Origin of the sequence: Bradyrhizobium sp. WSM2793 (genome assembly GCF_000379585.1) — a bacterium.
GTDB lineage: Bacteria > Pseudomonadota > Alphaproteobacteria > Rhizobiales > Xanthobacteraceae > Bradyrhizobium.
This window is the reverse complement of record NZ_KB902779.1, coordinates 55140-164421: the sequence shown is the minus strand read 5'-3', so window position 1 is coordinate 164421 and position 109282 is coordinate 55140. Positions and strand designations below refer to the sequence as shown.

The window sequence follows — 109282 nt, the reverse complement described above, 5'->3', positions numbered from 1 at the left end:
CGTTGACCAAAAGGCTCGGCGAGCCGACGCGTCCTTTGCCGAAATGGAAGTCATAGCCGACCGCGATCCCGCTGACGCCGAGCCGCCCGATCAGGTCATGGTGAATGAAGTCTTGCGCGCTGGTTCCGGCACGGGCTTTGTCGAAGGTCATGACCACGGCGCCGGCTAGCCCGGTGCCGGCCAGGAGCCGCAGCTTGGCCCGCTCGTCCGTCAGGCGGAATTGGGGGGTGTTGGGGCTGAAAAACCGCCGCGGATGCGGCTCGAAGGTCAATGCCAGCGCGGGGCGGCCCTGCGCCCGGCCCATTTCCAGGGCTGCGGCGATCACGGCGCGGTGGCCGAGATGAACCCCGTCGAAATTGCCCATGGCGACCACGGCACCCCTTGGAATCGCGGAGACCGGCGTGGTGTCGCGGATAATGATAAAATGCGGAGCCATCAGGGGAATTCTCAAACCGGCAGGACCGGGCGGGACCGTGGCGCGACCGGCCGGATGAAGTCAAGCGGGAGGGAGGCGGCCACATCGAACGCGATTTCAGTTCTTGGCGGGCGTCCCCAATTAACGCGCTGTTTAACGCCTTGGTGCTAGTCCTTGAGCGTGGAACTGCCGGGGCTCCAGCTTGGGCAGGTCCGATCGTAATATTCCTGGGTTTGCGTTGGGGGAGTCGAGATGGCGGTTGATTTGTCGATGCCGGTTCTGGTGGTGGACGACTACAGCACCATGATCCGTATCATCAGGAATCTGCTGAAGCAGCTTGGCTTCGAGAACATCGATGATGCCAGCGACGGTTCGGCAGCACTGAACAAGATGCGCGGCAAGAAGTACGGGCTCGTGATCTCCGACTGGAACATGGAGCCGATGACGGGTTACGACCTGCTGCGCGAAGTGCGCGCGGATCCGAACCTCGCCACCACGCCCTTCATCATGATCACCGCGGAATCCAAGACCGAGAACGTGATCGCGGCCAAGAAGGCCGGTGTGAACAACTACATCGTCAAGCCGTTCAACGCGGCGACGCTGAAGACCAAGATCGAGGCGGTCTTCCCGGACATGGCGAGCGCGTAAAGCGCCGCCTGATCCAAACACAGCTTTCTATGGAGATCGTCATGCCCGGGCTTGTCCCGGGCATCCACGTTCTTGGGCGTTGGAAGCAAGTCGTAGATGGCCGGGTCATAGGCGAGCGGAAGCGACGCCGTCCTTCGGACGGCTGTGCCCGGCCATGACGGTGTTGAGAGCTAAGCAATTGGTCTAAGCCGGCGTCAGTTCACGCCCAGCCGTCACCACTTCAATTCGCGCATCACCGCCTTCGGCGGGTGGCCGAACAATTCCATCACCGATGCCGGGTCGAGCTGATCGAGGCCCTCGAACTCCTCGGCATGGATGCCGCGGGTGACGAACAGGCAGTCGATGCCGAATTCGCGCGCGCCGGTTAAGTCGGTGCGGACGGAATCGCCGATCGCCAGCACTTTTTTCCGGTCGATCGGATGGCCCTGGCGTTCGCCGGCGAGTGCCATGGCGCGCTCGTAGATCGGCCGGTGCGGCTTGCCGTAGAAGATCACTTCGCCGCCGAGCTCGCGATAGAGCTCCGCGATGGCGCCGGCGCAATAGATCAGCCGGTCGCCGCGCTCGACCACGATGTCGGGATTGGCGCAGACCAGCGTCAGCTTGCGCTCGCGCGCCTTCAGCATCATGCCGCGATAGTCTTCCGCCGTTTCGGTCTCGTCGTCATAGAGGCCGGTGCAGACGATGTAGTCGGCTTCCTCCAGCGGCGCGGTTTTCGCGTCGAGCCCGCGATAGATCGAGTTGTCGCGCTCGGGGCCGAGCCAGAACATCTTGCGGCCGGGATGCTCGGCGACATAGAGCCGGGTCAGGTCGCCGGACGACACGATCGCGTCATAGGTCTCGTCGGCGACGCCGAGCTTGCGCAACTGCCGCTGCACGCTATCGGCCGGGCGCGGGGCGTTGGTGATCAGGATCACCGTACCGCCGCGGCTGCGATAAGTGTGCAACGCCTCGCAGGCTCCCGGGAAGGATTCGAGGCCGTTATGGACCACGCCCCAGATGTCGCTGAGCACGACATCGACACCGCCCACGAGCTCGCGCAGGCTTTCGGCGAAATGCAGTGTGGTCATGATGCGCAGCGTCGATCAGATGCGGCGCGCGAGCGCCGCGTTGCCGGTGATGCGTTGTGCCGGAGGGGCTGACGTCGCGCCAGATGTCGCGCCTTGGCTGGGGGGAGCGGAGCCATTGGATCCCTGAATGTCCTGCGCCTGGTTCGGCGAGGCCCCGCCGGTAGCAGATGCCCCCTCAGGCCGCAATGGCCGGGGCGGCGCGAACAGGAAGCCCTGGCCGAACCGCACGTCATAGTCGAGCAGGTCCACGACCGCGCGCTCGCCTTCGATCCTTTCGGCGATCAGGTCGATGCCGAAGCGGCCGAGCAAGTCGGAGAGGTCGGAAGGATGGATGTCCGAGGCCGAGGCCTGCCGGGGGTCGAGCAGCAGGGTGGCCGGCACCTTGATGAAGCGCACCCCGCGGTCGGCCAGCTCGCGCGGCTCGATGCGCAAATCGGTGACATGGTCGATCGAGAAACGGAAGCCGCGCTGAGCGAGCGCCGCGAGATTCTCGGTCTCGGCCGGGCCGAGATTGCGGAAGGTCGATTGCTTGAACTCCAGCACCAGCGAGGGCGCCAGCGCCCGGTTGGCTTCGAGGAAGTCGAGGCATTGCGCGAAGGTGGTGGAATTGCCGAGCGTGGAGGCCGCGACGTTGCAGAACACGCCGACGTCCTTGTTGCGCACCATCAGGCGCCGCAGCACCTGCACACAGCGCAGCATCACCATGTTGTCGATGCGCCCGATCAGGCCGGACGCTTCTGCGATGCTGATGAACTCCTCGGCGGCGATCAGCTGGTCGCGCTCGTCACGAAGTCGCGTCACGGCTTCATAGAACCGCACCTTGCGTTGCGGCAGCGTCACCATCGGCTGCAGGAAGATGTCGATGCGGTTTTCGTCGATCGCGTTGCGCAGCGCCGCCAGCAACTGGGTCTGGTTGCGCCCGTTGACTGCCGGAACCGGATTGGCGGCCTGGGTCTGGATCGCCGGTGCTGGTCGTGACGGCGGTGCGGGCAGCGGCGGCGGGGCAGCCGACCGCTCCTCGAACGGCGCAATCAGGTCGATTGGCGCCTCCGGCTCCAGCCTGGCGATCGGAGCGGGAGCCGGCGCTGGCGCATTGCCAGCCAACAGATCCTCATGAGTCGATACGGTGGTGGCGAGCTGCCTGACCAATCCGCCGAGCTCGTTGATCTCGCCGACCACCGACTGGATGCGGTCGGAGTTGGTCGAATTGGACGAGGCGATACGTCCCTCAATCGCGGCCAGGCGGCGACCGAACTCCGCCACCTGGCGGGCGAGGTCGGCGGTGCCGCGCGATAAATCGGCGATCTGGCCGCCGACATCGCTGCGGTCGCGCAGCCGCATCGACACCGCGTTGTAGAGGATCAGGAAGGTCAGCGCGGTCAGCGCCACGATCGCGGATTCGGTTCCGCTGATGCCGGCGACGGCGTAGAGCACAAGCCCGAGCGAGGCCGCGACCAGTACCATGCAGATGGCGATGAAGATCGTCGAAATGCGAATCATGCCGCGCGTTACGCCTCAAAGAGCTGACTGCCTCACCCGGGAAAACACGGGCCGCTGTGCGAACCCGTCACGCCTCATGCTCCCCCAAGCTGCATGAGCTTATCATCATTGTTGATTCGAGGGGATAGCGGCCCGTTCCCGGGCGCGGTCAGGCGGGCGCGGCGGCTCCGACTGTATCTGCCGAGACGGCGTCGCGGGTGCCGAGCGGCTTGGGTGGCCCCGCGGTCGTGTCCTTCAGCGTCTGCCGTTCGATCTCCGAATTCAGCTCGGCGCCGAACATGATGACGATCGCCGACATCCACATCCAGGTCATCAGGCCGATTGCCGCGCCGAGCGAGCCGTAGGTCGCATTGTAATTGGCAAACTCCGAGAGATACCAGGACAGCAGCGCCGAGCCGGCGATCCAGAGGATGGCGGCGATCACCGCGCCGAGGCTCAGCCATTGCCAGCGCGGCGCATCGCGGCTGGGCGCGAAGCGGTAGAGGATCGCAAGCGCTACGAGCAGGATGAGGAACATGAGCGGCCATCGTGCCAGCGCCACGATCAGCTTGCTTTCGGGTGCCATGCCGAGATGATTGAGCGCCAGCGGAAAGGCTACGACAACCCCCACCATCACCAGCAGTGCCACGATGCCGCCGACCGTGAAGGCCAGCGAGACCATGTTGAGCCGGATAAAGCTGCGCTTCTCGCGTTCCTCATAGGCCACATTGAGGGCATCGAAGATCGCCTTGACCCCCGCATTGGCGCTCCAGATCGCCAGCAGAAGGCCGAGCAGGAACGTGGCACCGAGCGTGGTATTGCCATGCGAGACCACGCGCGCCACCTGGTCCTCGACGATCTGAAACGAGCCCTCGGGCAGCATCGTTGCAAGCGTCTGCAGATTAGCGCTGATTGTCGCGGGATCGGCGAACAGGCCGTAAGACGAGACCACCGCCGTGACCGCCGGGAAGACCGCGAGCAGCCCGAAGAACACCACGCCGCCCGCTGTCGCCAGCAGGCGATCCTCATCGATGCGCTGATAGGTCCGCCAGAAGATATCCTTCCAGCCCTTCCAGGGGATCTCAAACGGGCTCTTGGCGCGGCGGCCATGGCCGGGCTGCACGGCCGCGCGCGCGGGATGCGTTTCCGGTGAATTCGCCTCGCCTTTTCGATGGTCTTGCGGGGGCCCCGATGGGACCAAGTCCCTGTCCTGAAAGTAGCGCTCCGCCGTCAGCACGAAGACGGCCGTCGCCGCCACCAGCAGCCAGGAGTCGATCTGTTCGGAGCGCCGCACCAGCATTTAAGCGTCCAATCTCCGGCCGTGACGCCGGCGGCGCGCTGCCGTGAACCCTGCCAACCCAATCGCGGCGAGCATCAAGCCAAGCTGCACGGGTCGGTTGGTGCGAACGGGCCGGGCTCTTGCGCCATGGCGGCGCTCGCGCGGCGCGAGCGGCGCAAGGGGAATCGTGGTCGCCACCTCTTTCACGGCCTCCTTGACCGTTCCGCGCGGGATCCGCGGGGTCGCGATCGCAACGCGCAACCGGCTGGCCAGCGGCACGATCGGCTTGGCTTTGCGCTTCATCTGCGCCATTGCCACGCCCGCGCAGACCGCCGCCAGCACCAGCAGCACGCCGCCGACGGCCCCGAAACCCCAGAACTGCCCGTAGGTGATGGCGACCCAGCGGTACAGGGCGATCAGCCCGACGAAGAATGCCGCGATCACGAACAGGCCCGCGACCGCAAACAGCCCGCCGGCCACGGCGTAAGACGTCACCTTGCCGGTCGCCTGGCTGGTCTGGTCACGCAGATAGGATTGAGCGGCGCGTTTGACGTGGTTGAGCTTCAGCGCCATGCCGGCGCGCAGCAGTTCGCCCGATGGCGCGAGCATGCGGACATCCTCCGAGAGCGAGAAAATTCGTTCGGGGGATGAACGTGGCGGAATTTGACTTGTTCCGACGGAGCACCGTCCGTCGTGGTGAATCAGGCGAGATCGGCGGCCGCGATCCAGAACACCTCGCCCTCGGAGTCCTCGGTGTCGAGCCAGAGCAGCGGCAGTTCCGGAAAGGCCTCGTCGACCAATTCGCGGCCGCGGCCAATCTCGCAGATCAGTCCGCCGTCCGGAGTGAGGTGATCGGGCGCCTCAGCCAGGATGCGGCGGACCACGTCGAGGCCGTCGGCGCCACCGTCGAAGGCGAGCTTGGGTTCGGCCCGGCACTCAGGCGGCAGTGCGGCCATGCCTTCTGCGTCGACATAGGGCGGGTTGGTGATGATCAGGTCGTAACGCGCATCGCCGAGCGGGGCGAACAGATCGCCGCGATACAGGCTGATCCGGTCCTCGAGCCCGTATTCGCCGACATTTCGCGTGGCGACCTCGAACGCTCCCTTCGAGATATCGACGGCATCGACGGCGGCGTTCGGGAAATGCTGCGCGGCGAGGATGGCGAGGCATCCCGATCCCGTGCAGAGATCGAGCACGCGCTCGACGCCCGTAGGGTCGTCGATCAGCGATCCGGCCTCGCCGTCGCCGCCAAAATGCGAATCCAGCAGTTCGCCGATGAAGGAGCGCGGAACGATGACGCGCTCGTCGACATAGAAGGGCAGGCCACGCATGTAGATCTTGTTGACGAGATAGGCGGCCGGTTTGCGCGTGGTCACGCGCTGGTGGATCAGATCGAGCACGGTCTTGCCCTCGGCGGCCGTGACGCGCGCGTTGGCAAAGCTTTCGAGCTGTTCGGGATGCAGATGCAGCGCCTCGCAGACCAGGAAGGCGGCTTCGGCGACCGGATCGGTCGTGCCATGAGCAAAGGCGAGTTTTGCTTCAACGAAGCGGCTCACCGCGTAGCGGACGTAGTCGAGCAGCGTGAGGAGCTCGCCGCGTCCGACCGTCGCGAGCTTCGGTGCGGCGCGGCTGCGCGCGGTCTTTTTGGATGCTCTTGCCATCAGGATTTGGTCCAGCGTGCGGCGGCCTCGTCGTCACGGGCGTGGGCCTCGACCCAGCCGGTGCCGGTGGCGCTCTCTTCCTTCTTCCAGAACGGGGCGCTGGTCTTGAGGTAGTCCATCAGGAACTCGGCGGCATGGAATGCGGCCTGGCGGTGCTGCGAGGCGGTCAGCACCAGCACGATGTTCTGGCCCGGCATGAAGCGGCCGACGCGATGGATCACGGTGACGCCGTTCAGCGGCCAGCGGGAAATGGCTTCGTCGGCATGGCGCCTGATCTCTTCCTCGGCCATGCCAGGATAGTGCTCGAGCGTGAGCGCGGCGACCTTGGCGCTGTCATCGTCCGCGCGGCAGATGCCGGAGAAGCTCACGACCGCGCCGATGTCGGTCCGGCTCTTGGTCAGGACGGCGATCTCGCGCGCGATGTCGAAATCGTCTTCCTGAATACGGATGGTGACAGGGCAGCTGGCGACTGGGGAAGACATGGCCTAACCGCCGGTCATCGGCGGGAAAAACGCGATCTCGCGGGCGCCCGCGATCGCGGCATCCGATTTGACATGGGCGTGGTCGATCGCGGTGCGGATCACCTTCGGCTTCTCGAACGCGTAGGCATAGGCCTCGCTCTGGCCAGACAGCCAGGCGATCAACTCCTCGACGGTGCGCACGGTCGCCGGCGGCTCGATGGTCTCCTCCGCCTTGCCGACGCGCTCGCGCACCCAGGCGAAATATTTCACCTTCATCCCTCGTCCTCCTTGATGAGGTGATGGATGCCGGCGCGGAAATAATCGTAGCCGGTATAGATGGTCACGATCGCCGAGGCCCACAGCAGGGCGAGGCCAATCATCGAGACGACGGGCACCACCTCGTCGCCGGCAGGTCCCGCGAGCAGGAAGCCGATCGCGACGAGCTGGACCGTGGTCTTCCACTTCGCAAGCTTGGTCACGGGCACGCTGACGCGGAGCGCGGCGAGGTATTCGCGCAGGCCCGAGACCAGGATCTCGCGGCACAGGATGACGATGGCGGCCCACAACGACCAGCCGTGGATGATGCCGTCGGCGGCCAGCATCAGCAGGCACGAGGCGACCAGCAGCTTGTCGGCGATCGGGTCGAGCATCCGGCCGAACGCCGATTGCTGATTCCAGATCCGCGCGTAATAGCCGTCGAGGTAATCGGTGACCGCGGCCGCGATGAAGAGGGCGACCGCCACCCAGCGCAGCCAGAGCGGCTGATCCAGAATCGACTGCGCATAGATGCATCCGACGACGACCGGGATCGCGGCGATCCGGCCATAGGTCAGGATGTTGGGGAGGGACATCGCGCGGCTGGTCGTCCCTCGTGTGGTGGCGATGTTCATCCGTCCTACCAATACCGCTGCTGCCTGAACGTCAACCGTCCCGCACCCCAAATGAGGTGCGGACACGACGATCATATGACTGCGGTCCCCCTTTAATTCATCCCGGCTGGGGATGGAAATACTCGAAAATCCTGCGCGCACTCTCGGCACTGACCCCCGGAACCTTGCCGAGATCGGCGATCGAGGCCCGTTCGATCTCCTTCAGGGTTCCGAAATGATGCAGCAAGGCACGTTTGCGTGACGGGCCGATGCCCGGAATCTCCTGCAAACCGGCCTCGCGGATGTCCTTCTTGCGCAGCTTGCGGTGGGAGCCGATGACGAAGCGGTGGGCCTCGTCGCGCAGCCGCTGGATGAAATAAAGCACGGGGTCGCGCGGCTCCAGCTTGATCGCCTCGCGCTCGGGCATGAACAGGGTCTCGCGTCCGGCATCCCGGTCCGGCCCCTTGGCGACCGACATCAGCGACACCTGGGTCAGGCCGAGATTGGCGAAGATCTCGCGAACGGCGTTGAGCTGGCCGCGGCCGCCGTCGATGATGACGAGATCAGGCCATTGCGGGAAGTCGTCGTCCTTCGCTTTGGTCGCACCCTCCTCGGGCGGGTTGATCAGGCGCTTGAAGCGCCGCTCCAGCACCTCGCGCATCATGGCGAAGTCGTCGCCCGGCGTGATCCCTTCCGACTTGATGTTGAACTTGCGGTACTGGTTCTTCACGAAACCGTCGGGGCCGGCGACGATCATGGCGCCGACCGCATTGGTGCCCTGGATGTGGCTGTTGTCGTAGACCTCGATGCGCTTGGGCGAATGGGGCAGGCTCAGCGTCGTGGCGATGGCATCGAGCAGGCGGCTTTGCGTGGCGGTGTCCGCGAGCTTGCGGCCGAGGGCTTCGCGCGCATTGGTCAACGCGTGGGCGACGAGTTCCTTTTTCTCGCCGCGCTTGGGCGCGGTGACCTCGACCTTGTGGCCAGCCTTGATCGACAGCGCATTGGCGAGCAGCTCGCTTTCCTCGATCTCGTGCGAGAGCAGGATGTTCCTCGGCGGCGGCTTGTCGTCGTAGAACTGGGCGAGGAAGGAGCCGAGCACCTCTTCCGGGGTGTACGTCTTCTCCGCGCGCGGAAAATAGGCCCGGTTGCCCCAGTTCTGGCCGGTGCGGAAGAAGAACACCTCGACGCAGGAGAAGCCGCCCTCCTGATGGATGGCGAACACGTCGGCCTCCTCCACCGTGCGCGGATTGATGCCCTGCTGCGACTGGATCGCCGACAGCGCGGCGAGGCGGTCGCGGTAGAGCGCGGCGCGCTCGAACTCGAGGTCACCGGACGCCTTCTCCATCTCGCCGGCAAGCTCCTGCTTCACCGCATGGCTCTTGCCGGACAGGAAGTCGCTCGCCTCGCGCACCAGGGTGGTATAGCCGCCGAAGTCGATCTCGCGGGTGCAGGGGCCGGCGCAGCGGCGGATCTGGTAGAGCAGGCAGGGCCGGGTGCGGCTCTCGAAGAAGGAATCGGTGCAGGAGCGGATCAGGAAGGCGCGCTGCAGCGCCGTGATGGTGCGGTTGACCGCGCCGGCGGAGGCGAAGGGCCCGAAATAGCGCCCGGGCCGGCTCTGCGCGCCGCGATGTTTGAGGATCTGCGGCGCCCAATGGTCGCCGGTGATCAGGATGTAGGGAAACGATTTGTCGTCGCGCAGCTGAACGTTGAAGCGCGGCCGCAGCTGCTTGATGAGGTTGGCTTCCAGCAGCAGCGCCTCGGTCTCGGTGTTGGTCGAGACGATCTCCACGGTCACCGTGGCCGCGATCATGCGCAGGATGCGGGCCGGCTGCGGTGCATTCTGGCGCGCATAGTTGGAGAGGCGCTTTTTGACGTTCTTGGCCTTGCCGACATAGAGCACGTCGGCATTCGCATTGAGCATGCGATAGACGCCGGGCGAGGTCGGTGCGAGCCGCACCGCGCGTTCGATCGCCTCATGGCCGGTCGCCAGCGGTCCTTCGCCGACGGCGCCGCTCTCTTCCAGGATATCGGGCAGCCGCGCATCGTCCTCGTCATCGCCGCCGCTGGTGGCGGGATCGAGGTCCGGAGGCATTTCGGCTGGGACGTCCGGCGCGGCGCCACGCACGGGTTTGCGCGCGCGGTCGTCCGGATTGTCGGTGGAATCGTGAACCATGGAGCGAATTTAGGCGCTGGGGGTGCCGATTTGAAGTTCCGGCCGTGCGGCACGCACAGGATGGCGGCGCAGTTCCCGGTAACGCTTGCTTAAGCCTGTTAACAGCGCGGTAACCCGGCTTAACAGCCCTTTAACTTAAAACTCTCGATAAATCATACGCGAAAAGGTCGTGGTTCCGTAACCATGCGGTTGCCTCGCGCGGCGGCGCGGGCGCCGCACCGGTGACGGCAGTTGCGTTGGAGTTAAGTGATGAAGAGGCTCGTTGTGGGCGCAGCCGCGTTGGTTGCCGCCGGCTGGACAGCTTCGGCGGAGGCCGCCGACATGACTTACGGTCAGCGCGCGCCCTATACCGTCAACCAGCCGCTCAACGCGTATAGCTGGGCAGGCCCCTATCTCGGCGGCAACATCGGCTATGAATGGGGCTCGGTGGACAACAACCCCTCGAAGCCGTCGGGCTTCGTCGGCGGCGTGCAGGCCGGCTACAACTTCCAGAATGGCCCGTTTGTGTTCGGCGTCGAGGGCGACATCCAGGCCGCCGGTGCCGACGACACCTTCGCGCCGTGGAAATTCTCCAATCCGTGGTTCGGCACCCTGCGCGGCCGCGCCGGCTATGCCTTCAGCAACGTGCTGTTCTATGGCACCGCCGGCCTCGCCTTCGGCGAGCTGCGTGCGCAGACCTTCGGCTGGACGGAATCGCACACCACCGCCGGCTGGACCATCGGCGCCGGTGCGGAAGTCGGTCTGGCCCCGAACTGGAGCGCCAAGCTGGAATATCTCTACATCGATCTGTCGACGACACAGTTCGCAATTACAGGGGTGTCAAACGGCTATAGCGCCAGCGTTGTGCGCGCAGGCGTGAACTATCGCTTCTGATAGCTGAAGAAAAAAATACCGGACCATAACCTCCCGGCCGCTCGCAGCCGGGATTTTTTTGCCAAGTATTTTTGCGCCAAGTATTGCGCCGAATGTTGTGCGTCAGGCCCGCTAGGAGAGGATGACCAGATTGACCGCCTTCGGTCCCTTCCCCTTCTTGTCGGGTTCGACTTCGAAAGTAATACGCTGTCCTTCCGCAAGGTCCTTCAGTCCGGCCCGCTCCACAGCAGTAATATGTACGAAGACGTCGCGGCCGCCGTCGTCAGGCTTGATGAAACCGTAGCCGCGTTCGCCGTTGAAAAACTTAACCGTTCCCGTCATGGCCATCGGGAAACTCCCCCTCATTGCTCCTCCGCCGCAACGCAGACTCACGTCACGACATGACGGGGCACTACGGAGCCCGGGAGCTGGCCATCCTTGGGCGGACCGCTGGCGGTCCGGCCGGATCTTTCTTAGGCCTTCACTCCGCCGCAACCATTCGCGGAAGCGGAACGTAAAGCCAGTCACGGAAACAGCATAATACGGTTCTCTGCAGATTGACTACCGCTCCTGCATATTTTTCCCAAGAATGCCGGAGTGTTACGGGCTGGCTTTAAGGCTTGGGCACCTCCAATCGGAATCTGGCAGCACCACCTTGGCCGAGCGGCATTTCCAGCTCGGGCAGGATCGTCTTGAGCTCGCCCTGCAGCGTGTAGGGCGGATTGACGATCAGGAGCCCGGTGGAGGCGAGAGCTCCGCCGTCGAGCTGAGGCGCGACGCTGAACTCGAGGCGCAGACAATTTCCCGGCGGTTTTGCTGCAGATGCGAGCCGCGCCACCGTTTGAACCAGTGTGTCGGTGGCGCGCCGATTCTTGGCGGGATACCAAATGACATAGATGCCGGTTGGCCATTTCGCGAAGGCGGTGGAGAAGGCTTCGCCCAGCCGCTCGAACTCGTCCTTGGCCTCGAAGGGCGGATCGATCAGCACGAGTCCGCGCCGCTCCTTCGGCGGCACGAAAGCCGGCAGCGCCATCCAGCCGTCGAGGTCGACCACGCGGGCCTGTTCGTCGCGGCGCAGCACGTCGATCAGCGCTTTCCGCGCCTTCGGCTCCAGCTCGCATGCGATGATCCGATCTTGCGGCCGGAGCAGGCCGCGCGCAATCAACGGCGAGCCTGGATAGGCCTTGAGCTCACCCTTGGGATTGAAGGCGCGGACGATATCGAGATAGGGTTGTACCAGCGCGAGGGTCTCGTTCGAGAGGCGCGCCTGCATCAGCCGCGCGATTCCGGTCAGCCATTCGCCGCCCCGGCGCGCCTCGTCGCTGTCGAGATCGTAGAGGCCGGCGCCGGCATGGGTGTCGATGACGCGGAACGCCCCCGGCTTGTCCTGCAGATAGGTGATGATGCGCGCCAGCACGATGTGCTTGATGACATCGGCGAAGTTGCCGGCGTGAAAGGCGTGGCGGTAATTCATGGCGAAGAGTTACGACATCACGCGCCGAAAGTAACTGCTGTCATTCCGGGCGGTGCATGGCACCGAGCCCGGAATCCATTTCGCCACGGCGCATGCTGCTGGATGGAATTTCAGATGCGCAAATGCGCATCATCGTTCGCGCTCCGCGCGCCCCGGAATGACGGCGAACAAATCCTATCCGCCCCTGATCGGCGGCATCGTCACCTGATCGCGGCGGCAGGTGCGGCGTTCGATCTCGTCGCAAGCGCGGAATTGCAGGTCCTTGCTGAGGCAGATACGGACCTCGGACAGCCGCGTCCGGTTGCAGGTGACCGAGACGGCGGCATTGCTCAGCCCCGGATTGGCCTTGATGAAGGCTTCCTCGACCTCCGCCGGTGCCACGGTCTTGGCCTGAGACAAATCGAGATATTCGGCCGGGATCTTGATCGCAGCGCGCGCCTTGCGGATCGTCTCGAAATAGTTGCGGCCCTCGAGGCCCGAGCAGGTGCCGTGCTTGTCCCATTCGTTGAAGATCAGGCCCGGCGCCGGCATCAAATCGAGCATCGAGGAGACGATGCTGCGGTTCAGCCGCGGTGCGGGCCGCTGGCAATATTCCGGGAAGCCGGTCTCATATTGCGGCCACAGCCCATGCACCACGAAGGCGTAGGGCCGACCGCTGCACTGGATCTGCGAGCGGCCGCCACGCTCGGCGGCCTCCTCGCAGAACGAGGGCGACCACGACAGCGACAGTACATAGAAGTCGAATTCGCCGGGCGCGTTCTGCCGCTTGTCCTGGGCGTTCGCGCTCCCGGCCAACAAGGCCAGTCCGGCGGCAAGGGTCAGGGAGATCACGAGACGGGAAAACGAATGCAATCTGGAATGAAACATGGCAACGCCCCTCAACTAGACTGTGCGAGGAAGCCTAGCAGGCGATAGGAACATTTCAAGAACAAAATTCGGGGCGACCACCGTTCGGCGCCTTCGATCATCTCGAATCAGGGCTTCCTGCTCAGGGCTTGGCGGCGCGGCAGGCCGGATTATAGGCCCAGTTGCGGTCCAGCCCGACCACGCACCATTCGACGCCGTTGCCATAGCCGGCGAAGCCGCCATCCTCGATGATCGAGAAGTGCACCTTGCGCACCTTGCCGTCATTGAGCATGGCCTCGCCGGTGCAATAGCGGCGGGGAATATTGTCGGACTGCCAGGGCCGGAATGCGGTCTCGCGAACGGCGGCGAAGCTGGTGATCCTCAACGAGGAATTCCAGAACGTGCTTTCCTTTTCCCAGAACTGGGTGGCGATGGTCGGCAGCGCCCGGTCGCAATCGGCGACGGCGCCGTCATAGCGCGGGCCGCTCAGCCAGAAGTTCAGCTCCAGCGGATTGGCGGCCCTGGCCTCACCGAGCGACATCGCTCCGAACATGAGGCCGAGCACGGCGGCATAGCGGAGCAATTTCAGGAAGGGGGCGCGCATGGTCAATCCGGACAGCTAAAGTCTTGCGAAGGTTGGACGGTGCCGCGAAGGCCGGGGGAGGTCAAGTGCAGCGCGGCAACACTTCGCCAGGAGTTGACCACAACTTCGTGGTTGGCAGAGCTTGGGTTCTTTCCACTTCCCTCCCGGCACCGTAAACTGCCCGCCAGCCAATTGGAGTGACGGGAATGCGAATCATTGCGGCCGCGGGTCTTCTCGCCAGCCTGGTTGTCTCGGGTATGATGGCGAGCCAGTCGGCGCGCGCTGACTATGTGCCGCCGTTCAAGGGCAATGACACCGGCGGCATCATCGCCTATTCGATGGCCACCCAGGTCGATGCCCGGCAGGCCGCGGTCGATCACTGCGCGCGCTACGGCAAGGTCGTGAAATTCCTGGCGGTGCAGGCCTATGAGGGCGCTTACATCTCGTTCTCCTGCCGCTGGGTGCCTTATGGCGCCGCCGACCAGCCGATCCGCACGCTCTATTGAGGCGCTGTCGCAGGCCTGCAATTTCTCAGCCGGGAGCCTCTCACATGACGCGCAAACTCGCTTTGCTCGGCTCGACCCTTTGCCTTGCGTTGTCTGCAGGCGTGGCGTGCGCCGACGACCTGCCGGTCCGCAAGGCCGGTCTTTGGGAGATGAAGCTGGTCACATCAGGCTCGCCCGTGCCCGAGATGACCATGCAGCACTGCACCGACGAGACCGTCGACAAGGAGATGAGCAACAACGTCTCCCCGATGGCCAAGCAGATCTGCGCCAAGCAGGAGATCAAGAAGACCGCGGCCGGCTATGTCAGCGATTCCGAGTGCAGCGTCGCCGGCGTCAGCACGACCTCGCATGCCGAGATCACGGGCGATTTCAACTCGGCCTATACGGTGAAGACCTCCTCGCACGCACAAGGCGGTGTCGCCGGCGCTGCGGGGCGCGATACCACCATGACGCTGCAAGCCAAATGGCTTGGGGCCTGCAAGCCCGACCAGAAGCCCGGCGACATCGTGATGCCCGGCGGCTTCAAGATGAACGTGCGCGACATGGATAAGCTGAAGGCGCTGCTGCCGAAGTAGGGCTACGGCGGCTACACCGGTATCCTGACGCTCGCCCTTAGTCCCCCCATCGGGCTGTCGCCAAGCGTGATGTCGCCGCCATGCGAGCGGGCGATGTCGCGGGCGATGGCGAGGCCGAGGCCGGTGCCGCCTTCATCCTGGTTGCGGGCGTTGTCGAGCCGCAGGAACGGCTTGAACACTTCTTCGCGCAAATGCGCGGGAATGCCGGGTCCGTCGTCGTCGATCGTCACGGTCAAATAACGGTGATCGCGCTGGCCGGTGATGGCGATGGCCTTGCCGTAGCGCGCCGCGTTGGTGACGAGATTGGCAAGGCAGCGCTTGAACGAGGCCGGCTTCACCGTCACCACGGGCAGGCCGTGGAAGGCGACGGTCGCGGTATGACCGTGGCGCTCGGCATCGCTGCGCAGCTCCTCGAGCGCCTGCGCCATGTCGGTCGGCTGCGACTGCTCACCGGAATCGCCGCGGGCGAAGGCGAGGTAGTCCTCCAGCATCATCGACATCTCGTCGACATCCTTGCGCATGCCCTCGAGCTCGGGGCTATCGCCGATCAGCGCCAGCTCGAGCTTGAAGCGGGTCAGGATGGTGCGCAGATCGTGGCTGACGCCGGCGAGCATCGCGGTGCGCTGCTCCATGGTGCGCTCGATGCGCGATTTCATCTCGAGGAAGGCGACCGCTGCGCGCCGCACCTCGCGCGCGCCCCTTGGGCGGAAGTTCGGCGCCTCGCGGCCCTTGCCGAAGCTTTCGGCAGCGTCAGCGAGGCGCAGGATCGGCTTGATCTGGTTGCGCAGGAACAGCACGGCGACGATCAGCAGGATCGACGACGTGCCAACCATCCAGAACAGAAAGATCTCCGAGTTGGAGGCATAGGCGGCGCTGCGCTGCGCGAACACGCGCATCACGGCGTCGTCGAGCTGGATGCGGATCTCGACCAGATTGGAGCGACCGACCGTGTCGATCCAGAACGAGCGCCCGATCTGGCGGCCGAGCTGCACCGACAGCGTCTGGTCGAGCAGCGAGAAGAACGGCTTTGGTCCCGGCGGCGGCATGTCGCCGGCGGGCAGGAAGTCGACGACGAGGCCGAGGCGCTGCTGCGCGATGCGGCGGATCTGGTCGCGATCCTTATCTTGCGGATAACCCTTGTAGACGTCGATCAGCGCGGCGATGTCCTGCACCACGGCGGCCGACAGTCGGCGCGTCACCGTGTTCCAGTGCCGCTCCATGAACACGAAGGCGACGACCGATTGCAGCACCACCATCGGCACGATCATGATGAGGAGCGCGCGGGCGTAGAGGCCGGTCGGCATCCAGCCCTTGAACGCGTTGCCCATCCAGCCATTGGCGGCGGAAACGCGGCCGGCGGCGCTTCGGAGCAGCGTCAGGCCGGTATCGATCGTGCTCATCGCTCGCGCTTCACTGATCTATGGCGAGGCTACCAGCCGGTAGCCGATGCCGCGCACCGCCTGGAGGAACAGCGGATTGGCGGGGTCGGTCTCGATCTTGCGCCTGAGGCGGTTGATCTGCACGTCGACGGCGCGCTCGTTGACGCTGCCGTTGCCGGTCAACGCACTGCGCGGCACGGTCTCGCCCGGCGTCTCCGAGAGAATGCGCAGCATCTCGCGCTCGCGGTCGGTGAGGTGGATGACCTCCTCGCCCTGGCGCAGCTCGCCGCGATCGAGATGATAGACGTAGGGACCGAACGCGATCTTCTCCACCGCCGTGGCTTGCGGCGGCGGAGCGGCGCGCTTGAGGATGTTGTTGATGCGCAGCGCCAGCTCGCGCGGCTCGAACGGTTTCGCCACGTAGTCGTCGGCGCCGATCTGCAGGCCCTCGATGCGCGCTTCCGCCTCGTGTCGTGCCGTCAGCATCACGATCGGCACCGAGGAGGATGTCCGGATGAAGCGGGCGAGATCGAAGCCGGTCTCGCCGGGCATCATGACGTCGAGGATCAAGAGGTCGAAATGCAGGCCCTGCAGTTTCGAGCGTGCATCGCCGGCACTCGCGGCGGTGGTGACGCGGTAGCCCTCGGCGGCGAGGAAGCGCGAGAGCAGATCGCGGATGCGGCGGTCGTCGTCGACGAGCAGCAGATGCGGCGCGTCATCGGCCGGGCGTGCCGGCGGGCGGGCGAGAGTGGCAGCGAGCGTCACGGTCACTCCTTGGCGTCGTGGTTGACGGAAGCGAAGATCGTCTCGAGCACCTTGTCCGGATCGTCGCGATCGATCATCGCGCGCAGGAAGCGCTTGACCGTCTCGGCATCCTGCGGACCCATTTCGGCGAGCGCCTTGGTGATCCGCGTGGTCTGCAGACCGGCGAGCTTCTGCACCAGCGCCTCGCCCTTCGGCGTCGCGTAGAGCAGGCGCTGGCGGCGGTCATTGTCGCCGGTCTTCTGCACGATGTAGCCCTCGTCCAGCAGCTGCTTGAGCACGCGGCCGAGCGACTGCTTGGTGATGCGCAGGACGTCGAGCAGATCGGCGACCTTGAGGCCGGGATAGCGGTAGACGAAGTGCATGACCCGGTGATGGGCCCGGCCGAAGCCGAAAGCCTCCAGCTCCTGGTCGGGGTCGCCGACGAAGTCGCGATAGGCGAAGAACAGTAGCTCGATGATATCCCAGCGCAAATTGCCTCCGTCGTGTGCGGCCGGCTTGGGCTCGGCGGCGTCGTGAGAGGAAGTCGCGAAATTTATGTCAGGCATATTGACGTATCTTGGGTTCAATGTTACAAAACGATTGACCAGCACGAAATTTTAGATCGTTTCGCGCGGGTGGCATCGAAGCAGGGCGGCTGGAGAGAGCCGGACAGGCGACGACGGCCGGATCAGATCTACCGTGCGATTGTCGAGCGGCGTTTCGGCAAAACATACTGGACTTCCGCCTTCCGCAAAAGCATGTCCTCGGCGATATGCTGGCCACGGAAACCGGCCGTAACAAGGCTGGCGGTGGTCCGGCCTAAAACCAATCAAGCCAGCCGGACCCGAAAGGGGCAGGCCGGCGCCAGAACGGCGTCGCCACCGGCAGCGGGAGGCAAGGACATGAGCATGAAATTCGACATCCAGCCCGCATCCAATCCGACGTCCGAGAAAGACCGCGTGGCCAGGCTGGTGGACCCCGGCTTCGGACGGGTCTTCACCGATCACATGGCGATCGTGCGCTACAATCAGGCAAAGGGCGGCTGGTACGAGGCGAAGATCGAGGCACGCGCCAACTTCCAGCTCGATCCGGCCGGCGCGGTGCTGCACTACGCCCAGGAAATTTTCGAGGGTCTGAAGGCCTACAAGCGTGACGACGGCGGCGTGAACCTGTTCCGTCCCGACGCCAATGCGCGGCGCTTCAAGGACTCGGCCGACCGCATGGCGATGGCGCAGCTGCCCGAGGACGTCTTCATCGAGGCGGTCGAGCAGGTCGTGCGCATCGACCGCGCCTGGATGCCGGGCGGCGAGGGCAGCCTTTACCTGCGGCCCTTCATGATCGCGAGCGAGACCTTCCTCGGCGTCAAGCCGTCGTCCGAATATATCTTCGCCGTCATCGCTTCCCCGGTCGGCTCCTACTTCAAGGGCGGGCCTGCGCCGGTGTCGATCTGGGTCTCGGAGAATTACACGCGCGCTGCCGTCGGCGGCACCGGGGCGGTCAAGTGCGGCGGCAATTATGCCGCGAGCCTGCGTGCCCAGGCCGAAGCGATCCAGCATGGCTGCGATCAGGTGGTCTTCCTCGACGCGGTCGAGCGCCGCTATATCGAGGAGCTCGGCGGCATGAACGTGTTCTTCGTGTTCGACGACGGCTCGCTCTCGACGCCGCCGCTCGGCACCATCCTGCCCGGCATCACCCGCGATTCCATCATCGCGCTCGCCAAGGATGCCGGCAAAACCGTGCGCGAGGAGCCGTATTCGCTCGACCAGTGGCGCAAGGATGCGGTCAGCGGCAAGCTGAAGGAAGCGTTTGCCTGCGGTACCGCGGCCGTGATCTCGCCAATCGGCAAGGTGCGCTCGGTGAGCGGCGATTTCGAGATCTCGGGCGGCGCCGCCGGCCCCGTCGCCATGGGCCTGCGCAAGCAGCTCGTCGACATCCAGTACGGCCGCACCAACGATCCCCATAACTGGATCCGCAAGGTGTTTTGAGATGCGGCGATGCGCGTTTCTCCTTTCGTGAGGAGAGGGGAAACGCGCATCGTTTGTGGTTTTTCGTGCACTGAACGTGCCGTTGCCGACATGCGACAAAGTCTGGACACATCTGGACATCAGGACATCGCGACCATGGCAACGAAACTCTCCCAACCCATGAAATGGGTCGTTCTCGCCGCAATCACCGGCGTCTCCGTTTTCGGCATCCTGACCATCGGCCCGATGCATGAGGTGGTCGCGCAAGACCGCTCGCCGATCGTCGATGTGCGCACCAGCGATCCCGAGATGAATGCCGCGATCGCGCGCGCCCGCGGCACGCTGCCGACTTTCTGGGCCTCCTATCAATCGCCAAAGCCGTCGGAGGCCGGGCACGCCCTGAAGGTGCGCTTCTCGACCCGCAAGGGCGGTGAGCACATCTGGATCGGCGAGGTGAAGAAGCGGCCAGACGGGACCTATTCCGGTCTGTTCGCCAACGAACCGCGTGACCTGCCCGGCAAGCGGGCCGGCGACGAGGTCAAGTTCACCGAGGCCGACATTTCGGACTGGATGTTCATGCGCAACGGCAAGATCGTCGGCGGCGAAACCATCAAGCCGACGCTGAAGTCGCTGCCGAAGGCGGACGCGGATGCCCTGAGGGCACGGATGGAGCGGCCGTAAAGGAAGGTCTCTTCCCCTCTCCCCGCAAGCGGGGCGAGGTGCAGAACACAGGCCGGTTGCCGCCTCGCGCCCCGGCTGGTAAACGCCGCGCATGGCCGAGAAACCCAAAAAACCCCAGAAACTGAAGGCGCGCCTGCCGCGCGGGCTCGAGGATCGCGATCCCGCCGCGATCCGGGCGACGCGCGAGATGGTGGAGAAGATCCGCGCCGTCTACGAGCTCTACGGGTTCGAGCCCGTGGAGACGCCGGCGATGGAATACACCGACGCGCTCGGCAAGTTCCTGCCCGACCAGGATCGTCCGAACGAGGGCGTGTTCTCGTTCCTGGACGACGACGAGCAGTGGATCAGCCTGCGCTACGATTTGACGGCGCCGCTCGCCCGCTATGTCGGCGAGCGCTACGGCACCGACGCTCTGGTCTTGCCCTACCGCAGCTACCGGGTCGGCTATGTCTTCCGCAACGAAAAGCCCGGCCCGGGCCGCTTCCGGCAGTTCATGCAGTTCGACGCCGACACGGTCGGTTCGGCGACGCCGGCGGCGGATGCCGAGATCTGCATGATGGCTGCGGACACGATGGAGGCGCTCGGCATCGCGCGCGGCTCCTATGTCGTGAAGGTCAACAACCGCAAAGTGCTCGACGGCGTGCTGGAAGCCATCGGGCTCGGTGGCGACGAGAACGCAGGCCGTAGGCTGACCGTGCTGCGCGCCATCGACAAGCTCGACAAGTTTTCCGCCGACGAAGTGCGCAAGCTGCTCGGTCCCGGACGATGGGACGGCGGCGAGGAAGGCAAGGGCGACTTCACCAAGGGCGCCAATTTGAGCGAGGCGGAGGCTGATGTCGTGCTCGCCATCACCAAGCCGCGCGACGATTGGAAAGAGGCCATTGCCGCGGCCGAAACCTACCTCGCCAAGAGCGAAGTCGGTCAGGCCGGCGTGAGCGAGCTGGAGGAGATTGCCAAGCTGGTGATTGCGTCGGGCTACGGTGCCGACCGCATCAAGATCGATCCCTCCGTGGTGCGCGGTCTCGAATATTACACCGGTCCTGTCTACGAAGTCGAACTGCTGCTCGAGACCAAGGACGAGAAGGGCCGCCCGGTGCGCTTCGGCTCGGTCGGCGGGGGCGGGCGTTACGATGGCCTCGTCTCACGTTTCCGCGGCGAGCCGGTGCCGGCGACCGGTTTCTCGATCGGCGTCTCGCGTTTGCAGGCCGCGCTGACGCTGCTCGGCAAGCTCGACAACAAGCCTGAATTCGGGCCCGTCGTCGTCACCGTGTTCGACCGCGACCGCGTCGCCGACTATCAGAAGATGGTGGCAAGCTTGCGCACCGCCGGCATCCGCGCCGAGCTCTATCTCGGCAATCCCAAGAACATGGGCAATCAGCTCAAATATGCCGACCGCCGCAATTCACCGTGCGTGATCATCCAGGGCTCGGATGAAAAGGCGCGCGGCGAGCTGCAGATCAAGGATCTGATCGAAGGCGCCAAGGCGGCGGCTGCGATCGCTTCCAACCAGGAATGGCGCGAGAGCCGCCCGGCGCAGTTCTCATGCAGCGAAGCCGATCTCGTCGCCAAGGTGCGCGAGGTCCTGGCCCGCCATGACGTAAAGTGGGGATAGCCATTCCGCCAAGCCGTCATGCCCGGGCTTGTCCCGGGCATCCACGTCTTGTTTGATGGATGAGCACGTGGATGGCCGGGACAAGCCCGGCCATGACGACAGCAACAGGGAGAAGACGATGCCTGAGATCACTGTCAGCATGGCCGAAGGCCGCACCGACGAGCAAAAGGCCGGCATGATGCGCGACATCACCCAGGCGTTGGTGAAGAATCTCGGCGTCGATGCCGATGCCGTCGTCATCCAGATCAACGAAGCCCCGCTCCGCCACAAGATGAAGGGCGGCAAGACGTTCGTGGAGCGCGCGGCGGCGGCGAAGAAGTAGCCAGCGCTGTAGCGTCAATCACCGCTGTCGTCCCGGACAAGCGTCAGCGCAGATCCGGGAGCCATAACCACAGGGAGTGGTTATGCGGTGAAGCGGTAACTCCGAGTCCCCGAAACCACGACGTCCTGTGGTTATGGGTCCGGGATCGGCGCGCACATAAGGCGCGCTTGTCCGGGACGACACCGTGTGTGAGGCCCCCATGGACGCACGCGATTTCATCAAGGTCGGCATGAATGCCGAGCGCACGCTGGTGGTCCCGGCGGAGCGCACGGTCGGGCACTTCGTGCCGGGCATGCCGTTTGTCTACGCGACGCCGATGATGATCCTGGAAATGGAGATGACGGCGGGCGATGCGATCCGCGCTGCGCTTCAGCCTGGCTGGGTCACTGTCGGCACCGAGGTCGACATCCGCCATCTCGCAGCCGCCCTCGTCGGCGCGACGGTGCGGACCACCGCGAAGGTCGTCGCCGTCGAACGCCGAGTCATCCGCTTCGAGGTCGAGGCCTTCGAGGGCACGCGCAAGCTCGGCGAAGGCCGCCACGCGCGCGGGCTCGTCAATGTCGAGATGTTCAACAGGCGGCTCGCCGCGGGCACGACGCCGTAGGGTGGGCAAAGCGAAGCGTGCCCACGGCTTCCGGAGAGACAATTGAAAGATCGTGGGCACGGCGCCCTGCGCCTTTGCCCACCCTACGGCACCTGCTTACTTCGCCAATTCCTTCGACCGCTTCGTCGCCGTCGCGATCGCGCGGATCATCAGGTCGCGCAGACCCGGCTCGCCCATCAGCACACCGAGCGCGGCGGCCGTGGTGCCGCCGGGCGAGGTGACGTTCTGGCGCAGCGTGCTCGACGGCAGCTCCGACTGGTGCAGCAATTCGCCGGAGCCGGCGACGGTCTCGCGTGCGAGCTTAATTGCCAGCGCCTCAGGCAGTCCGGCTTCGACGCCGGCGCGGGCCAGCTCTTCGGCGAGCAGAAACACATAGGCCGGGCCGGAGCCGGAGACGGCCGTGACCGCGTCCATCAGGCTCTCGTCATCGACCCATTCGACCGAGCCGGTGGCGCGCAGCAGCGCATCGGCCACCGCGCGCTGCCCGGCGCTGACGTTCTTGGCTGCGACCGCAACGGTGATGCCGCGGCCGATCGCGGCCGGCGTGTTCGGCATCGCGCGCACCACGGCGCCGCCGCAGACCTCCTGGAGCGATGTGATCGTGGTTCCCGCCATGATCGAGACCACCGACGTCTTGTCCGAGACGAACGCTTTTAGCTTCGCGCCGGCCTCGCGGAACATCTGCGGCTTCACCGCGACGACCAGCGTCTCGACCTGGCCGGCCGTCGCTACTTCGGGATTGAGCGCAACGCCCTTGGCGGCAAGGGCGGTGATCTCGGGCGAGATGTGCGGATCGACCACCGCGACGCGACGCGGATCGAGTCCGCCCGCCAGCCATCCGGTCAGCATTGCGCCGCCCATCTTGCCGGCGCCGGCGAGGAGGATGGTGCCGGTGATGTTTTGAAGAGTGCTGTTGTTAGCCACTGTAATCACCCAAGCAAAAGGTGTCGTCCCTGCGAACGCGGGGACCCCCGCGCGAGCGCTTGCGCTCGTCGCGTCACCACAGGCGGTTCTAGTGGATGAAGGTGTTGGCAACAAGCCGCGTGCCACAAGAGGCATCACGCTGTATGGGTCCCGGAGCGGCGCTTCGCTTGTCCGGGACGACAGGAGGAGGGAGTGTTGGCTTCCTTAAGGGTCCTACGCCTCTCCCACCGTATCGAACATCGCCGCGTCCATCGCTTCGGTCGTGGTCTTGCCAGCCCACACCACGAACTGGAACGCCGGGAAATAGCGCTCGCAGGCATGGATGGCGCCGGCGAGCATGGCCTCGCATTGCGCGGTCGAGGCGGTGAGCCCGCCCGGCAGCACCAGGGCCTGGCGGTGCATGACCATGCCGGTGTTGGTCCAGAGATCGAAATGACCGACCCACAGCTGCTCGTTGACCGCGGCGACGAGCCGCTGCACCTCACTGCGGCGCGCAACCGGAATCTTCATGTCGAACGCGCAGGCCAGATGCAGCGCCTCGATCTCGCCCATCCAGGTGAAGGAGAGCTGGTAATCGGTCCATTGTCCCTTGGAGACAATCGTGAGTTCGTCTTCGCCGGAGCGTTCGAACGGCCAGTTGTTGCTGGCAGCGATATCCTCGACCACCGCGAGCGGATGGCTTTTGGAATCGATAGTGCCTTCGAGCAGGGACATGCCGTCTCGACCTCTTGCCTTCTTGTTGTCTTTGATACGCACGCGGTTGGGCCCGGCGCGCGCTCCCTAAACGTCGCTACGGCGTCCCCTCGGAGTCTTGCGATCCCTCGGATCAGCGCGGGCCTGTCGCGGATCAAGTGATGTGATTTGCGGAATCTGCGCAACGGGGTCCCGAGTCCGTCCACAAGCCAGGACTCGTTCGTCCACAGCTCATCTCCGCCACAATTCTTAACGGAGGGAAGTCCTCGATCCGGATGGATGAGAACAAACCGGAATCGGATTCGCGGGGGAGGGCGCCATTCGTTAATTCCGTCCCGCGAGGGCCGCTCCCGCGGGAATGACATGGGACCATGCGATCCGCCCATACGGAACACGCTTGCTGCGGCCGCCGGCTGGCGGCATATTTCCAGCCAGGCCGTTCATCCCGGACGGCCGATGTTCTCAGGGCGGGGTGAAAGTCCCCACCGGCGGTAAGGGCCGAAAGGCCTAAGCCCGCGAGCGCCTTCCCTTAGGTCTTTCTTGCCGAGGGGAAGGGTCAGCAGATTCGGTGCAACTCCGAAGCCGACGGTTAGAGTCCGGATGAAAGAGAACGGTCGGAGGCAGACGCATCGCAAGATGCGGCTGTTTGTCGTTCCGTGTGCCCTGATTCTGGTCCTTAAGAAGGAAAGCCATGAATCAGATGCTGCAAGACCCCAAAACCGAAACTTCCGAAGCCACCCAACCGCCGGTTCCGCAAGACCCGGCGCCCGACCACCCGCGCTTTGCCAAGCCGCAGCGGGTGGCCTTCGTGCAGGCCTGCTGGCACCGCGACGTGGTCGAGGAGGCCCGCATCGCCTTCATCAAGGAGGCCGAGGCGCGCCATCTCACCCATGTCGACGTGTTCGAGGTGCCGGGCTCGTTCGAGATCCCGCTGCACGCGCAGGTCCTCGCCAAGACGCGGCGCTACACCGCCATCGTCGCGGCCGGCCTCGTCGTCGATGGCGGCATCTATCGCCACGAGTTCGTCGCCGACACCGTGATCAAGGCCTTGATGGACGTGCAGCTGCGTACCGAAGTGCCCGTGTTCTCGGCGGTGCTGACGCCGCAGCAATTCCACGAGACCGAGGTGCACTACGACTTCTTCCGCAAGCATTTTGCGATCAAGGGCGTCGAGGTCGCGGCTGCCTGTGCGGAGACGTTGCTCGGCCTGGAGCGCCTGCGCGGCCAGGTCGCGGCGGGGATCGTGGGGTAGGCGGACTGCCGTAGGGTGGGCAAAGCGAAAGCGTGCCCACCACCTTCATCACAAAAGAAAAGGTGGGCCCGGCGCTTTGCGCCTTTGCCCACCCTACGAGACTTTCGGATCGGAAAAACTAGTCGAACAGGCTCGACACGGATTCTTCCGCGGCGGTGCGTGCGATCGCGTCGGAGATCAGGCTGGCGATCGGCAGCGTGCGGATGTTCGGCGCCTTGGTCACCGCGTCGGTCGGCAGGATCGAGTCGGTGATCACGAGCTCCTTCAGCCTCGAGCCCGCGATGCGGGCGGCCGCGCCGCCGGAGAGCACGCCGTGGGTGATGTAGGCGTAGACGTCCTTGGCGCCCTTGGCGATCAGCGCGTCGGCCGCGTTCACCAGCGTGCCGCCGGAGTCCACGATGTCGTCGATCAGGATGCAGGTGTAGCCGGCGACGTCGCCGATCACGTTCATGACCTCGGATTCGCCCGCCCTCTCGCGGCGCTTGTCGACGATCGCGAGCGGGGTATTGATGCGCTTGGCAAGGCCGCGCGCGCGGGCCACGCCGCCGACGTCGGGCGAGATCACCATCGTCTTGGAGAGGTCGAACCTCTCCTTGATGTCGCGCACCATCAGTGGCGCGGCATAGAGATTGTCGGTCGGGATGTCGAAGAAGCCCTGGATCTGGCCGGCGTGCAGATCGAGCGTCATGACGCGATCGACACCGGCCTGCGTGATCAAATTGGCGACCAGCTTGGCCGAGATCGGCGTGCGCGAGCCCGACTTGCGGTCCTGCCGGGCGTAGCCGAAATAGGGCAGCACCGCCGTGATGCGGCGCGCCGAGGAGCGGCGCAGCGCGTCGGTGATGATCAGCAACTCCATCAGATGGTCGTTCGCCGGGAACGAGGTCGACTGGATGATGAAGGCATCCGAGCCGCGGACGTTCTCCTGGATCTCGACGAAGATCTCCATGTCGGCGAAGCGCCGCACCACCGCCTTGGTCAGCGGCAGGTCCAGGCCCTGCGCAATCGCCTGCGCGAGGGCCGGATTGGAGTTGCCGGCGACGAGCTTGATGGAGCCGTTTTTGGCCGACATAGACGCTTCCTCCCGCGCTTTGCTGGATACGACGTTCAACATCTCAGATCCCACTGGAAGCACGGTTACAACGGGCGAGGAAATATCAGGCCGGGGGCTGCAATGGCAACCCGGGATGCTACGTTTTCCCTTCGAAATCCTGAGTCGGGCCAACGGCTTGGCCGCAACTCGAGGCCGTGGTTTAGCGGGGGTTATCGTTCGGCATAGCCGAGTGCCGTGGCAGGCATCTCCGCCACCGGGGCCTGCGGGATCACGCTCGCCACCGCCGGGCCCCGCAGGCCAGGAGCCGTGCCCGGGGTATCCGGCGTTCCGTTGATCATGTTGGAAAGTCCGCTGAATCCGGCCTGGGCGATCTTCCGCAGCACGAGGTCGTCGGCTGCTGCCCACGGATCGCGGCCGGCTTTGGCCGAGGTCGGTTCCTCGCCGGAGAGGCGCAGCGCCCGCTGCTGGTTGGCGTCGTAGACGTCCCAGACCCAGGCGATCACCGTCTTGCCGCGCACCACCTGGGCGGAGAGATAGCTGCGCACGCGGTAGGCGGCGGTCCCCTCGCGGGAGATGACGGACAGGCTGCGCAGCTTGGATTCGCTGTCGAGCACGCCGACCATGCGGTCGAACACCTGCGGCGGCGGCCCGTCGATCGATTCGAAGGCGACCGTTGCCCCGGAGCCGGCGGTCGGCGCCATTGCATAGGAGTTGGCGGCCCCACCGCCGCCGGCGCAGCCGCCAAGCGCAGTCGCTGCCGCGAGCAGCACGACCGCCAGCACGCGCGAACCCGCGCGGCCCAGGATGAATGACGCGTCCCTCATTATGGAGGGCAGCGATATCGTTAAAATCGATTAAGGTCTAGGGCGGAGGCGACACAGGCCACTGTCATCGCAACGGGACATCGCCCCGGAATGAGACGGGGTTGCCGCTGTGTTCACGCTTCGAGCGCGATTGCGTGAACGTGGCGGCCGTAATCCGGCTCCTTGCGATGCACCGAGCGGCGATAGCTGAAGAAGCGCTCGTCGGCGTAGGTGTCGACGCCGAGATCGTCGATCATCAGGATGCCGGCGGCGTCCAGCCGCTTGCGAATGAAACCGGCGAGATCGAACATCGCGTGTCCCTGGCGCACCGAGGGTATGAAGAATATCGCGTTGTCCGCATCGGCCTCGATGAAGCGCGCGACGAACTCGTTGCCGACCTCGTAGCTGTCCTGGCGGATCAAGGGGCCGATCGCGGCGATGATGCCACTGCGCGTCGCGCCGAGTTTTTCCATCGCCGCGATCGTCGCTTCCAGCACGCCCGTCAGCGCGCCCTTCCACCCCGCATGCGCGCCGCCGATCACGCGCGCGTTGGGATCGACGAACAGCACCGGCCCGCAATCGGCAGTGGAGACGCCGAGCGCGATGCCGGGCGTGTTCGTCACCAGCGCATCGCCCTTCGGCCGCGGCCCGTTCGGCCACGGTGCTTCTGCGACGAGCACGTCGGGTGAATGGATCTGGTGCAGGCTGAGGAAGCGTGCCGGCGCGACGCCGACATGCTCGGCCATGCGGCGGCGGTTCTCCGCGACAAGGGTCTGATCGTCGTTGGAGCCGAGGCCGCCGTTCAGCGCCGAGTAGATACCACTGGAGACGCCGCCTTCGCGGGTGAAGAACGAGTGGCGCAGGCCGGGCACGGCCGACAGCAGCGACGAAGCGAGCGTCATGAGGCTTCTCCGGCCTGTTCGAGATCGCTGAGGCCGGCAATGCCTGTCAGCCGCGGTTCGGAGATGCCGAGCACCTTGAACATCGAGCCCATGCCGCTGCGCCCGGTGTCCGTCAGCCGCTTGAGGGCGATCGAAATGTCGGTGGCGACCTCCGGCGTTGCCTTCTGCATCAAGGCGGCGGCCCTTGTGTCGATGCCGATCCGCTTGAGGAAGTCGCCTTGCGTCACCGGCCCGTGCACGCGCGCGCCGACGTCCTCGGCCGCGCGCGCCAGCGCCTGGAAGTCGACATGAGCGGTGACGTCGGCTTGGCCCGGCGCCTTCAAGGGATCGGCGAAGGTGTGGCGCGCAATCGCCTGGAAGGTGTCGCCGGCGTCGCTGCGCAAATGGCCATAATCGATGATCAGGGCCGCGCCGTCCTGGTCGCGCACGCGCGTGGCGAGCTTCATGATCTCGCCGTCGGGGCGCCATTCGAACACGGCGCCGACGGGTGCGGCGCGCACGAGCGGCGGCAGGAGCACGTCGAAGCGCGGCGTCGGCTCGGACGCCGCGCCGAATTGAAGCTTGCCGTTGGGATCGATCTCGATCACGCGCTCGTGCCAGCCGTTCTCGTGGCGGACCATCTGGTGGACCGGCAGCACGTCGAAATATTCGTTGGCGAGGATGATGCTCGGTCCCTCAGGCACGTCGTCGATGCTGTCGTGCCAGGCGATGTTGCGCACGCCTGACAGCGTCGCATTCTGCCGCTCGCGCAAGACGGGATTGACCTCGACCATGTGGACATGAAGCGCCTGGTAGAGCGGCGGCAGCACGCGAAGGGCGCGTAGCGCGTCCGCCATCATGGTGCCGCGGCCGGGGCCGAGCTCAATCAACCGCAGGAATTGCGGCGAGCCCATTTGCTTCCACACCGAGGCGGTCCATAGTCCCAAGAGCTCGCCGAACATCTGGCTGACTTCGGGTGAGGTTGTGAAGTCGCCCTCACGCCCGAGCGGATCGCGCGAGACGTAATAGCCATGGCGCGGATGCATCAGGCACAGTTCCATGTACCGCCAGACCGGCATGGGACCTGAGGATTTGATCAGCGCCTTGATCTCGTTGAGTAGCGGCTGTTCGGTCACGGCTATCTTCTCGAAATGAATTAACGAACGGCCCCTGCGGGCTTCGGCGCACCGCGCCTGACTGCCAATACAATAAGTATGCCGCCGACGATAAGCATCGGGATCGACAGCAGCATGCCCATGGTTAATCCGCCCCAGAGGAAACCGAGCTGCGCGTCCGGTTCGCGGAAGTGCTCGCCGGCAATCCGGGTCAGACCGTAGATCAGGATGAAGGCGCCGAGGATCATGCCCGGCCGTTTCAGCGCGCCGAGCCGGATCATCACCGCGAGCACGGTGAACAGCAGGATGCCTTCCATGCCGGCCTCGTAGAGCTGGCTCGGATGACGCGGCAGTTGCGTGGGATCGCTGGGGAATATCATCGCCCAGGGCAGGCTCGCATCGGTGGCGCGGCCCCACAATTCGCCGTTGATGAAGTTGGCGATGCGCCCGAGCAGCAGTCCGACCGGCGCGACCGCGGTGGTGATGTCGCCGAGCGACAGGATCGAGATGCCATTGCGAAAGGCGAACAACATCACCGCGACGACGCAGCCGAGGAAGCCGCCATGGAAGGACATGCCGCCCTCCCATAACCGGAAGATCGCGGCGGGATGATCGATGAAGAAAGGCAGATTGTAGAACAGCACGTAGCCGGTGCGGCCGCCGAGAATGATGCCGAGCGTAACCCAGAGGATGAAGTCGTCGATCTGCAGCAGCGACATCGGCGCGGGGCCGCCCCACAGGCGCTCCTTCTTCAGCAGCGAGCGCGCATAGAGCCAGCCGAACACGATGCCGCAGATATAGGCCAGCGCATACCAGCGGATCGCGAACGGCCCGATCTCCAGCGCGATCGGCTTGAAGGCGGGGAAGTCGATGAGAAGAAGCTGCATCTCGCCTTCTATTTCTGGACGAGATTGCGGCGATAGAGCGCCAAGAGGCGCTCCCAATGCCGCTCGGCGGCGTCGCGGTCATAGACCGGGCGCTTGGGGAAGGCGAAGCCGTGATGCGTGCCGGGATAGATCTCGACCTCGGCCTTGGCGCCGTTCATGCCTTCTTTGACCTTCTCGATAATCTCCGGCGGCGCGTAGACGTCGGTCTCGGCGCAGGCGAAATAGAGCTCGGCCTTGGTCTTAGCCGCGGCCAGATGCGGGCTGTCGTCCTGATCCGTTGCCAGCTGCACGCCATAGATCGAGGCGGCCGCCTTGACGCTGTCGGGGAAATGCGTGGCGGCGTTGATGGCGTAGCGGCCGCTCATGCAATAGCCGACGGTGCCGACCAGCTTGGTGTTCGCGGCCGCCTGGCCCTCGGCATAGGCGAGCAGCGCTCTGGTGTCGTCCATGATCATGGGGATGGTGAGCGAGCCCATCAGCTGGAACATGCGCTTGCGCTCCGGCGCGTTCGGGTCGGCCGGCAGCGCGCCGAGCTCCATCACGCCGGAGCGGTAATAGAGGTTCGGCAGCATCACGTAATAGCCTGAGGTCGCGAGCCGGCGCGCCATGTCGCGCAGCTCTTCGCGGATCGCGGGCGCATCCATGTAGAACAGGATGACCGGAAAAGGCCCGCCGCGTTCGGGATGGCTGATGAAGGTTGCGGTGTGGCCGTCCCTGGTGGGGATCGCGATCTGCTGGTCGATCATCTCATGCGCCTTGTGATTCTTCTTATGCAGGGACGTTGAATACGATTGCAAGGAAACCGGGGCATGACAAGGATACCGCCGATCGGGCCTTGAACCGGCCTAATCGGATTGCCATTGTGTTTTGGAGCGTTCGCGCAAAGTTTATCGGAGCTGCCAGGAGGCCGAAATGACCCAGACCAACAACCGGTTTTTCGACGAGATCGGCCGCCTGATGAACGATGCCGCCGGCGCCGCGCAGGGCGTCAAGCGCGAGTTCGACACGGTGATGCGCACCCAGGCCGAAAAATTTCTGCGCGACATGGATCTGGTCAAGCGCGAGGAGTTCGAGGCGGTCAAGGACATGGCCCGCCTCGCCCGCGAGGAGAACGAGGCGCTGAAGGCGCGCATCACGGCGCTGGAGGCCAAGCTCGGCGGGTAGGCGCCCTTCTTACCCTCCCCTGGAGGGTGGATCGCGCGTAGCGCGAGCGGGGCGGGGTGACGGTCTCTCCGCGTCGAAAGTGCCCGTGGGGAGAGATCACCCCACCCCCGTCTCACATTTCGCTGCGCTCAATGTGAGCCGACCCTCCCCCTCCAGGGGAGGGTGCCGCCCATTCTCCTTGTCATTTCCGCATCTTCCGGGTAAAAGCCCGCCAGTTCGTGGCCCCCGCACCCCTGGAGGCTTGCTGCGAACGATGCCATGGGCCGCGCTGCGGCCCATTAACTTTTGCAAAAACAAGGACTTAACGACATGGCGACGACCGTCAAGGAATTGAAGGCGACCGCACGTCCGAAGAGCGGCAAGGGGGCCGCCCGGGCTGAGCGTCGCGCCGGGCGAGTGCCCGGAGTGATCTATGGCAACAACCAGCCCCCCGTCACGATCTCGATCGAAGATCGCGAACTGCGCCAGCGCATCCTCGCCGGCCGGTTCCTGACCACGCTGGTCGACATCGATCTCGAGGGCAAGAAGCACCGCGTGATTCCGCGCGACTACCACCTCGATCCGGTCAAGGACTTCCCGATCCATGTCGACTTCATGCGGCTCGGCGAAGGCGCCACCATCCGCATCAGCGTGCCGCTGCATGTCGTGAAGGCGGAAACGTCCCCGGGCGTGAAGCGCGGCGGCACCGTCAACATCGTCGCCCACGCGATCGAGCTCGAATGCGGCGTCGAGAGCATTCCGCAGTACATCGAGGCCGATGTCGGCTCGCTCGAAATCGGTCACTCCTTGCATCTGTCCGACGTCAAGTTGCCGAACGGCGTGAAGGCGCTGACCCGCGAGGATGCAACCCTCGTCACCATCGTGCCGCCGTCCGGCTACGCCGAAGAGCAGAAGGCCGCCGCTGCGGCTGCAGCTCCTGGCGCTGCTGCGGCTGCTCCGGCGGCTGGCGCTGCGGCTCCGGCCGCTGCTGCTCCTGCCGCGGCTGCCAAGGCTCCCGCCGGCGGCGACAAGAAGAAGTAATCTCTCAAAGCTGGCGCGCGGTCTCTGATCGCGCGCCGAGCGAGGGGCGCGCCGCGTCATGCGACTCTTTGTTGGGCTCGGCAATCCCGGCGCAAAATACGCACGTAACCGGCACAATATCGGCTTCATGGCCGTCGACGAGATCGCGCGGCGTCATGGTTTCGCACCATGGCGCCGTCGTTTTCAGGGCGAGACCTCGGAAGGCACGCTCGGCACTGAGCGCGTGATCCTGCTCAAGCCCACGACCTACATGAACGATTCCGGCCGCGCCGTGCAGGAAGCCGCAAGCTTCTTCAAGATCGCCATGGGCGACGTCACCGTGTTTCACGATGAGCTCGAGCTGCCGCCGGGCAAGGTGCGGGTGAAGATCGGCGGCGGCATCGCCGGCCATAACGGCCTGCGCTCGATCTCGGCGCATATCGGCAACGACTATCGCCGGGTCCGGCTCGGCATCGGTCATCCCGGCGTCAAGGAACTGGTGCACGGCCATGTGCTGTCGGACTTCGCCAAGGCCGACAACGACTGGGTGTCGGCGCTGTGCGAGGCGGTGGCCGAGCACGCAGGCCTGGTCGCCAAGGGCACGGATGCGACCTTCGCCAACAGGGTGCATCTCGCCATGCAGGCGAAGGGATTTTTGACCAAGGACGAGAACGGCAAGGAATAACGCTCGTGGGATTTAAATGCGGAATCGTCGGATTGCCCAATGTCGGCAAGTCGACCTTGTTCAACGCGCTGACCGAGACGGCCGCGGCGCAGGCCGCGAACTATCCGTTCTGCACCATCGAGCCGAATGTCGGCGAGGTCGCCGTGCCCGATCCCAGGCTCGACAAGCTGGCGGCGATCGCCAAGTCCGGCCAGATCATCCCGACCCGGCTGACCTTCGTCGACATCGCTGGCCTCGTCCGCGGCGCCTCCAAGGGTGAAGGCCTCGGCAACCAGTTCCTCGCCAACATCCGCGAGGTCGATGCGATCGCGCATGTCGTGCGCTGCTTTGAAGATTCCGACATCACCCATGTCGAGGGCAAGATCGCCCCGCTTGCCGACATCGAAACCATCGAGACCGAGCTGATGCTCGCCGATCTCGACAGCCTCGAGAAGCGCGTCGACAACCTCACCAAGAAGGCCAAGGGCAACGACAAGGACGCCAAGGAGCAGCTCGACCTCGTCAACCGCACCCTGGTGCTGCTGCGTGAAGGCAAGCCCGCGCGCCTCGTCGAGCGCAAGGCGGAGGAGGAGCGCGCCTTCGGCATGCTCGGCCTGCTGTCGTCCAAGCCCGTGCTCTATGTCTGCAACGTCGAGGAAGGCTCGGCCGCAACGGGCAATTCGTTCTCCCAGGCGGTGCAGGAGCAGGCCGCCAAGGAAGGCGCGGTCGCCGTCGTCATCTCCGCCAAGATCGAATCCGAGATCGCGACCATTTCGCGCGAGGAACGCGCCGACTTCCTGGAGACGCTGGGTCTCGAAGAGGCCGGCCTCGATCGCCTGATCCGCGCCGGCTACACGCTGCTCGACCTCATCACCTATTTCACGGTGGGTCCGAAGGAAGCGCGCGCCTGGACCATCTATCGCGGCACCAAGGCGCCGGGCGCGGCGGGCGTGATCCATACCGATTTCGAGAAGGGTTTCATCCGCGCCGAGACGATTGCGTATGAGGACTACGTCGGGCTCGGCGGCGAAGCCGGCGCCCGCGATGCCGGCAAGCTCCGCCTCGAAGGCAAGGAATATGTCGTCGCCGACGGCGACGTGATGCATTTCAGGTTTAATACGTAAAACACCAACATCGGTGCTGTAGGGTGGGCAAAGCGAAGCGTGCCCACCATCTCTCTCATCTCGCGGAATGATCGTGGGCACGGCGCTTTGCGCCTTTGCCCACCCTACGGCACCTGTGCGTGACGCTCACCGCATCCCGCTGCCCTGGTCGCGGATGGCGCCGAGATGCTCGTTGATGCGGAAGACGATCAGGATCAGCTCCGCGGCGATGCGCGAGAACACGATTCCGACGACGACGCTCGCGATCGACGACAGCAGCACCAGGAAGCCGCCGAACGGACTGATCGCCATCGCAGCCAGGCCGGAGAAGATGCCGGAGAGGCCGAACAGGCAGATCAGCGCGATCACCAGCCAGTAGAAGGTCTTGATGATCGTCGGCGTGATGAAGCGGTCCCACTGAAACAGATCGCTGAATGAAAACATTGCTCTCCCCAGGGCATCGGGCCTTGGTAAATGGATCTTGGCCCTCGGTTGATCCGACTCAAGACCAACGCCGCCACCCCGTATGTAGCACGAGCCATGCGGGCCGGCGGGTTGAGATTGCCGCAAAGTGCGGCCACAATCTGTCATTTCCGCTAGCCAATCCCAAGATGACCCTGACCTTCGAAGATTTCCCGCCCGGCCGGTTCGGAACATTCGGCCCGCGACACGTCACCCGCGACGAGATTCTGGCCTTCGCGGCCGAGTTCGATCCGCAGCCGATGCATCTGGACGAGGAGGCCGCAGCCAAGAGCATGCTGCGCGGCCTGTCCGGCTCGGGCTGGCACCTCTGCTCGCTGATGATGCGGATGATGGCCGACGGCTTCATTACCCGCGCCGCGTCGCTGGGGTCTCCCGGCGTCGACGAGGTGCGCTGGCTCTCGCCGCTCAGGCCGGGCGACGACCTCATGCTCGACGTCGACGTGCTGGAGGCGCGCACGTCCAGGAGCCGCCCCGGGCTCGGCATCGTCAAGTTCAAGTGCAGCGTGCGCAACGCGGCGGGGCAGACCCTCGCCGAGATGACCTCGCCGATCCTGATCAAGCGGCGCGAGGGAGCGGTCTGATGCGGTTCTTCGACGACATCGCGATCGGCCAGCGCCGCGAGATCGGCAGCTATACGTTCACGGCGGATTCCATCAAGACGTTCGCCGCCAAGTTCGACCCGCAGCGCTTTCACCTCGACGAGGAGGAGGGCAAGAACTCGCTGTTCGGCGGGCTTGCCGCCTCGGGCTGGCATGTCGGCTCGGCCTGCATGAGCCTGCTTGTCGCTGACGGCCAGCGTCTGGCGCGCGAGGCCGTAGCGCGCGGCGAGGAGGTTGCGGTGTGGGGGCCTTCGCCGGGCTTTCGCGACCTGCGCTGGATCAGGCCGGTGCTTGCCGGCGATACCGTCGCTTACGTCAACGTCGTCACCGACAAGCGCACCTCGGCCTCGCGCCCCGGCTGGGGCATCCTGACCGCCCGCACCACCGGCACCAACCAGCGCGGCGAGGACGTCTATTCCATCACCGCCAGCGCTTTCGTGCCGATGCGGAAGAGCGGTTAGATCTGTTCCAAGATGAACGGGCAAATGAGTGCGCAAGTGTTGCCCGCGCGCTATGGACGCGATTCCGGGCGGCTGCCATAAGCCTGCGCAACATGGTTACCGCGAAGCAGTTTGGTGGAACCAGTGAGTTGCTAACTAATTATGAACCTGTCGCTGTCTAATTGAAACGAATTGGGCAGAGACAGGGGACGAGGACCATGGCTGATCGCGGCGCACTCAAGTTTGTTGGATTTATCTTCGCTACCGCGACGCTGGCCGTGATGCTGGTCGCCGGCATGGTGGTGAAGGGCTATGCCGATGGCGCCTACACCCTGGAAGCCTCGGCCGTCGACGCGAGCCGGTAAGAATCTGTTAAGCTCTCGGGGCCGGAAAGCGGCCCCCTCAGCGGCTATAGACGAACGCCAGCACCGCGATCGCAACCACCAGCAGTCCGACGAACCGCAGCATGATCGTGCCGAGCTGACTGGGCGCGGGCCGCAGCGATATCGGGTCCGTGTTGTCGGGCCGAATGCTTTCCATGAGATGTCCCCCGGCCCGGCCGCAAGAGAAGCGGGCGCTTGGCATTGGTCGTCGGGAAGGCGCGGCGGGTTCAATAGCGCGCCGCATGGCTACGGTGACGGTGTGAACGTGCGTCCACCGTCTTACGCGACCTTTTTCGCAGCCACACCCACCGCCGTCATGCCCCGGCTTGACCGGGGCATCCAGTACGCCGCGGCGTCTCGGTTCAATCACTGGCGTCTCTGGAATACTGGATCACCCGCTTTCGCGGGTGATGACACCTGTTTTGACGAGATAGCGTCCGGACCCGCTACGCCGGGGCGACATCCCGAATCAAAACTGCCGCGCTCCTTGCGGAACGCGGCAGCCGGTGATGCGTGATGTCAGTGCTTAGCTGTTGCGCAGGCCGTCGGCGGCGCGCTTCCACTGCGCGACGTTGTCGGCGATCATCCGGGTCGACTTCATCGCGGCCTGGCTGAGCTGGGCGTAGCCGGAGATCTCGCGCTGGACGCGCTGGCCCTCGGCATGCAGCAGGTCACGCAGGCTCTCGAGCTCCGAGATCAGATTCTCGATCTCGGCGAGCGAGGTGCCGGCGACGCGCTGGATCAGCGAGTTGACGTTGGTGACGGTGGCGTCCGCGCTCGGATCGAGCGGGGGCGCGTCGGTGGTCGCCGCCGCCGGACGGCGCAGATAGGCAATGTCGTTGCGGACGAAGTCGCGGATGCCGGCTTCGACTTCCGTGACTGCAGCGAGGTTGGTGTCGACCGTCTCGGTCTCGGCGGTTTCGGTCTTTTCCGGACGCATGGCGTTCATCGTTATTCCCCTGTTCGCGTTGAGCGCAGCGCGAGTGTCCCCCGCACGACGACGTCTGTGAGGCAGCCCGCATCAGGGCGCCGGAATTTGGCCGCAAATGGGCCGAGATGCGGCAAGGGCGGACCATTCGGGGGTTTTGCCGTGGCGTATGGTTAGGAGAGTGTGAACGTCGCTGCGGCGGCCACCGTTCCAGCTCCTCCTGGTGAGGAGCGCGAAGCGCGTCTCGAACCATGCAGGGCCTCGATCCTTCGAGACGCGCTCCTTCGGAGCGCCCTCAGGACGAGGAGAAAGAGTGGAGGCTCGGCCTACCAGCTCTTCTTGAAACCCGCCGTCAGGCTCTTGTTGATCGCGCCTTGCGAGGTCTCGCCGACCGAGCCGGAGACGGTGACATTGTCGAACAGCTTCTGCTCGGCGCCGACCTTGCGCAGCCATTTATCGTCGGTGGTCGACAGCGACTGGCCGGCGGTGATGCTGGTGCCGGTGTCGGTGAGGGTCACCTTGGCCGACTGGTCGGTCTCGTAATTGCGGGTGATGTGGCCGCCGATGCCTGGGACCGCACTCGTGCCCTGCTGGTTGACGCTGTAGCCGTTCTGCAGCGTCAGCGAGGTATCGCTGGACAGCGGCATCGATTTGGTCAGCGAGGCCCCGAGCTTGCTCTGTTCCGAGCCGGGATCGACGCGGGCTTCCACCGCGGTCTTGTCCCAGATCACTCCAGCGCCGGGCGCGGTTGCCGTCGCCCAGGCGCTGCCGGAGGATTGCGGCAGGTTGCCGCCATTGGTGGCCTTTTGCGCCAGCAGCTCGGACATCGTCCGCGGCTCGCTCGTCACCGTCATGTCGGCGCCGATCCGCGTATCCCAGAACGAGAACACGGATTGCTTCGCCGTCACCGCCGAGGAGCCGTTCGCATTGGCGTTCGACGACCAGTCCAGGCCGTCCTTGGCGGCGGCCTTGGCGCGCTTCTTGGCGGCGATCGGGTCAATGCCGGTGCCGGCATCGACCGCGAGCTGGCTCCAGTCGAGCTTGTCGACGTCGATGCCTTTGAGCACGTCGGGGTCGTTGACGTCGGGGGTCTCTGCCGTCTCGGTCTCGGCCTCGTCTGGCGCTGCCGCGGGTGGGGAGAAGGGCGGAAGGATCTGCGCCGAAACCGTCAGCACTGAGCCCAAGATGAACGCGGCCGCCAGCACCGGCAGCCTGGTCCAGCCGAAACCTGTCGAGAATTCCATCGTCCTGCCCGCAAACCCCAGCGCATGTTGTCCGCCAATATAAGGCGGTCCTTGGTGATGACCATGCGCCATTCGGTCTGCTTGCATCAATGCGGATTTATCGTTGCGAAATTGTGGCAACTCGCGTGGGGACGCGAACCAACGGGCCGCGCGAAAGGCGCGCGCCCGACGACGAGCTCTCGATGCGACGGCATCCGGCGGGGCTGGCGGCCAGGACGTCGCGTCAGGCATTGTCGTCGGTCCCGAACAGCGGGGCCCGTTGGCGTCCCCCTCAGCCGACGCTGGTCATCTTCGGCAGATGAATGGCGCGGCCGAGTGCCTGCTCGACCAGGTCGAAGGTGTCAATCAGGACGCGCATGCTGGTGAGCTTGCCCGCCCTGAACTGGGCGAACTGCGCGACCCGCAAGCTGATCGGCTTGTTGGAGTCCAGTGCCGTCAGCGAATAGCGCATCATCGAGGCGGCGGAATCGACGCCCAGCATGATGCTCTCGCGGTCGAAGCGGCGGACCTGGAAATTGTCGGCGAGCTGGCGGATGACGTCGAGCACGGCGTCCTTGCCCTGGCGCGCGCCGAGGAACGGAAACATGTCGATCGGGCCGTAGAGCGCCCATTCGACATCCTCGTCGATCAGGGCCTCGATGTCCTCGAAATGCCGGTCGTTGATCGCGCGGTGCAACGCGCGCGAGAAACGCCAGAGGCTGTGCTCTGTCATTTTGGGCAGTCCTGAAGCTGGCTTTGCGAAAGAAAAACGGAAAACGACCCCAGCGCAGTCAGGCGGTGGGGCTCAACTCATTTGTATACGAATAAAATACCCGATTTCGGCCAAAACGCAATTCACGTTTTCGCAATGCACAATTGATGGCGATATGTGAGATCTGCAATAAAACCCCGTAATCTTCCGGGTCCTGGCGGCTCGGTTCCAGGGGAGGGAGCAGGCTCAGTCCACCCGTGCACCCGTGATCAGCGGCCCGATCTCGCGCTCCAGCACCTGCTGCACCAGATCGTAGGAATCGATGATCTCGCGGATCTCCGCCACCAGCCCGCCGCGGAAGGTGTAGAACACGGCCATGTCGAACTGCACGATGCGGTCGTTGCTGCGCTTCCTGAAATAGGCCTGCATGTAGGTCGCGACCGCCTCGCCCTCGGCCAGGATGTGCGGTGCCTTGTAGCGGATCTCCGAATAGCGCGACCAGACCGTCTGCCACAGCTCGCGCAGCTCGGCCTTGCCGTGGCGCGGCACCATGTGCGGCAGCACGTCGATCGGCGCATGGGTGAGGAAGTCGACGTCATCGGTGCAGCACGCCAGCGCGGCCTCGATGTCGCCGCGCGCGAAGGCGTCGAGCAGATGCAGCACGCGCTGGCGATTGAGCTTCTCGACAGTCATTCCGCCCGTCCTCATTGGCCGTGTGGCGCCCTGCAACGCTAACGCGCGGTCTCCTGCACCGGCAATCCGCAAAATCACAGGGATGTTGCAGACGATATGACGCTCGAGCGCAATGCCAGGTTCATGGCGTGCCAATTGCGAGTTGAATTGCGGCAAGGCTGCACGAATTCTTGTGCATTCAGCTGCATGACACGCAACGCAGATGGCGCAATGCGCAAGGTCACCGCGGCGCAGCCGCATGGAACCGCGATGTGCTCGCGCTCGTTGGGACGCCGACAATGCCTCCGGAGACACGATCCATGAAATCACTCTTCGCCATCGCTGCCGTGCTGCTCATGTGCGGCGCGACCTCCGCCGCCAACGCCAAGGGCTGCATCAAGGGCGCCGTCGTCGGCGGCGTTGCCGGCCACTATGCCGGCCATCACGGCGTGCTGGGCGCCGCCGCCGGCTGCCTCTACGGCAGGCACCACGCCAAGGAACAGGAGAAGCAGCGGCAGCAGCAGGGTCAGGTGAACGGGCAGGGGAAGCTTTAACCGTCCGACGGTTCGGCAAACGGAAGCCCGCTGCCGCGTCGGCGGTCCGCCCCCTCGCCCCGCTTGCGGGGAGAGGCGAAGCAACGCGTGATCCATCTCACATCACCCGCTGCCGATGCGCCTAACGTCATCCCCATGTCATCAGGGAGACGTGCCATGGCCGCCCTCGCCACCGTCAGAAAGTCCCGCCTGCACAACGCGCTCGAAGGCCTCGCGCTGACCACGATCCTGCAGAGCTTCCCGACCTTCGCCGCCGCCGCCTTCCTGCTCAAGCTCGTTGGCAACCACGATCTCGTCGGCGACCCCGGCGTCGCCGTCTTCGTCGCCATCGCCTCGCTCGCCCACGCCATGCTCGCCGTGACCCTCGGCCCGAGCTTCCCGCACCTGTTCAAGACCATCTACGAGCCAAAGTTCTTCGAGGCCCATCTGTCGCTGTCCGACAAGATCACGGCCTGGCGCACCCAGCCGGTCGCCTCGCTCCAGCTCGTGACCATCGTGCTGCTGCTGTCGGTGATGGCGGTGGTGACGGCGAGTGTGGGGTGAGGGCGGTCTCCGGCGTCATTCCGGGGGCCGCAGAGCGGCGAGCTATGATGCGCAATTGCGCATCTGAGAATCCATAACCACGAACGGCAATGAGAAGCGAGAGCGTCCCTACCTCTTCTTCCACCCACCTCGTCTTCCCGGCTGTCCCCCCGTCGACTTCGGTGCCGGCCCGAACTCCGGACCCGACTGCCTTGAATCCGTCGGCTGGATGATCCGGCTCGTACTTCCGAACGGCTTTGACGGCAGGGTCTGGTTCTCGCGGTACGGCAGCGATTCCGGGCCGTGCATCTCGTCGAGATGCGGCTTATGGACCTTCGAGCCGCCTCCGCCGCCGCTGGCTTTCAGCGCGGAGCCCACGGTCTTCTTCTTCATGGCGCTGACGGGCAGGTTGGCGGCGTCGCCGTACTTCTTGCTGCCGGCATAGGCGCCGGCCTTGCCCTGCACGGTGCGCTGTTTGGCGGTGGGATCATCGACCACGGCGAGCTCGGTGGCGCGCAGGCGCTTGACCTCGTCGCGCAGGCGCGCGGCTTCCTCGAAGTTCAGATCGGCTGCGGCCTCGCGCATCCGCGTTTCCAGATCGCCGAGCACGGCTTCGAAGTTGTGGCCGATCGAGATGACGTCGTCGGTCATGTCGTGGCCGCCGACCTCGATCAGCACGTGGTCGCGCTCGTAGACGGAGTTGAGGATGTCGCCGATCTGCTTCTTCACGCTCTCCGGCGTGATGCCGTTGGCGGTGTTGTACTCGACCTGCTTTTCGCGGCGGCGGTTGGTCTCGGCGATGGCGCGCTCCATCGATCCCGTCATCTGGTCGGCGTAGAGGATCACCTTGCCGTCGACGTTGCGCGCGGCGCGGCCGATGGTCTGGATCAGCGAGGTCTCGCTGCGCAAAAAGCCTTCCTTGTCGGCGTCGAGGATCGCGACCAGCGCGCATTCGGGAATGTCGAGGCCTTCGCGCAAGAGGTTGATGCCGACCAGCGCGTCGAAGGCACCGAGGCGGAGGTCGCGGATGATCTCGATGCGCTCGATGGTGTCGATATCCGAGTGCATGTAGCGGACGCGAATGCCCTGCTCGTGCAGATATTCGGTGAGGTCCTCCGCCATGCGTTTCGTCAGCACCGTGATCAACGAGCGGTAGCCGGCCTGCGCGGTGGCGCGGACCTCGCCGACGAGATCGTCGACCTGGGTGCGGGCGGGGCGAATATCAACGGGAGGATCGATCAGGCCAGTGGGACGAATGACCTGCTCGACGAACACGCCGCCGCTCTCGTTCAGCTCCCAGCCGCTCGGCGTCGCCGACACCGCAACCGTCTGCGGCCGCATCATGTCCCATTCCTCGAAGCGCAAGGGTCGGTTGTCCATGCAGGAGGGCAGGCGGAAGCCGTATTCGGCCAGCGTCGCCTTGCGGCGGAAGTCGCCGCGGAACATGGCGCCGATCTGCGGGATGGTGACGTGGCTTTCGTCGGCGAAGATCAGGGCGTTGTCGGGGACGTATTCGAACAGCGTCGGCGGCGGCTCGCCGGGGCGGCGTCCCGTGAGATAGCGCGAATAGTTCTCGATGCCGGCGCAACTGCCCGTCGCCTCCATCATCTCGAGATCGAAGGTGGTGCGCTGCTCCAGCCGCTGCGCTTCCAAGAGGCGCCCCTGGTCGTGCAACTGGTCGAGCCGCTGCTTCAATTCGAACTTGATCGACTTGATCGCCTGCACCAGCGTCGGGCGCGGCGTCACATAGTGGGAGTTGGCGTACATCTTGATGAACTCGAGCTCGTCCTGCTTGTGGCCGGTGAGCGGATCGAACTCCTCGATGTTCTCGATGGTGTCGCCGAACAAATTCACGCGCCAGGCACGGTCTTCATAGTGCGCCGGGAAAATGTCGATGACGTCGCCGCGCACGCGAAACGTGCCGCGGGTGAAATCGGCCTGGGTGCGCTTGTACTGGAGCGCGACGAGGTCGGCGATGAGCTGGCGCTGGTCGATGCGCTCGCCCTTCTTCAGTGCGAAGGTCATCGCGGTGTAGGTCTCGACCGAGCCGATACCGTAGATGCACGACACCGAGGCGACGATGATGACGTCGTCGCGTTCGAGCAGCGCGCGCGTCGCCGAGTGGCGCATGCGGTCGATCTGCTCGTTGATCGAGGAGTCCTTCTCGATATAGGTGTCGGTGCGCGGGACGTAGGCTTCCGGCTGGTAGTAGTCGTAATAGGAGACGAAATACTCGACGGCGTTGTCGGGGAAGAAATTCTTGAACTCGCCATAGAGCTGGGCGGCGAGCGTCTTGTTCGGCGCCAGGATCAGCGCGGGGCGCTGCGTCTTCTCGATGACCTGCGCCATCGTGTAGGTCTTGCCCGAGCCGGTGACGCCGAGCAGCACTTGGGTGCGGTCGTTGCGCTGGACGCCTTCGACCAGCTCGGCGATCGCGGTCGGCTGGTCGCCCTTGGGCTGATATTCCGATTTGATCTCGAAGCGCACGCCGCCTTCGGACTTTTCCGGCCGAGGCGGCCGGTGCGGCGTCCACACCTTGGTGGAGCCGTCGTTCTTGCGGAACTCCGGCCGGCCCTCGCGGATCAGCGCCTCCAGCGCATCCGCGGTCGCCTTGACGCCGAGCGCCTCCATCTTGCTGCGCGGCGGACGTGCCAGCGCCTCGGCATCGTCCTCCTCGGTGGGCAGGCCGAGCTGCCGCGCCAGTTCCGGATCGAGCGTCGGGATCGTGGCCGCGGTTCCGTAATTGGCCTGCGGCGCTTCTTCCAGTCCGCCAATTTCGCTTGATTGCCGGGCGCCCGCCGGCTGCGGGTTGAGCCGCAGCGGCATCGGCCGCGCACTGTCCTGCGGAAACTCCTTCGGCGTCGAGGCCCGCGCGCGATGCGCCGCGGCTTCGCCGCCGGAGCGGCGGTCGCGCGAATTGTCCGGCGGCGGCTGCAGCCCGGTGCCCGAGCCAAGTCCGGCGTCGCCGCGATTGATCGCGGGATTGAGCAGCTCGGCCAGCGCCGGCCCGATCGGCTGCACATCGGGGCGATGTGCCTTCGAGTTAGGGGCCTTGGTCTTGGGGGATTTGCCGGATTTTTCGGAGGATGCAGGTTTCTTCGCCATGAGCCGAATATGGGACGAGTCCGTCTCCCGATAAAGGGCGAATGACCGTCCTCATGCAGCCTGCTGACAGCAGGTTGGCAGCAGGGTCGGCCTCACGCCGCCGGCCCGTCGTCGTCACCCGCCTGATATGGCTTGAGAACATCGAGATGGATGCCGCCGCAATCGGTGCAGCGCATGGTCCAATACTCGCACCCCGCGCGGCCGCCGATCACGCGGAGCACCGAAAGATCGCCGTGGCATTCCGGGCAGTTGGACAGCACATTGCGGGCGTAGATTCTCGGCCGCGGCGTGTCTTCGATTTCGATGACTGACATGACCCGGTTCCCCCCTTTGACGCTGCGCTGCCCGTGGTTCGCTTGCCGTCCGGCTCGCTTATTCGTCGTCGCTGTCGGCCCGGCGGCGGAAGCGGTCGATGTGGTGCTTGGCGTCGGCGATCGCGGCGTTCTGATCGGGCCAGGCGAAGCCGACTTCCATCGCCGGAAACAGCACGCCGTCGATGGCGACGGGGCTGAGATCGGCGCGGCGGATGCGGGCGTGCCAGAGGCCTTTGCCAGCCTCGAAGGATTCAATGTCAAAGCCGTCGTAAAGGGTCGTCATTCTTGTCGGTCCCACGTTTCTTTTCGGAGGGTCAGGGGACCACGTTTGCGGATTCCGGAATGTGAAGTCGTTCACAAGCGGCAGGCTTTTTTGCCTCCGGCGTCAGTTCCGCACGGCGACACGGCCCGTCCGCTTGACGGGGCGGGCGGCGGGTTCCGAGGCCGCGCGCATGATCCAGCGGCGGAACGCGGCAAAGTCGCGGTGCTCGGTTTGAAAGCTGCGATAGAGCAGGTACCAGCGCATGCCCTTGGGCACCGAGAGGTCGAACGGGGCGACCAGCCGGCCGGCGGCAAGATCGTCGTCGATATAGGGGCGGATGCCCATGGCGATGCCGAGCCCGTCGGCGGCGGCCTGCAGTGCCTGACCGTAGAACTGGAACTCCGGCCCGCGCGGATTGATGCGGGTAAGGTTCGCGGCTTTCAGCCAGATCGGCCAGTCCTCCGGCGAATGTTCGACGCGGATCAGGCTCGGTCCCTTCAGGTCGGCCGGCCGCTTCAGGCCGCTCGCAAGACGGGGCACGCAGACGGGCGTGAGATCGCCGGCGAACAGGGGCTCGGCGACCAGGCCAGGCCAGTCGCCGGTGCCGAGCTTGATGCCGCAGCTCCAATCCTCGCCGAACGGTACCGACGCGCCGCCGGTGGTAAAGCGCACCTCGATGTCGGGCTCTTCGCTGCGAAACTCCGACAGGCGCGGGATCAGCCAGCGCATCGCAAAGGTGTGGCCGACGCCGATCGTGAGCACGCGGACGCTTGCCGGCGCCGTCACCTGCGCGGTGAGGCTGGCCAGCGCATCGAAGATCGGCGTCAGGCCGCCCTGATAGGCGCGGCCGGGCTGCGTCAGCACCAGGCGATTGGCCTTGCGCTCGAACAGCGCGACGCCGAGCCGCTCTTCCAGGAGATGCACCATGCGGCTGACGGCGGCCGCAGACACGCTCAGCTCGAGCCCGGCCGCAGCAAAGCTGCCGGTCCGCGCCGCCGCCTCGAATGCCTTGATGCCGTTGAGAAACAGCAGACGCCGCAAAGGCCCAACCCTCAGGAAAGCTGATGCCAGGCCAAGATAACTCAGTTTGCGCGGAAGGAGCAAGCGAGGCAGATTTTGCAGCGTAGTTTCGGAGTGATTTGTCGAGAGCGCCGCGGCTTCTTCGCCTCTCCCCGCGCGCGGGGAGAGGCCGGAATCCAAGCAACGCTTGGATTCCGGATGAAGGAGGCTCTCCACGAGTCACACTCTCGCCGTCCCCGCGGAGGCTCCCCCTCACCCCACCCTCTCCCCGCAAGCGGGGCGGGGGAGTGAAGCAGTCTGCGTCCCTTACGATGAGCCACCACCGGAGATTCCCCACGTGACGCCCATCATGATCGCTGCCCTCGGATTGCTGATGGTCGCCACCGCATTCCTGTCGGGGCTGTTCGGCATGGCGGGCGGGCTGATCCTGATCGGCGTGCTGCTGGCGCTGATGCCGCTGCCGACCGCGATGGTGTTGCATGCGATCACGCAAATGGCCTCGAACGGCTGGCGCGCCTTCCTGTGGCGCGCGCATATCCGCTGGCGGCCGGTCGCGAACTACATGGTCGGCGCTGCTGTCGCGCTGGCGGCCTGGTCGCTCACCCGCTACGTGCCTGATAAGCCGTTGGCGCTGCTGCTGCTCGGCGTTACACCGTTCATGGCGCGGCTGTTGCCCGCCAACATCAAGCCGGATCCGGACCGCCTCTGGCAGGGCACCGTCTATGGCACGATCTGCATGGGCTTGATGCTGATGACCGGCGTGTCGGGGCCGCTGCTCGACACGTTCTTCCTCGGCGGCGATTTCGGCCGGCGCGAGAAGGTCGCGACCAAGGCGATGTGCCAGCTCGTCAGCCATTTCACCAAGCTGGTCTATTTCGGCGGCATCATCGACCAGGCGGCGAGCCTCGATCCCGTGCTCGCCGGCGTCGCCATCCTTGCCTCGATGCTCGGCACCACGCTGGCGCGGCGCATCCTCGAAGCCATGACCGACCAGCAATTCGTGGCCTGGTCGAACAAGCTGATCACCACGATTGCCTGCTACTACATCGCCTATGGCGGCTGGCTCATGGTTCGCACGCCAGTGCTGGCCGCCTTCGACAAGGGAGGTTTGCAATGAACGAGACTGCCGATCCCCTGGTGCTGGACTTCGTCGAATGGGTCGCGCGCGAGCCGCGCGCCTATGCCGAAGTGATCGCGACCTGGAAGACCTCGTGCCCGCGCCTCACCATCTGGGAAGATGCCGCCGAGCGCGGCTACGTCGCGCGCGAGACGCTGCCCGGTCTCGGGCTGGTGATCGCGGTCACCGAGGGCGGCGAGAAATTGCTGCGAAACAACGGGCGCTAACTCTCGCCACATCGTCATTGCGAGCGTCAGCGAAGCAATCCAGAATGTCGCCGCGCGGCAGGCTGGATTGCTTCGTCGCAAAGGGCTCCTCGCAATGACGGAGCCAGTGGAGGCGCCTTTGTCACTCAAACTCTACGAACTCGTCGGCACCGACGCCTCGCGTCCCTTCAGCCCGTATTGCTGGCGCACGCGGATGGCGCTGGCGCACAAGGGCCTCGCGGCGGAATCGCTGCCGTGGCGCTTCACCGAGAAGAGCGCGCTTGCGCCGCACGGGTCGGAGAAGGTTCCGGTGCTGCTGCACGATGACAGACCGGTCGTCGACTCCTGGACGATCGCGACCTATCTCGAGGACAATTTCCCGGACCGTCCGTCGCTGTTCGGCGGCGAGGGCGGCCGCGCCATGGCGCGCATGATCAACGCCTTCGGCGACATCGCCGTGGTCGGCGGCATCTTTCCGCTGATCGTTGCCGACATCCCGAAAAATCTCGCCGAGATCGATGCCGCCTATTTCCGCAAGTCGCGCGAGGCGCGCTTCGGCGGCAAGAGCTTGGAAGAGGTCATGGCAAGTCGCGACACCGGCGTGGTCGCCTTCCGCAAGTCGCTCGAGGTGATGCGCCAGACATTGAAGAAGCAGCCCTTCATCGGCGGCGAGACGCCGAACTACGCCGACTACATCGTGTTCGGCGGCTTCCAGTGGGCGCGCGTGGTGAGCCCGTTCAAGCTGCTCGAGACGGATGATCCCATTTATGCCTGGCGCGAAAAGCTGCTCGATGCGTTCGACGGCATGGCGCGGAAATCGCCGGGGCATGAGGTGTAAGGCACACTCTCTCCGATGTCGTCCCCGCGAACGCGGGGATCCATACCGCGTGATCTATCGAGCGCGGATGGTCGAAGTACCGCACGACGAGTCTTCACCAAACTTTTCCCTGGGGGTATGGATCCCCGCGTTCGCGGGGACGACATTGAGGGTGTGGCGGCTCTCCCGCGCCTAACGGGTAGCGCTCGCCGCTTCCGCCGCCTTGCGCAAGCACTCCCGGCACAGGCAGTCTTCGCCCTCGACCGGCATCGGCAGCTTCGCGGTTTCCTCCGCGCACCAGCAGGTGCCCGAGAGGTCGCAGCCGAACTCGGTGCCGCAGCGCGCGCAGGCGAGGCGGCGCGGTTCCGGCGATGCGGATTCTTTCGGATTTGTCATGATTTACGTCGAAGCTTCGCCGTGATTTTCATGTCGGGTTCATCGGTCGCTGCGGTATATTAGGCGTCGCGCGCGGACTCCGAAAGCGGCTCCCGACACGCGAAGGACAAATCGATGGCCCGCGATTCGCAAGCCGCGCTCGTCGCGCTCAACCGTTTTGGCTTCGGCGCCCGCGGCGGCGCCTCGGGCGATCTCATCAACGCAGCCTCCGATCCTCGCGGTTTCGTGAAGGCAGAGCTGGTCCGTGCGAGCGGGGTGCTGCTGGAGGCGCCCGGTCTGCAATCGACCCAGCAACTCGGGCAGGCCGTCTTCGCCTATCAGGATCAGGTCAGGCAGGCGCGCGAAGCGGCGAAGGCCGCCGCGCCCGCCGAGACGCAGCCGCCTGCGCCGAGTGAACCGAAGCCCGGGCTCCGCCGCAATCTCTCGCTGAATGCGGCAGCAACGGAAGTCGCCGGCCAGATGACGGAGGCCAAGCCGGCGGACAATGCGGCAAAGCCGGACGCGATGCAGCCCAATGCGGCTGCACCGCCGGCGGCAAAGCCGGCACCGCAGCCGCTCAACGTGATTCAGAAGACCTTCCGCAGCGAAGCGCTGGCGCGCCTGCAGCGCGCGACGCTGGCCACCTGCGGCTTCACCGAGCGTCTCGTCGCGTTCTGGTCCAACCATTTCTGCATTTCCGCGACGAAGGGCGAGCTGGCGCGGATCTGGGCCGGCGCGTTCGAGCGCGAGGCGATCAGGCCGCATGTGCTCGGGCGCTTCGCCGACATGCTGAAAGCGGTCGAGCAGCATCCGGCGATGCTGTTCTTCCTCGACAACCAGCAATCGCTCGGCCCGGATTCGCGCGCAGGCCAGAACCGCAAGCGCGGCCTGAACGAAAATCTCGCGCGCGAGATCATGGAGCTGCACACGCTCGGCGTCGGTGGCGGCTACACGCAGGAGGACGTCACCTCGCTCGCGCGGATCATTACCGGCTGGACCTTCGCCGGACGACAGGGGCAGCTCGGCACACCCGGCTCCTTCGTGTTCAACACGAACGCGCACCAGCCCGGCGCGCAGATGTTGCTCGGCAAGAGCTACGAGGCGACGGGCCTCGCGCAAGGCGAAGCCGCGCTCGCTGACATCGCGCGCCATCCGTCGACCGCGAATTTCATCGCCACCAAGTTCGTCCGCCATTTCGTCGCCGACGATCCGCCGCCGGGATTGGTGGCGCGGCTGCGCGAAATCTTCGTCAAGTCCGACGGCGACCTCAAGGCGCTTGCTGCGGCGCTGGTCGATTCCGACGAGGCGTGGAAGGCGCCGCTGACCAAGATGCGCTCGCCCTATGATTTCCTGGTCGCGAGCGGCCGGCTGCTCGCGCGCGTGCCGGAGGATCCAGGCGCCTATCTGAACAATCTCAACCTGCTGGGACAGCCGCTGTGGTCGCCGGCCGGCCCCAATGGTTTCCCCGATACCAGCGCCGCATGGGCCGCGCCCGAGGGCATGAAGCTCAGGCTCGATATCGCCGCGCAGATGGGCGCACGGCTCGGGCCCAACATCGATCCGCTGGATCTGCTGGAATTCGCAGCGGCGGATGCGGCCTCCATCGAGACGCGGCGGACCATCGAGCGCGCGGAGTCGCGCCAGCAGGCGCTGGCGCTGCTGCTGATGTCGCCGGAAATGCAGAGGAGGTGACGATGGACTGCACCGAGAACCGGCTCCTCACCTCGCGCCGCAGTCTCCTGCTTGGCGGCACCTCGTTCGCGGCCTGGGCTTATTTGCCGAAATTCGCGCGCGCGGCCGATGGGCGCGATCCCAGGCTGATCGTGGTGATCCTGCGCGGCGCGCTCGACGGTCTTGCGACCGTCGCGCCGATCGGCGACCCCGATTATGCCGGCCTGCACGGCTCGATCGCGCTCACTTCTGACGGCGCGCATCCCGCGATCATGCTGGATTCCTTCTTCGCGCTGCATCCGGCGATGCCGGAATTTACGCGCATGTATCGCGACCAGCATGCCGCGGTGATCCATGCCGTGGCGACGCCTTATCGCGACCGCTCGCATTTCGACGGCCAGGACGTGCTCGAGAGCGGTTATGCGGGGCCGGGCCGCGTGCAGTCCGGCTGGCTCAATCGCGCGCTGGAAGCGCTGCCGCGCGGCGAGCGTGTATCGAGCGCTCTTGCGGTCGGGCCTACCACGCCGCTGGTGCTGCGCGGCAACGCGCCGACCGTCGGCTGGGCGCCGGTGGCGCTGCCGCAGGCCGATGACGACACCGCCATGCGCCTCGTCGATCTCTACCGTCATCGCGATCCCGTGCTGGCGATGGCCTTGTCGCAAGGCCTTCAGCTCGACAAGGCCGCGAGCGGAGACGACATGAAACCGAAACCCGGCAATGCGGTGGCGCAGATGCGCCAGGTCGCGCGCGGCGCGGCCAAGCTGATGGCCGCGGACGATGGCCCGCGCATCGCCGCGCTCGCCTTCGATGGCTGGGACACCCATGCCAATGAAGGCGGCCCCGTGGGGCGTCTCGCCTTCCTGCTCGGCGGGCTCGATGGCGCGCTCGCCGAATTCCAAAGCGGTTTGGGGGAGCGCTGGCGCGACACCGTCGTCGTCGTCGCCACGGAGTTCGGCCGCACCGCGCGCATCAATGGCACCGATGGCACCGATCACGGCACCGGCACGATCGCGCTGCTCGCCGGCGGCGCCGTGAAAGGCGGACGCGTGATCTCCGACTGGCCGGGCCTCAAGCTCGCGAACTTATATGAAGCTCGCGATCTCAAGCCGACCACCGATCTGCGCTCCGTGATCAAGGGCGTGCTGCAGGGCCAGTTCGGCCTGTCCGATCGCGTGCTGGCCGAGACCGTGTTCCCGGATAGTGCGGGAGTACGGCCGATGAAGGGATTGGTCGCCTAACCCCACGCGCGTCATTCCGGGCCTGCGCCTTGCGGCGCATCCCGGAATGACGAGATAATGGTGCAGCATCAGGAGAACCATCCCCATGTACATCGCCATGAACCGCTTCCGTGTCGCCAAGGGCTCCGAGGCCGCTTTCGAGCAGGTCTGGCTCGGCCGCGATACGCATCTGGACAAGGTGCCGGGCTTCGTCGAATTCCATCTGCTGCGCGGACCCGAGCTCGAGGACCACACGCTCTATGCCTCGCACACCGTGTGGGCGAACCATGCCGCGTTCGAGGCCTGGACCAAGTCCGAAGCGTTTCGCGCTGCGCACCACAAGGCAGGCGACAACAAACCGCTCTATCTCGGCCATCCCCAGTTCGAGGGCTTCGAGGTGATGCAGACCGTGGGACGCGGCGCGAAGTAGCGCGCCGCGCCGGCCTTTGTTTGTCTGAGCATGATCTTTCCGGAAAACCGCTGCACACTTTTCCGGATCATGCTCTAGCCCAGCGTGATCCTGTCGATCTCCGCCATCTCCTCCGCGCTGAGCTGCCAGGCGATCGCCTTGACGTTCTGCTCGATCTGCTCGACGCGGGTGGCGCCGGCAATCACGCTTGATACTTGCGGGCGGGCGGCGAGCCAGGAGAAGGCGAGCTCGAGCATGCTGTGGCCGCGGGCCTTGGCGAAGGCCTGGAGCTTCTCGACGATATCCTCGTTGCGCGGCGTGACGTAGCGGTCGCGCAGCCGCTCCACCTTGCCGAAGCGGGTATCATCAGGCGCGGCTTCGCCCTTCCGGTACTTGCCGGTCAGGAGGCCGCTTGCGAGCGGGAAAAACGGCAACAGGCCAAGCTTGTATTCCGTTGCTGCCGGCAGCAGGTCCTTTTCGATGTCGCGCACGACGAGCGAGTATTCGTCCTGGCACGACACGAAGCGGCTGACATTCATCGCGCGCGCGACGTACTCGGCTTCCGCGACGCGCCAGGCCGGAAAGTTCGAATTGCCGATGTAGCGAACCTTGCCCTGGCGGATGAGATCGTCGAGCGCGCGCAGGCTCTCCTCGATCGGCGTCAGCGGGTCATAGTCGTGCTGCTGATAGAGATCGATGTAATCGGTCTTCAGCCGCTTCAGGCTCGCTTCCACGGCGTCCATGATGTAGCGGCGCGAGGCGCCCTGCTTGGTTCCGTCCTCCGCCATCGGCTTGGAATATTTCGTCGCCAGCACGATGTCCTTGCGGCGGTCGCCCAGCACAGCACCGAGCACGGTCTCCGAGCCGCCCATGTTCGAATAGATGTCGGCGGTGTCGAACAGCGTGATGCCGAGGTCGAGCGCGCGATGGATCACCTTGCGCGAGGTCTCCAGATCCGCGCGCTGGCCGAAATTGTTGCAGCCGAGCCCGACCGCGGACACGCGAAGGCCGGAGGCGCCGAGATTGCGAATTTCCATGGGAGATCCTGTCAGAGAGAGCAGCCACGCATTGTGACCATCGTGCGCCACAGCAGCAAGGCGCGCGCCGCGCTGCTGCCATGCTGACAAGGCGGACAAAAAAATGCGGCCCCTGTCAGACGCGGCGACTGACGGGGACCGCTTGGGGCGCTTGATCGGTGACGGGGGGCCAGATCAGACGCAGGCGCAGCGTAGTCCCGCTATGTTACGCGGGGGTGACAGCGGGAGTTATCCACAGGGTGCGGATGGGGATCAGAACAGCTTGCGATAGACGATGAAACCGGAACGCTCCGCGACCTTGTCGTACAGGCGGTGTGCCGTGAGATTGGTCTCGTGCGTCTGCCAATAGACGCGCGGCGATCCCGCCAGTTTCGCCCGCTCATACACGCCGTGGATCAGCGCCGAGGCGACGCCCTTGCCGCGCGCGGCTTCCAGCGTGAACAGGTCCTGCAGATAGCAGGACGGCTCGATCGCGGTGGTGCTGCGATGAAACAGGTAGTTCGTCATGCCGAGCAGCCTGCCGTCGCTCTCGGCGACCAATCCATGCACCGGCTCATAGGCATCGAAGAAACGCCGCCACGTCATCGCAGTGATCTCGCCCGCCAGCGCGGTCGGGCCGGAGCGGCCGTAGAAGGCGTTATAGCCGTCCCACAGCGGCAGCCATTGATCGTAGTCCTGCCTGGTGACGGCGCGAATGGTGAGCGACATGGGGAATTCCTGCGATCGATGGGACGTCCTTCATACGTGATGACGGGCGTGCCGATCAATCGCCAGTCGCATCACTCCGCGGCGCGCAGATGCCGGATCAGCCTGCGGCCCGTGGGATCACGCAGCGAGCGGTAGTAGTCGGCGCGCGAGGGCGCATCGGTGTGGCGCACGAGATCGGTCACCGGCGTGTAACTCAGCATACGTCCGCCATCGGGCAGGGCGTTGCAGACGAAGCGCAGCACCTCGCCGTTGCGCAAGGCGATGTTGATCGGCGTGGCATCGCCGATCCGCACCATCTCCATGCGCTGGGCGATGAAGGTGCCGAGCTCGTCCTCGGGCAATTCGAACGCGCCGGTGTCGCGGCTGTGATACATCAGCGCGATGAAGGGCGGCTTGCCGTCGGCGATCTCGTCCGGCACCGCAAAATAGTCGCGGAAGGCGCCGTTGATGAACTCGGCCCGCGTCTCGGCATCGAGCAGCACGATGCCGATATCGACCTGATCGAGCGCGGCCGACAGCCGCGCGGCCGTGGCGTGGCTCTGCCGTTCGGCCGCGACCGTACCGAGCAGCCGCTCGCGCATCAGTCCGGTGATGCCGGCGGTGGCGGCAGCCGTGATCGCCATGAGGCCGAGCGGGATCAGATCGGCACTGGTGGCGCCGGAAACGCCGTGGCGGCCGAGGAGGAGCAGCGTCGCCCCGATCACCGCGACGGCCGCGCTGGCGATGGCGGAGGCGAGACCCGACAATGCGCCGGCGAGCGCCACGATACCCACGAGCAGCGGCGCGGGCGAGGGGATGAAGCGATCGAAGTGTATCGTCAGCAGCAGGGCTGCTGCCGTCAGCGCCGGACCGGAGATCGCACGCCATCCGAACCGCATGGACCCGTCTCGCTCCTCCCGAACCGAGGTAACGTCGCAACACTGGCTGATCGTTGCGCCTCCGCGATACCTTTTCCTGCGGTGTGTTTAAGGTCCGCTTGCGTGCAAGCTTCAGGTTTTCGGATGATTTTAGACCAAGTGGGCGTGCTTGAGGGGCGCCGGCGCATTCAGCGTCGAAATCCCCGGGCCCTTGCGCGTGACGACAATCAACAGCGACGCCGCGACCAAAATGGCCGCAGTCAGTGTGATTGCAACGACTACCACAGGTGATTTCATCGACGTCCCGTCGCGATGCCTGAAGGCGCGGGGCACACGGCGCCTTGAATGCTGGACCAGGATGAAACGGGAATCAGACCGGCAGGCCCATCGCCATGGTCGCCTTGGTCGACAGCACCGTCAGGGTGACGATCAGGCACAGCGAGAGCGCGGCGACGGCGAGCGAGGCCGCGACCGCGTTGGTCAGCCGGGAAGACGCTACGGTAGCGGGATGGCCCTGAAAGCCTGCCGTGCCGGACGCCCGTATCATGGTCTAAATCCTTCAACGCGCGAGCGAATCACCCGCGACTTTCCACAATTTCCCAGTTTCAACCGGCAATATTGCGGCGGCTATCGCGCGGAAAATGGCGGGATTGCGGCGAACGTCACCTTTGTACCCGCTATTCGCCGGAGGGCAGGGGCGCGCTCAGGCACCGGCTGCAATGCTGGCGGGGTCGTCGACGTCGGCCGGCCGCCAGTCCATCGACACGAAGCCCGGCGCAGCTTCCACCCGCTTCAGCCAGTCGCGGATCGCCGGGAAGGCCTGGAGGTCGAAGTCGCAGCGATCGGCGAGGTGGGTGTAGCCGTACAACGCGATGTCGGCGACCGTGAGCTGGCGCGCGGCGAAATAGGCGTTGGTCTTGAGGTGGTTCTCCATCACCTGGAGCGCGCCATAGCCGCGCTCCATCCAGTCCTCCAGCGAATGGGTCTGGAGGTCGCGCCCGCCCTTGACCAGCGACAGCCAGAAATAGGCGGCGCCGATGTTCGGCTCCAGCGCGTGCTGCTCGAAGAACATCCATTGCAGCGCCTCGGCGCGGTCGATGCGGTTCTCGGGCGCGAGCGGGGTGCCGACGGCGACGTACCAGAGGATGGCGTTGGACTCGGCGAGAAAGCGGTCGTCGCCGACTTCGAGCAGCGGCACCTGTCCCGACGGGTTCTTGGTCAGAAAGTCCGGCGTGCGGCTCTCGCCGCGCAGAATGTCCACCTCGATCGCTTCATAGGGCACGTTGAGCAGCGCCAGCGCAAGGCGGACCTTGTAGCTGTTGCCCGAGCGTTGCATCGAATAGAGCTTGTACATTCTGAGAATGATTCCGGAAGACGGGGAGGCACTGCGCTCGTCGCCACGCGAGGCGGCTAAACAATGATGCCGATGCGAATCCGCCGCAAGGGCCGGCCAATAGAAAAACTCGAAATCCCTACCGCACTGCAGCGCTGCGGAAGATCATTTCCGCGCGACGATGCAAATCAGATCACGCTTGCGTCAGCATGCGCGCGCTTGGCTCGCGCGATTGTGCGCAGGGCGAGCGATTGGGGGAGAGCGCCGTCATCAATCCAGTGCGCCGGGCATCGACGTTCTTCGTGCCGCGGGCGAGGCGTGGATGGCCGGGAAACAGGCGAGCAGAAGCGACGCCGTCGTTCGGACGGCTATGCCCGGCCATGACGGCGCTTCAGCACGCAACACGCAAAAATTGCTCCGAGGACAAGCCTTCCGGGATATGAGCGATTCGCGCGGTAAAGTTGCGGAAAATTGCTGGAAATCGCGGCTTGAACCGCTCCAAATCCGCAAGTTTTTCCGAGATCGGGCCGAAGTTTCTTGCGGCGCAGCGGCACACGTTTTAGGGTATCTCATTCCCACAATCAGAGTCGTGAGGCCTAGGGCTTTTCGACGCTTGTCAGGAGATGACGATGTCCTTCCTTGCCGCTGCGCTCGACCGTGTGAAGCCGTCCGCGACCATCGCGGTCACGGATAAAGCACGCGCGCTGAAAGCGGCGGGCCGCAACGTCATCGGTCTCGGTGCCGGCGAGCCCGACTTCGACACGCCCGCCAACATCAAGCTGGCTGCGATCCGCGCCATCGAGGCCGGCAAGACCAAGTACACCGCGGTCGACGGCATTCCCGAGCTGAAGGACGCGATCATCGCCAAATTCCAGCGCGAGAACGGCGTTGCCTACAAGCCGAACCAGATCATCGTCGGCACCGGCGGCAAGCAGGTGCTGTACAACGCGCTGATGGCGACCATCAATCCGGGCGACGAGGTGATCATTCCCGCGCCGTACTGGGTCAGCTACCCCGAGATGGTGGCGCTCGCCGGCGGCGAGCCGGTGCCGGTGGTCTGCACCGCTGCGACCGGCTTCAAGCTCCAGGCCGAGGCGCTCGAGCGCGCGATCACGCCGAAGACCAAATGGGTGATCCTGTGCTCGCCGTCGAACCCGACGGGAGCCGCCTACACGCGTTCGGAACTGAAGGCCCTCACGGACGTGCTGGTGAAGCATCCCCATGTGTGGGTGATGACCGACGATATGTACGAGCATCTCGTCTATGACGACTTCCAGTTCACCACGGTCGCGCAGGTCGAGCCGAAACTTTACGACCGCACGCTCACCGTGAACGGCGTGTCGAAGGCCTATTGCATGACCGGCTGGCGCATCGGCTATGCCGGTGGCCCCGCGCAGCTGATCAAGGCGATGTCGACGATCCAGTCGCAGTCGACCTCGAACCCGTCCTCGATTGCGCAATGGGCCGCGGTGGAAGCTCTGAACGGTCCGCAGGACTTCATCCCCGCCAACAACAAGGTGTTCAAGGAGCGGCGCGACCTCGTCGTCTCCATGCTCAACCAGGCCAAGGGGATCGAATGCCCGCGTCCCGAAGGCGCCTTCTACGTCTATCCGTCCTGCGCCGGCACGATCGGCAAGACCGCGCCGTCCGGCAAGGTGATCGACAATGACGAGACCTTCGTCACCGAGCTCCTTGAGACCGAAGGCGTCGCGGTGGTGCAGGGTTCGGCCTTCGGCCTTGGCCCGGCCTTCCGCATCTCCTACGCGACCAAGACCTCGGATCTCGAAGACGCCTGCAAGCGCATCCAGCGCTTCTGCGGCAATTTGCGCTGAGATTGTTGCGGCAAGCGGTGTTCTCTTCTCGCGCTTGTGGGTTGGGAGTTCTCTCCGCAAGTCTGGAATCGTAGGGTGGGCAAAGGCGCACTTGCGCCGTGCCCACCATCTCTCTCGATCGCAAGAAATGCGTGGGCACGCTTCGCTTTGCCCACCCTACGATATCTGCGAAAAGGTCCGCCATTGGCGGGATTGTTTGCACGCTTATCGCCGCGCCCGATCTGGCACCTCCAGCACTCTTGTGGCATAGACGCGCAACGCGGGTGGCGCTCTCTCTGCTCGCATCCCTTCATCGCCGGAGATATTTCATGCGCCGTTCGTTCATCTTCGCCGGGCTCGCCGCCGCCAGCCTCGTTGCCTCTAGCGTGGGCGGCAGTGCACAGCAGCGGATGGCGCGGGTGGGCGTGCTCGAATGCCGCGGCGGCGCCAGCGTCGGCTTCATCGTGGGATCGGTGACCCATCTCGGCTGCGTGCTGCGCGCCGACGGTCTGCCCGACGATCGTTACGTCGCAACCATCCGCAAAGTCGGTCTCGACATCGGCATCACCCAGGAGACGGCTTTGGCGTGGGGCGTGTTCGCACCCGTCGACCGGCTCGGCCCCGGCGACCTCTCCGGCAATTATGCAGGTGCGCAGGGCAGCGCCTCGGTCGGTGTCGGCTTGGGCGGCAACGTGCTGGTCGGCGGCTCCAACAATTCGATCGCGCTCCAGCCGCTCAGCGTGCAGGGACAGGTCGGCCTCAACATTGCCGCCGGCCTCGAGAGCCTGGAACTTCGTCCGGGCCGTTGACGCCTGACGACGGTGTTTGCTGCTTTCACCTCTCCCCGCCGGGGAGAGGTGGAACACGCGGCCGACAGCCGTACTCGCCGCGTTAAGACCTAATCCAGCCGACGACGCACCGCAGCGACGTTTGATGCTTGCCAAATCTCGGGGACGGGCAGAGCATCTGCGGTTGCCGACCCAATCATGGGCCGAGCTCCACACCAAGGAGGCGGCGAATGGGACAAGACGTCAGAAGTCCCCGAGGTCCACGGTGCATCGCGCTGGTGGGCCCTTTCCAAAGCGGTAAAACCACACTTCTCGAAGCAATATTGGCGCGAACGGGCGCAATCCCGCGTGCCGGCAGTGTCGACGCCGGAACTTCCGTCGGCGACGCTGCGCCCGAGGCCCGTCATCACAAGATGACCGTCGGGCTCACTGCCGCCACCACGAGTTTCATGGGCGACAGCTACACCTTCCTGGATTGTCCCGGTTCCGTCGAGTTTGCCCACGACATGCGCGCCGCGCTGCCTGCGGTCGATGCCGCGATCGTGGTCTGCGAGGCCGACGAGAAGAAGCTGCCGCAGCTTCAGATCATCCTGCGCGAGCTGGAGGAGCTGAAGATCCCGCGTTTCCTGTTCCTCAACAAGATCGACCGCGCGAGCCAGCGCATCCGCGAGTCGCTCGCAATGCTGCAGCCCGCCTCCCGCGTGCCGCTGGTGCTGCGCCAGATCCCGATCTGGAAGGACGAGCTGATCGAGGGCTTCGTCGATCTCGCGCTGGAACGCGCCTTCATCTATCGCGAGCACAAGGCCTCCGAGGTGGTCGCGCTCGAAGGCGGCAATCTTGACCGCGAGAAGGAAGCCCGCTTCTCGATGCTGGAGAAGCTCGCCGATCACGACGATGCGCTGATGGAGCAACTGCTCGAGGACATCCAGCCGCCGCGCGATGCCGTGTTCGACGATCTCGCCCGCGAATTGCGCGAGGGACTGATCTGCCCGGTGCTGCTGGGCGCTGCCGCGCGCGAGAACGGCGTGCTGCGTTTGATGAAGGCGCTGCGTCACGAGGCGCCGGGCATTGCGGAGACCGCAAAACGTCTCGGTGTGCCCGAGACCAGGGACGCGCTCGGCTTCGTGTTCAAGACACTGCATTCGCAGCATGGCGGCAAACTGTCATTGACGCGGCTGCTCGCCGGCCATCTCGACGACGGCGCCACGCTGCAATCCGCTTCCGGAGGAGCGGGCCGCATCTCCGGCATCCTCGCCGTCAACGGCGCCTACGACACCAAGCGTGCCGCGGCCGAAGCCGGCGACACGGTGGCGCTCGCCAAGGTTGATCCGATCAAGACCGGCGACACGGTCTCGAGCGGCAAGACCCCGCCAGCGGCGCTCGCGGTCTCGGAGCCGACGCCGCCGGTGCTCGCGATCTCGGTTGCGGCCACCGACCGCAAGGACGACGTCAAGCTCGGCCAGGCGCTGACGCGGCTGCACGAGGAGGATCCCTCGCTCGTCATCGTGATGAACGCCCAGACCCACGACACCGTGCTGTGGGGGCAGGGCGAGATGCACTTGCGCGTCGCCAGCGAGCGGCTGCGCGACCGCTTCGGCGTCAAGATCACCTCGCATCCACCGGCCATCGGCTATCAGGAGACCATCCGCAAGCCGATCGTCCAGCGCGGTCGCCACAAGAAGCAGTCCGGCGGCCACGGCCAGTTCGGCGACGTCGTGCTCGACATCAGGCCTTTGCCGCGCGGCGAGGGCTTCAAGTTCGCCGAGAAGGTCGTTGGTGGCGCGGTGCCGCGCAACTACATCGGCGCGGTGGAAGAAGGCGTCGTCGACGGATTGACGCGCGGTCCGCTCGGCTTCCCCGTCACCGATGTGCAGGTGACGCTGACCGACGGCTCCTATCACAGCGTCGACTCTTCCGATCTCGCCTTTCGCACGGCGGCGCGGATCGGACTCAACGAGGGCCTGCCGCATTGTCAGTCGGTGCTGCTGGAGCCGATCCACGTGGTCGAGATCGTCTGTCCGACCGACGCCACCGCCAAGATCAACGCGATCCTGTCGGCGCGGCGCGGCCAGATCCTCGGCTTCGACACGCGTGACGGCTGGAGCGGCTGGGACAGCGTCCGTGCCATGATGCCGGAAGCCGAGATCGGCGAACTGATCGTGGAGCTGCGCTCGGCTACCGCCGGCGCCGGCAGCTTCACCCGCACGTTCGACCACATGGCCGAAGTCACAGGCCGCGCCGCCGACCAGATCATCGCCGCACATCAACACGCGGCGTGATCAAGCTGGCTTAGTCAGAGGCGCACGCTCTCTCACACCCTCTCCCCGCTCTTCGCGGGGAGAGGGTGGGTGAGGGGCCGTCTCTACGCGTGCGGCGTTTCAAGTGATCGCGCCCCAACCGCAAAAGCGAAGCAATCCAGAGAGTCGTTCCGCGGCAGGACTCTGGATTGCTTCGTCGCAAGGGTCCTCGCAATGACGGCGGCGTAGCTGGGCAACCTCTTGCCTTAAGTCCGATATGATGTATTTTACATCATTGTACACGTCTCAGATATCATTTATAAGTGCTGGTAAGTGAGGCCAAGGTGATCACGTCGTTCCAGATGCGGGCAGCCCGCGCGCTGCTCGGCATTGACCAGAAAACCCTGGCCGAGCTCGCCGGCGTTTCGCTGCCGACCATCCAGCGGATGGAGGCCAGCACCGGCAATGTGCGTGGCGTGGTCGAGACCCTGATCAAGGTGGTCGAGGCGTTCGACCGGGCCGGCGTCGAGCTGATCGGCGAGCAGGTCCGCAGCGACAGCGGCGGGCGTGGCGTCCGCCTGAAGGAGCCCGGGCCGCCGCGCCGGGTGGGGGCTTGATCTTGCCGGTCTTGCCCGGAGCAGACTGAACCAACGCACCGTCGCGTCCGGATCGCGGCCGCACGATGCGGTGGAGCATTGTGGGGCAGCGGAGCATGAGCATCACAAGCGATCACGCAAGCCGGCTGCACCAGCTGCGTCAGCCGACTTTTGCCGAACTGTATCTGCCAAAGCTCGTCACCGTCTGGCGTGAAGGCTACGGCGTCGCGGACTTCCGCGCCGATGTCTTCGCGGGCCTGACGGTTGCGATCGTGGCGCTGCCGCTGTCGATGGCGATCGCGATCGCCTCGGGCGTGACGCCGGACCGCGGTCTCTACACCGCTGTCGTCGGCGGCTTCATCGCCTCGCTGCTCGGCGGCAGCCGGTTCCAGATCGGCGGACCCGCCGGCGCCTTCATCGTCCTGGTCGCAGCGACCGCGGAGCGTCACGGCGTTGACGGCGTCATCCTCGCCACCCTGATGGCGGGCGTGTTCCTGATCGCTGCGGGCCTGCTCCGGGTCGGCACCTACATCAAGTTCATTCCCTATCCGGTCACGGTCGGATTCACCGCCGGCATCGCCGTGATCATCTTCGCCAGCCAGCTCCGCGATCTCGGCGGGATCACGCTTGCGGGCAAGGAGCCCAGCGAGTTCGTTCCAAAGCTGGTCGCGCTCGCCGGCGGTCTCAACACCATCAATCCATCCGCCGTCGCGGTCGCGATCGTCAGCATCGCCATCATCGCGGCCTTGCGGATCTGGCGGCCGTCCTGGCCCGGCATCCTGATCGCGGTCGTGATCGCGGCCGTTGCGTGTGCCGTGCTGTCGCTGCCGGTGGAAACCATCGGGTCGCGCTTCGGCGGCATTCCGCGCGAATTGCCGTCACCGGCGCTGCCGGCGTTCTCGGTCGCGAAGGCGAGCGCCGTGCTGCCGGATGCGATCGCGTTCGCGCTGCTGGCCGCCATCGAATCGCTGCTGTCGGCGGTGGTCGCCGACGGCATGACCGGGCGCCGTCACCGCTCCAATTGCGAGCTGGTGGCGCAAGGCGCCGCCAATATCGGCTCGGCGCTGTTCGGCGGCATCTGCGTCACCGGCCTGATCGCGCGGACCGCGACTAACATTCGCGCCGGCGCGCGCGGGCCGCTGGCCGGCATGCTGCATTCCGTGTTTCTGCTGCTGTTCATGCTGATCGCGGCGCCGCTCGCAAGCTACATTCCGCTGGCCGCGCTCGCCTCGGTGCTGGTCGTGGTGGCCTGGACCATGGCGGAGAAGCACGAATTCGCCACGCTCCTGCGTTCGTCATGGGGCGACGCCGTCGTGCTGCTCGCGACCTTCCTGCTGACGATCTTCCGCGATCTCACCGAAGGCATCCTGGTCGGCTTTGCGCTCGGCGCCGTGCTGTTCATCCATCGCATGGCGGAGATGACGGGGATCGAGGAACGCTCGCCGCTGGTCGCCGGCGATCGTCCTGACGACGGCAATGGCGATCGCGTTCGCTACGATCCTGCGCTTGCGGTCGATCGCGACGTGCTGGTCTATCGCATCACTGGCGCGTTCTTCTTCGGCGCGGCCTCCGCCATCGGAGGCGTGCTCGACGAGGTCGCCGACAAGCGCAAGGCCTTCGTGGTCGATTTCGCCGCGGTGCCGTTCCTGGATTCGACGGCGGCCAACGTGCTGGGCCGCGTCGCCGCCAAGGCGCACCGCCAGGGCATCCGCCTGTTCATCACGGGGGCTTCGCCCGCTGTCCGCCGCGCGCTGCTCACCCATGGCGTGACGCCGCCGCGGGCGCGCTATCGCCAGAGCCTCGACCGCGCGATCGCCGACATCAAGGGCCGGGCGGCCGACGAGGCTGCGGCGGACTAGCGACGTCCGCACGCTTGACAGGTCCCACGGGACGCGAAATGGATCGCCTCGGAAACGACCCGAGGGAAAGATGACCGCGCCCAAAGCTCCTGCAGCCTGTCTGATCGGATGGCCGGCCGCGCATTCGCGCTCGCCGCTGATCCATCATTACTGGCTGCGCACGCTCGGCATCCCCGGCGGCTATGTCATCGAAGCGGTTCCGCCCGAGGATCTCAGGGATTTCGTGCTGCGGCTGTCGCTGCGCGGCTTCGTCGGCGCCAACGTCACCATCCCGCACAAGGAAGAGGTGCTGGCGCTGTCGGCGCCCGATGCGCGCGCCAAGGCCGTCGGCGCGGCGAACACGCTGTGGTTTGCCGACGGCGAGCTGCGCTCGACGAACACCGACGTCGAAGGTTTCATCGGCAATCTCGACGCCAGCGCGCCCGGTTGGGATGCCGCCGAGGAGGCGCTGGTGCTCGGCGCCGGCGGCTCCTCGCGGGCGGTCGTGTTCGGCCTGCTCGAGCGCGGGATCAAGCACATCCATCTTGCCAATCGCACCATCGCGCGGGCCGAGACGCTGGCAAGACAGTTCGGGCCGAACGTGCATCCCGTGACGTGGGACGGGATCGACGACGTGCTGCCGCGCGCAAAACTTCTCGTGAACACGACCTCGCTCGGCATGCACGGCCAGCCCTCACTCGATGTTGATGTCGCGCGCCTGCCGCAGGCGGCGGTGGTCGCCGACCTCGTCTATGTCCCGCTGGTGACGCCGCTGCTCGCCGCCGCAACGGCGCGTGGCCTGAAGACGGCAGACGGGCTCGGCATGCTGCTGCACCAGGCGGTGCGCGGTTTCGAGCTGTGGTTCGGCCGGCGGCCGGAGGTCACAGCCGAGCTGCGGGCGCTGGTCGAGGCCGATCTCACAAAGACTTGAGAGAATAGCACGCGTCGTCCGGAGTTCTCCATTCCTGGGGGACAATCGGAGACCGTCATGTCTGTTCAACGTGCAACTTTCACACGTCCGCTGATCGCCGTCGCGATGGTGGCCGCTTCCACCCTCTATGCCTACGCGCAGAGGGCACCGGTGCCGACGCGCGTGCGCGGCACGATCGAAAGCGTCAATGGTGACACGATGCAGGTCAAGTCGCGCAGCGGCGAGGACGTCAAGCTACGCATCGCTCCCGACGTGAACGTCTCGGGGATTACCAAAATTTCACTCGCCGACATCAAGGTCGGCTCCTTCGTCGGCGCCACCACGGTGCCCGGACCGGACGGCGGCCAGAACGCGGTCGAGGTCCACGTGTTTCCGGAGAGCATGCGCGGCACCGGCGAGGGCTCGCGGCCCTATGACCTCAAGCCGAATTCGAGCATGACCAACGCCACGGTGTCGGAGAGCGTGGTCGGCAATGACGGCCATACGCTGCTGGTCAAGTACAAGGACGGCGAGAAGAAGGTGTTCGTCGCCGACAACACGCCGGTGGTGACCTTCGTGCCCGGCGACAAATCCGACCTGAAGGCCGGCGCCAAGGTCATCGCCTTCATGAAGCAATTGCCCGACGGCTCGTTCGAGACCAACCGCGTCAGCGTCGGCCGTGACGGCCTGACGCCGCCGATGTGATGAGAAAGCAATCGTAGGGTGGGCAACGGCGCGTCAGCGCCGTGCCCACGTCTTTCTCACATTACGCAGATTGATGGGCACGCTTACGCTTTGCCCACCCTACGGCACCGCCGCTGCCGTCACATCGCGATGACATGATCGTCGATCTCGTCGATCCGGTTGACGCCGCACAGGCCCATGGTGGTGAGCAGCTCCTTCTGGATGATGTCGATCGCCTTGGCGACGCCGGCCTGGCCGCCGGCACCCAGGCCGTAGGCATAGGCGCGGCCGAGCATGCAGGACTTTGCGCCGAGCGCGAGCGCGCGCATCACGTCCTGGCCGGAGCGGATGCCGCCGTCGAACATGATCTCCATCCTGTCGCCGACCGCATCGGCGATCTCGGGCAGCACCTCGATCGAGGACGGCGCACCGTCGAGCTGCCGGCCGCCATGGTTGGAGACGACGAGCGCCTGCGCACCGGTCTTGGCGGCTTCCTCGGCGTCCTCGACGTCGAGGATGCCCTTGATGACGAGCTTGCCCGGCCAGATGCTGCGGACCCACTCGACGTCCTTCCAGTTCAGCGAGGTGTCGAATTGCGAGGCCGTCCATTCGGCGAGGCGATTGAGATCCTCGGTGTTCTTCACGTGGCCGGCGATGTTGCCGAAGGTGCGGCGCTTGCCCTGCAGCACGCCGGAGACCCAGCCGGGCTTGCTGGCGAAATCCAGCAGCTTCGACAGCGACCATTCGGGGGGCACCGTCATGCCGTTCTTGATGTCGGCGTGGCGCTGGCCGATCACCTGGAGGTCCACGGTGAGCACCAGCGCGCTGCACTTGGCCGCGATCGCGCGCTGGATCAATTCCTTGATGAAGCCGCGGTCCTTCATGACGTAGAGCTGGAACCAGAACGGCTTCTCGACATTGGCGGCGATGTCCTCGATCGAGCAAATCGACATGGTCGATTGCGTGAACGGGATACCGGCGGCCTGCGCGGCGCGGCAGGCATAAATTTCGCCGTCGCCATGCTGCATGCCGAGCAGGCCGACGGGCGCGAGTATCAGCGGCATGGTCGAGGGCTCGCCGAGGATCGTGGTCGAGGTGTCGCGCTTGGAGACGTCGACCAGGATGCGCTGGCGAAACTTGATCGCCTGCATATCCTCGCGGTTGGCGCGCAGCGTCTCCTCGGCATAGGAGCCGCGATCGCAATAGTCGAAGAATGCCTTCGGCACGCGGCGCTTATGCAGCGTGCGAAGATCGTCGATACAGGTGATATGTTTCATGATCGTTCCCCGGCCCGTCTTCTATCAAGAGTCTTGCATCGGAAGATTTCGGGGTCATCTAGCATGGTTGGATGCACAGCCAAATCCGTTTGCAGACCGTTTTGCAGGAGGGCGCCATGACGAAGCCGCACGCTGGACCTTCGCCGGAAGAGATCAAGGAGAAGCGTGATCTCGAGGAAGCCTTGGAAGAGGGTCTGGAAGAGACCTTTCCGGGCTCCGATCCCGTCAACGTCACCCAGCCGGCGCCGAGCCGCGGCGATGGCTACGTCAAGCGCAGCGATTAAATCGGGTTCCACCCCGACCGGCGCCATGGGTAGGAAATATAATGTTAACAAGACGTTGTCGGAGCGGCGGCGCCCCGGTTCCGTAATGATTCATCATATTTTTTGAAGCCAAGTTAGCCCCATAGGCATTATAAGACGTTTAGCAAATCAGGGATGCGGGTCCCGTTCGGGCAGCCCGTGGTTGTAGAGGGGATCCCCTGGTTGTTGCTCGGGGGACGATATGAGTCGCAAATATTTCGGGACGGACGGGATTCGGGGCCGCGCCAACGGACTGATCACGCCGGAGCTCGCGCTCAAGGTCGGCCAAGCCGCAGGCCTTGCGTTTCAGCGCGGTGACCACCGCCACCGGGTCGTGATCGGCAAGGACACCCGCCTGTCCGGCTACATGATCGAATACGCGATGGTCGCCGGCTTCACCTCGGTCGGCATGGACGTGCTGCTGGTCGGCCCGATGCCGACGCCGGCGGTTGCGATGCTGACCAAGTCGATGCGCGCCGATCTCGGCGTCATGATCTCGGCCTCGCACAATCTGTTCGAGGACAACGGCATCAAGCTGTTTGGCCCGCAGGGTTTCAAGCTGTCCGACGACGTTGAGCGGCAGATCGAGCAGCTGCTCGACGAGCCCATTGACAAGCGGCTGGCACAGAGCGCGAGCCTCGGCCGCGCCCGCCGCATCGACGGCGTGCATGACCGCTACATCGAATTCGCCAAGCGCACGCTGCCGCGCGACCTCTCGCTCGACGGCCTGCGCGTCGTGATCGATTGCGCCAACGGCGCCGCCTACAAGGTGGTGCCGGAAGCGCTGTGGGAGTTGGGCGCCGACGTTGTGCCGATCGGCGTCGAGCCCGACGGCTTCAACATCAACAAGGATTGCGGCTCGACCTCGCCGGAAGCACTGTCGCGGAAGGTGCGCGAGATGCGCGCCGACATCGGCATCGCGCTCGACGGCGACGCCGATCGCGTTATCCTGGTCGACGAGCGCGGTCATGTCGTCGACGGCGACCAGTTGCTCGCGGTGATCGCGCAGAGCTGGAAGGAAGACGGCCGCCTGTCGCGGCCCGGCATCGTCGCCACCGTGATGTCCAATCTCGGCCTCGAGCGTTTCCTGAAAGGGCAGGGGCTCGATCTGGTCCGCACGCCGGTCGGCGACCGCTACGTGCTCGAGCAGATGCTGAACGGCGGCTACAATCTCGGCGGCGAGCAGTCCGGCCATATCATCCTGTCCGACTATGCCACCACCGGCGACGGTTTTGTCGCTGCGCTGCAGGTGCTCGCGGTGGTCCAGAAGCTGCGCCGTCCCGTGTCGGAGGTCTGCCACCGCTTCGATCCGCTGCCGCAGATCCTCAAGAATGTCCGCCACAAGGGCGGCAAGCCGCTCGACGATTCCGACGTCAAGTCGGCGATCTCCGACGGCGAGAAGCGGCTCAACGGCCACGGCCGCCTTCTGATCCGCTCCTCCGGCACCGAGCCGGTGATCCGCGTCATGGGCGAGGGCGAAGACCGCATCCTGGTCGAGGACGTCGTCGACACCATCGTCTTGGCGCTCGGCCAGGCGGCGGCCTGAGGTCCCAGGCACCCTGCCGTAGGGTGGGCAAAGCGAAGCGTGCCCACGCTTCTGTGGCCGTATCGAAGGATCGTGGGCACGGCGCGAGGGCGCCTTTGCCCACCCTACGATTCCTTTTTTCGTGGCGAGATCCAGACCTTCATGGTGAGGAGCCCGTGAAAGCGGGCCTCTTGAACCATGCAGGTCGCGCTGCTCGCGGCAGAGCGCGCGCATTCCAGCCATTTGCGATTGGCGGTGGTTCCATCGCTCGTTGCATCGTACCTACGAGGTCGCGGCAATCTGCCGCGCCGGGATGCTGCATTGAACAAGCCTGTTGTCGTCTCAGAGGAAACGCTGACCGAGCCCGTCGTCGTCGCTGACGTGGCACCCGCCGCCAAAGCGGCCGGGCCGGCCTATGTCGTGCTCGCCGGCATCAGCTTCTCGCACTTCCTCAACGACACCATGCAGTCGCTGATCGCCTCGGTGTATCCGATCCTGAAGGACACCTACGCGCTCGACTTCGCGCAGATCGGCATGATCACGCTGGCCTTTCAGTTCACGGCCTCGCTGCTGCAGCCGGTGGTCGGGCATTACACCGACAAGAAGGCGCAGCCTTATTCGCTGGCGATCGGCATGGCCTCGACCTTCTTCGGCCTCCTGCTGCTCAGTGCCGCGCACCAATATCTCGTCATCCTCGTCGCCGCCGCGCTGGTCGGTCTCGGCTCGGCGGTGTTTCACCCCGAATCCGCGCGCATCGCGCGGCTCGCCTCCGGCGGCCGCTACGGTTTCGCGCAATCGGTGTTCCAGCTCGGCGGCAGTTTCGGCACCTCGATGGGGCCGGTGCTGGCGGCGCTGATCGTGGTGCCGTTCGGGCAGGGCAGCATCGCCTGGTTCTCCTCGATCGCCTTCCTCGCGATCCTCATCCTCTGGCGCATCGGCCGCTGGTACGCGCCGCAGATCAAGGCGAAGAAGACAGCGGCGGGTCAGGCCCATCCCGACGCACCGAGCTCGCGCCGCGTCGCCGTCGCGCTGCTCGTGCTGGTCGCGCTGCTGTTCTCGAAACAGCTCTACGTGTCGAGCCTGTCGAGCTATTACATCTTCTACCTGATCGATCGGTTCGGCGTGTCGACGCAGGCAGCGCAGATCTATCTCTTCATCTTCCTCGCGGCGAACGCGGTCGGTGCGTTTCTGGGCGGTCCCTTGGGCGATCGCTTCGGCCGCAAGATCGTGATCTGGATCTCGATCCTGGGCGCGCTGCCGTTCACGCTGGCGCTGCCCTATGCCGGGCTCGTCGGCAGCGCGGTGCTGTCAGTCATCATCGGTCTGATCATCTCCTCGACGACGTCGTCGATCATCGTGTTCGCGCAGGAGCTGGTGCCGCACAGATTCGGCATGATCTCCGGCGTGTTCTTCGGCGTTGCGTTCGGCATCGGGGGCCTGGGCGCCGCCGTGCTCGGCAAGCTCGCCGACCACACCTCGATCGAGTTCGTCTACCAGGTCTGCGCCTACCTGCCGGCGCTCGGCCTGCTTGCGGTGTTCCTGCCCAAGCTGCAGCGGCACGCGCGTTAACGGATTCTCTCCCGCTGCACTGAGGCTTTACACATCGTTAGCAATTGCGGCGCCAGGCGCTGCAATTTTGCAACGCTTCTCATCCGTGCGCGCGAGCAGTCAGGAAAAATCAACCTTAAAAATTAGGGTTAAGTGGCGCTTAAACATTTGCTGGCATCGTCCGCTCCGTGAGTTTCCAGAACGTGAGGCCTGCGTATTTGCCTCACCGGCCAAAAGGACGAAGCCAATGCGTAGCGTTAAGTCTCTCCTTGCCGCGGGTGCGGCAACCCTGATCTCGTCGATGGCGTTCGCTGCCGATATGCCGATCGCGGCGCCCCCTCCCATGTACGCGCCGCCGGCTCCGCCCGCGGACTTCGGCGGCTGGTATCTGCGCGGCGACATCGGCATGACCAACCAGAGCGCCAAGCGCATGGATAGCGCCCTGCCGGCCGGCTATTCCAAGACGACGGAGGGGCTCGGCTTCGACTCGGCGGGGCTGTTCGATCTCGGCGTCGGCTATCGCTTCAACAACTGGTTCCGCGCCGACGTGATCGGCCAGTACCGTGGCAAATCCAATCTGCACGGCAGCGACAACGTCGTTGGACCCGGCTTCGTCGGCGTCAACAACTACAGCGGCAGCAAGTCCGAGTGGGTCGTGATGGCCAACGCCTATGTCGACCTCGGCACCTGGTGGTGCATCACCCCGTTCATCGGCGCCGGTGTCGGCGGCTCCTACAACAAGATCAGCGGCTTCCGCGACGACGGCGTGTCCTACAACCCGCTGCTCAACAACAGCGTTGCCTACTTCGCCGATAACGGAAAGTGGAACCTCGCCTGGGCCGCTCACGCCGGTCTCGCCTACAAGGTCAATCCCGGGTTCACCGTCGAACTGGCCTACAGCTACATGAACCTCGGCGACGCCGCGCCCGGCAATTACCGCTTGTTCGACAACAGCGCCTCCGGCCCGACCTCGATCAAGGTCAAGGAGCTCACCTCGCACGACATCAAGCTCGGCGTGCGCTGGGATCTCAGCAGCCCGCCGGTCTACGCGCCGCCGCTCGTCACCAAGGGCTGATCGATACTTCGATCGGTTAGGACTTCTTAACGGCGCGGGATCATCCCGCGCCGTTTTGCTTTGCGTATTTTTCATGGCGAGTAGCGATGAAGGCGGCGGACGCAACCATTGGTTAAGGTTAACGAGCCATGATCACGGATGAAAGTTCGAGTTCGATGGAGCGTTGCGATGCGTGGCCTTTTGTTGGCGGCGGCGATGTTGGGGACGGTGTCTGCCGCGCATGCGGCCGATATGCCGGATCTTCCCATCCTGCGCGGCAGCTTCACGGACGGTCTCACCCGGTCCAGCGTCAACTGGCAAGGCTCCTATATCGGAGCCCAGGCCGGTTATGGTTCGTCCGACGAGAACTTCAACGGCTCGACCAGCAACATGATGGCTGCCCTGTTGGCGGATACGTTGATCGAGAGCTCGATGGGCGTGTCTCAGTGGAATCTCGGACTGGGCAAGGCCTCGCAGCGCACCACCGGTTACGGCGCCTTCGTCGGATACAATGCGCAATGGGACGACGTCGTCCTCGGTCTCGAAGTGAGCTGGCTGCATGGCAGGTTCGGAGGATCGTCGTCGGCCAGCGAACGGCGCGTCAGCCCCACTGCACTGTCCGACGGCAACTTCCATGATGTCACGGCGACGTCGACCTCTTCGATCAGCATCAGCGACATCGGGACGTTCCGCGGTCGCGCCGCCTACGCATGGGGATGCTTCCTGCCCTACATGTTTGCGGGGCTCGCGCTCGGTAATGCCGACATCGTTCGCACCGTCAGCGTGCAGGACCGCGTGAGCGCGACCCAGCTCGGGGTCTACACGCCGCTGGCGCCGTTGACCTCGACCGATGCCCAGCACAATCACCTGATCTACGGCTACACCGCCGGTCTCGGCGTCGACGTCAATCTGGTCGGCGGCTTGTTCATGCGCGCGGAGTACGAATATATTCGCTTCACTTCCCAGGTCGACACCAGCATCAACACCGTCCGCGCCGGCCTCGGCTACAAGTTCTGACGCGACCGCGCTGCGCCGCGGTTGACAGCTCGCTTGCGTCCTGATGCTCTGTCGCTCCAAAGCGGGGCGGCAGCGATGAAGATCTACGGCGACAGCAATTCCGGCAATTGCCTGAAGGTGAAGTGGGTCTGCGACAAGCTTGCATTGCCCTATCAGTGGATCGAGATCGACACGCGCAAGGGCGAAACGCGCACGCCGCAATTCCTTGAGATGAACGGCGCAGGCCAGGTGCCCACCATCGCATTCGACGACGGCCGCACACTGGCGCAGTCCAATGCCATCATCCGCTATCTCGCCCGCGACAGCGCGCTCGTTCCGCGCGACGCCTTCATTGCGGCCAAGATGGACGAATGGCTGTTCTGGGAACAGTACAGCCACGAGCCCTATATCGCGGTGTGCCGCTTCCTCCTCGTTTATCTCGGCAAGGACGCATCCGAGCTCGACCCCGAAAAGGTCAAGCGCGGCTATGCGGCGCTCGACCGCATGGAGCAGCATCTTTCGGCTGGCCGCTTCTTCGCCGGTGAAGAGGTTTCGCTCGCCGACGTCTCGCTGCTTGCCTATACCCGCCTGGCGCATGAGGGCGGCTTCGATCTCAGCCGCTATGCCGCTCTCCGCCGCTGGATCGGCGAGGTCGAAGCGTTTCTCGGCCTCCCGCCGGCACGCTGAGGTTGGAGTTGTCATGAACGCCGAATCCGTCTCCATTCGCCGCGCGCGCCGCGACGACGTTCCAGCGATCGTGGCGATGCTCGCCGACGATCATCTCGGCCGCGCGCGCGAGCGCCTCGAGGATCCGTTGCCTGCCGCCTATTACGATGCCTTCGCACGGGTCGAGCGCGATCCGAACCTCACGCTCGTGGTTGCCGAGAGCGGGGGCAGGGTGGTCGGCTGCCTGCAACTCGCGATCCTGCCGGGCATCAGTTCGCAAGGCGGCGTGCGCGGCCTGCTCGAAGACGTTCGTGTTGCTTCGGATTGTCGCAGCCGCGGCATCGGCGAGCGGCTGGTGCAATGGGCGATCGCGGAAGCGAAAGCGCGCGGCTGCAGTCTGGTCGAGTTGCTGACGCATGCGAGCCGCGTCGATGCGCAGCGTTTCTACAAGCGGCTCGGGTTCGCGGCGAGCCACGTCGGTATGACTGTCCGCTTTTGAGGCAGCTCTTCGCGAGCCTTGCGCGATCAGCGAATTCGGATCGCGCGTTTGTTCATATTAACAGCTGATAAACTACCCAGCCGTCGTTCACGTTGATCCGGGAACGAACGGTGCTACGGCAGCTTCAGACACCGGGCTCTGTCGGTTCGGGGATTTCGATGACAAGCTATTCAATAATCAAGGTAGGCAACGATTACGTCGTGCAGGCCAATGACAAGTGCATTTTGAAAGTCGGCAGCCGCCGCAGAGCCGCGCAATTGATCAGCGAGGCCACGGACTTGCTGAATGCGCTCACGGTCGTCGAATCCCCTGATATCGCACCGGAAGCACCATCACGCCGCCGTGAGACGCCGGAACTTCCTTGACGACTCTTCCTGTTTCCCGTATCAGCCGCGGCGGGACACCTCCCCCCAACGGGAGGCTGACTATCTGGAAGGGTAGATATGATGACTGTAGCGAAGCCCGCTTCGCGGCCGAACGTGCCGCATTTCTCCTCCGGCCCCTGCGCCAAGCGCCCCGGCTGGAACGCCCAAAATCTCAAGGACGCAGCACTCGGCCGGTCGCATCGCGCGAAGGTCGGCAAGACCAAGCTCAAGCTCGCGATTGATCTCACGCGCGAAGTGCTCGAAGTGCCCGCCGATTATCGCATCGGCATCGTGCCCGCCTCCGATACCGGCGCAGTCGAGATGGCGCTCTGGTCGCTGCTCGGTGCGCGGCCCGTCACCACGCTCGCCTGGGAATCCTTCGGCGAAGGTTGGGTCAGCGATATCGTCAAGGAATTGAAGCTCAAGGACGTCACCAAGCTGAATGCGGCTTACGGTGAGATCCCCGACCTCTCCAAGGTCGATCCCAAGAGCGACGTTGTCTTCACCTGGAACGGCACCACGTCAGGCGTGCGTGTGCCGAACGCCGACTGGATCAGCGCGACCCGTGACGGCCTGACCATCTGCGACGCCACCTCGGCCGCGTTTGCGCAGCCGCTGGACTGGGCCAAGCTCGATGTCGTCACCTTCTCCTGGCAGAAGGCGCTCGGCGGCGAAGCCGCGCACGGCATGCTGATCCTGTCGCCCCGTGCGGTCGAACGGCTGGAAACCTACAAGCCGGCCTGGCCGCTGCCGAAGATCTTCCGCATGACCAAGGGCGGCAAGATCAACGAAGGCATCTTCGTCGGCGAGACCATCAACACGCCGTCGATGCTTTGCGTCGAGGATTATCTCGATGCGCTGAACTGGGCCAAGTCGATCGGCGGCCTCAAGGCGCTGATCGCGCGTGCCGACGCCAACACCAAGGTGCTCGCCGACTGGAAGGCGAAGACGCCGTGGATCGACTTCCTCGCCAAGGACGCCGCGATCCGCTCCAACACTTCGGTGTGCCTGAAGTTCACCGATCCCGCCATCACCTCGCTGTCCGAGGACGCGCAAGCCGAGTTCTCCAAGAAGCTGGTGGCGCTGGTGGAGAAGGAAGGCGCCGGCTACGACTTCGCGTATTATCGCGATGCGCCGGCCGGCCTGCGCATCTGGTGCGGCGCCACCGTCGAGGCCAAGGACGTCGAGCTGCTGACGCAGTGGATCGACTGGGCTTTTGCCGAGACCAAGGCCACGCTCGCCAAGGCGGCCTGAGTTTTGTCCCTCCCCTGGAGGGGGAGGGTCGACGCACCGTCAGGTGCGGCGGGTGGGGTGATCTCTCCACACGGCGCACTGGCGAATTTCGAATTCGCAGCTTCACCCCACCCCGGCGCTTCGCGCCGACCCTCCCCCTCCAAGGGAGGGTGTGAAGGACACATCCCATGACCAAACCCAAAGTTCTCATTTCCGACGCGCTCTCGCCCGCTGCCGTGCAGATCTTCAAAGACCGCGGCGTCGAGGTCGACTTCCAGCCCAATCTCGGCAAGGACAAGGACAAGCTGGCCGAGATCATCGGCAATTACGATGGCCTTGCGATCCGCTCCGCGACCAAGGCGACCGCAAAGATCCTCGACAAGGCGACCAACCTCAAGGTGATCGGCCGCGCCGGCATCGGCGTCGACAATGTCGAGATCCCCGCCGCCACGGCCAAGGGCATCATCGTGATGAACACGCCGTTCGGCAATTCGATCACGACCGCCGAGCATGCCGTCACCCTGATGCTGGCGCTCGCGCGCGAGATCCCGCAGGCCGACGCCTCGACCCAGGCCGGCAAGTGGGAGAAGAACCGCTTCATGGGCGTCGAGATCACCGGCAAGGTGCTGGGCGTCGTCGGCTGCGGCAACATCGGCTCGATCGTCGCCGACCGCGCGCTCGGCCTGCGCATGAAGGTGATCGCGTTCGATCCGTTCCTGTCGCCGGAGCGCGCCAAGGACATCGGCGTCGAGAAGGTCGAGCTCGACGACCTGCTCAAGCGCGCCGATTTCATCACGCTGCACACGCCGCTGACCGAGAAGACGAAGAACATCATCGACGCTGCCGCAATCGCCAAGATGAAGAAGGGCGTGCGCCTGATCAACTGCGCGCGCGGCGGTCTCGTCGACGAGCAGGCGGTGGTCGATGCACTCAATTCCAAGCACATCGCCGGCGCCGCGTTCGACGTCTTCGTCGAGGAGCCCGCGAACGCCAACGTGCTGTTCGGACATCCCAACGTGATCTGCACGCCGCATCTCGGCGCCTCCACCACCGAAGCGCAGGAGAACGTCGCGCTGCAGGTCGCCGAGCAGATGTCGGATTACCTGCTCACCGGCGCGATCTCGAACGCGGTCAACTTCCCCTCGATCACGGCGGAAGAAGCGCCGAAGCTGAAGCCGTTCATCTCGCTCGCCGAGAAGCTCGGCTCGTTCGCCGGCCAGCTCACCGAGACCGGCATCCTCAAGGTCGAGATCACCTATGAGGGCCACGTCGCCGAGATGAAGATCAAGGCGATCACCTCCGCCGTGCTGTCGGGCCTGCTGCGGCCGATGCTGGGCGAGGTCAACGTGGTGTCCGCGCCCGTCGTCGCCAAGGAGCGCGGCATGGTGGTGGACGAGATCGTGCGCGCCGCCCAGAGCGACTATGAGAGCCTGATCACCGTGACGGTCGCGACCGAACGCCAGGAGCGCTCGGTCTCCGGCACCGTCTATCACGACGGCAAGCCGCGCCTGGTCGACATCAAGGGCATCCGCGTCGACGCCGAGTTCGGCAAGTCGATGATCTATGTCACCAACGAGGACAAGCCGGGCTTCATCGGCAGCTTCGCTGGCCTGCTGGGCGACGCCAAGATCAACATCGCGACCTTCCATCTCGGCCGCGTCGAGCAGGGCGGCGACGCTATCGCGCTGGTCGAGGTCGATGGCGCGGTCCCGGCGGACGTGCTCGCCAAGGTGCAGGCCCTGCCGCAGGTCAAGCAGGTCAAGGCGCTGACGTTCTGAGACGCTGACATATTCCGACCCGCGGAACAACGCCGCCTCCGTCACGGGAGGCGGCGTTTTTATTTTCCGCAGCCTGCCAAACTTTGTGTACCAATGGCGCCAGGACAACTCGTTCAAAGAGCGCTCCGTTCAAAATCGCTCGACAAGGGAGAAACACATGCGTGAAGCCGTCATCGTTTCCTATGCGCGCACGGGCCTCGCAAAATCCGGCCGCGGCGGGTTCAACATCACGCCGCCGATGTCGCTCGCGGCACACGCCATCCAGCACGCGGTGAAGCGCGCCGGCGTCGACAAGGACTATGTCGAGGACTGCTATCTCGGCAATTGCGCCCACGGCGCGCCCAACATCGGCCGCCAGGCCGCGCTGCTCGCCGGCCTGCCGAAGACCACCGCCGGCGTCTCGGTGAACCGGTTCTGCTCCTCGGGGCTGCAGACCATCGCGATGGCCGCCAACTCGATCCGCTCGGACGGCGCAGACTGCATCGTCGCCGGCGGGGTCGAGAGCATCTCGATGCCGGGCGGCGGCACCCCGAAGGAATCGATCGATCCTGAATTGCTCAAGGTCGCGCCCGACATCTTCATGGCGATGATCGATACCGCCGACATCGTCGCCGAGCGCTACAAGCTCAGCCGCGAATATCAGGACGAGTTCTCGCTGGAATCGCAGCGCCGCATGGCGGCGTCGCAGCAGGCGGGCAAGTACAAGGACGAGATCGTCCCGATGAAGACCAGGATGAAGGTCGTCGACAAGGCGACCAAGGCGGAGAGCATCGTCGACTACGTCGTCGATCGCGACGAGTGCAACCGGCCCGAGACCACGATGGAAGGATTGGCAAAACTCGAGCCGGTGAAGGGCCCCGGCAAGTTCGTCACCGCCGGCAATGCCAGCCAGCTCTCGGACGGCGCCGCCGCCGTGGTGCTGATGGAAGCCAAGGACGCCGAGAAGCGCGGCCTGAAGCCGCTCGGCCGCTTCGTCGCCTGGGCGACCGCGGGCTGCGAGCCCGACGAGATGGGCATCGGCCCGGTGTTCGCAATTCCGAAGCTGCTCAAGCGCACCGGCCTGAAGGTCGACGACATCGATCTCTGGGAGCTCAACGAAGCCTTCGCCAGCCAGTGCCTGTACTGCCGCGACCAGCTCGGCATCGATCCCGCCAAGTACAACGTCAACGGCGGCTCGATCGCGATCGGCCATCCCTTCGGCATGACCGGTGCCCGTCTCACCGGCCACCTGCTGCAGGAAGGCGCGCGCCGCAAGGCGAAGTGGGGCGTGGTGACGATGTGCATCGGCGGCGGCCAGGGCGGCGCCGGCCTGTTCGAGATCTACAGCTGAGCCGATCCGCAACCGACGGCTTGAAGGGAAGGAAGCACGGCGCGCACGAGCGCCGTGTTTTTTTCTTGTGCACTTCACCGTGCATAGACGGGGGCCATCGAGACTTATCCTGTGACGTGTATCGTGCATAAGTACGTAGTCATACGTGTCCGCAGATTAACGGAAGTTTCCGCGCATTGAGGCTTCATTAGTCGCATCAGCCACAACCAATTTTGAAATCAAAGATGCGATTATTCTCCCTGCGGCTCACCCACAAGATCACTGCAATCGGCGTGATCGGCGTCTTTGGTGTCGTCCTGATCGGCGGGATTCACCTCTATGGTGAGCGCGCGATGGCGGTCTATCGCAACGCCGCCGAGGAGGCGCGCACCGTCTTCGAGCTCAACAACAGGATCGCGGTCGAGCTGCTCGAGGCGCGCCGGGCCGAAAAGGATTTCCTTCTGCGCAGCGATCCGGCCAGAGCCGAGCGCCAGGTCGAGATCAGCCGGCAGGCGGCGCTCGACATCGAGACGCTTCGCGGCAGGATCTCTGTCCTCGGCAAGCCCGAGCTGGCGCAAAAGATCGACGCGATGAACGCATCGCTGAAGACCTATCAGGCGCGCTTTACCGCGGTGGTCGAGGAGCGGCAGCGGCTCGGCCTCGACGAGAAATCCGGCCTGGAGGGGCGCCTGCGCGCGTCGGTCCACGGTATCGAGAGCCAGGTCGACCAGCTCCAGGACTCCTCTCTCAAGGTGATCATGCTGATGATGCGCCGGCATGAGAAGGACTTCATGCTGCGTCGCGACGCCAGATATGGCGATGACATCAAGAAGCGTGCGGCTGAATTTTCGGCCCTTCTCAACGCCGCAACCATTCCCGACAATTCGAAGGCCGAGCTTCGCCAAAAGCTCGCCGACTACCAGCGCGATTTCTCCGCGTGGATGGAGACCGCGTTGAAGCTCGCGGGCGAGCTGAAGGCGATGTCCGAAGCGTTCTCGGCGGTCGAGCCCGTCATCGAGCAGGTCTCGAAGTCGGTCGACCAGATCCGCATCGAGGCGGACCGGCTGAACGAGGCCGAACGTGCCAACATCCAGTTCTGGATTGCGGTTGCGATCGCGCTGATCGCATCCGGCGTGCTCGGCCTCGGCATTTTCATCGGCCGCTCGGTCTCCAAGCCGCTGTCGGCCATGCGCGCGGCGATGATCGAGCTCGCCAACGGTAATTTCGCCATCGTGCTGCCCGGGCTCGGCCGTCCCGACGAGATCGGCGAGATCGCGCAGGCCGTCGAGACGTTCAAGGTCAATGCCGAGCGCAAGGCGCAGGAAGAGGCGGAAGAGAAGATCAGGCAGGACAAGCTCGCCGCCGAGCGCCGTCGCGCCGACATGATCAGGATGGCCGACGATTTCGAAGGCGCGATCGGCGAGATCGTCGAGACCGTGTCGTCTGCGGCCAACGAGCTCGAGGCGTCGGCGACCTCGCTGACCACCACCGCCAGCCGCTCGACCGAGCTTGCCACCCTGGTCGAGGCGGCCTCCGAAGAGGCCGCGACCAACGTGCAGTCGGTGGCTTCCGCGGCGGAGGAACTGACCGCCTCGGTCCACGAGATCAGCCGCCAGGTGCAGGCCTCCGCGCGCATGGCCGGCGAAGCCGTCAGCCAGGCCGGGCAGACCAACGACCGCGTCAGCGAATTGTCGAAGGCGGCTGCGCGCATCGGCGACGTGGTCGAGCTCATCAGCGCCATCGCGGGCCAGTCCAATTTGCTGGCGCTGAATGCCACCATCGAGGCCGCACGCGCCGGCGAAGCCGGGCGCGGCTTTGCCGTGGTGGCTTCGGAGGTCAAGGCGCTGGCCGAGCAGACCGCGAAGGCCACCGGCGATATCGGTCAGCAGATTTCCAGCATCCAGGTTGCGACCGAGGATTCGGTCGGCGCCATCAAGACCATCGGCGGCACCATCGAGCGGCTGTCCGAGATATCGTCCACCATCGCCGCGGCCGTGGAAGAGCAGGGCGCCGCGACCGGCGAGATCTCGCGCAACGTCCAGAATGCGGCCGCCGGCACCACGCAGGTGAGCGCCAACATCAGCAGCGTCAGGCAGGGCGCGACCGAGACGGGATCTGCCTCCGCGCAGGTGCTGTCCGCGGCGCAGTCGCTGTCGAACGACAGCAGCCGGCTGAAGATCGAAGTCAGCAGGTTCTTGGACACCGTGCGCGCGGCGTGATGTAAGGGCGCGCCGCTCTTTCGCTCCTTCGCCCCGTTCTTACGGGGAGAGGTTAAGAACGCCTCACGCCCCCGCCACCACCGGTGCGAACACCACTTCGATCAGCGTGCCGGAATTCCCCGCGCTCTTGATGTTGAAGCGGGCGCGGTTGGCTTCGACCAGGGCCTTGGTCAACGACAGGCTCAGCGCCGAATTGTCCGCGGCGTCCCCGGGCGGCGGGGTGCGGAACGGCTCCATCGCGGCGGCGACTTCGCGCTCGGAGAGGCCATGGCCGGTGTCGCGGATGCGCAAGCAAATCTCGCCGCGGTCGGACAGCGCGGTCGAGACGATGACCTGGCCGCCGGCGCTGGCGAGCCGGATCGAGTTCGAGATCAGGTTCATGGTGATCTGCCGCATCGCGCGCGCGTCCGCCGTGACCTGCGGCAGCGCATGCGCGAGCGAGGTGCGGATGATGATGCGCTCGCGATTGGCCTGCGGCTGCATCACGGTCACGCAGGCTTCGACGAGGTCGTTGAGGCTGAGGTTGGCGAAGTTGAGATCGAGCTTGCCGGTTTCGATCCGCGACAGCTCCAGCAGATCGTCGATGATCGCGATGACGCGCTCGCCGGAGGCGCGGATATCCTTCATGTATTCGCCGTAACGCTCGTTGCCGAGCGTGCCGAAGCGTTCGGAGATCATCACCTCGGCAAAGCCGATGATGGCGTTGAGCGGCGTGCGGATCTCGTGGCTGATCCGCGCCAGCATGTCGGCCTTGGCGTTAGCCGCGCTATGGACGAGGTGGCGGGCCTGCGTCAGCTCGCTCTCGCCCCTCTTGCTCTGCGAGAGATCGCGGAACACGGCGAAGAAGTTCGGGCCGTCCGGCCGCGTGCGGCCCATGATCATCGCAAGCGGAATGACGCCGCCCTTCTTCTCGCGTCCGAGCACCTCGCGGCCGTGGTCGAGCAGGCTCGAAATGTCCTGGCTCTTGAGGCTTTCGAGATAGTCGGCGACGATCTGGCGGCTCTCCGGCGCGAACAGCGTCGCCAGATTCTGCTCGAGCAGGTCGGTGCCGTCATAGCCGAACAGCGCCTCGGCGCTGCGGTTGCAGGCGTGGATGTTGCCTTCGGCATCGAACATGACGATGCCCTCGGCCGTGGTGTCGAGGATCGCGGCGAGATCCTCCGCATCGGCATCGCCGGCCGCGGATTCGAGCTCGGGCGCGTAGGGGAAGGATTCGGCGACGATGGGCTCGACGACGACGGTCTCGGCAATCGAAGCCGCGACGCTGGGCGCCACAACAGGTGCAGGATTGGGCAGCGCGCAGATCAGCGCATGCGCGCTCTCGCCGTCCCAGTCGATCGTGTGCAGATGAGCCTCGGTGGTCGCAAGCGGTGCTTCACCGTTCGCGAGCGTCGCGCTGATCGTGACAGGCGTGCCGGCTTGCGAGGTGCTGCTGGCCGACGACACGCCGGGCTCGACATAGAGCGCATCGAGCCCGCCGGCGTTCTCCAGCGCGTTGATGCCGGCATAGCCCATGCGCGCGAGGAAGGCGGGGTTGGCATAGAGCAGGCGGTCGAGCCGGTAGATCAGGATGCCGGTCGGCAACAGGTCGAGCAGGGTGCGGTCGCGCGCGCTGGCGCCGCGCGGCGGCGGCGCGGGCTCGCTCAGCCATTCGGCCGCAGCTTGCGGCGGTGAGGGTTGCGGCGCCGGCGGCTCGGTGGGGGTCTCCGCCACCGGCTCGGAAGCTTCTGCCGCGATCGTCTCGCGCTCGCGTTCGAGCCGTTCGGACAATTGCCGGGCGAGCTCGTTGAACGCGCTGTTCTCGACCGGCGTCAGCGTCGGCGATCTCTGATCACTGGGTGATCTGACATCGCCGTGCGGGCGGAACGGCACGACATTCGGAGGGGTTTCAACTGGCGTTTCCACTGACGTTTCCGGATCGGTTGGGTGTGAATTCGCGTCGCTGGTGGGGTCGGGCAGTTCAGGTTCGGATGCTGGCTCGGGCTCGGCTGCGGGCGGCTCGATCGGCGGAGGCGGCGCCTCCGCGACCGGCTCGGCCTCGGGCTCCGGCGCGACCAGTTCGGCAGACGGGCCGTGCTGCGCCGCCGGTTCGACCACCGTCTCGAAGCGCCTCAGCGCTGCGAGACGATTGAGGCCGTCAAGATCGCGGCAGACGCCAAAGCCCTTGAAGCCGGCAAAGTTGCGCGACTGGTCGTAGACCGGCAGGCCCGCGAGCTCGACCGGCAGATGCTCGCCGCCGTCAGCCGGCCAGTTCACGGTGATCCCGGCCCAGGTGTCGTGGCTTGCAAGCGCCTCCGCGACGCGGCCATCAGAGTCGAGCGAAAAGTCCTCGGCGATCTCGCGCCAAGGGCGGCCGAAGCCGGCGGCAGTGCGCGCGCCGATCAGGCGGATGAATTCGTCGGAGAGAAGCGCAAAGCGCCCCTCCGCATCCATCTGCCAGAGGAAGCGCAGCGGATGCTGACGCGGTGCGGGCGGCTCTTGGCCCGACGAATCCCGGCCAGACGATTGCTGGCCCGACGGCGGTTCGACCATGCCGGGAGTGATCGGCGCAGCCTGCGGCGAGACGATGGCTGGATGCGGGTTTTCAACCGGAGTTTTGGGCGCGATGTCGGCGCCCTGGTCCGGCGTTTCGTGAGCTGGTTCTCGAACAGGCTGTTCGGCCGTGTCCTCGATCCCCGCCAAGTCCTGCGGTTCAGGCGCCATTGTCCCGGTTGCCTTGGGCGCCTCGACCGGCTCGGCGAACGCATCGAACAACGAGATCCCGGCCGATCCGTGCTGCGAGGGTGGCGGCTCGCACGGCATGGCCGCGGCCTGCTGCGCAGGTTCAGCCGGCGCCTCGTTTGCGCTTTCCGCCGTGCTCGCGGGCACGGAGGCTGCGGGCGCAGCTTGCGTGGCCGGCTCGATCAGCGCGATCAGGCCGACATCGGCGCCGAGGCCGACCCGTTGCAGCACCATCTGGCCGATGCCGATCGGCGTCTCGACGCGGCCCTCGCGAAGCGCATCGCTGCGCGCCTGTTCGAGCCCGGCCTCGCCGAGATCGCGAAAGCCGAGCAGCGAGCGGGCCGCCTCGCTGGCGCCGACGAACAGGCCGTCGGGCGCGAACGCCGCCATCGGCATCTTCGCGCCCTCGACCAGGCGATGCAGCCGCTCGACCAGCGGCATGCTGCGCAAGGTCGGGTCCATCGCGGTGACGAGCACGGCGTGTCCGCCATCGGCAAAGTCGAGCCGGGCGCAGGCGCAGGTCATCAGCGTGCCGAGCCGGGCGCCGAAGCCGCGCAGACGTTCGAGCCGCACGGTGCCGCTCGCCGGCAGCTGCCGGGCGAGCCGGGCGACTTGGCGGCGATGGCCGTCCGCCGGGCCAAAAGCCCGCTCCGCCAGCGCTGCGCCGTTCGCCGCGCCGAACAGCTTTGCGCCGACCGGATTGGCCCACAGCACGCGCGCGCCGTCGGTCGACCACAGCCAGGTCGCGAGCGGCGAGGTCGCATGCACGGCCAGCCGGGGATCGCCCACACCTCGCAACTGGAAATCCGAACTCGTCATCCGACCGGCTGTGTCTCGCGCTTGAAGCTGGCGGCTGCCGGGAATGACAGCCTTAAGAAAGGGTTAGTATCGCCCGCGCCCGCGGGCAGGTCCACGGCCCCGGTCCCCGGCGGCGGCCCTAAGCCGCGATAACCTTAATCAGCCCGAACCCGCAAGCCGCCGCCCGGTTCATCCAAGGGATTCGAAGAGAGAAGCGGTCACAGGCCGCGCGGCATCAAAGGTCCCCATCCTCCCCTGGAGGGGGAGGATCGGTTCGCATGGAGCGAAGCGAAATGCGAGCCGAGGTGGGGTGACAGTCTCTCCACATCGCACACTGCCCGAGGGGAGAGATCACCCCACCCCGCTCGCGCTACGCGCGACCGACCCTCCCCCTCCAGGGGAGGGTAAGAAAGACCCGCCGGGCAAACCACCCACCCCCTTACCTCAACCCCCGGTTCCCCGAACCCGGAACCTCGCCCTAACCTAGATTAAATTATCGCGGCGCACCCTGCCGCCGCATTGCGCTGCACAATGTTGACATGATAGGCAGCCATAATCCTGGGCGCTGGGCGAGCCATCTCGTTTGTTTCGCGTTTCCAGTCTTTCGTACCCGCTCAATGTGTGACGGCCCAGACCGGGGGCCGGCGGGCGCGCCAGAAGGCTCACTCCATTTTTCATTATCGTGAGGGACAACCATGACAGGTGCGACTGATCCGTTTTCTGCCTCGATCATTCCGTTCGAGGTGCCCGAGCAGATGCGTGCGTTCGCCGAAAAGGGCGTGTCGCAGGCCCGTGAGAGCTACGCCAAGTTCAAGGACGCCGCCGAAACCCACAACGGCACCGTCGAGGCCGTGTTCACCTCCGCCAGCAAGGGCGCGAGCGAGTACACCGCCAAGCTGGTGGAATTCATGAAGGCCAACAGCAACGCCCAGCTGGACTTCGCCCAGCAGCTGTTCGGCCTGAAGTCGCCGGCCGAAGCGCTGGAGCTGTGGACCGGCCACACCCGCACCCAGCTCGAGACCTTCCAGTCTCAGGCCAAGGAGCTGGTCGAGCTGACCCAGCGCGTCGCCGCCGAGACCGCCGAGCCGATCAAGGCCAGCGCCTCGAAGTTCTACAAGCCCGCCGCCTGATCCAGCCGGTTGGTTTGAATTGAGAAACCCGGGCCGAAAGGCCCGGGTTTTTTCTTCGCCTCTCCCGCTCTTGTCCCGCCGAAGCCTTGGCGAAGGCGGATGCGGGAGTGGCCGGCGTCCGGGCGATGCGAAGCATCGTCGGGGGCGACGGGTGAGGGTTCTCTCCGCTGGGGGAGTGTCTCGGTAGGCGGCAGCGGGTGCGCAACACTCCGATGCCCGTCATCAGGCCGGATTTCATCGCACTGACGGTGATTTCAGCCGGTTTTTCGCACCATTGCGGCCTTGCCAAACCGGGCCGTTGCACCTAGTTTCCGCCCCGTCCAGCCCCCTAGGTCGATGGCCTTTTCAGGTAGCCCCGAGGGCGGCTTGCCAGGATGCAGTTGTAGCTCAGTTGGTTAGAGCGCCTGTCTGTGGAACAGGAGGTCGGTGGTTCGAGCCCACCCAACTGTACCAGCGCAAACAATCGCTGATCCGACAGACGACGAAGCCGCCGCGCGCGAGCCGACTCTTGATCTCTCCCAATGGTTGCGCTTCAATCGGCTCTGGGGAGAGGGGTATCTTATGCAGCCACAGCATCCGAGCGCGGGGCGAGCGCCCGTATGAGCCCCGTTCCGTCTTTTGACGGACGGGGACTCATCCCGCCATTGCTTGGCCCGGATGAAACTACCCCGGACCGCTCCCCGTACCCTGCTTTGATGACTGAACTCGTCATCACGCTGGGCACAACGCCTTGGCGTGAGAACCTGCTGTTCGCTTTGCTTGAGTATCGAAAACTATTGGCCGTCCACGGTTATACGGACGGCATGCAGTTCATTGACGGCAGCTTTGTCGAGAACGTCGAGGTCCGGGAAAATCGTGATCCCGGCGACATCGATGTATTCAGCTTCTTGATGAGGCCAGTGGCCTACCAGCAGGACCGGAATCTCTGGGCAACTACCGGTTTTCCTATCTGGGCAGGCGAACTGATGGACAGGGACAAAAACAAGGCCCGGTTCTCGCTGGACACCTATGGGGTTGCAGTGGATGAACACGGCCCCTTAAGACTAATCAATGAAACTATTTACTGGTATAGTCTGTTTTCTCATCGCCGCGTGACCCAGGAGTGGAAGGGCTTTGTGAGAGTGCCCCTCAATCCCGCAGACGACGCGGTGGCAAGAGCGATGATTGTCTGATGGCGACGCTTCTTTCAAAGCGTGAGTTGCACGACGATCTTGCTTTCGTCGACAAGCAGCTTTCGCAATATACTGATCCATACGACACCGTTCGATTCATGTGGGAGCAGCGGCGAGCGGCCCTGCTTCGTCGTCTAGAAGAAGCGGCAAAAACCGACGACTCTCATGCCGAAGTCGCCCTTTTATTCGATGGTGGTCCCGTCGTTGGATCGCAGGAAATTCGTCTGCAATTCGCGACGCAAGTGCTAGACGGCTATCAGACCTTGGTGGCCATCATCGCGGCTGAGAAGGGCGGAGCAGAGCTAAAGGCTAGAGGCAAACTGCCCAAGGCGTTCACCTCGAAACTATTCATTCGCGATATGCTGCGTGGCTCGGTCGGCTTTTTGTTGGAGGAGCCACTTCCGCCGCAAGGATCGTTGCTTCCGACAGTGCTGAAGGACGCCGTCCGTGAAGCCACCGCGTCACTTCGAGACCTTTCTGCCGCGTCGTCGGACGCGTTCCAATCAAGGGCAGAGACGATGAGCCCCCGAGCAATGAGGGCGGTCAAGCGTATCTCCAAGACGCTCATAGAAGCAGGAGCGCTAGCCAAGATCGTTGACGACGCGGAAGAGTTGAGCCTTACGTCCGAGCGGGTCGCCATTCTACAATCTAGGCTCAACGAAGTTGAGGTGGTCGAAACAACGGAAGAACTCGACGGCGTGTTGTTGGGGATTTTCCCAGACCGTCAACAGTATGAGTTTCGAATAGGTTCTCCAGAGGACGGCCAAGTAATTTACGGGTCGGTGTCGGAAGATTTGGATGTGCGGTACATAGCCAACCCGGCAGAAGTACTCCTAAAGCCTGTGCGCGCACGATTTCAACTGATCACTACAATTCGCGCGGGCCAGAAGCAAAGCGAGGAACGCGTCCTCCAAACGATCGTCGTTACAACGAAGCAGTCATAGTTCAGACCACTATTGCGGTGCACGAAACTCCTTCTACAGGGTGCGCTGTTCGGAGCGCCGGCCGCCAAGCTAATTGGTGCACTGTCACCGTAGTAGTAGAGCGTCATCGGTGACGGTCAACTGGTTGATGGCTCTCGCGAGGCGTCATAAAGATCGCTGCGACAGAAGGGGCTTACGAGCGCGCGCGTTTGTTTGATGCAAGCGCTTGGTTTCTGCCAGCTAATATCTTTCGGGCGAGCGGTCCAAAGTGACTTGCCATCGCGTCGACTATGCGTGGTGTTTCGTTGGATTCAACTTCGAAGAAGTCGACGCCGCACTCGTCTTGCGCCCACGTTTGAAATATAGCGCGTGCCATCGGAATACTGACGAATGCAGATTCTGTGCACTGTCACCGCAAATGCCCGTTGGGCCAGACTTTCGACGCAGGGAGGCTTCATCCGCGACGCTGCTCAAAGCCAATTCTGTACCCCGTCACCGTAGCTCCCCGCTTCGCAATGCGATATCGTTAGCGCGCCAAAGACGTTCATGGACAAGCAAGCCGGGCGGAAAAGATCGTGAGTTTCTTCGAACGTCTCAAGACAGAAGCATCCGTTGAGTGGCGGGCCTACACCGAACATCCCTTCACGAACGGATTGGCAGACGGCTCGCTCCCCGAAGCGGCGTTTCGTCACTATCTCGTTCAGGACTATTTGTTCCTCATCGAGTTTGCTCGGGCCTACGCGCTCGCGGTCTACAAGTCACCCAGGCTTGCCGACATGCGCGAGGCAGCGGCAGGCCTGTCGGCCATCCTCGATGTCGAGATGAACCTGCATGTGAAGCTCTGTGCCGATTGGGGTCTATCTCCGGCTGACCTTGAACAGGCCCCCCCGGCGGCCGAGATGCTGGCCTATACACGCTACGTGCTCGACGCGGGAATGCGCGGCGATCTGCTGGCACTCAAGGTGGCGCTTGCTCCCTGTGTGATCGGGTACGCCGAGATCGCAACGCGGCTCGCCTCGCGACCCCATGCGGACGCCGCGACGAACGCCTATCGCGTCTGGATCGCCGAGTACGCCGGCGTGCCGTACCAGGAGGTCGCTGCCAAAGCCCGTGCGCACCTCGACCATCTCGCCGATCTCTACGCCACGCCGGCCCGCGAGGCCGAGCTGACTGCGATCTTCAAGGAAGCCACCCGGCTCGAGGCAGACTTCTGGGAGATGGCCTGGCGCGAGGGCCAGCGTGTTGCCGAATTACGGTAACAGTGCGCGAAACTCCTACGGAGCTGCATCCCGCCTCACGCGATCATCGCCTTGATCTGCGCCGTATCCGCAAACTCGATCAGCTCGGCGATCTTGCCATCCTGAAATCTGAACAGGTCCAGGATCTCGGTGCTGAAAGTCTTTCCGCTTGGATTGTATCGAACGAGAGCCCCGGGAAAGCGCGACGTCGAGCCTGCATGCCTATCCGGCGCGAGGGCTGCGGTCGTCTAATTCAGACGGGTGCAATTTGCCTCACTTCCGTGCGCCCGCCGTCGACCAAGGCTTCGGATCTTCTCTCGGTGGTGGTCCATTGAGTTCGAGCTCCCAGGACTCAAATGGCGGACTCACTTGGAACCCGCGGTCGCAATAGCTCCGGATCCATTGGGCGGCACGGTGCTCCGCATACTTCGCGTTAACGGGCATACCCTGCTGATCAAACTCGATGACGTTCGCAAAGATCGCATAGGCCTGCTCCATCAAGCTCGGCTCTGCTAACATTACCTGGCGATATTCGATCCCTTCGAGAAGAGGATGCCCGACGGAGCCAGCAGCAATCCAATAGCTGAAGCTACGTAACGCTCCCGAGAAGGCGGCGCTTAGCTTTGAAGGATGATTCATGTTCGAACACCATAAAGTAGCAAGTGAGCCAAGCTCCGCGGTCGAATCATTGCACGGCATTACGGTGACAGTGCACCAAACCAGATTCCGCAGGGCGTGCGATTAGACCTCTGGCGAAGGCCAATTTTGTGCGCTGTCACCGTATTTCTAGCTGCTTCACGTCCGGGGCAACATCCCGAAATCAGCCAACATCGACAACCTTAGGAGCCTGAGAAAATGATCTCAGCCGAATACTGCCGACTTATGGCCCGCTACAACACTTGGCAGAACGCCTCTTTGGTAACGGCCGCCGACGGGCTTACCAACGAGGATCGCTGGAAGGATCGAGGTGCGTTCTTCCGGTCGATCGCAGCGACATTGAACCATCTTTATTGGGCTGATGCCCTGATACTGGAGCGGCTAAAGGGGAACGAGCGTCCAGAGGCAACCATCAAGCATTCCCTCACAGATCCCTCGGATTGGGATGCCTTCAAGGCGCTCCGCTTGCAACGGAACGAGGAAATCGAAGCGTGGTCAGCGCGATTGGTCGATGCGGACCTGAACGGGATGCTTGTTTGGTATCCGGGGGACGGTTCAACTCGGATCGAGAAGCCAAAGACGCTCGTTGCTGTTCAACTCTTCAATCACCAGACGCACCATCGAGGTCAGGTCCACGCGATGTTGACGGCAGCGGGGGCAGAACCCGAGCCGACTGACTTTCATCTTCTGGCGTAGCTCGTGCGACGCTCCAATCCATCTCATCGCATGTTAGGCGATCATCGCCTTGATTTGCGCAGTATCCGCAAACTCAATCAACTCCGCGATCTTGCCATCCTGAAATCTGAACAGGTCCAGGATCTCGGTGCTGAAAGTCTTTCCGCTTGGATTGTATCGAACGAGAACCCGGGAATGGACTGCGACGCGATCCCCGTCGACCAGCTCAGTCAGGATCTCGCGGCTTTCGAAGCCGAAGGCGGCAGTGAACTGAGTGAAAGCCCCGCGCAGGGTCGGATGCCCCTCCATGCGCCCCGTCAGTTCGAGCGCGCCCTTGTCGCCCATCAAGGTGAAGTGGCCCTCGGGATGAAAAGCCGTCACCAGGCCTTCAACGTCGCCCTCACCGCGCGCGGCGTAGGCGGTCCTGATCAATGCGAGCATCTCTTCGCGCTGTGCCATGTCACCCTCCCTGCAGCACGTATCATGGCAGCCTAGCGACCTTCGCGTGTAAAGGCAAAATCATCGGGACGATGTTGCGCGTGCTCAGCGCGCCACCACCCAAACCACCACCGGTAACGTCACCGCCGCTAGCAACGTCCCCAGCGCCACCGCGCCGGACACCGGGTTCACCAGCCGCTGATACTGCACCGCGAAGATGTAGGCGTTGGCGCCGGTCGGCATCGCCGCGAACAGCACGACGACGCCGGCGGCGATCGGCGGCAGGTCGAGCAGCCTGGCCAGCACGAACGCGGCCGCCGGCATCGCCGCCAGCTTCAGCGCGCACATCACCAGGATGCTCAGCTTCTCGCCCTTCACCTCGAAGCGAAACAGGTTGATGCCGAGCGCGATCAGCGCGGTCGGCGATCCCGCTTGCGCCAGCAGCTCGATGGTGCGGTCGACGACGGGGGTGAGGCCGAGGCCGGTGAAACGCCAGGCCACGCCGAAACCGATCGCCAGCATCAGCGGGTTGCGGGCGAGGTCTGTGAGCACAGGCCAGATCACTGACAGCGCCGAGCCGGTCCGCTTGTGGTTGACCAGCTCCATCTGCAGGATGCCGCAGAGCCAGAGCAGCGGCGTGTTCACCGACAGGATCAGCGCCATCGGTCCTGCGGCCTCGTTGCCCAGCGCCGAGAGCGTCAAGGGAATGCCGAGCATCACGATGTTGCCGTAGACCGAGCCGATCGCGAACACGACGCCGTCTTCGCTGGTACCGCGCCGCGCGCGCAGCAGCGCCGAGATCGCCAGCGCCGCGATCCAGATGACGGCCAGCGCGCCGTAATAGGCGCCCCACATCCGGTAGGGACTGACGTCGGGGAATTCCGACACGACGATGGTGCGGAACAGCAGCGCCGGGATCGCGATGCTGAAGGCGAACTCGGAGATGCCCTTGTGCGCGCTCTCCGAGACGAAGCGAAACAGCACCGCGGCATAGCCGGCCGCGATCAGCGCAAACACCGGCGCGACGATCAGCAATGTGGCCATGCGCCGCTATGACCCCAACTCGATGATCCGGCGCGCCATCCGCACATTGGCATAGTCGATCATCTTGCCGTCCAGCGTCACCGCGCCCTGGCCGTTTGCCTCCGCCTGCTCCATGGCGTCGACGATCCGCCGCGCCTCCGCCAGCTCATGCTCGGACGGCATGAACGCGCGCAGCGTCGGTTCGATCTGGTCGGGATGGATGACCTGCTTGCCGTCGAACCCCATCGCCGCGGCCTTTTGCGCGCTGCTTTCGGTCAGCCTGGCATCGCGGAACGCGCCGCAGGGGCCGTCGATGGCGATGAGGCCGAACGCGCGGGCGGCCACGAGGACGCGCATCATCGGATAGGCGAAGAGGTCGAGCGGGGCCGAGGAATAGCCGCTTTGCGCCGATCCCACGTGACGATAGCCATCCGGCGACACGCCGATGTCGGAGGAGCGGGCGCCGATCGACGCCGCGAAATCGCCGACGCCCAGATGCAGCGCGGCGATGCTGTCGTGACATGCGGCGAGCGTGTCGACATTGACGAGGCCGAGCGCGGTCTCGATCAGCAATTCCAGCGCGACCGGCGCGGGGCGATCGGGGTTAGCTGCCCGCAACTGCTCGGCAATCCCAGCGATATCGCTGGCGCGCTCCGCCTTCGGCACGATCACCGCATCCAGCCGGGGAAGGGTAGCCAGCGCGCGGATTTCCTGCGCGATGAAAGGACTGTCGACGGCGTTGATCCTGATAGTGACGCGCTTGTGGCCCCAGTCGAGCGAGGCGAGGGACCTGACGGCTTCCTCCAGTGCGAGGCTTTTCTCGGATGGCGGCACCGCGTCCTCGAGATCCATGAACACCGCGTCCGCCACTGATGCCGCTGCCTTGGCGACGAGACGGGAGCGATGCGCGGGGACGGCGAGGTAGGCCCGCGTTGGCCGTTGTTGCGCCATCGTCAAATGTCCTTCGACAGCCCGAGTTCGTTGAGGATGGCCTGGTTGTGCTGTCCCACATCCGGCACCGGATCCATCCGCGGCTTGACGCCTGGAATGGTGAGCGCGGGCAGGAAGCTCATCACCGGCCCGCATGGCGAGCCGACGCTCTGCACCCGGGACCGCGCGCGCAGCTGCTCATGCGCCAGGAAAGCCTCGACCGAGTTCAGATGCGCGTTGGCGATCGAGGCCTCATCCAGCAGTCGCAGTACCTCCTCGCTGGTCATGGATGCAAAGCGCTCCTCGATAAGTCCTTGCAGATCGTCGCGGTTCTGCATCCGCAGCGGGTTGGTGCGGAAGCGCAGGTCGTCGGCGAAGCCGGCATCGCCGAGGACGATGCTGCACAGCGATCGCCATTCCCGATCGTTCTGGATGCCGAAGAAGATCGTGTTGCCGTCGCCGACCCGGAACGGCCCGTACGGCGCGATCGTCGCATGCCTGGCGCCGGTCCGGGGCAATGGCCGTCCCGTGCTGTGCGTGTAGAAGGCGGGATAGCTCATCCAGTCGGTGATGGAGTCGAACAGCGAGGCCTGGAAGGCCGTGCCCTTGCCGGTCCGCTCGCGGCGATACAGCGCCATCAGCACGCCGTTGAGGATGTACATGCCGGTGGCGATGTCGACCACCGACAGCCCGACCTTGGCCGGCTCCGCCTCGGTGCCGTTGATGGCGAGAACACCGGCCTCGCACTGGACCAGGAGATCATAGGCCTTCTTGTCGCTGTAAGGACCGCCCGTGCCATAGCCCGAGACGTCGCAGGCGATGATGCGCGGATGCTTTTGGAGAAGCGATGCTGCATCGAGGCCGAGCCGTTCGGCAGCGCCGGGCGCGAGGTTCTGGATGAACACATCGGCCCGCGGCAGCAGGGCGTCGAGCACCTTGCGGCCGTCCTCGCTCTTGATGTCGATGGCGAGGCTTTCCTTGGAGCGATTGGTCCAGACGAACTGGCTCGACATGCCGTTCATCACGTGGTCGTAGTCCCGGCAGAAGTCGCCCGCGCCCGGCCGCTCGATCTTGATCACCCGCGCGCCCCAGTCGGCGAGGTGACGGCTCGCCAGCGGCGCCGCGATCGCCTGCTCGAGCGAGACCACCGTGACGCCGGACAGCGGCAACTCCGCTTCATTGCCTTCCATGAGATCGCTTCCTCTCGTGCGCTTTTCGACCAGCGCAGGAGACAGGCCGATCACCCCACGCGCATCTTTTTGGATGGGACATGATGCCCCTGTTTTGCCCGACAAGTCAAACCTGATTTCGTCAAATCCTAAGACGAAATGCGCTGCGATTACCGTGGCTTGGCTACTGTGCATGGGGTTGTTTTCGTAGTTTTGTGTTTAGTGCTTCCCCGGCACACAGCTGTCATCCCCCGCCCTGTGCGCAATTGCGCACAAGGCCGGGCGACAACAGTGGAGAGGTTGCCGAGCGGCACCCGCCTGTTGCCGAGACCGCACAGGTCCGACCTTTCGCATCTGCCCTCGTTGCCAACGAACCGCCGTTCACCCACTATTCCCTCCGACTCGACATGTGGGGGGATCGATGCCGGCGTTTCGCTTCAAGACATCCTTGGCTGCTGCAACCCTCGGGATGGCCCTGGCCGTTCTGATCCAGCCCGGTACCGGCTTCGCCTACACCCCGGAGGAGCAGCAGGCCTGCACGCCGGATGCGATGCGGCTATGCGGCGAGTTCGTTCCGAACGTCGACGCCATCACCGCCTGCATGATCAAGAAGAAGGCGCAGCTCTCGCCGCAATGCCGGGTGTTCTTCCGTCCCGGACCCGAGCCGGGCGAGGCCCGCGCCGGCAAGCCGACCAGCATCGCGCCCAAAACCGCGAAGAAGAGCACCAAGCCCAAGAAGAAAAAGACCAGCGACGGCTGAGCGCGGGATAACCCGCGTTCCTTATCCGAAACTTCGTAATGTAACGGACTCCTTTTGTTCGCGCAGGCCGCGCTGATGCCTGCGGCAATTACGAATGTGCGAAGGAAAAGAGTCGGATAAGGGTTTGCGCGGGAAGGTTGCATTCCGCTTGGTCCCGTTCGGCTGCTCAAAGAACGCACAGATGCTCGCGCGGGCGGCGTTTCGCTGCCGTTGGTCTCTTGTCCTGCGACGCAGTGTGACTCAAAAGCCAACACGCCTTGTTATTTCGTGGCGGTAACGCAACCCCCGATAAATTTTTCTTTCACGAATCAGCGCGGTGATTCATTTTCGCAGCCTGGGGTCAATCTGGAGGCCGAAGGTATGAACGTTATTGTTTTTGCATCGCGTAAAGGCGGCTCGGGCAAGAGTACCCTAGCCGCGCATCTCGCCGCGCAGATCAAGGCGAGCAAGCAGGTCATGCTCGTGGACGCGGACCCGCAGGGCTCGCTGACGCTGTGGCACAAGCTGCGTGGCACCAACGAACCGCCGATCAAGGCGGCGGTGAACTCCGTCAGCGGCATCGTCTCCGCTGCCAAGCGCGACGGTTATGAATGGGTGTTGATCGACACGCCGCCGAACCTCTCGGCCGTCGTCGACGACGCGATCAAGAACGCGACGATGGTGGTCATTCCGGCGCGTCCCGGCGTGTTCGACGTCAACGCGGTGCAGGAAACCATCCAGATGTGCCGCGCCGCGCGCAAGCCCTACGCGGTCGTGCTCAACGGTGCGCCGGCCAAGCGCGACGAAGCCGAAAGCCCGATCGTCACCATCGCCCGCGAAGCGCTTGCGAAATTCCGGGCTCCGGTGTGGGGCGGCCAGATCACCAACCGTTCGGATCTCTTGATGGCGCTGAGCCACGGCGAGGGCGCGCGGGAATACCAGGCCGAGAGCCGTGCGGCCCAGGAAATCGCAAGGCTGTGGGCGGCGATCGAGCGTTCAGTTAAGGCCATTCGCGGCACGGCGTCGGCGTCCGGCGCAATGCACAAGCAGGCTGCTTAATTTCATTATTCATTTCCCCGGACGAAAAACGCGCGGGAACGTCCGCGCGTTTTGCGTTTTCGGGATCTGCTGAAGGAGGCTACGCCACCATCAGCATGTAGAACACGATGACCGGCGACATCGTCAGGATCACCGACCAGATGCCGGCGGCCCAGAGAATGTCCTCGGTGGTAAAGCTCTGCTCGGTGGACAGCTTCTCCTGTCCGGCGCCGAAATGCGACGCCATCTCATTATGACTATTCATAAACGCCCCCGCGATTTCTTCGCTTATGGGCGTGAACGATACGCGGGATGTTTTAAGATTCCGGCTTGCAAACCGCTGCGCATTTTGAGCGCATTTGTGACGGCCGCTTAACCATCCGCGCGACGTGCCGCCTCAGGCGAGCCAGACGCGAAACAGCAGCGCCGGCATCAGGCCGAGCATCACGGCCCAGAACCCGAACGACGATACGACGAGAATTCCCTGCAAAAGATCGGCCGGCGCGAATTGCTGCGCGGCCGTAGGCCGGGTGCGATGTCCCATGGTCATTCCCCTGTGGAAGTTCCTGGAGAGCAACGATAGGGACGGATGGGTAAACGAGACGTGGATGCGCCATGCGGCAGCAGCGAAGGCCGTTGGGGCGCGGTTAACCAAGTGGCGGCTCTTACCCTCCCCTGGAGGGGTCCGGGACGAGCGAAGCTCGCCCGTGGGTCGGCTCACATGAGCGCAGCGAAATGCGAGACGGGGTGGGGTGACGGTCTCGCCCATCCGACAGTGCCCGAGTTGCGAGATCATCCCACCCCGCTCGCGCTTCGCGCGATCGACCCTCCCCCTCCAGGGGAGGGTGAACGAGAAACTACGCCGCAACCTTCGTCCGTCGCTCGATCTCGCGATCGATCGCGGCGGCGAGCTCGCTGCTCACTTCCACCATCGGCAGGCGCACTTCGGGGCTGTCGATCAGGCCGCACCGCCACAGCCAGTACTTCGCCGGCGCCGGACTCGGTTCGGTGAACAGCAGCCGCGTCAGATCGGCGACCTCGTGCCAGCGCGCCTGCGCCGCGTCATGGTTGCCGCGCTTCGCTTCCGCATACACCGCCGCGAACGTCGCGGTCTCGACATGGGCGGACAGCACGATGCCGCCGTCGGCGCCGTCGCTGAGCGCCTCGAAAAAGTTCGCGTCCTCGCCCGTGAGCACGCGAAACTCCTTCGGCCGGTCGCGCAAGAGCGCGATCGATTGCTCGCGGCTCGCGCCGCAATCCTTCAAGCCGATGATGTTGGGATGCTCGGCGAGCCGCAGCATGGTCTGGTTGGTGATGTTCACCGAGGTGCGATAGGGAATGTTGTAGAGCGCGAGCGGCCATGCGGCGTGATCGGCGAGCGTCTCGAAATGCGCCAGCAGGCCGCGCTGCGAGGGCCGCACATAATAAGGGCTTGCGATCAGATAACCGTCGATCGGCCAGTCCGCGGTCTCGTCGAGACGGTCCTTCAGCCGCGAGGTGTCCGCGCCCGACAGCCCGAGGCAGATCGGCAAGGTGCGCCGGCCCGCCGCCATCTCGTCGCGCACGATGGCGACGAGACGTTCGAGCTCGGCCTCGCGCAACGTCATGCCTTCACCCGAGGTCGCCCCCAGGATGAAGCCGTCGATGCCTTGCGCGCTGTAATGTCGCGTCAGCCGCCGCAGCGATCGCTCGTCGAGCGCGCCGCCCTGAAACGGCGTCACCAGCGGCAGCCACAGCCCGTGCAAATGATCTTCAAGTCCGGTCATGTTTCCATCTCCTTCTCGGGAAACCTGAGACGGAGGGCACATGAAAAAACCCCGTCCAGGCGGCGGGGTTTTCGGGATTGCAGCGATGACGAAGCCGGTCTAGCGCGCGCAAAACTCCGAGGTCCCCGGATGGGGGCCTTTTTTCGAGGCGATCGCCTTCGACGAGATTGCGCACGACTTCGTGATCATCTGCAAATGATGGGGGGTATGTCTGGAACTGTCAATACACGCGGAGGGCGAAGGCCGATTTGACCGAAAAAAAGCCGGGCTCGAACGAGCCCGGCTTAAGGTATTGGCCACGTGAGGCCGACACAATCACCTTCCAAGAGGGATTACTGAACTCCCGCGCCACTGGAGGAGGGGGACAAATGCGCAACGCGAAGGCTCAGCGTGCAAACAGTATGAGCTTGACGAGCGCCATGCAGCAACAGCCGAGGCCGCATGTCAGTCATGCGGAAATCAGGACGGCCAGCGCTGCGCCTTGCTCACCACGAAGTCGCGGAACACCTGCACGCGCGCGACCGTCTTCAACTCTTCGGGATAGACAAAATACGTATCGAGCTGGATCGAATCCGACTCGCCGAACAGCTGAACGAGTTTGCTCTGTTCCTCGACGAGGTAATCGGGCAGCGCCGCGATGCCGAGGCCCTGCTGACAGGCGCGCACGAGACCGAGGATGTTGTTGACCCTGAAATAGGCTTCGCGCGGACCCGAGCCGTTGCGGCCCGCTTCGACCAGCCAGTTGCGGTTCTGCAGATGCGGCGCGAAGTTGCCGTCCGAGAGCGTGATGATGCGGTGGGAGTCGAGCTCCTCCAGCGTGCGCGGCGTGCCGAAGCGCTTGATATATTCCGGCGAGCAATAGGCGTGGAAGCCCATCGCGAACAGCTTGCGCTGGATGAGATCCGGCTGCGTCGGCTTGCGGGTGCGGATCGCGACGTCGGCCTCGCGCATCGACAGGTCGAGTTCCTCGTCGGTGACGATCAGGGAGATCCGGATTTCCGGATAGAGCGCGGTGAACTCGCCGAGCCGCGGGATCAGCCAGTTGATGCCGACGCCGGGCGTGGTGGTGATCTTGAGGTCGCCGCTCGGCCGCTCGCGGCTGTCGGTCAACTTGGCGCGCGCGGCCTGAAGCTGCATGAACACGTCATGCGCGGTGCGGAACAGCAAATCGCCCTGCTCGGTGAGGATCAGGCCGCGGGCATGGCGGTGGAACAGCGAGACTGAAAGCTCCTGCTCCAGCGCCGAGACCTGGCGCGACACCGCCGATTGCGACAGGCCGAGCTGCTCGCCCGCATGCGTGAAGCTGCCAGCTTCCGCCGCCGCGTGAAACACCTTCAGCTTGTCCCAGTCCATATCCGTAAATCCGTCGCGTGTTCGGGGCATGATCTTTATTCCGCTGCCGCGCGCTCGCTGGCGCGCAGGGCCAAGAAACGTTCGGCTTCGAGAGCTGCCATGCAGCCGAGGCCGGCGGCCGTGACGGCCTGGCGATAGGTCTCGTCGGCGACGTCGCCGGCGGCGAACAGGCCGGGCACCGATGTCGCGGTCGAGTTCGGGGCGACCTCGACATAGCCCGACGGTTTGAGCTTGATCTGGTCTTTGACGAGCTCGGTCGCCGGTGCGTGGCCGATGGCGATGAAGATGCCGTCAGTCTTCACGTCCGTCAGCGCGCCGGTCTTGACGTTCTTGAGGCGGACATGGGTGACCTTGTTGGGGTTCTCGGTGCCGCAGATCTCGTCAACGGCGCTGTCCCAGATCACCTTGATCTTCGGGTGCTTGAACAGGCGCTCCTGCAGGATGCGCTCGGCGCGGAAATGGTCGCGGCGATGCACGATGGTGACCTGCGAGGCATGGTTGGTGAGGTACAGGGCTTCCTCGACCGCGGTATTGCCGCCGCCGACCACCACGACCTCCTTGTTGCGGTAGAAGAAGCCGTCGCAGGTGGCGCAGGCCGATACGCCGCCGCCCTGGAACTTTACTTCGGACGGCAACCCGAGCCAGCGCGCCTGCGCGCCGGTGGCGAGGATCACAGAGTCAGCGAGATAGACATCGCCCGAGTCGCAGGTGAGGCGGAACGGCCGATGCGAAGTTTCCAGCTTGATGACCAGGTCCGTGACGATCTTGGTGCCGACATGGACCGCCTGCTTCTCCATCTGCTCCATCAGCCAGGGGCCCTGGATCACATCGGCGAAGCCGGGATAGTTCTCGACGTCGGTGGTGATGGTGAGCTGGCCGCCCGGCTGGATGCCTTGGATCAGGATCGGCTCGAGCATCGCGCGCGCGGCGTAGATCGCCGCCGTGTAACCGGCGGGGCCGGAGCCGATAATGACGACCTTTGCATGAACAGGAGCGGACATTTCGATGGACGCCTTTCACGGGGGATTTGCAGCGCGGGCGCGGAACATGCCGGGAGGCGTCGCGGAGGCGCTGAAATATCAGAGCTAATCTAAGCGTTCTGGTGAGCTATGCAAGAATTGCATTCCCTCTCGGCGGATTTTTCCAACAAGGAACAAAAGTCGATTGCGGTGCACGCGCAATAAAATTGCGCTAGTCGTGCGGACTGGGCTATGAGGATTGCGGCAAACCCACCAATCAAGCCGTAAAGGCCAGGAGTTCCAATCAAGTGTCGCGGAACCTAGACGACATCGACCTGAAAATTCTCTCCGAGATTCAGGCCGACGGTCGAATCACGAATGTTGAGCTGGCCAAGCGGGTCGGCATCTCGCCGCCGCCCTGCCTGCGCCGCGTCCGGGCGCTGGAGGAGGAGGGCTACATCCACGGCTATCGTGGCCTGCTCGATGCCCGCAAGCTCGGCTTCGACGTCACGGTCTTCGCCGCCGTGCACCTGTCCAGCCAGGCCGAGGCGGATTTGCGCGCCTTCGAGGAGTTCGTCCGCGCCGAGCCCCTGGTGCGGGAATGCTGGATGTTGTCGGGCGAGGTCGATTTCATCCTCAAATGCGTCGCCCCCGACATGGCGACCTTCCAGGATTTCGTCACCCATCTGACCGCCGCGCCCCACGTGCGGAACGTGCGAACGTCATTGGTGCTGCATAATTCGAAGTATGAGGCGGCCGTGCCGCTGGACGTGAAGGGGCGGAGGTAGCCGCTCTAGAGTCCTGCCAATCCCGTCATCCTGAGGCGCCGAGGCATCGGGCGCAACGCGCCCGATGGGGGGCCCGAAGGATGCGCGGCCAAGATGCAGCAGCGCGCGGCAACAGTTGGGCCGTCGCCCTTCGAGGCTCGCCGAAGAGGCGAGCACCTCAGGGTGACGGGAATGGAATTAGGTTCGCTGCATCAACACCGTCATTGCGAGGAGGAGCTCTTGCGACGAAGCAATCCAGAGTCTTTCCCGGCGGCAGCCTGGATTGCTTCGCTGCGCTCGCAATGACGGGCGGAGAGAGTTCGTTTCTCCACTCACGCAAGCGATGCGCTAAAGACACCCCTAAACAAAAAGGCCGCGCATCGCGCGGCCTTTTGAAACATCTCAGTGCAGCGGCAAATCCTTACCGCCATTCCACCTTGGTAATTTCATACGCCTTGGCGCCGCCGGGTGCGTTGACCTCGACGGTCGAACCTTTCTTCTTGCCGATCAGCGCGCGGGCGAGCGGCGAGGTGATGGAGATGCGGCCCTTCTTGGCGTCGGCCTCGACCTCGCCGACGATCTGCCACACCGTCTTCTTCTCGGTGTCCTCGTCGACCAAGGTCACGGTGGCGCCGAACTTGATGGTGTCGCCGGACAGTTTCGAGATGTCGATGATGTCTGCGCGCGCGAGCTTGTCCTCGAGCTCTGCGATGCGGCCTTCATTATGGGACTGCTCTTCCTTCGCGGCATGATATTCCGCGTTCTCCGACAGGTCTCCGTGCGAGCGCGCCTCCGCGATGTGCTCGATGATGCGCGGACGGTCCTCGGACTGGCGCTTCTTCAATTCTTCCCCGAGCGCGGCAAAGCCGCTCGCTGTCATCGGAACCTTTTCCATCTCTTCTCTCGTTCTTCGGTTACGCGCCCCCACAACAGCGGGCGCGGAAACCTTGATTCGTCGGTATTCCCGGCGCTGAACACGCGGCCACCGGAACGTTATGTGGGCTGGCGCCGGAACAGAACAACCACCATGGCCGGACAGTTCCTCCGGCCATTGTGGCTTCATTGCCAATCACTTAGCGGAGGCCTAACCCTTAAGGCTCGGCCTCCCGCTCGCGATCAGGTTTCCGAAAAGTAGCTCTGCAGGGTACGAACCTCAAGGTCCCCGCCGAGATAGGCGCGGATGCCCTGCGCGGCCGCCACGGCCCCGGAAAGAGTGGTGTAATACGGCACTTTATGCAAGAGGGCCGCGCGCCGCAGCGAACGGCTGTCGGCGAGCGCCTGCGGGCCTTCAGTGGTATTGAAGACGAGCTGGACGTCGCCATTGGTGATGGCGTCGACGATGTGCGGCCGACCCTCCAGCACCTTGTTCACCTTCTCGGTCGGGATGCCCTGATCGGTCAGGAAGCGCTGGGTGCCCGAGGTCGCCAGCACTTTGAAGCCGAGCGAATGCAGTTCGCGCACCGCATCGGCGATGCGCGTCTTGTCGCTCTCGCGCACCGAGACGAACACCGTGCCCTTGCGCGGTACTCGCGTGCCGCCGCCGAGTTGGCTCTTGGCGAAGGCGACCTCGAAATTGCGGTCGATGCCCATGACCTCGCCGGTCGAGCGCATCTCGGGGCCGAGCACCGTGTCGACGCCGGGGAAGCGCGCGAACGGGAATACCGATTCCTTGACGCCGACGTGCTTGAGCTTTGCCTTCTTCAGCTTGAAATCGGCAAGCTTCTCGCCGGCCATGATGCGCGCGGCGATCTTCGCGACCGGCGTGCCGACCACCTTGGCGACGAACGGCACGGTGCGCGAGGCACGCGGATTGACCTCGAGCACGTAGATCTCGCCGTCCTTGACGGCGTATTGCACGTTCATCAGGCCGACGACGTCGAGGCCGAGCGCGAGCTCGCGGGTCTGCCGCTCCAGCTCCTCGATCATCTCAGGCTCGAGCGAATGCGCCGGCAGCGAGCAGGCGCTGTCGCCGGAATGGATGCCGGCTTCCTCGATGTGCTCCATGATGCCGACAATGAAGGTGTCCTTGCCGTCGCAGAGGCAGTCGACGTCGATCTCGGTTGCGTCCGAGAGATAACGATCGAACAGCAGCGGGTTCTTGCCGAGCACGGTGTTGATCTGCCCGGTCTTGTCGTTCGGATAGCGCGCCTTGACGTCGGCCGGCACCAGCTCCGGCAGCGTGCCGAGCAGATAGTCGTTGAGCTGGTTCTCCTCGCGGATGATCTGCATCGCACGGCCGCCGAGCACGTAGGACGGGCGCACCACCAGCGGCAGGCCGAGATCGGCAGAGACGAGCCTTGCCTGCTCGACCGAATAGGCGATGCCGTTCTTGGGCTGCTTGAGACGCAGCTTGTCGAGCACGCGCTTGAAGCGGTCGCGGTCCTCGGCAAGATCGATGGCGTCAGGCGAGGTGCCGAGGATCGGCACTTCGGCGGCTTCCAGCGCGCGCGCGAGCTTCAGCGGCGTCTGGCCGCCGAACTGCACGATCACGCCGTGCAGCGTGCCGTTGCTGCGCTCCTTGGCGATGATCTCCAGCACGTCCTCGGCAGTGAGCGGCTCGAAATACAGCCGGTCGGCGGTGTCGTAATCGGTCGACACGGTTTCCGGATTGCAGTTGACCATGATGGATTCATAGCCGGCATCATGCAGCGCGAAGCAGGCGTGACAGCAGCAATAGTCGAATTCGATGCCCTGGCCGATGCGGTTCGGTCCGCCGCCGAGAATGATGACCTTCTTCTTGTCGGACGGCGTGCTCTCGTCCGCCGGTGCGCCCGCGAACAGCGCCTCATAGGTCGAATACATATAGGCGGTCGGCGAGGCGAATTCGGCCGCGCAGGTGTCGATGCGCTTGTACACCGGACGAACGCCGAGCGCGTGGCGCTTCGCGGTGACCTCGGCTTCCGTCGTCTCGGCGAGCACCGCGAGCCGCGCATCGGAGAAGCCCATGGCCTTGAGCGTGCGCATGCCGAAGGCATTGCCCGGCAGGCCGTTCTTGCGGACCTTCTCCTCCATGTCGACGATGCCGCGCATCTCGCTGAGGAACCACGGATCGATCTTGCAGGAGTTGAAGATTTCCTCGTTCGACCAGCCGAGCCGCATCGCCTGGGCGACCTGGAGCAGCCGGTTCGGCGTCGGCGTGCCGAGCGCGGCGCGGATCGCATTCTTGTCGTCGTCGCGGCCGAGACCTTCGATCTCGATCTCGTCGAGGCCGGTGAGGCCAGTCTCGAGCCCGCGCAGCGCCTTCTGCAGGCTTTCCTGGAAGGTGCGGCCGATCGCCATGACTTCGCCGACCGACTTCATCGACGTCGTCAGCGTGGTGGAGGCGCCGGGGAATTTCTCGAAGGCGAAGCGCGGCACCTTGGTGACGACGTAGTCGATGGTTGGCTCGAACGAGGCCGGCGTGGCGCCGCCGGTGATGTCGTTGGCGATCTCGTCGAGCGTGTAGCCGACCGCGAGCTTGGCCGCGACCTTCGCGATCGGGAAGCCGGTGGCCTTCGAAGCCAGAGCGGACGAGCGCGACACGCGCGGGTTCATCTCGATGACGACCATGCGGCCGTCCTCGGGGTTGACGCCGAACTGCACGTTGGAGCCGCCGGTCTCCACCCCGATCTCGCGCAGCACCGCCAGCGAGGCGTCGCGCATGATCTGGTATTCCTTGTCGGTCAGCGTCAGCGCCGGCGCCACCGTGATGGAATCGCCGGTGTGCACGCCCATCGGATCGAGGTTCTCGATCGAGCAGACGATGATGCAATTGTCCTTCTTGTCGCGCACCACCTCCATCTCGTACTCTTTCCAGCCGAGCACGGATTCTTCGATCAGCACTTCGTTGGTCGGAGACGCATCCAGGCCGCGCTCGATGATGTCGAGGAACTCTTCCTTGTTGTAGGCAATGCCGCCACCGGTGCCGCCCATGGTGAAGGAGGGGCGGATGATCGCGGGCAGGCCGATCTCGGACAGCGCCATCATGGCCTGGCCGAAGGCGTATTCCTGGTAGCGCTTGCGGCGCTCGCTCTCGCCGAGAGTCCACTGCCGCTCATGCTCTTCGAGCGCGGCGCCGGAGAGTTTTTCGCGCTCGGCCTGATATTTGTCGCGGAACGATTTCTTCAGCGCCGAGGCGTTGGCGAGCCGCGACTTCGGCGTCTCGAGCCCGATCTTGGTCATGGCCTCGCGGAACAGCTGGCGGTCTTCCGCCTTGTCGATCGCATCCGCGGTCGCGCCGATCATTTCGACGTCGAACTTGTCGAGCGTGCCCTGGCGGCGCAGCGACAGCGCGCAGTTCAGCGCGGTCTGTCCGCCCATGGTCGGCAGCAGCGCGAAGCCGCCGGGGATGACGTGACGTTCCTTCTCGATGATCTTGGCGACGATCTCGGGCGTGATCGGCTCGATATAGGTCGCATCGGCCAATTCCGGGTCGGTCATGATGGTGGCCGGGTTGGAATTGACGAGGACGATGCGATAGCCCTCTTCCTTCAGCGTCTTCACCGCCTGGGTGCCCGAATAGTCGAACTCGCAGGCCTGGCCGATCACGATGGGACCGGCGCCGATGATCAGGATGGTGGTGATGTCTGTACGTTTGGGCATCAACTCTCGCCGGACTGGAATTTAGGCACAAAAAAAGGGCGCGCTCCTGCGCGTCCCTTTGGCCGAAGCGCGATCAGCAAAAGTGGCCACCGGTTTTGCGTCCGATCGCGCTTCTACCTCTTATAAGAGGCGCATGATCTTGACGCCAAACCGCCTACACTTTGGCGGATCATGCGCGCGCGCGGTGGTCTCCCTCGCGCGCGGGTGCGTCTTAGACCAGATTCCGGAGCGGCGAAACCCCGAAAAACGCCCATCAACCGGCAATTTTGACGGGTTTTGGCCTGGCCTGCCAGCCACGGGCGAGATGCACCAGAAGTGAGGCCGCAACGCTCGTTCCGCCGATCCAGCCGAGGTCGGTCGGCGAGAGGGTGGCCAGCACCGCCCCGCCCAATGCCCCGCCGATGGCGAAGCCGAGATACATGGCGGAGGCGTTGAGCGAGAGCGCGATCATCGAGGCCTGCGGCTCGATCCGGATGATGCTGGCGACCTGGGCCGGGTAGAATGCCCAGCCCGAGATGCCCCAGAGGAAGATCGCGCCCAGCACCGCATAGTGCGCCTGGCCCGGCATCAGCTTCAGGACCACCGAGTGCAGGATCAGCGCTGCTGCCATGCCGGCGAGCCCGAGGCCCACGGTGGCGAGCGTACCGAGCCGGTCGGCAAGTAAGCCGCCGAACATGTTCCCGATCGCGGCCGCGCCGCCAAACACCAGCAACGCAAGGCTGATTTGCTGCGCATCGAAGCCGAGGCCGCGCAGCGGAATCGCGAAGTAGGTGAAGACGGTGAAGCCCCCGAGCGCCCATAGGATCGTGATCACAAGCGCGACCAGGACATTGCTGTGACGCGCCACGGCCAGCCGTTCGCCGAGCGAGGCGGTGTTGCGCGGCAGGCCGCGGGGCAGGCCGAGCAGCAGCCCGGCAAGCGCGACGGTGCCGATCAGGGCGACCATGGCAAAGGTCGCGCGCCAGCCGAGCAGGCTGCCGACGAGATTGCCGAGGGGAACGCCAATGACGGTCGCGACCGTCAGGCCCGACGTGACCAGCGCCACCGCTCGGCCGCGCCGTTCCGGCGAGGCGACCGCCACGGACACTGCGAGCGCCGTCGGCATGCAAAGCCCGGAGCCCAGCGCCATCAGCATCCGCGAGGCCAGCAGCAGGGCGTAGCTGGAAGCCACCATCGCGGCGAGATTTCCGGCGATGAAGGTCGCCAGTGCCAGGGCCAGCACGGTGCGGCGGTCGATATTGTTCAGCGCGACGGCCAGGATCGGCGAGCCCACGGCATAGGTGAGGGCGTAGGCCGTGACCAATTGGCCGGCGGCGGAGACCGAAATCTGTAGATCGGCGGCGATGCCGGGCAAAAGGCCTGCGATTACAAAGCCTTCGGTGCCGATCGCAAAGGCCGCCAGGGCCAGCCAGAATACGCTCATTGGACGAGATCCCTATGTTCAACGTTTATTGAACTATTGGGCGTGGTGGTTTGTAAGTCAATTGGTTCAAGAACTATTGAACATTGTGGCCGCTTCGCTATGATTCCCGGATCATGAGCCGCACACCTCTCCACCCGACCTCCGAGCAGATCGAGCTGCCGATGGTGCTGGATTGCCTGAGCGATCCGATCCGGCTCGCCATCGTCTACCAGCTTGCCCAGCAGGAAGGTGTCAGCAGCGAGCTCTGCTGCGGCGACTTCAACGGGCTCGCGGGCAAGTCCAACCTCGCCTATCACTTCGCCAAGCTGCGCGAATGCGGCCTGATGCAGACGCGCGTGGCCGGCACCAACCGCTTCATGCGGCTGCGCCGCGAGGATCTGGACGCGCGTTTTCCCGGCCTGCTCGATGCGGTGATCAAATCCGCGGCCAGGGATGCCGAGCGGCTTCAGTTGCTGCCGGAGGGTGAAGTGGTTGCGGCAGATTGAGGTTGGGGCGGGCAGTCCGTCTTCGCTTCCGCTGCGCTCCAGCTACGCCGGACATGCTTCGACCCTGCGGATGGCTGCACCACGCCCGGCTTCGCCCTTCGGGCATGGCCGCGGCAGCCTTCGCCACGAAAAGGCTTGCCGAGCCGAAGCTGCGTAAGCAGCGAAGGCTGGAGACCCGGCCTGGATTTGAACCAGGATGTAGAGCGTTGCACCGCCCTCGCGTAGACGCTTCCGCCACCGGGCCGAGGCGATCATTACCGATTGCAGTGCGACAAGCTACAACGGCTAATTGTTATGCTTAACGAACCAGAGGCGGCCGCGCGATGAAGGTCATGCGCCAGCGATTGTGGCCGATATTGGTGTTGGCGCGCTGGACCGCGAACCCGGCCGCTCTCAGCTTGGCGGTAATTTCCTCCTCGCTGTAGCGCTGGAGCCCGATACGCGTGCGCAGATGACGGTAGTCGGACAGCGCGGTGCTAATCAGCCCGATCAGCGCGTCTTTCAGAAAACCGTGGCGCAGGCCAAAGCCGAGCAGCGCCATGACGTCCCTGAACATCCCGACGTTGGGCTGGAGGATGTCCCCCAGCACCAGCTTGCCGGAGGGCTTCAGGATACGGCGGATGGTGAGGAGCGCGGCATCGAGCTCGTCCGGCGCCATGTATTGCGCGACCGAGTTCATCACGACGAGGTCGATCGACTGGTCCTGCATCTTGCGGACATCGTCGAGCGAGCGGACACGGATCTTGGTGTTCGGGGCAAACCGCGCGATCAGCCGGCCGCGCACGCCCGGCGCGGGCTCGGCGAGGATCAGCTTGCCGCAGCTAGCGGCCACCTGGGTCGCCGAGAGCGCCTCGCCGCAGGCATAGTCCAGCACCGTCGCGTCCGGCGAGGGGATATAGCCGATGATGTCCCGCGCGATGATCTGGAAGTGCAAGTCGCGATGCAGCTTGCTGACATAGATCGTATGCGTCGAGTCGTAATAATCGATCCAATCGTCCATGGTATTCGATGGTCCCGGCCAAACGGTTCCCGTCAAGGAACCGGCGCTGCCCGCCTTGCGTTAGGGGTGCGACGGCGCGCCGTCAATGTCCGCGTCCTAACAGGAAGGCTTCCCGTGAGCAAAACCAACAACAAGGTCTCGCCCGATCTCGATACCCCCACCGACCTGTCGCCCGACGGGGTCAAGAAGGTTTCGGAGGCGCTCAACGTACTTCTGGCCGACGCCTTCGCGCTGTATCTGAAGACCAAGAATTTTCACTGGCACATCAGCGGCCGGCATTTCCGCGACTATCATCTGCTGCTCGACGAGCAGTCCGACCAGATCTTCGCCACCACCGACCAGCTCGCCGAGCGCGTCCGCAAGATCGGCGGCACCACGCTGAAGTCGATCGGCCAGGTCGCAAAGCTCCAGACCATCAAGGACAACAACGAGGACTACGTCCCGCCGCGCGAGATGCTGCGCGAGCTGATGCAGGACAACAAGCACGTCGCGGCTGCGATGCGCAAAGCGCACGAGGTCTGCGACGACGCCGGCGATGTCGCCAGCGCCAGCATTTTGGAAGTGTTCATCGACGAGACCGAGCGCCGGACGTGGTTCCTGTTCGAGGCCACGCGGCAGGAGGGTGGCAACGAGGCGTAGGGCACGGTGTCGTAGGGTGGGCAAAGGCGCGCTCTTGCCCGCCGTGCCCACTATCTTTCCTTTCGGCTTGAATAGATTGGTGGGCTCGCTTCGCTTTGCCCACCTACGGCGCCGCCGTTGTGGCTACCGCCACAGCCGCATTAACGCCCCATCCGTGCCCGTCACGGGATCGGCCGGCGGCATCGCGACGTTCGGAATCGTCTTCAACGCTTTCGCGTGGTTCTCGGGCGTTGCGCGCGTGATCTCCATCTCTGCCCCGGGCGGATAGGCGCCGATCACGCAAAAATCCTCGCTCGCCCTGATGCGTTGATGGCCGGTGCCGGCCGGCAGGATCGCGACATCACCCGCCTTGATCTCGAGCTCCTGACCATGGTCGCCGCCGAAGCGGACGCGGGCACTGCCGCGCGCAACGCCGAGCACCTCATGCACCGTCGCGTGGTAATGCAGATAATCGTAGACGCCGTTCCGCCACGTCCCGCCCCAGCCATTCGCTTCGAACAGGTTCTCAATGGTCTCTTCCGGCCGCTCCGGGTCGAGCTTCACCGCAGCCTGGTAGACCAGGAACGGAAGGATGTTGTTCGGCACGAGCCCGTCATCCTCGAACACGATGGCGAGCGGCTGGGCGTTGTCGCGGACGACGGACATGGCGGGACTCCGGCTGCAAAGACAGCGGGACAACATTCTATCGGGTGGAGGCGTTCCTCAACAGGTCACCTGTCCCGGACGCGCTGCAGCGTGCAACGCCGCGGCGCAGAGCCGGGACCCCAGAGCCGCGAGGCCCAGTCAGCGGGGCATGAGAGCGCGCGTCTTACGCGCTCTTCTTCTGCCGCATCAGATCCGCAAAACGCTGGAACAGGTAGTGTGAGTCGCGCGGGCCTGGTGAGGCCTCGGGGTGGTACTGCACCGAGAACACCGGCTTGCCGTCGAGCTGGATGCCGCAATTGGAGCCGTCGAACAGCGAGATGTGGGTCTGCGTCGCGCCCTTCGGCAGCGTGGTCTCGTCCACCGCAAAGCCGTGGTTCATCGAGGTGATCTCGACCTTGCCGGTGGTCTCGTCCTTCACGGGGTGGTTGGCGCCGTGATGGCCCTGATGCATCTTCTTCGTCTTGGCGCCGACGGCGAGGCCGAGCATCTGGTGGCCGAGGCAAATGCCGAAGGTCGGCGTGCCGGACTTGATGACGTCCCGGATCACAGGCACGGCATATTTGCCGGTCGCGGCCGGATCGCCCGGACCGTTGGACAGGAACACGCCGTCCGGCTTCATCGCCAGAATGTCTTCGGACGAAGTCGTCGCCGGCACCACCGTCACCTTGCAGCCGACGCCGGCGAGCAGGCGCAGGATGTTGCGCTTGATGCCGTAGTCGATGGCGACGACGTTGAACTCCACCTTGTCCTGGCGGCCAAAGCCCTTGTCCCACAGCCACGGCGTCTCGTCCCAGGTGAAGCGCTGGCCGCTTGTGACCATCGGCACGAGGTCCATGCCCTCGAGGCCCGGCCATTCGCGCGCCTCTTCCTTGAGGCCATGCAGGTCGAACTCGCCGTTCCTGGCGTGCGCGATCACGGCATTGGGCATGCCCTTTGAGCGGATCAGCGCGGTCAGTGCGCGGGTGTCGATGCCGGAGAGGCCGATGATGCCGCGCGCCTTCAGCCACTGGTCGAGATGCTTGGTGGCTCGATAGTTCGAGGGATCGGTGATCGCGGTGCGCAGGATCACGCCGCGGGCGCCAGGTGTGGCGGCCATGTTCACCGTCTCGATGTCTTCCTCGTTGGTACCGACATTGCCGATATGCGGGAAGGTGAAGGTGATGAGCTGCCCGGCATAGGAGGGATCGGTGAGGATCTCCTCATAGCCGGTCATCGCGGTGTTGAAGCAGACTTCACCGACGGCGTGGCCTTCGGCGCCGAGACCGAAGCCTTCGAGCACCGTGCCGTCGGCAAGCACCAGGAGCGCGGTCGGTTTATGGTCCGGCCAAGCGGGATCGTTGTCATGTTGTGTCATGAGCGCGTTTCATAAGCCTGTCGGACGCCCCCGTCAAAGCGCAGATGCACCGATTCACATGCGTTTTTGCATATTTGACAGCCCGTCTCGGGCTCCTAAGCTTGGCCGCACAATTTCCGGCAAATTCCTGGGCTTGCGAGGCAATAATGGACCAGACCACCCCGATTCTGTTGGTTCCGGGGCTGGCCTCCTCGGCCCGGATCTATGCCCCGGTCATCCCGGCGCTGTGGCGTTTCGGCCCGGTCATGGTTGCCAACCATATCCGCGACGACAGCATGGCGGCGATCGCCGCCCGCATGCTGAGCGAGGCCCCGCCGCGCTTCGCGCTCGCGGGCCATTCCATGGGCGGCTACATCGCGTTCGAGATCATGCGCCAGGCGCCCGAACGGGTGTCAAAGCTCGCGCTGATCAATACCCAGGCGCGGCCCGATACGCCGGAGGCGACCGCACGCCGGCGCGGCCTGATGGAGCGCGCCCGGCACGGCGAGCTCCGCGAGGAGAGTTTTCCGGAGCTGGTGCATCCGTCGCGGCGCGATGATGCCGATATTCTCAAGCTGGTGCATGCACAGGACGAGGATGTCGGTGTCGAGGGCTATCTGCGGCAGCAGTCCGCGATCATCGCACGGGTGGATTCACGCCCGACGCTCGCAGCCATCAAATGCCCGACGCTTGTGTTGACTGGCGATGCCGATAACACCATCCCGAACGCGCTCTCCAGGGAGATGGCCGAGGGCATCGCCGGCGCAAGGCTCAAAGTCCTCGATCGCTGCGGGCACTTGCCGCAAGCCGAGCAGCCCGAAGCGACAGTGCGGGCCCTGACCGAATGGCTCGGAACCGAGGTTGTCTAGGGGCCGCGAACGGCCTAGATCAGGCGTCAGATATTCGAAGGGATCACGATCATGTTGCGCGACGACATCAACAATGCGGTCAAGGAGGCCATGAAGGCCAAGGACGAGCGCAAGCTGTCCACGCTGCGCATGGTCAACTCGACCATCAAGAACGCCGACATCGACGCTCGCGGCAACGGCAAGCCGCCGCTGTCGGACGCCGACTTGCTCGGTGTGCTGCAGAAGATGATCAAGCAGCGCCAGGAGGCGGTCGAGCTCTACGACAAGGGCGGCCGCGCCGAGCTCGCGGCCCAGGAGCGCGAGGAGATCGCAGTGATCTCGGCGTATCTGCCGAAGCAGATGGCCGACGACGAGGTGAAGAAGGCGATCGCGGATGCGATCGGCGAGACCGGTGCCGCCGGCATGAAGGACATGGGCAAGGTGATCGCCGTGCTGCGCGCGAAGTATGCCGGGCAGATGGATTTCGGCAAGGCGAGCGG

At 64.8% G+C, this 109282-nt stretch carries 116 protein-coding genes, 2 tRNA genes, 1 pseudogene and 1 riboswitch (2 of these 120 only partly in view); of the genes and pseudogenes, 57 read left to right on the top strand and 62 right to left on the bottom strand.

The genetic code is table 11. From position 1 onward, the window contains the following. Positions 1-436, bottom strand: partial view of a bifunctional riboflavin kinase/FAD synthetase gene (locus tag A3AS_RS0114825; RefSeq protein ID WP_018318362.1) — the beginning only. The gene continues 536 nt to the left of window position 1, outside the view; 436 of the gene's 972 nt are visible here — the first part of the coding sequence; the start codon lies at positions 434-436; its stop codon lies beyond the left edge, outside the window. A 231-nt stretch (positions 437-667) separates the two neighbouring features. On the opposite strand from A3AS_RS0114825, the gene A3AS_RS0114820 reads away from it, so the two are divergent. Then, positions 668-1063, top strand: a complete 396-nt coding sequence (locus A3AS_RS0114820; RefSeq protein WP_008567674.1) for a response regulator — start codon at positions 668-670, stop codon at positions 1061-1063. Between the two features lie 212 nt (positions 1064-1275). Here A3AS_RS0114820 and A3AS_RS0114815 read toward each other — a convergent pair whose 3' ends face one another. The 9 genes from A3AS_RS0114815 to uvrC form a co-directional block, all read right to left on the bottom strand. Then, positions 1276-2130 (bottom strand): TIGR01459 family HAD-type hydrolase, encoded by an 855-nt coding sequence (locus tag A3AS_RS0114815; RefSeq protein WP_018318361.1) that lies wholly within the window; start codon positions 2128-2130, stop codon positions 1276-1278. Positions 2131-2145: 15 nt separating this feature from the next. Next, positions 2146-3630: an EAL domain-containing protein gene (locus A3AS_RS0114810; protein ID WP_018318360.1), complete on the bottom strand. Its 1485-nt coding sequence runs from the start codon at positions 3628-3630 to the stop codon at positions 2146-2148. Between the two features lie 148 nt (positions 3631-3778). Next, entirely contained in the window at positions 3779-4909 is a 1131-nt protein-coding gene (locus A3AS_RS0114805) for a YihY/virulence factor BrkB family protein (RefSeq protein WP_018318359.1), read from the bottom strand. Beyond that, complete coding sequence (locus A3AS_RS0114800; RefSeq protein WP_018318358.1) at positions 4910-5497, bottom strand: phage holin family protein; 588 nt, start codon at positions 5495-5497, stop codon at positions 4910-4912. A gap of 92 nt (positions 5498-5589) precedes the next feature. Continuing rightward, positions 5590-6549 (bottom strand): 50S ribosomal protein L3 N(5)-glutamine methyltransferase, encoded by a 960-nt coding sequence (gene prmB, locus A3AS_RS0114795; protein ID WP_018318357.1) that lies wholly within the window; start codon positions 6547-6549, stop codon positions 5590-5592. Further along, positions 6549-7031, bottom strand: a complete 483-nt coding sequence (locus A3AS_RS0114790; protein ID WP_018318356.1) for a molybdenum cofactor biosynthesis protein MoaE — start codon at positions 7029-7031, stop codon at positions 6549-6551. The genes prmB and A3AS_RS0114790 overlap by 1 nt, the downstream gene beginning before the upstream one ends. Before the next feature lie 3 nt (positions 7032-7034). After that, positions 7035-7286: a molybdopterin converting factor subunit 1 gene (gene moaD, locus A3AS_RS0114785; protein ID WP_018318355.1), complete on the bottom strand. Its 252-nt coding sequence runs from the start codon at positions 7284-7286 to the stop codon at positions 7035-7037. Then, positions 7283-7900, bottom strand: a complete 618-nt coding sequence (gene pgsA, locus A3AS_RS0114780; RefSeq protein WP_018318354.1) for a CDP-diacylglycerol--glycerol-3-phosphate 3-phosphatidyltransferase — start codon at positions 7898-7900, stop codon at positions 7283-7285. Before pgsA ends, moaD begins: the two co-directional genes overlap by 4 nt. Before the next feature lie 97 nt (positions 7901-7997). Continuing rightward, positions 7998-10052, bottom strand: a complete 2055-nt coding sequence (uvrC, locus tag A3AS_RS0114775; RefSeq protein ID WP_018318353.1) for an excinuclease ABC subunit UvrC — start codon at positions 10050-10052, stop codon at positions 7998-8000. Between the two features lie 249 nt (positions 10053-10301). Between uvrC and A3AS_RS0114770 the strand changes: the two genes are divergently transcribed. Next, the gene (locus A3AS_RS0114770; RefSeq protein ID WP_020508683.1) at positions 10302-10925 is read left to right on the top strand and encodes an outer membrane protein; all 624 of its coding nucleotides are present in this window, start codon (positions 10302-10304) and stop codon (positions 10923-10925) included. Between the two features lie 111 nt (positions 10926-11036). Here A3AS_RS0114770 and A3AS_RS0114765 read toward each other — a convergent pair whose 3' ends face one another. The 4 genes from A3AS_RS0114765 to A3AS_RS0114745 form a co-directional block, all read right to left on the bottom strand. Continuing rightward, the gene (locus A3AS_RS0114765) at positions 11037-11252 is read right to left on the bottom strand and encodes a cold-shock protein (RefSeq protein ID WP_008544396.1); all 216 of its coding nucleotides are present in this window, start codon (positions 11250-11252) and stop codon (positions 11037-11039) included. Positions 11253-11517: 265 nt separating this feature from the next. Continuing rightward, positions 11518-12378 (bottom strand): 23S rRNA (adenine(2030)-N(6))-methyltransferase RlmJ, encoded by an 861-nt coding sequence (locus tag A3AS_RS0114760; protein WP_018318351.1) that lies wholly within the window; start codon positions 12376-12378, stop codon positions 11518-11520. 174 nt (positions 12379-12552) lie between these two features. Then, positions 12553-13245: a ribonuclease T2 gene (locus A3AS_RS0114750; RefSeq protein WP_018318349.1), complete on the bottom strand. Its 693-nt coding sequence runs from the start codon at positions 13243-13245 to the stop codon at positions 12553-12555. A 121-nt stretch (positions 13246-13366) separates the two neighbouring features. Then, a complete protein-coding gene (locus tag A3AS_RS0114745) occupies positions 13367-13828 on the bottom strand; it encodes a hypothetical protein (RefSeq protein WP_026202004.1) in 462 nt (153 codons plus the stop codon). 185 nt (positions 13829-14013) lie between these two features. Here A3AS_RS0114745 and A3AS_RS0114740 point away from each other — a divergent pair, with 185 nt between their 5' ends. Both A3AS_RS0114740 and A3AS_RS0114735 read left to right on the top strand, forming a co-directional pair. Beyond that, on the top strand, positions 14014-14313 hold the full coding sequence (locus A3AS_RS0114740; protein WP_018318348.1) for a hypothetical protein: 300 nt from the start codon (positions 14014-14016) through the stop codon (positions 14311-14313). 44 nt (positions 14314-14357) lie between these two features. Then, complete coding sequence (locus tag A3AS_RS0114735) at positions 14358-14888, top strand: DUF3617 family protein (RefSeq protein ID WP_018318347.1); 531 nt, start codon at positions 14358-14360, stop codon at positions 14886-14888. Between the two features lie 11 nt (positions 14889-14899). On the opposite strand, the gene A3AS_RS0114730 is transcribed toward A3AS_RS0114735, so the two are convergent. From A3AS_RS0114730 to A3AS_RS0114720, 3 genes are read right to left on the bottom strand one after another with little or no spacing between them, the layout of a single operon-like run. Next, entirely contained in the window at positions 14900-16288 is a 1389-nt protein-coding gene (locus tag A3AS_RS0114730) for an ATP-binding protein (RefSeq protein ID WP_018318346.1), read from the bottom strand. An 18-nt stretch (positions 16289-16306) separates the two neighbouring features. Next, positions 16307-17038, bottom strand: coding sequence for a response regulator (locus A3AS_RS0114725; protein ID WP_018318345.1), 732 nt, complete (start codon positions 17036-17038; stop codon positions 16307-16309). Beyond that, positions 17035-17577: a MarR family winged helix-turn-helix transcriptional regulator gene (locus A3AS_RS0114720; RefSeq protein WP_018318344.1), complete on the bottom strand. Its 543-nt coding sequence runs from the start codon at positions 17575-17577 to the stop codon at positions 17035-17037. Before A3AS_RS0114720 ends, A3AS_RS0114725 begins: the two co-directional genes overlap by 4 nt. Positions 17578-17913: 336 nt before the next feature. Here A3AS_RS0114720 and A3AS_RS0114715 point away from each other — a divergent pair, with 336 nt between their 5' ends. The 5 genes from A3AS_RS0114715 to A3AS_RS0114695 all read left to right on the top strand — a co-directional run bounded on the left by A3AS_RS0114715 (position 17914) and on the right by A3AS_RS0114695 (position 22194). After that, positions 17914-18996, top strand: coding sequence for a branched-chain amino acid aminotransferase (locus tag A3AS_RS0114715; protein ID WP_018318343.1), 1083 nt, complete (start codon positions 17914-17916; stop codon positions 18994-18996). A gap of 135 nt (positions 18997-19131) precedes the next feature. After that, positions 19132-19656, top strand: coding sequence for a YegJ family protein (locus tag A3AS_RS0114710; RefSeq protein WP_018318342.1), 525 nt, complete (start codon positions 19132-19134; stop codon positions 19654-19656). Between the two features lie 91 nt (positions 19657-19747). After that, entirely contained in the window at positions 19748-21268 is a 1521-nt protein-coding gene (hisS, locus tag A3AS_RS0114705; protein WP_018318341.1) for a histidine--tRNA ligase, read from the top strand. Between the two features lie 55 nt (positions 21269-21323). Beyond that, positions 21324-21590, top strand: coding sequence for a tautomerase family protein (locus tag A3AS_RS0114700; protein WP_018318340.1), 267 nt, complete (start codon positions 21324-21326; stop codon positions 21588-21590). Positions 21591-21789: 199 nt separating this feature from the next. After that, entirely contained in the window at positions 21790-22194 is a 405-nt protein-coding gene (locus tag A3AS_RS0114695; RefSeq protein ID WP_018318339.1) for a thioesterase family protein, read from the top strand. Positions 22195-22290: 96 nt separating this feature from the next. On the opposite strand, the gene proC is transcribed toward A3AS_RS0114695, so the two are convergent. Together proC and A3AS_RS0114685 are read right to left on the bottom strand one after the other, a co-directional pair. Beyond that, positions 22291-23118 carry a pyrroline-5-carboxylate reductase gene (gene proC / locus A3AS_RS0114690; RefSeq protein WP_198293699.1) on the bottom strand — a complete coding sequence of 276 codons (828 nt, stop codon included), beginning with the start codon at positions 23116-23118 and terminating at the stop codon, positions 22291-22293. A gap of 213 nt (positions 23119-23331) precedes the next feature. Continuing rightward, entirely contained in the window at positions 23332-23832 is a 501-nt protein-coding gene (locus A3AS_RS0114685) for a YbjN domain-containing protein (RefSeq protein WP_026202003.1), read from the bottom strand. 433 nt (positions 23833-24265) lie between these two features. Continuing rightward, positions 24266-24427: riboswitch (FMN riboswitch) on the top strand. A gap of 75 nt (positions 24428-24502) precedes the next feature. On the opposite strand from A3AS_RS0114685, the gene A3AS_RS0114680 reads away from it, so the two are divergent. Then, a complete protein-coding gene (locus A3AS_RS0114680) occupies positions 24503-25063 on the top strand; it encodes a 6,7-dimethyl-8-ribityllumazine synthase (protein WP_018318336.1) in 561 nt (186 codons plus the stop codon). Positions 25064-25181: 118 nt separating this feature from the next. Here the strand turns inward: A3AS_RS0114680 and A3AS_RS0114675 are convergent, their stop codons facing one another. From A3AS_RS0114675 to A3AS_RS0114650, 6 genes are all read right to left on the bottom strand, one after another. Further along, the gene (locus A3AS_RS0114675; RefSeq protein WP_026202002.1) at positions 25182-26135 is read right to left on the bottom strand and encodes a ribose-phosphate pyrophosphokinase; all 954 of its coding nucleotides are present in this window, start codon (positions 26133-26135) and stop codon (positions 25182-25184) included. Between the two features lie 191 nt (positions 26136-26326). Then, entirely contained in the window at positions 26327-26941 is a 615-nt protein-coding gene (locus A3AS_RS0114670; RefSeq protein WP_018318334.1) for a hypothetical protein, read from the bottom strand. A gap of 113 nt (positions 26942-27054) precedes the next feature. Then, positions 27055-27822, bottom strand: coding sequence for a peptidoglycan editing factor PgeF (pgeF, locus tag A3AS_RS0114665; RefSeq protein WP_018318333.1), 768 nt, complete (start codon positions 27820-27822; stop codon positions 27055-27057). Beyond that, on the bottom strand, positions 27819-28937 hold the full coding sequence (locus A3AS_RS0114660) for a class I SAM-dependent methyltransferase (protein ID WP_018318332.1): 1119 nt from the start codon (positions 28935-28937) through the stop codon (positions 27819-27821). The genes pgeF and A3AS_RS0114660 overlap by 4 nt, the downstream gene beginning before the upstream one ends. Before the next feature lie 20 nt (positions 28938-28957). Further along, complete coding sequence (lgt, locus tag A3AS_RS0114655) at positions 28958-29803, bottom strand: prolipoprotein diacylglyceryl transferase (protein ID WP_018318331.1); 846 nt, start codon at positions 29801-29803, stop codon at positions 28958-28960. An 8-nt stretch (positions 29804-29811) separates the two neighbouring features. After that, positions 29812-30549, bottom strand: coding sequence for a dienelactone hydrolase family protein (locus A3AS_RS0114650; protein ID WP_026202001.1), 738 nt, complete (start codon positions 30547-30549; stop codon positions 29812-29814). A gap of 166 nt (positions 30550-30715) precedes the next feature. Here A3AS_RS0114650 and A3AS_RS0114645 point away from each other — a divergent pair, with 166 nt between their 5' ends. The 4 genes from A3AS_RS0114645 (at position 30716) to ychF (ending at position 33754) form a co-directional block, all read left to right on the top strand. Next, positions 30716-30967 (top strand): accessory factor UbiK family protein, encoded by a 252-nt coding sequence (locus A3AS_RS0114645; RefSeq protein WP_011090176.1) that lies wholly within the window; start codon positions 30716-30718, stop codon positions 30965-30967. A 309-nt stretch (positions 30968-31276) separates the two neighbouring features. Further along, the gene (locus tag A3AS_RS0114640; protein WP_018318328.1) at positions 31277-31987 is read left to right on the top strand and encodes a 50S ribosomal protein L25/general stress protein Ctc; all 711 of its coding nucleotides are present in this window, start codon (positions 31277-31279) and stop codon (positions 31985-31987) included. Between the two features lie 58 nt (positions 31988-32045). Beyond that, complete coding sequence (pth, locus tag A3AS_RS0114635; protein WP_018318327.1) at positions 32046-32651, top strand: aminoacyl-tRNA hydrolase; 606 nt, start codon at positions 32046-32048, stop codon at positions 32649-32651. 5 nt (positions 32652-32656) lie between these two features. Further along, a complete protein-coding gene (gene ychF / locus A3AS_RS0114630; protein ID WP_018318326.1) occupies positions 32657-33754 on the top strand; it encodes a redox-regulated ATPase YchF in 1098 nt (365 codons plus the stop codon). 126 nt (positions 33755-33880) lie between these two features. On the opposite strand, the gene A3AS_RS0114625 is transcribed toward ychF, so the two are convergent. Continuing rightward, entirely contained in the window at positions 33881-34177 is a 297-nt protein-coding gene (locus A3AS_RS0114625) for a DUF4282 domain-containing protein (protein ID WP_018318325.1), read from the bottom strand. Positions 34178-34344: 167 nt separating this feature from the next. Here A3AS_RS0114625 and A3AS_RS0114620 point away from each other — a divergent pair, with 167 nt between their 5' ends. From A3AS_RS0114620 to A3AS_RS48320, 3 genes are all read left to right on the top strand, one after another. Continuing rightward, positions 34345-34797 carry a MaoC family dehydratase gene (locus tag A3AS_RS0114620; protein WP_018318324.1) on the top strand — a complete coding sequence of 151 codons (453 nt, stop codon included), beginning with the start codon at positions 34345-34347 and terminating at the stop codon, positions 34795-34797. Next, positions 34797-35276 (top strand): MaoC family dehydratase, encoded by a 480-nt coding sequence (locus A3AS_RS0114615; RefSeq protein WP_018318323.1) that lies wholly within the window; start codon positions 34797-34799, stop codon positions 35274-35276. Before A3AS_RS0114620 ends, A3AS_RS0114615 begins: the two co-directional genes overlap by 1 nt. Positions 35277-35473: 197 nt before the next feature. After that, positions 35474-35620, top strand: a complete 147-nt coding sequence (locus A3AS_RS48320) for a hypothetical protein (RefSeq protein ID WP_018318322.1) — start codon at positions 35474-35476, stop codon at positions 35618-35620. 37 nt (positions 35621-35657) lie between these two features. On the opposite strand, the gene A3AS_RS48315 is transcribed toward A3AS_RS48320, so the two are convergent. The 5 genes from A3AS_RS48315 to A3AS_RS0114585 form a co-directional block, all read right to left on the bottom strand. Continuing rightward, positions 35658-35795: a hypothetical protein gene (locus A3AS_RS48315; protein ID WP_018318321.1), complete on the bottom strand. Its 138-nt coding sequence runs from the start codon at positions 35793-35795 to the stop codon at positions 35658-35660. 369 nt (positions 35796-36164) lie between these two features. Then, the gene (locus A3AS_RS0114600; protein ID WP_018318320.1) at positions 36165-36587 is read right to left on the bottom strand and encodes a hypothetical protein; all 423 of its coding nucleotides are present in this window, start codon (positions 36585-36587) and stop codon (positions 36165-36167) included. A 305-nt stretch (positions 36588-36892) separates the two neighbouring features. Then, a complete protein-coding gene (locus A3AS_RS0114595) occupies positions 36893-37810 on the bottom strand; it encodes a hypothetical protein (RefSeq protein ID WP_018318319.1) in 918 nt (305 codons plus the stop codon). 271 nt (positions 37811-38081) lie between these two features. Next, positions 38082-38522 (bottom strand): nuclear transport factor 2 family protein, encoded by a 441-nt coding sequence (locus A3AS_RS0114590; protein WP_018318318.1) that lies wholly within the window; start codon positions 38520-38522, stop codon positions 38082-38084. Between the two features lie 225 nt (positions 38523-38747). Beyond that, on the bottom strand, positions 38748-39194 hold the full coding sequence (locus A3AS_RS0114585; RefSeq protein WP_026202000.1) for a nuclear transport factor 2 family protein: 447 nt from the start codon (positions 39192-39194) through the stop codon (positions 38748-38750). A gap of 299 nt (positions 39195-39493) precedes the next feature. On the opposite strand from A3AS_RS0114585, the gene A3AS_RS0114580 reads away from it, so the two are divergent. After that, positions 39494-39727: a hypothetical protein gene (locus A3AS_RS0114580; protein WP_020508682.1), complete on the top strand. Its 234-nt coding sequence runs from the start codon at positions 39494-39496 to the stop codon at positions 39725-39727. A 156-nt stretch (positions 39728-39883) separates the two neighbouring features. After that, positions 39884-40270 (top strand): hypothetical protein, encoded by a 387-nt coding sequence (locus A3AS_RS0114575; RefSeq protein ID WP_018318315.1) that lies wholly within the window; start codon positions 39884-39886, stop codon positions 40268-40270. Between the two features lie 108 nt (positions 40271-40378). Here A3AS_RS0114575 and uvrB read toward each other — a convergent pair whose 3' ends face one another. The 4 genes from uvrB to A3AS_RS0114555 all read right to left on the bottom strand — a co-directional run bounded on the left by uvrB (position 40379) and on the right by A3AS_RS0114555 (position 44971). After that, positions 40379-43354, bottom strand: a complete 2976-nt coding sequence (uvrB, locus tag A3AS_RS43460; RefSeq protein ID WP_018318314.1) for an excinuclease ABC subunit UvrB — start codon at positions 43352-43354, stop codon at positions 40379-40381. A gap of 92 nt (positions 43355-43446) precedes the next feature. Further along, entirely contained in the window at positions 43447-43668 is a 222-nt protein-coding gene (locus A3AS_RS0114565; protein ID WP_018318313.1) for a hypothetical protein, read from the bottom strand. 58 nt (positions 43669-43726) lie between these two features. Further along, complete coding sequence (locus A3AS_RS0114560) at positions 43727-43951, bottom strand: hypothetical protein (RefSeq protein WP_018318312.1); 225 nt, start codon at positions 43949-43951, stop codon at positions 43727-43729. A gap of 102 nt (positions 43952-44053) precedes the next feature. After that, positions 44054-44971, bottom strand: coding sequence for a LysR substrate-binding domain-containing protein (locus tag A3AS_RS0114555; RefSeq protein ID WP_026201999.1), 918 nt, complete (start codon positions 44969-44971; stop codon positions 44054-44056). A 316-nt stretch (positions 44972-45287) separates the two neighbouring features. Between A3AS_RS0114555 and A3AS_RS0114550 the strand changes: the two genes are divergently transcribed. From A3AS_RS0114550 to A3AS_RS0114540, 3 genes are all read left to right on the top strand, one after another. After that, a complete protein-coding gene (locus A3AS_RS0114550) occupies positions 45288-46067 on the top strand; it encodes a sulfite exporter TauE/SafE family protein (RefSeq protein WP_018318310.1) in 780 nt (259 codons plus the stop codon). Continuing rightward, complete coding sequence (locus A3AS_RS0114545) at positions 46064-46294, top strand: hypothetical protein (protein ID WP_018318309.1); 231 nt, start codon at positions 46064-46066, stop codon at positions 46292-46294. The genes A3AS_RS0114550 and A3AS_RS0114545 overlap by 4 nt, the downstream gene beginning before the upstream one ends. Before the next feature lie 118 nt (positions 46295-46412). Continuing rightward, positions 46413-47111 carry a glutathione S-transferase family protein gene (locus A3AS_RS0114540; protein WP_026201998.1) on the top strand — a complete coding sequence of 233 codons (699 nt, stop codon included), beginning with the start codon at positions 46413-46415 and terminating at the stop codon, positions 47109-47111. A 171-nt stretch (positions 47112-47282) separates the two neighbouring features. Here A3AS_RS0114540 and A3AS_RS0114535 read toward each other — a convergent pair whose 3' ends face one another. Beyond that, complete coding sequence (locus A3AS_RS0114535) at positions 47283-47486, bottom strand: cysteine-rich CWC family protein (protein ID WP_018318307.1); 204 nt, start codon at positions 47484-47486, stop codon at positions 47283-47285. 114 nt (positions 47487-47600) lie between these two features. Here A3AS_RS0114535 and A3AS_RS0114530 point away from each other — a divergent pair, with 114 nt between their 5' ends. From A3AS_RS0114530 to A3AS_RS0114520, 3 genes are all read left to right on the top strand, one after another. Next, the gene (locus tag A3AS_RS0114530; protein WP_018318306.1) at positions 47601-49157 is read left to right on the top strand and encodes a DUF1800 family protein; all 1557 of its coding nucleotides are present in this window, start codon (positions 47601-47603) and stop codon (positions 49155-49157) included. Positions 49158-49159: 2 nt separating this feature from the next. Beyond that, positions 49160-50374, top strand: a complete 1215-nt coding sequence (locus tag A3AS_RS0114525; RefSeq protein WP_018318305.1) for a DUF1501 domain-containing protein — start codon at positions 49160-49162, stop codon at positions 50372-50374. A gap of 85 nt (positions 50375-50459) precedes the next feature. Then, positions 50460-50783, top strand: coding sequence for an antibiotic biosynthesis monooxygenase (locus A3AS_RS0114520; protein ID WP_018318304.1), 324 nt, complete (start codon positions 50460-50462; stop codon positions 50781-50783). A gap of 74 nt (positions 50784-50857) precedes the next feature. Here the strand turns inward: A3AS_RS0114520 and A3AS_RS0114515 are convergent, their stop codons facing one another. The 6 genes from A3AS_RS0114515 to A3AS_RS47225 form a co-directional block, all read right to left on the bottom strand. Further along, positions 50858-51799: an aldo/keto reductase gene (locus A3AS_RS0114515; protein WP_018318303.1), complete on the bottom strand. Its 942-nt coding sequence runs from the start codon at positions 51797-51799 to the stop codon at positions 50858-50860. 252 nt (positions 51800-52051) lie between these two features. Then, the gene (locus A3AS_RS0114510) at positions 52052-52507 is read right to left on the bottom strand and encodes a GNAT family N-acetyltransferase (RefSeq protein WP_018318302.1); all 456 of its coding nucleotides are present in this window, start codon (positions 52505-52507) and stop codon (positions 52052-52054) included. A 71-nt stretch (positions 52508-52578) separates the two neighbouring features. Next, entirely contained in the window at positions 52579-53385 is an 807-nt protein-coding gene (locus A3AS_RS0114505; RefSeq protein WP_018318301.1) for a PAS-domain containing protein, read from the bottom strand. A 349-nt stretch (positions 53386-53734) separates the two neighbouring features. After that, positions 53735-53911: a hypothetical protein gene (locus A3AS_RS48310; protein ID WP_018318299.1), complete on the bottom strand. Its 177-nt coding sequence runs from the start codon at positions 53909-53911 to the stop codon at positions 53735-53737. Between the two features lie 156 nt (positions 53912-54067). Continuing rightward, on the bottom strand, positions 54068-54718 hold the full coding sequence (locus tag A3AS_RS0114490) for a glutathione S-transferase family protein (RefSeq protein ID WP_018318298.1): 651 nt from the start codon (positions 54716-54718) through the stop codon (positions 54068-54070). Between the two features lie 172 nt (positions 54719-54890). Continuing rightward, positions 54891-55079 (bottom strand): hypothetical protein, encoded by a 189-nt coding sequence (locus tag A3AS_RS47225; protein ID WP_018318297.1) that lies wholly within the window; start codon positions 55077-55079, stop codon positions 54891-54893. A 247-nt stretch (positions 55080-55326) separates the two neighbouring features. Between A3AS_RS47225 and A3AS_RS0114480 the strand changes: the two genes are divergently transcribed. The 7 genes from A3AS_RS0114480 (at position 55327) to A3AS_RS0114450 (ending at position 63582) form a co-directional block, all read left to right on the top strand. Next, positions 55327-56529, top strand: coding sequence for a pyridoxal phosphate-dependent aminotransferase (locus A3AS_RS0114480; protein WP_026201996.1), 1203 nt, complete (start codon positions 55327-55329; stop codon positions 56527-56529). A 308-nt stretch (positions 56530-56837) separates the two neighbouring features. Next, positions 56838-57317: a DUF992 domain-containing protein gene (locus A3AS_RS0114475; protein ID WP_018318295.1), complete on the top strand. Its 480-nt coding sequence runs from the start codon at positions 56838-56840 to the stop codon at positions 57315-57317. A 209-nt stretch (positions 57318-57526) separates the two neighbouring features. Next, positions 57527-59575: an elongation factor G gene (locus A3AS_RS0114470; RefSeq protein WP_018318294.1), complete on the top strand. Its 2049-nt coding sequence runs from the start codon at positions 57527-57529 to the stop codon at positions 59573-59575. A gap of 302 nt (positions 59576-59877) precedes the next feature. Further along, a complete protein-coding gene (locus tag A3AS_RS0114465; protein WP_026201995.1) occupies positions 59878-60150 on the top strand; it encodes a helix-turn-helix domain-containing protein in 273 nt (90 codons plus the stop codon). Between the two features lie 95 nt (positions 60151-60245). Beyond that, complete coding sequence (locus tag A3AS_RS0114460) at positions 60246-61988, top strand: SulP family inorganic anion transporter (RefSeq protein WP_018318292.1); 1743 nt, start codon at positions 60246-60248, stop codon at positions 61986-61988. Positions 61989-62058: 70 nt separating this feature from the next. Continuing rightward, on the top strand, positions 62059-62898 hold the full coding sequence (locus A3AS_RS0114455; RefSeq protein ID WP_018318291.1) for a shikimate dehydrogenase: 840 nt from the start codon (positions 62059-62061) through the stop codon (positions 62896-62898). 57 nt (positions 62899-62955) lie between these two features. After that, positions 62956-63582: a hypothetical protein gene (locus A3AS_RS0114450; RefSeq protein ID WP_018318290.1), complete on the top strand. Its 627-nt coding sequence runs from the start codon at positions 62956-62958 to the stop codon at positions 63580-63582. A gap of 119 nt (positions 63583-63701) precedes the next feature. On the opposite strand, the gene A3AS_RS0114445 is transcribed toward A3AS_RS0114450, so the two are convergent. Further along, positions 63702-64838 (bottom strand): alpha-hydroxy acid oxidase, encoded by a 1137-nt coding sequence (locus A3AS_RS0114445; protein ID WP_018318289.1) that lies wholly within the window; start codon positions 64836-64838, stop codon positions 63702-63704. Positions 64839-64954: 116 nt separating this feature from the next. Here A3AS_RS0114445 and A3AS_RS48305 point away from each other — a divergent pair, with 116 nt between their 5' ends. The 12 genes from A3AS_RS48305 to A3AS_RS0114385 all read left to right on the top strand — a co-directional run bounded on the left by A3AS_RS48305 (position 64955) and on the right by A3AS_RS0114385 (position 78332). Next, complete coding sequence (locus A3AS_RS48305) at positions 64955-65122, top strand: hypothetical protein (RefSeq protein WP_198293698.1); 168 nt, start codon at positions 64955-64957, stop codon at positions 65120-65122. A gap of 220 nt (positions 65123-65342) precedes the next feature. Next, positions 65343-66686, top strand: a complete 1344-nt coding sequence (gene glmM, locus A3AS_RS0114435) for a phosphoglucosamine mutase (protein WP_018318287.1) — start codon at positions 65343-65345, stop codon at positions 66684-66686. A 300-nt stretch (positions 66687-66986) separates the two neighbouring features. Then, on the top strand, positions 66987-68234 hold the full coding sequence (locus tag A3AS_RS0114430) for an MFS transporter (RefSeq protein ID WP_026201994.1): 1248 nt from the start codon (positions 66987-66989) through the stop codon (positions 68232-68234). A 226-nt stretch (positions 68235-68460) separates the two neighbouring features. After that, complete coding sequence (locus A3AS_RS0114425) at positions 68461-69288, top strand: outer membrane protein (RefSeq protein ID WP_018318285.1); 828 nt, start codon at positions 68461-68463, stop codon at positions 69286-69288. A gap of 168 nt (positions 69289-69456) precedes the next feature. After that, complete coding sequence (locus A3AS_RS0114420) at positions 69457-70284, top strand: outer membrane protein (RefSeq protein WP_018318284.1); 828 nt, start codon at positions 69457-69459, stop codon at positions 70282-70284. A gap of 75 nt (positions 70285-70359) precedes the next feature. Beyond that, positions 70360-70950, top strand: a complete 591-nt coding sequence (locus A3AS_RS0114415) for a glutathione S-transferase family protein (protein ID WP_018318283.1) — start codon at positions 70360-70362, stop codon at positions 70948-70950. Positions 70951-70963: 13 nt separating this feature from the next. Continuing rightward, positions 70964-71428 (top strand): GNAT family N-acetyltransferase, encoded by a 465-nt coding sequence (locus A3AS_RS0114410; RefSeq protein ID WP_018318282.1) that lies wholly within the window; start codon positions 70964-70966, stop codon positions 71426-71428. A 158-nt stretch (positions 71429-71586) separates the two neighbouring features. Next, on the top strand, positions 71587-71793 hold the full coding sequence (locus A3AS_RS0114405) for a hypothetical protein (protein WP_018318281.1): 207 nt from the start codon (positions 71587-71589) through the stop codon (positions 71791-71793). An 81-nt stretch (positions 71794-71874) separates the two neighbouring features. Beyond that, positions 71875-73047: a phosphoserine transaminase gene (locus A3AS_RS0114400; protein WP_026201993.1), complete on the top strand. Its 1173-nt coding sequence runs from the start codon at positions 71875-71877 to the stop codon at positions 73045-73047. Positions 73048-73214: 167 nt separating this feature from the next. Next, on the top strand, positions 73215-74804 hold the full coding sequence (gene serA, locus A3AS_RS0114395; RefSeq protein ID WP_018318279.1) for a phosphoglycerate dehydrogenase: 1590 nt from the start codon (positions 73215-73217) through the stop codon (positions 74802-74804). Between the two features lie 157 nt (positions 74805-74961). Beyond that, positions 74962-76134 (top strand): acetyl-CoA C-acyltransferase, encoded by a 1173-nt coding sequence (locus A3AS_RS0114390; protein ID WP_018318278.1) that lies wholly within the window; start codon positions 74962-74964, stop codon positions 76132-76134. Positions 76135-76358: 224 nt separating this feature from the next. After that, positions 76359-78332: a methyl-accepting chemotaxis protein gene (locus A3AS_RS0114385; RefSeq protein ID WP_018318277.1), complete on the top strand. Its 1974-nt coding sequence runs from the start codon at positions 76359-76361 to the stop codon at positions 78330-78332. Positions 78333-78395: 63 nt separating this feature from the next. On the opposite strand, the gene A3AS_RS0114380 is transcribed toward A3AS_RS0114385, so the two are convergent. Next, positions 78396-81872, bottom strand: a complete 3477-nt coding sequence (locus A3AS_RS0114380; RefSeq protein WP_018318276.1) for a PAS domain S-box protein — start codon at positions 81870-81872, stop codon at positions 78396-78398. Between the two features lie 674 nt (positions 81873-82546). Here A3AS_RS0114380 and A3AS_RS0114375 point away from each other — a divergent pair. From A3AS_RS0114375 to tenA, 5 genes are all read left to right on the top strand, one after another. Beyond that, the gene (locus A3AS_RS0114375; protein WP_018318275.1) at positions 82547-82981 is read left to right on the top strand and encodes a phasin; all 435 of its coding nucleotides are present in this window, start codon (positions 82547-82549) and stop codon (positions 82979-82981) included. 376 nt (positions 82982-83357) lie between these two features. Next, positions 83358-83434: transfer RNA gene (locus tag A3AS_RS0114370), tRNA-His, on the top strand. A 146-nt stretch (positions 83435-83580) separates the two neighbouring features. After that, a complete protein-coding gene (locus tag A3AS_RS0114365) occupies positions 83581-84153 on the top strand; it encodes a hypothetical protein (RefSeq protein ID WP_245283201.1) in 573 nt (190 codons plus the stop codon). Beyond that, a complete protein-coding gene (locus tag A3AS_RS0114360; protein WP_018318273.1) occupies positions 84153-85097 on the top strand; it encodes a hypothetical protein in 945 nt (314 codons plus the stop codon). Before A3AS_RS0114365 ends, A3AS_RS0114360 begins: the two co-directional genes overlap by 1 nt. 554 nt (positions 85098-85651) lie before the next feature. Continuing rightward, a complete protein-coding gene (gene tenA, locus A3AS_RS0114355) occupies positions 85652-86335 on the top strand; it encodes a thiaminase II (RefSeq protein ID WP_018318272.1) in 684 nt (227 codons plus the stop codon). 35 nt (positions 86336-86370) lie between these two features. On the opposite strand, the pseudogene A3AS_RS47220 reads toward tenA, so the two are convergent. After that, positions 86371-86508: pseudogene (locus A3AS_RS47220) on the bottom strand (nuclear transport factor 2 family protein); the annotation flags it as partial. Between the two features lie 79 nt (positions 86509-86587). Next, positions 86588-86953: a hypothetical protein gene (locus A3AS_RS0114350; RefSeq protein ID WP_026201992.1), complete on the bottom strand. Its 366-nt coding sequence runs from the start codon at positions 86951-86953 to the stop codon at positions 86588-86590. Positions 86954-87169: 216 nt separating this feature from the next. Here A3AS_RS0114350 and A3AS_RS0114345 point away from each other — a divergent pair, with 216 nt between their 5' ends. Continuing rightward, on the top strand, positions 87170-87667 hold the full coding sequence (locus tag A3AS_RS0114345) for a DinB family protein (RefSeq protein ID WP_026201991.1): 498 nt from the start codon (positions 87170-87172) through the stop codon (positions 87665-87667). Between the two features lie 33 nt (positions 87668-87700). Here the strand turns inward: A3AS_RS0114345 and A3AS_RS0114340 are convergent, their stop codons facing one another. From A3AS_RS0114340 to A3AS_RS0114325, 4 genes are all read right to left on the bottom strand, one after another. Beyond that, positions 87701-88105, bottom strand: coding sequence for a nuclear transport factor 2 family protein (locus A3AS_RS0114340; protein ID WP_018318269.1), 405 nt, complete (start codon positions 88103-88105; stop codon positions 87701-87703). Positions 88106-88189: 84 nt separating this feature from the next. Beyond that, entirely contained in the window at positions 88190-89128 is a 939-nt protein-coding gene (locus A3AS_RS0114335) for an AEC family transporter (RefSeq protein ID WP_018318268.1), read from the bottom strand. A 6-nt stretch (positions 89129-89134) separates the two neighbouring features. Beyond that, positions 89135-90058: a CoA ester lyase gene (locus A3AS_RS0114330; RefSeq protein ID WP_020508681.1), complete on the bottom strand. Its 924-nt coding sequence runs from the start codon at positions 90056-90058 to the stop codon at positions 89135-89137. A 2-nt stretch (positions 90059-90060) separates the two neighbouring features. Continuing rightward, positions 90061-91227, bottom strand: a complete 1167-nt coding sequence (locus A3AS_RS0114325) for a CaiB/BaiF CoA-transferase family protein (RefSeq protein ID WP_018318266.1) — start codon at positions 91225-91227, stop codon at positions 90061-90063. Positions 91228-91627: 400 nt separating this feature from the next. Between A3AS_RS0114325 and A3AS_RS0114320 the strand changes: the two genes are divergently transcribed. Then, positions 91628-91966, top strand: coding sequence for a hypothetical protein (locus A3AS_RS0114320; protein ID WP_018318265.1), 339 nt, complete (start codon positions 91628-91630; stop codon positions 91964-91966). Between the two features lie 360 nt (positions 91967-92326). After that, complete coding sequence (locus A3AS_RS0114315) at positions 92327-93004, top strand: ParA family protein (protein WP_025032179.1); 678 nt, start codon at positions 92327-92329, stop codon at positions 93002-93004. Positions 93005-93083: 79 nt separating this feature from the next. On the opposite strand, the gene A3AS_RS47215 is transcribed toward A3AS_RS0114315, so the two are convergent. From A3AS_RS47215 to trxB, 5 genes are all read right to left on the bottom strand, one after another. Next, on the bottom strand, positions 93084-93248 hold the full coding sequence (locus A3AS_RS47215; protein ID WP_018318263.1) for a hypothetical protein: 165 nt from the start codon (positions 93246-93248) through the stop codon (positions 93084-93086). 132 nt (positions 93249-93380) lie between these two features. Beyond that, on the bottom strand, positions 93381-93527 hold the full coding sequence (locus tag A3AS_RS48300) for a hypothetical protein (protein ID WP_018318262.1): 147 nt from the start codon (positions 93525-93527) through the stop codon (positions 93381-93383). 313 nt (positions 93528-93840) lie between these two features. Then, entirely contained in the window at positions 93841-94749 is a 909-nt protein-coding gene (locus A3AS_RS0114295; protein ID WP_018318260.1) for a 4-hydroxy-tetrahydrodipicolinate synthase, read from the bottom strand. Between the two features lie 459 nt (positions 94750-95208). After that, on the bottom strand, positions 95209-96132 hold the full coding sequence (locus A3AS_RS0114290) for a LysR family transcriptional regulator (protein WP_026201990.1): 924 nt from the start codon (positions 96130-96132) through the stop codon (positions 95209-95211). 5 nt (positions 96133-96137) lie between these two features. Then, the gene (trxB, locus tag A3AS_RS0114285) at positions 96138-97103 is read right to left on the bottom strand and encodes a thioredoxin-disulfide reductase (protein ID WP_018318258.1); all 966 of its coding nucleotides are present in this window, start codon (positions 97101-97103) and stop codon (positions 96138-96140) included. 266 nt (positions 97104-97369) lie between these two features. Between trxB and A3AS_RS0114280 the strand changes: the two genes are divergently transcribed. Beyond that, the gene (locus A3AS_RS0114280) at positions 97370-97849 is read left to right on the top strand and encodes an Lrp/AsnC family transcriptional regulator (RefSeq protein ID WP_026201989.1); all 480 of its coding nucleotides are present in this window, start codon (positions 97370-97372) and stop codon (positions 97847-97849) included. 400 nt (positions 97850-98249) lie between these two features. Here A3AS_RS0114280 and greA read toward each other — a convergent pair whose 3' ends face one another. The 3 genes from greA to A3AS_RS0114265 form a co-directional block, all read right to left on the bottom strand. After that, positions 98250-98723 carry a transcription elongation factor GreA gene (gene greA / locus A3AS_RS0114275; protein WP_018318257.1) on the bottom strand — a complete coding sequence of 158 codons (474 nt, stop codon included), beginning with the start codon at positions 98721-98723 and terminating at the stop codon, positions 98250-98252. 221 nt (positions 98724-98944) lie between these two features. Next, positions 98945-102409: a carbamoyl-phosphate synthase large subunit gene (gene carB / locus A3AS_RS0114270; protein ID WP_018318256.1), complete on the bottom strand. Its 3465-nt coding sequence runs from the start codon at positions 102407-102409 to the stop codon at positions 98945-98947. 253 nt (positions 102410-102662) lie between these two features. After that, on the bottom strand, positions 102663-103832 hold the full coding sequence (locus tag A3AS_RS0114265) for an MFS transporter (RefSeq protein WP_018318255.1): 1170 nt from the start codon (positions 103830-103832) through the stop codon (positions 102663-102665). Between the two features lie 113 nt (positions 103833-103945). On the opposite strand from A3AS_RS0114265, the gene A3AS_RS0114260 reads away from it, so the two are divergent. After that, positions 103946-104317 (top strand): helix-turn-helix transcriptional regulator, encoded by a 372-nt coding sequence (locus A3AS_RS0114260; protein WP_026201988.1) that lies wholly within the window; start codon positions 103946-103948, stop codon positions 104315-104317. Positions 104318-104485: 168 nt separating this feature from the next. Here the strand turns inward: A3AS_RS0114260 and A3AS_RS47210 are convergent. Both A3AS_RS47210 and A3AS_RS0114255 read right to left on the bottom strand, forming a co-directional pair. After that, positions 104486-104561, bottom strand: a tRNA-OTHER gene (locus A3AS_RS47210). 54 nt (positions 104562-104615) lie between these two features. Further along, positions 104616-105317 carry a class I SAM-dependent methyltransferase gene (locus tag A3AS_RS0114255; protein WP_018318253.1) on the bottom strand — a complete coding sequence of 234 codons (702 nt, stop codon included), beginning with the start codon at positions 105315-105317 and terminating at the stop codon, positions 104616-104618. 114 nt (positions 105318-105431) lie between these two features. Here A3AS_RS0114255 and A3AS_RS0114250 point away from each other — a divergent pair, with 114 nt between their 5' ends. Next, on the top strand, positions 105432-105956 hold the full coding sequence (locus A3AS_RS0114250) for a Dps family protein (RefSeq protein WP_018318252.1): 525 nt from the start codon (positions 105432-105434) through the stop codon (positions 105954-105956). Positions 105957-106079: 123 nt separating this feature from the next. On the opposite strand, the gene A3AS_RS0114245 is transcribed toward A3AS_RS0114250, so the two are convergent. Beyond that, positions 106080-106601 (bottom strand): hypothetical protein, encoded by a 522-nt coding sequence (locus A3AS_RS0114245; protein ID WP_018318251.1) that lies wholly within the window; start codon positions 106599-106601, stop codon positions 106080-106082. A 163-nt stretch (positions 106602-106764) separates the two neighbouring features. Further along, a complete protein-coding gene (carA, locus tag A3AS_RS0114240) occupies positions 106765-107955 on the bottom strand; it encodes a glutamine-hydrolyzing carbamoyl-phosphate synthase small subunit (protein WP_018318250.1) in 1191 nt (396 codons plus the stop codon). Positions 107956-108101: 146 nt separating this feature from the next. Here carA and A3AS_RS0114235 point away from each other — a divergent pair, with 146 nt between their 5' ends. After that, positions 108102-108803, top strand: coding sequence for an alpha/beta fold hydrolase (locus A3AS_RS0114235; protein WP_026201987.1), 702 nt, complete (start codon positions 108102-108104; stop codon positions 108801-108803). A gap of 51 nt (positions 108804-108854) precedes the next feature. Then, on the top strand, positions 108855-109282 hold the 5' portion of the coding sequence (locus A3AS_RS0114230; RefSeq protein ID WP_018318249.1) for a GatB/YqeY domain-containing protein. It continues 28 nt past the right edge of the window; the window shows 428 of its 456 coding nt (coding positions 1-428); its start codon is at positions 108855-108857; its stop codon lies off the right edge, out of view.

What these genes read in the sequence shown, in the direction of transcription:
- A3AS_RS0114695 (WP_018318339.1), top strand. Translation starts at nt 21,790, where the DNA reads ATGGACGCACGCGATTTCATCAAGGTCGGCATGAATGCCGAGCGCACG.
- A3AS_RS0114345 (WP_026201991.1), top strand. Translation starts at nt 87,170, where the DNA reads ATGATCTCAGCCGAATACTGCCGACTTATGGCCCGCTACAACACTTGG.
- A3AS_RS0114565 (WP_018318313.1), bottom strand. Translation starts at nt 43,668, where the DNA reads ATGTCAGTCATCGAAATCGAAGACACGCCGCGGCCGAGAATCTACGCC.
- A3AS_RS0114735 (WP_018318347.1), top strand. Translation starts at nt 14,358, where the DNA reads ATGACGCGCAAACTCGCTTTGCTCGGCTCGACCCTTTGCCTTGCGTTG.
- A3AS_RS0114750 (WP_018318349.1), bottom strand. Translation starts at nt 13,245, where the DNA reads ATGTTTCATTCCAGATTGCATTCGTTTTCCCGTCTCGTGATCTCCCTG.
- A3AS_RS47225 (WP_018318297.1), bottom strand. Translation starts at nt 55,079, where the DNA reads ATGGCCGGGCATAGCCGTCCGAACGACGGCGTCGCTTCTGCTCGCCTG.
- A3AS_RS0114510 (WP_018318302.1), bottom strand. Translation starts at nt 52,507, where the DNA reads ATGTCGCTCACCATTCGCGCCGTCACCAGGCAGGACTACGATCAATGG.
- glmM (WP_018318287.1), top strand. Translation starts at nt 65,343, where the DNA reads ATGAGTCGCAAATATTTCGGGACGGACGGGATTCGGGGCCGCGCCAAC.
- pth (WP_018318327.1), top strand. Translation starts at nt 32,046, where the DNA reads ATGCGACTCTTTGTTGGGCTCGGCAATCCCGGCGCAAAATACGCACGT.
- A3AS_RS0114405 (WP_018318281.1), top strand. Translation starts at nt 71,587, where the DNA reads ATGACAAGCTATTCAATAATCAAGGTAGGCAACGATTACGTCGTGCAG.
- A3AS_RS0114575 (WP_018318315.1), top strand. Translation starts at nt 39,884, where the DNA reads ATGGCCGCCCTCGCCACCGTCAGAAAGTCCCGCCTGCACAACGCGCTC.
- A3AS_RS0114580 (WP_020508682.1), top strand. Translation starts at nt 39,494, where the DNA reads ATGAAATCACTCTTCGCCATCGCTGCCGTGCTGCTCATGTGCGGCGCG.
- A3AS_RS0114650 (WP_026202001.1), bottom strand. Translation starts at nt 30,549, where the DNA reads ATGATCGACCAGCAGATCGCGATCCCCACCAGGGACGGCCACACCGCA.
- A3AS_RS0114340 (WP_018318269.1), bottom strand. Translation starts at nt 88,105, where the DNA reads ATGGCACAGCGCGAAGAGATGCTCGCATTGATCAGGACCGCCTACGCC.
- A3AS_RS0114330 (WP_020508681.1), bottom strand. Translation starts at nt 90,058, where the DNA reads ATGGCGCAACAACGGCCAACGCGGGCCTACCTCGCCGTCCCCGCGCAT.
- A3AS_RS0114235 (WP_026201987.1), top strand. Translation starts at nt 108,102, where the DNA reads ATGGACCAGACCACCCCGATTCTGTTGGTTCCGGGGCTGGCCTCCTCG.
- A3AS_RS0114255 (WP_018318253.1), bottom strand. Translation starts at nt 105,317, where the DNA reads ATGGACGATTGGATCGATTATTACGACTCGACGCATACGATCTATGTC.
- lgt (WP_018318331.1), bottom strand. Translation starts at nt 29,803, where the DNA reads ATGCAGCTTCTTCTCATCGACTTCCCCGCCTTCAAGCCGATCGCGCTG.
- A3AS_RS0114335 (WP_018318268.1), bottom strand. Translation starts at nt 89,128, where the DNA reads ATGGCCACATTGCTGATCGTCGCGCCGGTGTTTGCGCTGATCGCGGCC.
- A3AS_RS0114590 (WP_018318318.1), bottom strand. Translation starts at nt 38,522, where the DNA reads ATGACAGAGCACAGCCTCTGGCGTTTCTCGCGCGCGTTGCACCGCGCG.
- greA (WP_018318257.1), bottom strand. Translation starts at nt 98,723, where the DNA reads ATGGAAAAGGTTCCGATGACAGCGAGCGGCTTTGCCGCGCTCGGGGAA.
- A3AS_RS0114375 (WP_018318275.1), top strand. Translation starts at nt 82,547, where the DNA reads ATGACAGGTGCGACTGATCCGTTTTCTGCCTCGATCATTCCGTTCGAG.
- moaD (WP_018318355.1), bottom strand. Translation starts at nt 7,286, where the DNA reads ATGAAGGTGAAATATTTCGCCTGGGTGCGCGAGCGCGTCGGCAAGGCG.
- A3AS_RS0114260 (WP_026201988.1), top strand. Translation starts at nt 103,946, where the DNA reads ATGAGCCGCACACCTCTCCACCCGACCTCCGAGCAGATCGAGCTGCCG.
- A3AS_RS0114445 (WP_018318289.1), bottom strand. Translation starts at nt 64,838, where the DNA reads ATGAAACATATCACCTGTATCGACGATCTTCGCACGCTGCATAAGCGC.
- A3AS_RS0114805 (WP_018318359.1), bottom strand. Translation starts at nt 4,909, where the DNA reads ATGCTGGTGCGGCGCTCCGAACAGATCGACTCCTGGCTGCTGGTGGCG.
- A3AS_RS0114420 (WP_018318284.1), top strand. Translation starts at nt 69,457, where the DNA reads ATGCGTGGCCTTTTGTTGGCGGCGGCGATGTTGGGGACGGTGTCTGCC.
- A3AS_RS0114360 (WP_018318273.1), top strand. Translation starts at nt 84,153, where the DNA reads ATGGCGACGCTTCTTTCAAAGCGTGAGTTGCACGACGATCTTGCTTTC.
- A3AS_RS0114710 (WP_018318342.1), top strand. Translation starts at nt 19,132, where the DNA reads ATGGCAACGAAACTCTCCCAACCCATGAAATGGGTCGTTCTCGCCGCA.
- uvrB (WP_018318314.1), bottom strand. Translation starts at nt 43,354, where the DNA reads ATGGCGAAGAAACCTGCATCCTCCGAAAAATCCGGCAAATCCCCCAAG.
- A3AS_RS0114715 (WP_018318343.1), top strand. Translation starts at nt 17,914, where the DNA reads ATGAGCATGAAATTCGACATCCAGCCCGCATCCAATCCGACGTCCGAG.
- A3AS_RS0114325 (WP_018318266.1), bottom strand. Translation starts at nt 91,227, where the DNA reads ATGGAAGGCAATGAAGCGGAGTTGCCGCTGTCCGGCGTCACGGTGGTC.
- A3AS_RS0114365 (WP_245283201.1), top strand. Translation starts at nt 83,581, where the DNA reads ATGAGCCCCGTTCCGTCTTTTGACGGACGGGGACTCATCCCGCCATTG.
- A3AS_RS0114530 (WP_018318306.1), top strand. Translation starts at nt 47,601, where the DNA reads ATGGCCCGCGATTCGCAAGCCGCGCTCGTCGCGCTCAACCGTTTTGGC.
- A3AS_RS0114815 (WP_018318361.1), bottom strand. Translation starts at nt 2,130, where the DNA reads ATGACCACACTGCATTTCGCCGAAAGCCTGCGCGAGCTCGTGGGCGGT.
- A3AS_RS47215 (WP_018318263.1), bottom strand. Translation starts at nt 93,248, where the DNA reads ATGAATAGTCATAATGAGATGGCGTCGCATTTCGGCGCCGGACAGGAG.
- A3AS_RS0114525 (WP_018318305.1), top strand. Translation starts at nt 49,160, where the DNA reads ATGGACTGCACCGAGAACCGGCTCCTCACCTCGCGCCGCAGTCTCCTG.
- carA (WP_018318250.1), bottom strand. Translation starts at nt 107,955, where the DNA reads ATGACACAACATGACAACGATCCCGCTTGGCCGGACCATAAACCGACC.
- A3AS_RS48315 (WP_018318321.1), bottom strand. Translation starts at nt 35,795, where the DNA reads ATGGAAAGCATTCGGCCCGACAACACGGACCCGATATCGCTGCGGCCC.
- A3AS_RS0114600 (WP_018318320.1), bottom strand. Translation starts at nt 36,587, where the DNA reads ATGAACGCCATGCGTCCGGAAAAGACCGAAACCGCCGAGACCGAGACG.
- A3AS_RS0114450 (WP_018318290.1), top strand. Translation starts at nt 62,956, where the DNA reads ATGTCTGTTCAACGTGCAACTTTCACACGTCCGCTGATCGCCGTCGCG.
- A3AS_RS0114700 (WP_018318340.1), top strand. Translation starts at nt 21,324, where the DNA reads ATGGATGAGCACGTGGATGGCCGGGACAAGCCCGGCCATGACGACAGC.
- A3AS_RS0114390 (WP_018318278.1), top strand. Translation starts at nt 74,962, where the DNA reads ATGCGTGAAGCCGTCATCGTTTCCTATGCGCGCACGGGCCTCGCAAAA.
- A3AS_RS0114545 (WP_018318309.1), top strand. Translation starts at nt 46,064, where the DNA reads ATGAACGAGACTGCCGATCCCCTGGTGCTGGACTTCGTCGAATGGGTC.
- A3AS_RS0114245 (WP_018318251.1), bottom strand. Translation starts at nt 106,601, where the DNA reads ATGTCCGTCGTCCGCGACAACGCCCAGCCGCTCGCCATCGTGTTCGAG.
- trxB (WP_018318258.1), bottom strand. Translation starts at nt 97,103, where the DNA reads ATGTCCGCTCCTGTTCATGCAAAGGTCGTCATTATCGGCTCCGGCCCC.
- A3AS_RS0114645 (WP_011090176.1), top strand. Translation starts at nt 30,716, where the DNA reads ATGACCCAGACCAACAACCGGTTTTTCGACGAGATCGGCCGCCTGATG.
- A3AS_RS0114410 (WP_018318282.1), top strand. Translation starts at nt 70,964, where the DNA reads ATGAACGCCGAATCCGTCTCCATTCGCCGCGCGCGCCGCGACGACGTT.
- A3AS_RS0114480 (WP_026201996.1), top strand. Translation starts at nt 55,327, where the DNA reads ATGTCCTTCCTTGCCGCTGCGCTCGACCGTGTGAAGCCGTCCGCGACC.
- A3AS_RS0114770 (WP_020508683.1), top strand. Translation starts at nt 10,302, where the DNA reads ATGAAGAGGCTCGTTGTGGGCGCAGCCGCGTTGGTTGCCGCCGGCTGG.
- A3AS_RS0114515 (WP_018318303.1), bottom strand. Translation starts at nt 51,799, where the DNA reads ATGGAAATTCGCAATCTCGGCGCCTCCGGCCTTCGCGTGTCCGCGGTC.
- A3AS_RS0114315 (WP_025032179.1), top strand. Translation starts at nt 92,327, where the DNA reads ATGAACGTTATTGTTTTTGCATCGCGTAAAGGCGGCTCGGGCAAGAGT.
- A3AS_RS48300 (WP_018318262.1), bottom strand. Translation starts at nt 93,527, where the DNA reads ATGGGACATCGCACCCGGCCTACGGCCGCGCAGCAATTCGCGCCGGCC.
- A3AS_RS48305 (WP_198293698.1), top strand. Translation starts at nt 64,955, where the DNA reads ATGACGAAGCCGCACGCTGGACCTTCGCCGGAAGAGATCAAGGAGAAG.
- A3AS_RS0114685 (WP_026202003.1), bottom strand. Translation starts at nt 23,832, where the DNA reads ATGTCCCTGCTCGAAGGCACTATCGATTCCAAAAGCCATCCGCTCGCG.
- A3AS_RS0114800 (WP_018318358.1), bottom strand. Translation starts at nt 5,497, where the DNA reads ATGCTCGCGCCATCGGGCGAACTGCTGCGCGCCGGCATGGCGCTGAAG.
- A3AS_RS0114400 (WP_026201993.1), top strand. Translation starts at nt 71,875, where the DNA reads ATGACTGTAGCGAAGCCCGCTTCGCGGCCGAACGTGCCGCATTTCTCC.
- A3AS_RS0114505 (WP_018318301.1), bottom strand. Translation starts at nt 53,385, where the DNA reads ATGCGGTTCGGATGGCGTGCGATCTCCGGTCCGGCGCTGACGGCAGCA.
- A3AS_RS0114615 (WP_018318323.1), top strand. Translation starts at nt 34,797, where the DNA reads ATGCGGTTCTTCGACGACATCGCGATCGGCCAGCGCCGCGAGATCGGC.
- A3AS_RS0114535 (WP_018318307.1), bottom strand. Translation starts at nt 47,486, where the DNA reads ATGACAAATCCGAAAGAATCCGCATCGCCGGAACCGCGCCGCCTCGCC.
- A3AS_RS0114675 (WP_026202002.1), bottom strand. Translation starts at nt 26,135, where the DNA reads ATGTCGGCCAAAAACGGCTCCATCAAGCTCGTCGCCGGCAACTCCAAT.
- A3AS_RS0114680 (WP_018318336.1), top strand. Translation starts at nt 24,503, where the DNA reads ATGAATCAGATGCTGCAAGACCCCAAAACCGAAACTTCCGAAGCCACC.
- prmB (WP_018318357.1), bottom strand. Translation starts at nt 6,549, where the DNA reads ATGGCAAGAGCATCCAAAAAGACCGCGCGCAGCCGCGCCGCACCGAAG.
- A3AS_RS0114820 (WP_008567674.1), top strand. Translation starts at nt 668, where the DNA reads ATGGCGGTTGATTTGTCGATGCCGGTTCTGGTGGTGGACGACTACAGC.
- A3AS_RS0114415 (WP_018318283.1), top strand. Translation starts at nt 70,360, where the DNA reads ATGAAGATCTACGGCGACAGCAATTCCGGCAATTGCCTGAAGGTGAAG.
- A3AS_RS0114745 (WP_026202004.1), bottom strand. Translation starts at nt 13,828, where the DNA reads ATGCGCGCCCCCTTCCTGAAATTGCTCCGCTATGCCGCCGTGCTCGGC.
- A3AS_RS48320 (WP_018318322.1), top strand. Translation starts at nt 35,474, where the DNA reads ATGGCTGATCGCGGCGCACTCAAGTTTGTTGGATTTATCTTCGCTACC.
- carB (WP_018318256.1), bottom strand. Translation starts at nt 102,409, where the DNA reads ATGCCCAAACGTACAGACATCACCACCATCCTGATCATCGGCGCCGGT.
- A3AS_RS0114290 (WP_026201990.1), bottom strand. Translation starts at nt 96,132, where the DNA reads ATGCCCCGAACACGCGACGGATTTACGGATATGGACTGGGACAAGCTG.
- A3AS_RS0114620 (WP_018318324.1), top strand. Translation starts at nt 34,345, where the DNA reads ATGACCCTGACCTTCGAAGATTTCCCGCCCGGCCGGTTCGGAACATTC.
- serA (WP_018318279.1), top strand. Translation starts at nt 73,215, where the DNA reads ATGACCAAACCCAAAGTTCTCATTTCCGACGCGCTCTCGCCCGCTGCC.
- A3AS_RS0114470 (WP_018318294.1), top strand. Translation starts at nt 57,527, where the DNA reads ATGGGACAAGACGTCAGAAGTCCCCGAGGTCCACGGTGCATCGCGCTG.
- A3AS_RS0114460 (WP_018318292.1), top strand. Translation starts at nt 60,246, where the DNA reads ATGAGCATCACAAGCGATCACGCAAGCCGGCTGCACCAGCTGCGTCAG.
- A3AS_RS0114320 (WP_018318265.1), top strand. Translation starts at nt 91,628, where the DNA reads ATGCCGGCGTTTCGCTTCAAGACATCCTTGGCTGCTGCAACCCTCGGG.
- A3AS_RS0114810 (WP_018318360.1), bottom strand. Translation starts at nt 3,630, where the DNA reads ATGATTCGCATTTCGACGATCTTCATCGCCATCTGCATGGTACTGGTC.
- A3AS_RS0114760 (WP_018318351.1), bottom strand. Translation starts at nt 12,378, where the DNA reads ATGAATTACCGCCACGCCTTTCACGCCGGCAACTTCGCCGATGTCATC.
- A3AS_RS0114380 (WP_018318276.1), bottom strand. Translation starts at nt 81,872, where the DNA reads ATGACGAGTTCGGATTTCCAGTTGCGAGGTGTGGGCGATCCCCGGCTG.
- A3AS_RS0114385 (WP_018318277.1), top strand. Translation starts at nt 76,359, where the DNA reads ATGCGATTATTCTCCCTGCGGCTCACCCACAAGATCACTGCAATCGGC.
- A3AS_RS48310 (WP_018318299.1), bottom strand. Translation starts at nt 53,911, where the DNA reads ATGATACGGGCGTCCGGCACGGCAGGCTTTCAGGGCCATCCCGCTACC.
- A3AS_RS0114625 (WP_018318325.1), bottom strand. Translation starts at nt 34,177, where the DNA reads ATGTTTTCATTCAGCGATCTGTTTCAGTGGGACCGCTTCATCACGCCG.
- A3AS_RS0114720 (WP_018318344.1), bottom strand. Translation starts at nt 17,577, where the DNA reads ATGCCTGACATAAATTTCGCGACTTCCTCTCACGACGCCGCCGAGCCC.
- A3AS_RS0114765 (WP_008544396.1), bottom strand. Translation starts at nt 11,252, where the DNA reads ATGGCCATGACGGGAACGGTTAAGTTTTTCAACGGCGAACGCGGCTAC.
- A3AS_RS0114670 (WP_018318334.1), bottom strand. Translation starts at nt 26,941, where the DNA reads ATGAGGGACGCGTCATTCATCCTGGGCCGCGCGGGTTCGCGCGTGCTG.
- A3AS_RS0114425 (WP_018318285.1), top strand. Translation starts at nt 68,461, where the DNA reads ATGCGTAGCGTTAAGTCTCTCCTTGCCGCGGGTGCGGCAACCCTGATC.
- A3AS_RS0114490 (WP_018318298.1), bottom strand. Translation starts at nt 54,718, where the DNA reads ATGTACAAGCTCTATTCGATGCAACGCTCGGGCAACAGCTACAAGGTC.
- pgsA (WP_018318354.1), bottom strand. Translation starts at nt 7,900, where the DNA reads ATGAACATCGCCACCACACGAGGGACGACCAGCCGCGCGATGTCCCTC.
- A3AS_RS0114585 (WP_026202000.1), bottom strand. Translation starts at nt 39,194, where the DNA reads ATGACTGTCGAGAAGCTCAATCGCCAGCGCGTGCTGCATCTGCTCGAC.
- A3AS_RS0114740 (WP_018318348.1), top strand. Translation starts at nt 14,014, where the DNA reads ATGCGAATCATTGCGGCCGCGGGTCTTCTCGCCAGCCTGGTTGTCTCG.
- A3AS_RS0114790 (WP_018318356.1), bottom strand. Translation starts at nt 7,031, where the DNA reads ATGTCTTCCCCAGTCGCCAGCTGCCCTGTCACCATCCGTATTCAGGAA.
- uvrC (WP_018318353.1), bottom strand. Translation starts at nt 10,052, where the DNA reads ATGGTTCACGATTCCACCGACAATCCGGACGACCGCGCGCGCAAACCC.
- A3AS_RS0114455 (WP_018318291.1), top strand. Translation starts at nt 62,059, where the DNA reads ATGACCGCGCCCAAAGCTCCTGCAGCCTGTCTGATCGGATGGCCGGCC.
- A3AS_RS0114595 (WP_018318319.1), bottom strand. Translation starts at nt 37,810, where the DNA reads ATGGAATTCTCGACAGGTTTCGGCTGGACCAGGCTGCCGGTGCTGGCG.
- pgeF (WP_018318333.1), bottom strand. Translation starts at nt 27,822, where the DNA reads ATGACGCTCGCTTCGTCGCTGCTGTCGGCCGTGCCCGGCCTGCGCCAC.
- A3AS_RS0114295 (WP_018318260.1), bottom strand. Translation starts at nt 94,749, where the DNA reads ATGACCGGACTTGAAGATCATTTGCACGGGCTGTGGCTGCCGCTGGTG.
- A3AS_RS0114520 (WP_018318304.1), top strand. Translation starts at nt 50,460, where the DNA reads ATGTACATCGCCATGAACCGCTTCCGTGTCGCCAAGGGCTCCGAGGCC.
- hisS (WP_018318341.1), top strand. Translation starts at nt 19,748, where the DNA reads ATGGCCGAGAAACCCAAAAAACCCCAGAAACTGAAGGCGCGCCTGCCG.
- A3AS_RS0114350 (WP_026201992.1), bottom strand. Translation starts at nt 86,953, where the DNA reads ATGAATCATCCTTCAAAGCTAAGCGCCGCCTTCTCGGGAGCGTTACGT.
- A3AS_RS0114730 (WP_018318346.1), bottom strand. Translation starts at nt 16,288, where the DNA reads ATGAGCACGATCGATACCGGCCTGACGCTGCTCCGAAGCGCCGCCGGC.
- A3AS_RS0114475 (WP_018318295.1), top strand. Translation starts at nt 56,838, where the DNA reads ATGCGCCGTTCGTTCATCTTCGCCGGGCTCGCCGCCGCCAGCCTCGTT.
- A3AS_RS0114560 (WP_018318312.1), bottom strand. Translation starts at nt 43,951, where the DNA reads ATGACGACCCTTTACGACGGCTTTGACATTGAATCCTTCGAGGCTGGC.
- A3AS_RS0114265 (WP_018318255.1), bottom strand. Translation starts at nt 103,832, where the DNA reads ATGAGCGTATTCTGGCTGGCCCTGGCGGCCTTTGCGATCGGCACCGAA.
- A3AS_RS0114640 (WP_018318328.1), top strand. Translation starts at nt 31,277, where the DNA reads ATGGCGACGACCGTCAAGGAATTGAAGGCGACCGCACGTCCGAAGAGC.